The sequence below is a fragment of the Streptomyces europaeiscabiei genome, from assembly GCF_036346855.1.
GTDB lineage: Bacteria > Actinomycetota > Actinomycetes > Streptomycetales > Streptomycetaceae > Streptomyces > Streptomyces europaeiscabiei.
The window spans coordinates 10164819-10280161 of record NZ_CP107841.1; the positions used below are offsets into that span (position 1 = coordinate 10164819).

Consider the following 115343-nt stretch of genomic DNA (forward strand, 5'->3'; position numbering starts at 1 on the left):
GCTGGTCTTCGGGTTCCACTGGCTGGGCGGCACCTCCACCGACGTCGCCACGGGCCGCACCGTGGAAACGGGCACCTGGGCCTACTACGGGCTCCAGCGACTGGCGAACAACAGCGCCGTCTTCGTCGCGCCGCAAGGCCTCAACAACGGCTGGGCCAACGCCGGCGGAGAGGACGTCACCCTCGTGGACGACATCCTCAGGCGGATCGAGGCCGGCCTGTGTGTCGACACGACGCAGCGCTTCGCTCTGGGATTCAGCTACGGCGCCGCCATGTCGTACGCGCTCGCGTGTTCCCGGGCGACGGTCTTCCGCGCGGTGGCGGTGCAGAGCGGCGGGCAGCTCAGCGGATGCAGCGGCGGCACTCAGCCCATCGCCTACCTCGGGGTGCACGGTCTCAGGGACAGTGTCCTCGGCATCTCCGGCGGACGGACGATGCGGGACAGGTTCGTCAGGAACAACGGCTGCACCGCCCAGAACCCGCCCGAGCCGACACAGGGCAGCCTGACGCACCGGGTCACCACCTACTCGGGGTGCTCGGCCGGGCATCCGGTCGCCTGGGCCGCGTTCGACGAGGGGCACATCGCCGCTCCGCAGGACCGGGCCGGCGGTGACAGCGGCTCCAGGACCTGGCTGCCGGGAGAGGTGTGGAAGTTCTTCACGCAGTTTTAGAACTCCACCCCGTCACCGGGGACTTCGGTCTGCCGCGTCACCCACACCGCCAGCGGTTGGAACACCGGGCTGACCTCGAACATCACCCTCACCAACACCGGCGTTGCCACGATCGACGGCTGGTCCCTGGCCTTCACCCTGCCCGGCGGCCAGACCATCACTTCCGCCTGGAACGCCGACTGCTCGCCCGCGTCCGGCCGGGTGACGGCCAGGAACGTCTCCCACAACGCCACCATCGCTCCGGGCGCGTCCGTCGACATCGGCTTCCAGGCCGCCCACACCGGCGATACCGCCTCGCCGAACTCGTACACACTCAACGGCACGACCTGTGCCGTCACGGGGAGTTCGGCGAAGTGATCAGGAGGTCCGGCCGAGTGCGGAAGCGAAGCCCGCGTACGTCGGGAGGATGAGACACGAACGGCGGCTCGACGGCACGCCGCCCAGCCGGAGGCGTCGGAGCCGCCGACGCCTCCATCGGTCCGGTCGGCGCCGTGCCGGAGTTCCTGTCCGGTGTGCTTCCTGCCGTAGCAGGCCCGGAATCGGTATGTGCCGGGACGGCGCACGCGGCCAGGAGCGCATGGCACATTCGGGGGTCGCCTCACGACATGGCGCAGGCTGTCCCGCTCACGCCGAACCTGCCCGTCTGCCCGTCCGGAACATCAACAGCGGCAAGCTCATGGAAGTGGCCGGCCTCTCGCGCGTGGACGGCGGCGATGTGGCCACCTGGTCGGACGACGACGTACCCCAGCAGCACTGGGCCGTGACGCCCACCGGGGACGGCTACCACCACCTCACCAACCGGCTCGGCGGACTGTCACTCACCGTCGACGGTGGCTCCACCGCCGACGGTGCCGACATCGAGCAGGAGACGTACAGGCAGACGCACCGGCAGCAGTGCAGATCATCGCCGTGTGGCAGATCGGTGCTGACGCGCCGGTCCGCCGGGCACCGCCTGCCAGCGGCGTCCCACGTCTTGATCACGACTGGAGACCCACCCGGGTCACCCCGACCCGGGCTGTCTCCGCGGCGCACGCCCGACACCGCCTGCCGCGGCCGGTTGAGCGGGATGCGCAGCGGCGGGATGCTGGAGGCAGCGCCCGTGACGGGTGAGCAGCGCCGCGCTGAACCTGCGGCAGGAACGACGTCGGTACACGCCCATGGACAACGAGCCCGACACAACCACACGAGCGGGTAGAACAGCCGCACCCGACGACTTCGCGGTCGTCGTCGACGCGCGCGGAACCGTCATGGTGTGGAGCGCGGGGGCCGTGAGGCTGCTCGGGTACGGGCCCGAGGACGTGGTGGGCAGGCCGGCCTCCGGCCTGCTCGCGGCGAGGCTGCCCGTCGCGATGCGGCCTTGTCTGGCCGCCGGGGAACAGTGGACGAGCGACGTGGCGCTGCGGAACCGGGATGGAGACCGAGTCACCGTGCGGCTTCGGGGCACGCCACTGGCGGACGCGCGCGGCAGGACGCACTGGGTGGTCACCCCGGCGGCGAAGACGTACCCCTCCGGGCCGACCGATGCGGAGGCGGCGGAGTTGTGGGACCTCACGCTCGCGCAGCTTCCGCTGCCCGTGGCCATCTACGACAGCGAGGCGCGGTTCGTCACCTGCAACCAGGTCATGACCCAGGCCATGGGGCTCAAGCCGGACGAGATGAGAGGGCGGACGCTGTGGGAGATCTATCCCGCGCCGCCCCTGGACGAGATCGACCGTCTTCAGCACCAGGTGGTGCGCACCGGCGAGATGATCTTCCGCGAGGAGCAGCCGTTCCGAGCCTCCGGCGAAGTCCGCGATCACGCGTGGTCGCTGTTCCTCTCCCCGCTGAAGAACCCGGCGGGCGGGGTGCTGGGGGTGTCGGCGTTGGTGATCGACATCACCGAGCAGTACTGGGCCCGGCGCCGTCTGGCGGTGCTGAACGACGCCGGCACGCGCATCGGCAGCACGCTCGACGTGACCCGGACAGCCGAGGAGCTGGCCGAGGTCGCGGTGACGGGGTTCGCCGACTTCGCCACCGTCGACCTGCTGGAGTCGGTCGTCCAAGGACACGAACCGCAACCGATCCCGCCCGCCACGCCGGTCGTCTGCCGCCGTGTCGCGCAACGCTCGGTGCTCCCTGGGTGCCCGGAATCCGTGGTCCTTGCGGGCGACACCGACGTCTACCCTCCCGGCTCACCACCGGCCCAGGCCCTGATCACCGGCCGGGGAACCCACTACCGCGCGGGCGACCCGCTCCTGCGTGCCTGGGCGACGGCCTCCCCGCCCCGCGCCGAGAGCATACGGCGATTCAAGATCCATTCGGTGATGATGGTGCCACTGCTCGCGCGGGGGGTCACGCTCGGCGTCATGAACCTCATGCGGCATCGGACCGCGGACGTCTTCGGCCCGGACGATCTGGTGCTCGCCGAGGAGATCGCCGCCAGGGCCGCGGTGAGCATCGACAACGCCCGCCGCTTCACCCGCGAACGCCGGACCGCGCTCACGCTCCAGCGCAGCCTGCTGCCCGAGCGGCTGCCGGAAGTGGCGGCCGTGGACCTCGCCCACCGCTATCTCCCCGCGGGCCCGGGGGACGAGATCGGCGGGGACTGGTTCGACGTGATCTCGCTGTCCGGGGGACGGGTCGCGCTGGCCGTGGGTGACGTGGTGGGACACGGTGTGCACGCCTCGGCCACGATGGGTCGTCTGCGCTCCGCGGTACGGACCCTCGCCGACGCCGATTTCACGCCCGACGAACTTCTCACCCGCCTGGACGACCTGGTCATCCGCCTCGACCGGGAGGAAGGCCCGGATGCGCGGCGGCAGACGGAAGGGGCCTCGGGAGAGGTCGGGGCCACCTGCCTGTACGCCGTCTACGACCCCGTCGCCGGGCGGTGCGACCTGGCACGGGCCGGGCACCCGCCGCCCGTCCTGGTGACCTCCGACGGCACGGTACAGGTCCTGGACCTGCCCGCCGGCCCACCGCTCGGCCTGGGCGGACTGCCCTTCGAGGCCGCCCGGATCGACATGGCCGAGGACAGTCTGCTCGCCCTCTACACCGACGGTCTGATCGAGGCTCCGGGCCGCGACATCGACGTCGGGCTGGAGCTGCTGTGTGAAGCGCTGCGCCGCCCCGCAGCCAACCTGGAGGAAGCCTGCGAGGAGGTGATGCGCAAGGTGCGGCCCGACCCCCCTGCCGACGACATCGTCCTGCTCCTGGCCCGCACCTCCACGCTCGGCACCGACCGGGTAAGCACCTGGCAGCTCCCCGTCGATCCCGCGGCCGTCGCCGGCGCCCGCCGGATGGCGGGCGAACAGCTGGCCACCTGGGGGCTGGCCGAGCTGGGGTTCGCCACCGAGCTGATCGTCAGCGAGCTGGTCACCAACGCCGTCCGATACGGCGACGCCCCCATCCAGCTGCGGCTCATCCGCGCCGACACGCTCATCTGCGAAGTCTCCGACGGCAGCGGCACCGCCCCGCACCTGCGGCGGGCCCGGGTCTTCGACGAGGGCGGACGTGGACTGCTCCTCGTCGCCCAGGTCGCCGAGCGCTGGGGCAGCCGCCAGACCTCCGTCGGCAAGACGATCTGGGCGGAGCAGCCCCTGCCGGACGAGCGTCCGCGTGAGCGCGTCGGACAGGACAGCACGAGCGGCTGACGCGCACCCGGCGACGCTCACCGCTCTCCGTGACCCGGACTCCCACCGCCACGGTCGCGGCCGCTGAGGTCCGGTCCGTGGCCGCGCGGGTCAGTTCCCGCTGGACGGCGGGTGCATACGTTTCCTCCAACGCCCGTGAAACGGGATGAACGAGGAGGCGCCCTGTGAAGGAAAGCCAGTTCGATACGTGCGTGATCGGAGCGGGACCTGCCGGGCTGGCGGTCGCCAGGGCCCTGGCGGAGCGGAATCTGCCGTACACGCATCTTGAGCGGCACACCGGTCCCGGCGGCATCTGGGACATCGAGAACCCCGGTGGTCCGATGTACGAGTCGGCCCACTTCATCTCCAGCAGGACCCTGTCCGGCTTCGGCGGTTTCCCGATGCCCGACCACTTCGCGGACTACCCGCCCCACGGGCAGATCCTGTCGTACCTGCGGTCCTTCGCCGACGCCTACGGGCTGACGGACCGCATCGAGTTCGGCGTCGGGGTCGAGAACGTGGAGAAGAACGCGGACGGCACCTGGACGGTCACCCGGGCCGACGGACGGCAGAGCGTGCACGGGCAGGTCGTCGTCTGTACGGGCTCGCAGTGGCACCCCAACATCCCCGAACTGCCGGGGGAGTTCAGCGGGGATGTCCGGCACACCGTCGGCTATCGCAGTGCGGAGGAACTGCGCGGCAAGCGGGTCCTGGTCGTGGGCGCGGGGAACTCCGGCTGCGACATAGCCTGCGACGCCGCCCGGACCGCGGACCACGCGGTGATCAGCATGCGGCGGGGGTACTGGTTCATTCCCAAGCACCTGTTCGGCCGGCCGGTGGACACCATCGCCAACAACGGGCCGCACCTGCCGATGTGGCTGGCGCAGCGGCTCTTCGGCACTCTCCTGCGGGTCCTCAACGGCGACCCGACGCGGCTGGGGCTGCCGAGGCCGGACCACAGACTGTTCGAGACCCACCCGGCCATCAACTCGATGCTGATCCACCACCTCCAGCACGGTGACATCACCGCCAGGCCCGGGATCGCCCGCACCGACGGCAGGACCGTGTACTTCACCGACGGCACGAGCGACGACTTCGATCTCGTCCTGCTGGCCACGGGCTACGTCCACAAAGTGCCCGTCGCACAGCGGTACTTCGGCGACGAGCAGCACCCGGACCTGTACCTGTCGTCGTTCTCACGCGAGCACGAGGGCCTGTTCGGCATCGGCTTCGTCGAGACCAACTCCGGCGCTTACCAGCTCTTCGACACCCAGGCGCAGCTGATCGCCGGGTACATCCACGACGCGCGGCACCGGCTGCCGAACGCGGGGCGGTTCGCCCGGATGATCCGCGCCGACCGTCCGGATCTGTCCGGCGGCCTGAAGTTCGTCGACTCGCCCCGCCACACCGGTTACGTCGACAGCGGGGTGTTCGTGAAGTACCTCGGCAAGGTGGCACGCGAGATGGGCTGGCGCACCGAGGGCCAGCCGCCGCCCGCGCGGTCCCTGCGACGCGTGGAGGCCACGGCATGAGCAAGTTCGACTTCACCGACAAGGTCATGCTGGTGACCGGTGGCGCGGGGGGAATCGGCAGTGCGCTGTGCCACCGCTTCGCCTCCGGCGGTGCCCGCTGCGTAGTCGTCGACATCGACGGGATCCGCGCCATGAAGGTGGCGGCGGAGCTTCCGGGCGCAGGACATACGGGCATCGGTTGCGATCTGCTGGACCGTGCCCAGGTGGAGCGGCTGTTCGAGCTGGTCGCCGAGGACCACGGTCACCTCGACGTACTCGTCAACAACGTGGGCATGACCAGCGCGGAACGCTTCGACGTCCGCAGCGTCGAGAGCATCGAGCGGGAGATCACCCTCAACCTGACCTCCCCGCTGATCGCGACCCGGATCGCCATCCCCCTTCTCCTGGCTGCCCGGGACGCCCGGGTGGTCACCACCGTCTCCCTCGGCGGGATCTTCCCGCTGGGCGAGACCCCGATCTACACCGCCTCCAAGTTCGGGCTGCGGGGCGCGATGCTCGCCATCGGGCTCGACCTGAGGAGCAAGGGCATTCTGGCCGGGTCGGTGCTCCCGTCGGCGACCGACACCCGCATGCTGCGTCAGGAGGCCGTGGACGGCGGGAACTCGATGCAGTTCCAGGACCCGCCCCAGCAGCCCGCCGACGTCGTCGCGGCCGTGGTGAGTCTGCTGGACAAGCCCCGGCTGGAGGTCTACCCCCGGCCCGGCGAGTCCCGTCTGGTGCGGTTCGCGATGCTCATGCCGAACCTGCTGCCCCGGGTCTTCCCACTGTTCCGCAAGCGTGGTGACCGCGGCATGGCTCGCTATCTGGAGGAACTCCGCCGACGCGGACTGGCCCGTCGGTCCGACGGGCGCTGGGAACTGGTGGAGGAAGCATGACCACGAACGAGACGCTGCACGTCGTCAACCCCGCCACCGGGGAGCCGATCACCACCCTGCCCGCCGCGAGCGCCGACGACGTCGCCAAGGCCGCCGAGCAGGCCCGGCGGGTCCACGACTCCGGGGTGTGGTCGCGGCTGCCGGTCCGGGAACGCGGCGCGGTGCTGCTGCGGCTGGCCGACCTCATGGAACGCGACGCGGAGATCCTGGCCCGGCTCGACAGCGAGGACGCGGGCAAGCCGATCACGGAATGCCGTACGGGCGACGTACCGGGGGCCATCGAGTCGATCCGCTGGTTCGCCGAGGCGGCCGACAAGACGTTCGGCAGGGTCGCGCCGAGCGGACCCGAGGGTCTCGGCCTCATGAGCCGCGAACCGGTCGGGGTCGTCGCGGCGATCCTGCCGTGGAACTACCCGCTGGCCATGACCGCGTGGAAGGTCGGACCGGCCCTGGCCGCCGGTAACTGTCTGCTGGTCAAGCCCGCGGAAGCCACCCCGCGCTCGGCCCTGCACCTGGCCGCGCTCGCGGCCGAGGCCGGCCTGCCCGACGGGGTGCTCACGGTACTGCCCGGGTACGGCCGGGGAGCCGGGACCGCCCTCGCCCGAAACCCCCTCGTTGGGGCGCTCTCCTTCACCGGGTCCACCGAGACCGGCCGCCGCATCCTCAAGGACGCGGCAGAGAGCAACTTCAAGCGTGTCTCCCTGGAGATGGGGGGCAAGAGCCCCCAGGTTCTGATGGCCGACGCTCTCTCCTACGGCGACGAACTCATCGACAACATGATCGAGGCCGCGTTCGTGACCACGGGGCAGAACTGCACGGCCGGCTCCCGGATCCTGGCGCACCGCAGTATCGCCGAAGAGGTTCTGGAGTGGTTCACGGCCGCGGCGGGAGAGCTCGTCATAGGCGATCCGGCAGACCCGCGCACGCGGATGGGGCCGCTGATCGACCACGCCGCCTTCGAACGGGTCGCGGGAGCCGTGGAGGCCGCCCGGGTCGGCGGAGCCCAGATCCACACCGGGGGACTGCCCCACCGGCTGCCCCCGCGCGGCGCCTACTACCCGCCCACCGTGGTCACCCGAGCCCCCGACGGCAGTGACGTGCTCACCAAGGAGTTGTTCGGCCCGGTCGTCACCCTCCAGACCTTCACCTCGGAGGAGGAGGCGGTACGTCTGGCCAACGCCACCGAGTACGGTCTCGCCGCCTCGGTCTGGACGCGCGACCTCGACACCGCGCTGCGGCTGGCACGAGGCATCGAGGCCGGCGTGGTTTCCGTCAACGCCTACAGCGAGGGCGACATCACCACACCTTTCGGCGGCTGGAAACAGTCGGGATTCGGCGGGGTGGAGAAGTCCACCGACGCGTTCGACCAGTGGACCCGCGAGAAGACGATCTGGATCCGCACCCGCTGACCGCCCCGACAGTCGGCACGCGCCGCAGCCGGCACGTCATTCCGGGTGCACCGGCTCTCGGAGCATCCGCTCCCGCAGCCGGACCGGGGAGGTGCCGTGCCAGCGGCGTACCGCGCGGCGCAACGCCCGATCGTCGGAGAAACCCGCCCGCCGGGCGATGTCGCGCAAGGTCAGTTCCGGGTGGAGCAACAGCTGTTCGACGCGTTCCCGGCGCACTCCCTCCACGAGCGCCTCGTACGTGGTGCCGCAGTCGGCCAGCCGACGGCGCAGCGTCCGCTCGCTCGTCGCGTGCCGTCGCGCCTGCTCGCCGAACGAAGGCACCACCGGGAGGCCCTGCGCGACGGAGACCTCCAGCACCTCCAGCAGGTCCTGCTGGTCACGGCGGGACACCATGTGCGTGTCGAGCATCTCCAGCGTCGACGCGTAGCTCACCGGATCCCGGCCGGGCATCCGGGTGCGGGCCCACGTGGGGTCGATGACCATGCGGTTGGCGGGGGCACCGAAGCGGACCGGACAGCGGAACAGGGCCTCGTACACGTCGAGTCGGCGCGGTGGCGGAAGGACGAACTCCACCGCCCTCGGCATGAAGGCGGGGCCGACGGCCAGCCGGGACAGGGTGACCACCGAGGCGAACGCCTCCTCGATCAGGAAGCAGGCCACGCCCGGGTCCATCGCGGGATCGGGAAGATCGGCGCGCAGCACGAAGGCGTCGTCCTCCTGCCCCACACCGGCCGACCACACCACCATCGCACCGGACAGGTTCTGGTACTTCACCCCTGTCCTGATGGCGTGCTGAAGCGTGTCGTCGGCCATGAGGGCGAAGCCGAGCAGACCCCACGCGGTGAGGTGCTGCGCCGCGCCGACCTTCAGACCCAGGCGCTCGTCCTTGGTGAGCTCCAGCGCACGCCGGATCACGGCGCTGCCCTGCCGGTAGGACACCCGCAGTGCGGCGGAGCGCATGACCGTCTCGTCGAGTCCCATCTGCTTCAGCAAGGGGCGCAGGTCGACGCCGCGCTCGTCGGCGACCGCGACCAGGTAGCGCAGGATGTTCGGCTGGATCGTCGCCGATGTGCTGCGGCTGGTCCCGGGAGAGTCCGCCGGGTCGGGGCCAAGGGACATGGCACTCACCTTCTGCTCGGACGAACACCGTATGCGGCGGTCATCACCGGCCGCATCGTCCGGCCCCCGAAGTCCCCTGTAAGGCCCCTGGTGCCCTGAGTCTGCTTCCGCACGCTCCGCAGGAAGGAGAGCGGTGGGCACCCAGGCAGACCAGGGTGCTCATGAAGGCGGGGCGCGCAGGAGGAGGTCCACCGATCTGCCTGGTTTCCGCACGGTGAGGGGGTTCACCTTCCGGCGTAGTCCGGCAGCGTTCACAGTGCGGTGAGCACCTCGTTGTCCGGTCACCGCGCTCTCACCGCTCCTCCGGAGGTATTCCCATGAGTCCATCCAGTCGTTCGACGAACACGACCGGGCAGTTACGGAGCCGACCCCGTGCCATGACGGCTCTGATCGCCCTGACAACCGTCATCGGCCTGGCGTCGGCCCTGCTGACAGCCGCCCAGCCGGCGGCGGCAGCCGCCGACTTGCTGTCCCAGGGCAGACCCGTGACCGCCTCGTCCACCGAGAACGAGTCCACCCCCGCGTCTGCGGCGGTGGACGGCAACACCGGGACGCGCTGGTCGAGCGCGTTCGGAGATCCGCAGTGGCTGAGCGTGGATCTGGGCGCCACCGCCACCATCAGCCAAGTAGTGCTGCGCTGGGAGACCGCCTACGGGCGCGCGTTCCAGATCCAGACCTCCGACAACGGCACCTCCTGGACCACCATCCACTCGACCACGACCAACACCGGCGGCGTGCAGACCCTCGACGTGGACGGCAACGGCCGGTACGTCCGCGTCCACGGCACCCAGCGAGGCACCGCCTACGGCTACTCGCTGTGGGAGTTCCAGGTGTACGGCTCCGGCGGCGGCGCTCCTTCGGACAACGGGATCCCGGACCCGACGACCGCTTCCCTCGAAGCCGCCAACGGGCCGCTGACCACCGCCGCTTACACCGTTCCCAACCCGACCGGGTACGGCTCCGGCACGGTCACGTACCCCACGGAAAGTGGCTCGTATCCGGGCGTCGTACTGATGCCGGGCTATCAGGGCACACAACAGAACCTGCAATGGCTCGCACCCCGCCTCGCCTCCTGGGGCTTCGTCGTCATCAACGTCGGAACCAACGCACTCACCGACGACCCCGAATCGCGCGGCCGCCAGATCACCGCCGCCGGCACCCAACTGCTCGCGCTCGGCAACGCCACCGGCAACCCGATCTCGGGGAAGGTCAACGGCACGCTGGGCGCGGTCGGTCACTCGATGGGCGGCGGTGGCGTCATGGCGGCACTCCGGGACGACTCGCGCTTCCGGGCGGGCGTGCCCACGGCCCCCTACCTCCCGAACACGAACTTCTCCGCAGTCACCGAGCCCACGTTCTTCCTGACCTGTCGGAGCGACCTCATCGCCCACGGCAACAGCTATGCGGTGCCCTGGTACAACTCCATGTCCCAGGCCGAGAAGCTCTACATCGAGGTTCCCGGAGACCATCTGTGCCCGATGACGGGCTCCGGCAACAAGGCCAAGCAGGGCAAGTGGATCGTGTCGTTCCTCAGCCACTGGCTGCGTGCCGACACCCGCTTCAGCCCGTTCCTGTGCGGTCCCGCGCGTGACGCCGACAAGAACAACACCTCCCTGGTCACGCGCTGGATGGACACCTGTCAGTTCTGACCGGCCCGCTCGGAACGCTCCGCGGCCCGCCGACGCTGCGCTCCGAGCCGGCTCCCCACCCGACATCCCATCCGGGGTGCCTCGGCTGGTGCCCCCGTACCGGCACACCGGTCCGGACGCCGCCTGCAGTGAGGCGAAGCCACGCCTGGATGAGCACCCCGAGAAGGTCGTCGTCACTCCCGACTCCTCCGATGCGGCCGGCGACGGCGCTCGGGGTGCAACTCACCTCTCACCTCTGGAACGGGAGCAATTGTCAAGACCTGGGGATGGGAGCCGCGCCGACCCAGCGGTGGTAGGCGTCCGGGTCGACGTTGCTGCCGCACACGATGGTGACGACATGCCGGCCGGCGAAGCGGTCACGGTCTTCGAGGATCGCCGCGACGCCGAGCGCGGCCGACGGTTCGACGACGAGGCCGGCGTGGGTCGAGGAGCATCCGCATACCGGCGATGATCGACGCCTCCTGGACCAGGACGGCGTCGTCAGCGACCAGGAGGAGGTCGTCCAGGACGGCCGGGATGGGGCACCGGCCGGCGACGCCGTCAGCGATGGTGTCGGTCGAGTCGGTGGTGACGACACGCCGCCTGCGCCACGAGTGTGTCATCGCCGGTGCGCCCAGCGGCTGGACGCAGATCACCTGGACCTCGGGTGCCAATGCCTTCACCACGTGACCCACGCCGGTGGCCAGCGCCCCGCCTCCGAGAGCAACCAGAACGGTGTCGAACGACTGAGCTGTGTCCACCAGTTCCAGGCCGATGGTCGCCGCGCCCTCACAGGTCTCGATGTCCAGGCTGTCTTCGACCAGCCGGATGCCCTCGTACCGTGCGATGGCCGCCGCCCGCTCGCGGGCCATCTCGTGGTCGCCGTCCACCAGCTCCAGCCTGGCCTCCAGCGCGCGGATGCGATCCAGCTTGGCCCGAGTCGCAGAGCGGGATGCCACGACGGTGACGTCGAGCCCCCGGCCGCGACCGGACCAGGCGAGGGCCTGGCCGAGGTTGCCCGCGCTGGCGCACACCACGGTTCGCGGGGCATCGTCGGCGAGCAGGCTCCGGTCGCCGCCCCCGCTGACGGGGTCGCTCCGTACACGGGGTGCGGTGGAGCCGAACCACCTGGTACATGTCCGGCGTGGCCTTGGGGCGGCCGGCTCGCCGGGGGACGCGTAAGCGGGACATGACCTGGGGGAAGACCGGGGCGTCGCCAGTCGCATCGGGCGTGATACGGATTCCCGCAACCTCCGGCGCGGACTCCCCTGTGGATTCCCATGCGAAGTCCCCGTGTAATCCCTGGTGAAGAGGGTTGTCGCGCCTGCTAGTGTTCGGCGTCTTGTCGCACACTTGTGCGCACGCATCGCGCCACTCGTCGTATCAGTCTCGTGGGGGGATCCTGTCATGACCCAGTCAACTCCGCCGCCGTCCGACGGCAACCCGTTCGCCCAGCAGCCCGCCGCCGGCAATCCCTACGCCCAGCAGCCCGCCGACGGCAATCCCTACGCCCAGCAGCCCGGTGCCGCCCTACCTCCCCCGGCCCCGTTCGCGCCCGCGGCCGCGCCGGCCCGTAACAACCTCGCCCTGGGCCTGGTCGCCGCCGTCGTCGTGGCCCTGGTCACCGCTGGTATCTACGGCGGGATCGTCGGCGCGACCAAGTACGAGATCGGCTACGCAGCCGTCGGCGTCGGCTTCCTCATAGGCTTCGCGGCGGGCAAGATCGGTGGCACCAACCCGGTCTTGCCCGTGGTCAGCGCCCTGCTGTCGCTGGGTGCGGTCTACCTCGGCCAGCTCATCGGAATCGCGATGATGTTCGCCGACGAGCTCGGCGTCTCCGCGACCACGATGCTCGTCGAGCACGTCGATGTGCTGACCGAGTATTGGGGCGAGACGGCCGGCGCGATGACCTTCCTGTTTCTCGCCATCGGTGCGTTCGCCGCGTTCTCCGGCGCGAAGAAGGCCGCCCGGTAATAACGCGGGTGCTGTGTGAACACACAACCCGCGCATGAGCATGCGCGGCGCGTGAACGGGCCCGTCCACCTCACGGTGAACGGGCCCATCTGCTGCGGAATTCCTTCCGTCGAGCCGACCGTCAGGACCGGGACAGGACCGCGCGTGCCCTCGAGCCCGTCTGCATCGTGACCGAGGAGGCCGCACGAGACCGGTTCGCCGAGTTCGCTGACGTCCGGGGCAGGAAGTACCTGGTGATCGTGTGGCTCCGGGACAGCGCGCGGGAGGAGTTCGCGCCGCTTCTCTTCGACACGGGCACGGCGCGGTTCCGAGGGGACGCGCGCCGTGGGCAACAAGGGGGCTCGGCCGAGTCGGCGCCGTCGACGGTGTCCGTCGGCAACGCCTGGGACCAGCCGCTCTCCCGGTGAGTGGGCAGTTGGGTGAGACCCTGCGGGCCGCGTTGGACAGCGTGGCCACCCACGAGCCGCAGTGGCTGGCCGGCTCGGTTCCGTCCGACTGGTTCGGCCGGTACGCGATCCGGTTCGAAGACAGCCGTCCGACGGGTTGAGCCTGCTTGCGGCCCTGCACGCACCGAACGTCTCTGTGTCCCCTGTGGCTGCTCGACCGGGTCCAGGCGCTGCGGCGGATGTGGATCCAGCAGCTCACCGAGGCCTGCGAGTCGGGCAGCTCGAACCTGATCCTGTACGTGAGCAGTCACAAGTAATGCATCAGTGCGCCATTTCGAGGCTCCCTCGTTCAGTTCCGAAACAACAGACGTTCCGGTCATGGGTACTTCGTAGGGTCCTCGCACCGGCGGAGAGGGCAGCGCCCGAGCCGCGCAGTGACCCGGAGGAGATGCTGTTATGAGCAATGTGGAGATTTCCCTGAAGGAGATCATGACGTCGATCGAGGGGGCGTTGGGGACTGCGCTGGTCGACTACACCAGCGGCATGGCGCTGGGCACGTTGGGGGGAGGCAAGGACCTCGACCTGACTGTCGCGGCGGCGGGCAACACGGACGTGATCCGCGCCAAGACCCGCACCATGGAACACCTCGGACTCAAGGGGGCGATCGAGGACGTGCTGATCACACTCGGCAGCCAGTACCACATCATCCAGCCGCTCAAGGGCCGTGGCGGCAATGGGCTGTTCCTCTACCTCGTGCTCGACCGGGCGAAATCGAACCTGGCCATGGCCCGTCACCAACTCAAGCGCATCGAGGGTGAACTCGAAGTATAGAAAGCGCCACGGTTCACGGCTTCGCACGCCCATGAGTTGAAGACTTCTGCAACTGGACATATCCAGATCAGGTCAATCCCATGGGTGTGCGAGGCCGGATCCACGAGTATGGGTCCGCACTACCGCCTGCGGTGGCACACACAGGGCCGCCGTGCCCAGAAAGAGCCGTCACGCGCCAGGGAGTGAGCGATTCTCATGCAGGTCCCCCTCTACCAGGCCAAGGCCGAGTTCTTCCGCATGCTCGGGCACCCGGTACGTATCCGGGTCCTCGAACTGCTGCAGGGCGGCCCTCTCGCCGTACGCGACCTGCTCAGCGAGATCGAGATCGAGCCGTCCAGCCTCTCCCAGCAGTTGGGCGTACTGCGCCGGTCGGGGATCGTGGTGTCCATCCGGGAGGGCTCCACCGTCAGCTACGCGCTCGCCGGTGGTGACGTGGCCGAACTGCTACGCGCCGCCCGCCGGATCCTGACCGAACTGCTCGCCGGCCAGAGCGAGCTGCTCGCCGAACTCCAGCAGGCGGAGATGCAGCCGGTCCTCACCCCCGGCGGAGTCGAAACACGCCCCTGACCCCCGGAGGGCTCTGTGGCCGACGTGGAGCAGCCGGACAGCTTGTGGGCATCCGCACGGACGGTCAGCCGGCCGCCGATCGCCGCGTCGAGGGCGTCCAGTCCACGTGCCGCAGTTCCCGGTACACGGTCGCCCGGCTGGGTTCCCGACAGGGCCGGTCCGGATCGGCAGCGGGGCCCCGCAGTGACAACGAGGCCGGCGCCGGGAGCGTGGCTGCCGGGGCCACCGCTGCTCGGCCGCTGACTTCTCCTTCGCCGGCGTGAGTCGCGAGGCCGAAGAACTACCCTGCGTTGGTTAGTCTTGATCATGCCCACTCAAGCACAGTCCGGGACAGGAGAAACCCCGAAGGACTCGTCGACGGCATCCCGTGAGGATCTCGCCGCCGCTCTTCGCGCGGTGGGAGTCGAGTTCGACGACTCGCCGCTGGCACGGGCTCTGTACTCCTCCGACGCGAGCTTGTACCGCGTCGTCCCGTCCACGGTCGTGCAGGCACGCAACGCCGAGGACGTGATCGCGGCCCGCCAGGTGGCGAGTGAGCTGCGGGTTCCGGTCACGATGCGGGGTGCGGGCACCAGCATCTCAGGCAACGCGGTCGGCAGCGGCATCGTCGTCGACACCCGCCGGTTCGACCGGGTACTCGACATCGACCCGGTCGCACGTACGGCCCGGGTGGAACCGGGCGTGGTGCACGCGGACCTGCAGCGCGCGGCAGCGCCGCACGGGCTGCGCTTCGGACCGGACCCGTCCTCACACAGCCGCTGCACGATCGGCGGGATGATCGGGAACAACGCCTGTGGGTCGCGGGCCCTGGGCTACGGGCGGACGGTGGACAACGTCGAGTCGCTGCGCGTGCTGTACGGCAATGGCGAGCTGGCCCTTGAGCAAGGCGGTCGGCCCGGCGGTGCCACCGCCAGGCGTCTGGCGGCCGTCGGGGACGCGAATCTGCTCCATCTGCGTACCGAGTTCGGCCGCTTCGGCCGCCAGGTCAGCGGATACGGCCTGGAACACCTGCTGCCCGAGCGGCGCCGCATCGAACGGTTCCTCGTCGGCAGCGAAGGGTCGCTGGCCACGGTCCTCGAGGCGACCGTTCGGCTGGTCGACGACCGGGTCGAGCGCCGGATGCTGGTGCTCGGGTATCCGACGATGGCCGACGCGGCCGATGCGGTACCGGCGCTGCTGGCCGCCGTACCGGGTCGGCTCATCGCGTGCGAGGGCATGGACGCGCGCATCGTCGATCTGGTGCGCGAGAAGGGTTCGCCGGTTCCCGACCTGCCGAGGGGAAGTGGTTGGCTGTTCGCGGAGGTGGCCGGCGAGGACGCGCTGGATTCGGTGCGGCGGCTAGTCGCCGCCGGCGCCGCACTGGACAGCAGGCTGATCGACGACCCGCGCGAGGCGGCCGCGCTGTGGCGTATCCGTGAGGACGGCGCCGGGCTGGCGGGCAGGTCGCTGGCGACGCCGGCGTACGGGGGATGGGAGGACGCCGCCGTTCCGCCGGAGCACCTCGGTGCGTGGCTGCGTGACTTCGAGGAACTGTTGCGAGCTCACGGCCTTCAGGGCATTCCGTACGGGCACTTCGGCGACGGCTGTATCCACTGCCGCATCGACTTCCCCTTCCAGCCCGGCGAGCCCGCTTCGGCCGGGGTGTTCCGCGACTTCATGACGGCCTGTGCGACACGGCTGCGCGACTACCGCGGCACGCTGTCGGGGGAGCACGGTGACGGCCGGGTCCGCGGCGAGCTGTTGCCACTGATGTACGACGAGGCGTCCCTCACCCTGTTCCAGCAGGTCAAGGCGGTCTGCGACCCCGACGGCATCCTGAACCCGGGCATCATCGCCGACCCGGTTCCGATCACCGACGGCCTGCGCCCGGTGCGTCCTCAGGCGCCGGTGCGTTCCGGTCTGCGGCTGGTGCACGACGACGGAGACCTCGGGGCCGCGGTGCATCGCTGCACCGGCGTGGGGACGTGCGTGGCGCCGAGGACCGCCGGGGTGATGTGCCCCTCCTATCTCGCCACGAGGAACGAGCGGGACTCGACCCGCGGCCGCGCCCGGGTGCTTCAGGAGGCGCTCGACGGTGGACTGCTGCTCGGTGGTCTCCGGGACCCTGCCGTCACGGAGGCACTCGACCTGTGCCTCGCGTGCAAAGGCTGCGCGAGCGACTGCCCCAGCGGCGTCGACATGGCCACGTACAAGTCCGAGGTGCTGCACCAGCGGCACGACGTCGCCGGGGTGAGGCGACCGCGGTCGCACACGTTCCTCGGACAGCTCCCGAAGTGGGCCCGGCTCACCGCGCCGCTGGCGTCGGCGGCCAACGTGCTCCTGCGCGTCAAGCCGCTCGCCGGCCTGGTCAAATGGGTCGCGGGCATCGACCACCGGCGGTCCGTGCCGAAGTTCGCCTCCCCCACCCTCAGGAAGGCGACGTACGCATCTCGCACCGCGGACGCGTCGGCCGACGTGTGGATCTGGGCCGACTCCTTCACCGACCACTTCTTCCCGGAGTCCGGCCTGGCGGCGATCCGGTTCCTGGAGTCGCACGGCCTCGCGGTCCGTGTCATCCGGGAGGACGCCTGTTGCGGCCTGACCTGGATCACGACCGGTCGGCTCGACCAGGCGCGGAGCATCGTGAGCCGGACGGTGCGGACGCTCGCGCCCTACATCCGCACTGGGATTCCGGTGGTGGCGCTGGAGCCGTCCTGTGTCGCGTCGCTGCGCAGCGACGCGAGCGAGCTGTGCGACGCCCAGGAGGCGGACGTGGTGGCCGCGGGGGTACTGACCTTCGCGGAGCTGGTCGAGCGCCTCGACCTGCCCCTGCCGGACCTGACCGGCGTGGAGGTGGTCGCGCAGCCTCACTGCCACCAGAGCGCGGTCATCGGCTGGGACACCGACCAGCGTCTGCTGGAGAGGGCCGGCGCGACCGTCACCAAGGTGCGGGGATGCTGTGGCCTGGCGGGCAACTTCGGTGTGGAGAAGGGGCACTACGAGGTCAGCGTGGCGGTCGCCGAGACGCATCTTCTGCCGGCGGTGCGAGCACACACGGACGCGGTGTTCCTGGCGGACGGTATGTCCTGCCGAGTCCAGCTCGACGACCTGGCCGACGTGTCGACCCAGCACCTGGCCGAACTGTTCGCCTCCCGCGTCTGAGTCCGGGCCGTCCGGCTGCCTGCGTCGACCTGACGAGGCGGCCGTCAGATCCTGCCGAATCCTGCCGAAACGACCGTCGGCGTGGTGAGCTCCGCACGGCCGATGTGGTGAGTTCCGCGCGGCGCGACGGGCGGAGCCGTCGGCGCGTTCAACGTGATCACCTGGAGCACGCCGAGGTGGCCGCCGTCCCCGTGGCCCTGCACCTCGACAACGTCTCCACCGCCTGAATCGTCCCCGCCGAATGCCCCGCCCGGCGCGGTGGGCGCACGCCCAGGGGGGTGTGGGCAGAGGTGGAACTCCGCGAGACGGGCGGTCAGGTGTCGCCCCCCGACCACTGACGCAGGGTATCGGGCGGTCGGCGGGGGAGCGGTCGTATCCGTGGGATCCGGCTCCCCAGGACGTCCCCAGGAAGTCGGTACGAGCTGCTGGCAGTTCCCCGATCTTCCTGACGACGTTGCACTCCGAGTGGATCAATATCTGTACTCGTGAGGTGAGAGTTTGACGGACCCTGTGGTGAGAGTTTTTGCCGCGATGAGCAAAGTGGAATTATGTAACGTGCGCAGCCCCTTGCAGCGTGCTACTCTGATGTCAGTTGCAGTTGTGGTTCCCAAAACTTCAAGTGCCCCACACGGCTCCAGCCGGTGGGAGCGCTTTTGTATTTCCGGCCATTTCCGGACGGGGTAATCATCGCGGCGACACGGAATCTGCGCAGTGTGGATTTCGATGTACTGCCCCCCCCTCAAAGGAGATATGGCATGGCTGCTGGCACCGTTAAGTGGTTCAACGCGGAAAAGGGCTTCGGCTTCATCGAGCAGGACGGCGGCGGCCCCGACGTGTTCGCCCACTACTCGAACATCGCCGCCCAGGGCTTCCGTGAGCTGCTCGAGGGCCAGAAGGTGAACTTCGACATCGCGCAGGGCCAGAAGGGCCCGACGGCCGAGAACATCGTTCCGGCCTGACGCGCACGTTGTAGCTGGGGCCCGCATCCTAGGGGTGCGGGCCCCAGCTACAAGCATTTCCCGCAGCGGTGTCACCGGCGGGACGACGCGGAGGAATCCGCATTCTTACCACACGCGGCCCCTCCTTCAGGATGCCACGCGGATCCTGAAGGGCTACGCCGCAGTCGGCGCCCGAGTTACACCTCCAGCGCCTCACTCATTTCAGCACCTGCGCCAGCGCGGATTCCCGTCCGGCCGGATGTGCTTTATTTCGCTATCGGTCCATACTTGTAATTCTCCATGCCGCTCATCGCTGCGGGAATTCCTTGATATGTGCCACATCGAGGAAGGTTCCGCATGAACCGCACACGAACGAACAACCGCTCCGCCCGCACCCGCAATGGCAGTGCCGACGCCACCAAGGGCGGCAGCCGTTTCAGCTCGCAGGCACCGCGCCGTTCCGGCGCGCCTGCCCGTTCCGGCGGTTACGGCCGCCGACCCGCCGCGGTGCAGGGTGAGTTCGCTCTCCCCGAAACGATCACCCCGGCGCTGCCTTCCGTCGAGAACTTCGCCGAGCTCGCCATGCCCGAGCAGCTTCTGGCCGAACTCGGCAAGCAGGGGGTGACCGCGCCGTTCCCGATCCAGGGCGCGACGCTGCCGAACTCTCTGGCGGGCCGTGACGTTCTGGGGCGCGGACGGACCGGTTCCGGCAAGACCCTCGCCTTCGGCCTCGCCCTGCTGGCCCGCACCGCCGGACAGCGGGCCGAGCCCCGCCAGCCGCTGGGGTTGATCCTCGTACCGACGCGGGAGCTGGCCCAGCAGGTGACCGACGCGCTCACTCCGTACGCCCGCTCCCTCAGGCTGCGGATGGCCACGGTGGTGGGCGGAATGTCGATCGGCAAGCAGGCCGGCGCGCTGCGCGGCGGGGCAGAGGTCGTCGTCGCGACCCCGGGCCGGCTGAAGGACCTCATCGATCGTGGCGACTGCCGACTGAACCAAGTCGGCATCACGGTGCTGGACGAGGCCGACCAGATGGCTGACATGGGGTTCATGCCGCAGGTCACCGCGCTGCTCGACCAGGTGCGTCCGGAGGGGCAGCGGATGCTGTTCTCCGCCACCCTGGACCGTAACGTCGACCTGCTGGTGCGCCGCTATCTGACCGACCCCGTCGTGCACTCGGTCGACCCGTCGGCCGGTGCAGTCACGACGATGGAACACCACGTCCTGCACGTCCACGGTGCCGACAAGCACGCCGCCACCGTGGAGATCGCCGCCCGCGACGGCCGCGTGATCATGTTCCTGGACACCAAGCACGCCGTCGACCGGCTGACCCAGGACCTGCTCAACAGCGGGGTACGGGCCGCCGCGCTGCACGGCGGCAAGTCGCAGCCGCAGCGCACCCGCACACTTGCGCAGTTCAAGACCGGGCACGTCAGCGTGCTGGTCGCGACCAATGTCGCGGCGCGCGGCATCCACGTCGACAACCTCGACCTCGTCGTCAACGTCGACCCGCCGACCGACCACAAGGACTATCTCCACCGCGGTGGCCGTACGGCCCGTGCCGGAGAGTCCGGCAGCGTGGTCACCCTGGTCACACCGAACCAGCGTCGCGGCATGGTCCGCCTCATGGCGGACGCCGGAATCCGGCCGCAGACCACCCAGGTCCGTTCGGGCGACGAGGCCCTGAGCCAGATCACCGGCGCCCAGGCCCCGTCCGGCATCCCGGTCGTCATCACCGCACCGGTGGTCGAACGCCCCAAGCGCAGCACCTCCTCCCGAGGCCGCCGCCGCCCCGCTTCGGCGACCCGGCGCGCGCCCGTACGCCAGTCCGGCTACGACGCGGCGGCCTAGAACCTTCGTGATCAGGAAGCTGACCCATCTCTGCAGGAGGCACCTTTTGACGTTGGTTCAGATGCAGCCCCGCCCGGCGGGCGCCAACCCCGTGCACAGGACGGCGGTAGAGGTCATGGACGCGGCCGGACCGCAGGTCTGTGACGACATGAGCGTCGAGGTGGCCCTGGCCGTCATGACCGCCGCACGCACGGGCCGACTGGTCGTCTGCGACCAGGACGACCAGTACATCGGCGTGGTCACCCAGGGCGAACTCACCGCCGTCCGTGAAAGCTCGGCGTACACGGATCGCGTCCGCCTGCGCGACATCCTCGACGACCACGGATCGTTCACCTCGCCCGTGAGCACGAGGGGCGAAGTCGAGTACGCGAAGCGCCACCTCCGGCTCGGTGTCCTGCCGGTCGTCGACATGCAAGGCGGCGCCCTCGGCGTCGTCGGCCTCGCCCACTGAACCGCATCATCCTTGGTCGGACCCTCCCCTCTATCCCTTGTGAGGCCTCATGCGCTGCGTCATCGCCCGCTTCCCCTTCGAGCTCACCAAGAGCGGTGTGCTGGAGTCGATGAAGGGCATCAAGCCCGAACCGGGCTCCGGCGAGACCGTGACCATCGGCCGCCGGCACTACCCCGTCAAGCAGGTCGGCGAGGTCATCACCCGTCAGGACCGCCGTGACTTCACGGCCGGCGAAGTCCTGCGGGCCATGACTCAGCTGGGCTTCACCTGCCGCCCCCTCCCCGAGGCCGCGCCCGTAAGCCTCCTCAGCCCGCTCCAGAAAGCCTCCGCGATGCTCGGCACCTCTGTGTCCGTCTGACCGAGGAAACAGGCACGAACCGACCCCTCAGCAGCAGTGTGGGCCCGACCGGTATTACACCGGTCGGGCCCACGCTGTGTGCAATGGATTCCCGCAGCAGCGGTTGCTCAGTGGTCGGAGTAGCTGAAGTCGCCCATGGTCCAGGCGCTGACGTCCTCGATCGCGACCCGGTACATCCCGCCCGTCTCGGGGATGCCCACCGTGCCCTGCAGGATCCGGGCGACGTGGAAGTGCAGATGCGTAGGTGGCTCGTTCTTCGTGGGGGTATCGAAGACGGCGGAGAACTCGCTCAAGCGGTCCGAATCCATGAGCACATCCGACACCCTCTGCCTCCACACTGCTTCGGGAGCCAGCCGACCGGTGATGACAGCACCACCGGTGACCACGGTCAGGGACATCTGATTGCTCTGCCCGGACTCGACCAGGGCGGCGACGTCAACGAGCAGCTCGTCAGGCTTCGACATGAGCCAGATTATATTCGCCAACCGCCTCGCTGCTTCGGCGGTCGCGCTATTGAGCAAGGAGGTCACTCACGGTCCTGCCGCCGGAGGCCTGCGGTGACGCGGGCGAGGCGCTCGACCATGAGCCGGCCGACACCTCCGGTGCCGCCGTTCAGGTCAGGGGTGCGCGGTCGATTCCCGTGTGCAGCGGCCGCCGTGGCACAGAGGCCCTGTAGTCGGCGGCCGCCCGTCTCGGACCGGCGGCGCATGGGGCGTGACCACTGGCCCGGACCGACACGACTGCCACACTGCGCGGTCCGAGCCGCTGGGCGGTGGCCGTCGCCCGCGCCGCCGTCGTGGCGGTGGCCGCCTGGCGTACCGCGGCCCCTGCCACGGAATCCGAGCCGCAGCCGGACTCGGGGACCACGATCAACGATGTACGACAGGACCCGGAGTAGGTCCGGGACCACTGGACGTCCGAGCGGATGAAGGAAGTGGACAACGCGCCCATGCCGAAGCCCGCCTGAGGGCGGGCGAGTCCGCCGCAAGACGGCACCCATGGACGTGGGGCGGAGAGTCCAACCGCACCCCGGGGTGCCGGGGTGGTACCTGAGCCGGAGTCCCTTGGGGTGACACCGGGTTGTGAGGGGTCAGTCCTCCGCGGGCATCACGCGGGTCACCTTGCCGTCGGTGTCGGCCTCCAGGTATCCGGACCGGTTGTACTCGTCGCTCAGGTAGACGGCGATTCCGGCTGGGGTGCCGAAGATGTCGTTGGGCTGTCTCACCAGCAGGTATCGGTTCTCAGGATCGGTGACGTTGAGCTTCTTCGCCGCCTCCTTGAGGAGTGCGGGAACCTTGTCCCAGTTGAAGTCGTCGAGGCTGACGGGCTGTTCGCCGCCGGCGAGGGTGCCCTTGATGATGCCCTTCTCCACCCCCTGCCCCGGACGGTAGGTGTAGGTGTCGTACCTTGTGTCACTGCCCTCGACCATGAGCTGGGCCGACACGTAGTCCGGGTAGACCGAGAAGTCACCGAACATGTCTCGGTCCGTCTCCTTCTCGAACGCCTTGATCGCGGTGCGGATGCCGTCCGGAGTCAGCATGCCGCCGGTCTCCGCATCCTTCGGCTGCTGGGTAGCCGGGGTGGCGTCGGCCGGTGAGACAGTCGACTTCGGGGCCGAGGCGGTGGCCGAGGCGCCCGCGTCCGAGGCACCTGTGTCCAAGTCGCGGGTGTCGTCTCCCAACGGCAGCAGCCACCAGAGCAGGATCAGGGCACCGGCGAGCGAGGCTCCCGTCACGCTCATCAGGACGCCGAGGCGCGGTGCGCGTCGGCGTACCGGCCCTACGGGGGCGGTCACCGGCTGATACGGAGCCCGCATCGGCGGTGCCTGGAACGGCGGCGGGCCGAATCCGGCGGTGGTGGCACGCGCCGGGTCGGGAGCGTCTTTGCCGACCCCGATGGAAGGGGGCGGCGAGGGGGTGACGCCGGACGGGGCGAACGCGGTCGGCGACGTGAAGCCGCCCGAGTGCGGCGGGGCCGGGTGGGCGGAGGGTGACGGCGGAACCAGCGGATACGAGGTGGGCGCGTCCCACACCGCCGGAGCGGCCGGCCCCGACTCGATCTCGGCCAGCCGCAGGTCCAGTACGGCTGCCGACGGCCGCGCTGACGGGTCTCGCACGAGCACGCTCATCAGCACGTCGCCCAGGGCACCGGCGCGAACCGGCGGTTGGACGTCGTCGTTGAGGACCGCGGCGAGGGTGGCCAGGGTGGTGCCGCGGCGCAGCGGGTGGTGGCCCTCCACGGCGGTGTACATCATCATCGCCAGCGACCACAGGTCGGAGGCGGATCCGCCCTCGTGCCCCGATATGCGCTCCGGGGCCATGAAGTCGGGCGTACCGATGACGGAGCCGGTGGCGGTGAGGCCGGTCGTCTCCCGGATCGCGGCGATACCGAAGTCGGTGAGGACGGGACGACCGTCGGGGCGCAGCAGCACGTTGGCAGGCTTGACGTCCCGGTGCTGGATACCGGCGTCGTGTGCGGCGGTCAGTGCGCCCAGCACCTGCCGACCGATCCGCGCCGCCTCGGCCGGCGGCATCGGGCCCTGGGCCAGCCGGTCGGCCAGCGAGCCACCACTGACCAGTTCCATCACGATCCACGGGTAGGTGCCGTCGCCGCCGTCGACTATGTGGTGGATGGTGACGACGTTCGGATGGTCGATGCGGGCCAGGGCCCTGGCCTCGCGCAGCACCCGCTCACGCAGCGTCCGTGCGCCCTCGGGGTCGTACTCGGCGAGGTCCCGGTCGGGCGGACGGACCTCCTTGACGGCCACAAGCCTGTGCAGTGCCAGGTCCCTGGCCCGCCAGACCGTCCCCATCCCGCCACCGCCGAGACGGGTCTCCAACTCGAAGCGCCCGTCGACGACTCGTCTTCCGGGTCCTCTGTCGTCCTCGTTCATGGGCGGGAGCATAGTTGGCGTCACCGACAGCCTTCGCCGCCCCGTGGACCGGCCGGGGCGGCCGCCCCTGGCTTCGGGCGGAGCGCAGGTCGGTTCAGCGCACAGGGCACGAGGCGGCCCGCCGTCGATCTCGCCTCGGCGACTCGGTGCAGGCGATCCAACCCGCCAGGAGGGGCACCGACTTGACGCAGGGCCTGGTCGAGGGGGCGGAGGGCCGTGCCAACCGGCACGCGGGCTGCGCGACGGGGCCGTCGGGCCTCGCGCCCGCTCGGTGATCGGTGTCAGGCCACTCGATGGCACCCACCTCTAGACATCCGATCTATGTACCGGCGACGATGATCGAGCTTATGGCAGGTGTCGGGCGTGACAATCAGTTCTCTATGAAAGAGCCGATGTATGAGCCAGGAAACCTTACTGTGATCAATGAATCCGAACCGCAGCGGCGGAGCATGCTCAAGTTCGGCGGTGCCCTCGCCTTCGCACCTTTGATCACTCAGTTGACCGGAGGCACACCCGTGGGGCAAGCCGTCGCCGCAGGGACCGACGCGTCGGCAGCCCTCCAGCGGCCGACTCTTTCGCGCAAGACGCTGAAGTACCGCGTTCCCGCCGCGGACTGGCAGTCGCAGGCCCTGCCGATCGGCAACGGCCGACTCGGTGCGATGCTCTTCGCCGATCCCGACGAGGAGCGCATCCAGTTCAACGAACAGAGTCTGTGGGGAGGGATCAACAACTACGACAACGCTCTCGCCGGCAAGCCGGACAGCGAGTTCGACACCGGCATGACCGGCTTCGGTTCGTACCGGAACTTCGGTGACGTCGTTGTCACCTTCGCTTCCCGTTCGACTCCGAAGATCACGGCCCCGGGGGGACCGTACAGCAGCTCATCGTCGGAGGGAGTCGACAGGACGTACGACGGTGATGCGAGCACCAAGTGGTGCATCGAAGGGCCCGGTTCGAAGGTGCGGTGGCAGGTCGAGCTCCCCGAACCCGTCGCGGTCGCGTCCTACCGTCTGACGAGTGCCAACGACGTTCCGCAGCGCGACCCGCAGGAGTGGACCTTCTCGGGTTCCGCCGACGGCACCACCTGGACCACGCTGGACAGCCGCACTCTGGATGCGCCCTTCGAGAGCCGCTTCCAGACGAAGGAATTCACCACTGACGACACCGCGGCCTACCGCTTCTACCGGTTCGACTTCGTCCCCAGGGCGGGCGTCAGCCACTTCCAGGTGAGCGAGGTCGGCCTGTCCGGCGTCGACCTCGGTGGGGGCGGTTCGATGTACCTGTCGTCGCCGAGCGGGCACTCAAAGGGGTCCGGTGCCAGGGCCGGGTCCCGGGCCACGGACATCTCGAGTTCGGCGGACCGTGATCCGGCCACGGTCTGGCGGGTCGACGCCGACGCACCGGCGGTCGTCTGGCAGGCAGATCTGCCCCGCGCGGTCGCCGTCACCTCGTACGCGCTGACGGCGGCCCCGGACCGTCCGCTTGACGATCCTCGGCGATGGGTACTCGAGGCGTCGCAGGACGGGCGCGCTTGGACGACCCTCGACACGCAGAACCCCGGAGCGCCCTTCGCCGACCGCGGCAAGACCCGCACCTTCCGGATCACCAACACGACGGCCTACCGCGTCTACCGGCTCACCCTGACTCCCGGCGCGTCCTCCGACGGCTTCCAGATCGCGGAGATCGCGCTGGAAGGCGCGGGCTTCGACACGCGCACACAGCGGACGGTCGTCGACTACCAGCGCAGCCTCGACTTCGTGCAAGGCGTCCACGTCACCCGCTTCGGCGCGCCGGGACGGCGCGTCCTGCGCGAGGCCTTCGCCAGCCGGTCCGCGGACGTCATGGTCTTCCGGTACACCTCGGACGGCGCCCGGAAACTCTCCGGAGCGATATCGCTGACGTCCGCACAGGACAACGCCCCGACGACCGTCGACGCCCGAGCCGGACAGATCGCCTTCAGCGGTGTCATGGGCAACGGCCTCAAGCACACGTGCACCGTCCGGGCCGTGCACACCGACGGCGAACTCCGCGCAGACGGATCGACGCTTCGGTTCAGCGACTGCACGACCCTCACGCTGCTCCTCGACGCCCGTACCGACTACAGGCTCGACGCCGTCGCCGGGTGGCGCGGAGCCGATCCGGAGCCGATCGTCGCGAAGACGCTCGACAAGGCGGCCCGGCGGCCCTACGACAAGCTGCGCGCCCAGCACACCGCCGAGACGCGGGAGCTCATGAACCGTGTCTCGGTCGCCTGGGGCACCTCCGACTCCGACGTCGTCGCTCTGCCGACCGACGTCCGGCTGGCGCGTTACGCGGCCGGTGGGGCCGACCCAACCCTCGAACAGTCGATGTTCGACTACGGCCGCTACCTGCTGATCAGTTCCTCCCGCCCCAACGGCCTGCCCGCCAACCTCCAGGGCTTGTGGAACGACAGCAACCAGCCTGCGTGGGCCTCCGACTACCACACCAACATCAACATCCAGATGAACTACTGGGGCGCCGAGACGACGAACCTGTCGGAGTGCCATGAGGCACTGGTCGGGTTCATCGAGCAGGTGGCGGTGCCCAGCCGCGTGGCCACCCGCAACGCCTTCGGCAAGGACACGCGAGGCTGGACCGCCCGCACCAGCCAGAGCGTCTTCGGCGGCAACGCGTGGGAGTGGAACACCGTCGCGAGCGCCTGGTACGCACAACACCTTTACGAACACTGGGCGTTCACCCAGGACCCGGACTTCCTCCGCACTCTCGCCTACCCGATGATCAAGGAGATCTGCGAGTTCTGGGAGGACCATCTCAAGGAGCGCGAGGACGGACTTCTCGTCGCGCCGGACGGCTGGTCCCCCGAGCACGGGCCGCGCGAGGACGGCGTCATGTACGACCAGCAGATCATCTGGGACCTGTTCCAGAACTACCTCGACTGTGAAGCGGCACTCGAGGCGGACCCCGCCTACCGGACCAAGGTCGCGGACATGCAGGCACGCCTGGCACCGAACAAGATCGGTAAGTGGGGCCAACTGCAGGAGTGGCAGGAGGACATCGACAGCCCCACCGACATCCACCGCCACACCTCGCACCTTTTCGCGGTCTATCCGGGCCGCCAGATCACCCCGAGGACAAGCGACTTCGCGGCTGCCGCCCTCGTCTCGCTCAAGGCTCGGTGCGGCGAGAAGGAAGGTGTCCCGTTCACGGCCGCGACGGTGTCCGGTGACAGCCGCCGCTCCTGGACCTGGCCCTGGCGGGCAGCGCTCTTCGCCCGCCTCGGTGATGGGCAACGCGCCCAGATCATGCTCCGTGGACTGCTGACCTACAACACGCTGCCCAACCTGTTCTGCGACCACCCGCCCTTCCAGATGGACGGCAACTTCGGCATCTCGGGCGCGGTGGCGGAGATGCTCCTGCAGAGCCACGCGGGAGTCATCCACCTCCTGCCCGCCCTCCCGGACGACTGGAAGGCCAAGGGCTCCTTCACCGGCCTGCGCGCCCGCGGCGGCTACGAGGTCAGCTGCGAGTGGCGGAACGGCAGGGTCACGTCGTACGACATCGTGGCCGACCGGGCGCGGAGCCAGAAGAAGGTGACTGTGCGGGTGAACGGCACCGACAGGAAGGTGAAGCCGACCAAGCCCTGACGGCGTCACCGCCTCGGCGTCGTAGCAGCAGGCAGCCACCACCGCCGCAGCAGCCGGGCCGACGACCGCCCACCGCCTGGTACGCGGCGGCAGGGGTCGTCGGTCCGACCGGTTCCGGCATCACATCCCGGCCGTAGGTACAGACAGGTACAGACAGATACAGACAGATACAGAAACGTACGGGGAGGGGAGAACCGGCCTGCGGGGCATGGGATTCAGCGGGTTTGGTGGCAGGTCCTACGTGATGCTGCCCAGCGACCCACTGCCGGGTTTCCGATCTGGTCGCGGGCGGCGCCTGGGGCCGACCGTACGACGCGGACCTGTACCGACTCGACGACGCCGGTCTCCCTGATGTCCGCCTGTGTCGTGCTCGACTTCGCCCATGTGCGCGCCGAAGCATGGGCGGACACACAGGTCCGAGCCCCGTGACCGGGGCGAGCCCGGGCTTCAGGGTGCACGTCCTGGTCCTTCGGGAGGTTCGGAACGGCGCCATGTCGATCTGCCGGGTCCCACCTCGTCTCTTGCCGGGCTGAGGTCACCCGACTGCGTTGTCCAGATGAGTGATGACGGCCGACACGTCATCACTCTCGGTGCTCCGGATCAGCTGCAGGGCAGGCCGGACGAGGCCGGCCGGCCGCGCTATCAACCGCGCGAGCACGGCGGCCCGGATGTCGAGCCGCTCGATGGTGGCCTCACGCTCCTCTTCGTTCTGGCCGGCGAGCAGGACGGCGTTGTGCCACGCCTCCTTGCGGGACTGACGGACACTGAAGTCGAGGATCTGCTCGTCGGTGCGGGCTCCGACCCGATCCAGCAGCGACATGAGCGGCGACAGGGCGCCGACCGAGTCCTGCACCGCCAGGGCCACCCGCGCAAGGATGTCGTTGATCAGCAGGAAGTCGCGCCGCAGCGCGTGGATGGCCTCGCCTGGGCCGGTTCGCGCGGCGGCGACGGCCAGGTCGAGATTGATGTGCGCGTTCACGCCGAGCAGCAGGTGCTGGACGATGACGGTGTCGGCGTCGTCCAGCAGCCCGAATGTCTCGCGCCAACAACGCGGCCCGCTCCGGTCACGGCGCCAGGCGTCGTACGCGTCGAAGTAGCGGTTGCCGAAGAATGTGTCGAAACGGTCCATTCGGGCGCCGTCGTCGAACAGCCCACTGTGAATGCCCGCTCGGACCTCAACGGTCACCTGTCGGTACAGTGCCGCGAAAAACCCGACCCGGTCACCGGCGCGGCCGGCCTCCCGCACGACCCCGGCAAGCCCGTCCACGACATCGTCGATGTTCTCTGCCGCCATGCCCAACTCCCCATCTGTGTGCCTTCGTTCGGCCCGCGCTCTGATGCCTGGCGCAGTGCCGATCAGGGCCCCGTTCTACCACCGCACACCGGGTAGGGGCCCCGTCCTGCACGCAGGGAACGGGACTGCGCGGCACGCCCGGCGGCGGTCAGGTCGAGGGTGCGGTGGTGGGCCCGTCGATAGAAGAGGCGAAGAAGAGGCCCGGCAAGGCGCGGCGGTCGCGAACGTCGGCTGCCGGGATGTCGCAGCGCTCGGTGGACAGGCGGGCGGCAGCCATCTCTCGGACTCGGCCGTGGCACGGGCCTTGACCGCCTCGGTCACCAGCGCTTCGCAACCCGCTTTGCCGTCCGACTTCGACAGCGGTTGGCGAGGCGTCAGGCCGTCGGCACCGTGGCGGCAGTTCACTGTTCGCGACAGCGCGCTCGACGCTCGGGGACGGGCCACGCGCGGTCAGCGCAAGACCTGGACCGCGTACAACGCGCCGACGCCCGAGGCGAGGGTGCCGAGCAGGAGCCGAAGCCAGGTCTCGGGCAGTAGCGGCTGGAGACGGGCGCCGACGTAGCCGCCAACCAGGCCCCCGGCCCCGCAGGACAGGCCCAGCATCCAGTCGGGAGCGATGTCGCCTGTGGCGGCCAGGGAGAGCAACGCGTACGTGAGCGCCCCGACGACGGACGTCACGAACGTGGAGGCCAGAGCGGCGGGTGCGACGGTGGCCACCGGTGCTCCGCGGCCGACGAGGACCGGGCCGAGCAGGGAGCCGCCCCCGATCCCGTAGATGCCCCCGGCGACGCCGACGGCCAGGGCCAGCGACATCGTCGCGCGGGGCGACGGCCGGCGGTCGGCGCGGGCTGGTGTCGGGCGCAAGGTCCGCAGCCACAGCCACAGGCCGAGCGGCAGCAGCAGCGCGGCGATGAGCAGGCGGAAGACCCGCGGACCCGGAACGGCGAAGACACGGATCACTGCTCCGATGACGACGCCGGGAACCGTACCCGCGATGAGCAGGCGGGTCAGCGGGCCGCCCAGGCGCCCGGCCCGCCAGTAACGCAGAAGTGCACCGGGGCCGGCCACGACGTTGTACAGGAGATTCGTCGGGGTCACCGCAGGGCTCGGCACGCCCAGGACGCTGACCTGCACAGGCAGGAGGAAGACCGCTCCGGAGACGCCCACGGGCGAGGTGGCCACCGATATCAGGAGCCCCGCGACGAACCCGAGCAACCCCGTCGACCACGCCACCACAGCCCCCTTGACAGTTGACCACCCCGATAGACGCTCCGGAGCCGGCTTCCGGATCGGGTGCCTCCCGTTCGGGTGAACATCGCCCCCGGCCCGATCCAACCGCCTCGTTGGACAACGGACAACCGCTGTCCAACGTGCGGAAAGGGAACGGGTATCGGTGTGAGGACGGTGAAGTGGATGCCGGCCGGGCAGTGGCAGCGTGGTCGGGGCCGACTGGCGCCCTGAGCGCAGACCGGCCCGGTCGTCGGGCCGGCTCGACGCGGACAGGTCACTGCGGCCAGTCCGTGTGGACAGGGCAGCGCGGCTAGGCCGTTTCTGAGGGCTCTTGAAGCCGTTCGTGAGTGGTTACGGACGAGTCCGGTGAGGCGGCAGGCGCCTCACGAGTCACCTCGCGCGGCGCTGATCGGCCGGATGATCTCCGACCAAGAGCCATCAGAAGCGACCGACCTGGTGCGGACGGGGCGGGCCGCGGCACCAGGCCGGTGCGGACGGGGAGGGCTCGCTGCGCCGGCCAGTGGTGGCCGTGGTGATCGGTGGTGTTCTGTCCGGCGGCACCATCGGCATCACCCGCACCGCCGGGCGCCGGACGGGTTCTGCACAGCCGTTCTGCGGCCGGTCAGCCTTTGGTGACGGTGGCATGGGGGATTCGTCGACGTGGCGGGCGAAGATGTCAGGGCGGGCGTAGTGGCCTGTGGTGTCGAGGTCGAAGCGGGCGCGGACGCGGGCGAGGTCGTCGAGGTCGAGTCCGGCGGTCAGGATGCCTTTGTTCCGTCGCAGCCGACGATCGACCGCATGTCCGCCCGCGTGTGGCCGCCCCCGTCGGCACCCGCCCTGGTGGCGAGTGTCTGCCAGACCGTCGACGTCCGCTGGAGGGCGGCGGGCCGACGCCGACGCGGGCGGGGCATGGGCGGGTTGGGGAAGCCCCTCCGGTTACCGCGGCACTCCGGTCCGTCAGGCTGCCCCGCCTCCGCTCCCGCTCGTCGGCCGGTGTTCCCAGAGTGTCTCCCCGTGGACCTCCAGGACGACGATGCCGGTGTCGTTGGTGAGAGTGCCCCGGCTGCGGACCACGGCTGTGCCGTCGTCGCGGGGCCGGATCTCCACGATCTCCATCGTGCCGCTCAGCACGTCCCCGGGCCGGACGGGCGCCCGCATGCGCAGGGAGCTGATCTCCCGGCCCGCGATGACAGCGGCACGGGAGAAGACCGTGTCCACCACGAGACGTTGCAGGATCGCCGCGGTATGGAAACCGCTGGCGATGAGGCCCCCGAAGCGGCTTCCGGCTGCCGCGTCCTCGTCGGTGTGCAGGGGCAGCGGGTCGAAGCGGCGGCCGAAATCGAGGATCTCCTCCTTGGAGACCTTGGCGCTGCCGAGGTCGAACACGGCAGCGGGCCGAAGGCTTTCGGCGTACAGCACGGTCCTCACCGCCGGCCCGTCGTCGGCACGAGCCCTGGCGTGAGCCGACGGGGTATGTACCGGTGGAAGTACGTGCCGAGGCGCATACGTGTCTCCGTTCGTCCTGTCATGGCGGTCAGTCGAGTTCCGTGACGAACCGCCGGAGGAGGCGGCTGAACGTCTCGACGTCTTCGTCCGGCCACCGGCCGAGCCGTTCCTGCAGCGCCTTGCGCTGGTGCTGCCTGACGCGGGCCAGGCGGTCGCGACCGGTGTCGGTGAGTTCGAGCAACTTGGTCCTGGGCCGCGACGGATGCGACACCCGGCGCAGCAAGCCGTGCTCCTCCAGCTGGGACAGCTGACGGCTGACGGTGGACTTCTCCAGGCCGTACCGCTCCGCCAGATCGGAGGCGGTCGGCTGGGGGACGGCGCGTACGTACGACAGCATCGTGTACGCGACGAAGGAGAGGCCGTCGTACATGTTGTTCGCCCGCGCCCTGGAATTGCGGGAGAACAGGATGATCGACTCGTGGATCGCATCGAGGGGTTCGTCCCTGGCCGCCATGACGCCATCCTGGAGTTGCGCGATACAACTGTCAAGGTTGTATCGCGCAACTCTGGCATCGTCACTCTCCTCCAAGGACCGGCATGCGGAGCCCGCCGTGCCCTCGACCTCGCCCCGAAACGGTCCAACGCCCTCGGCCGGCGCCTGTGGTGGTGTGGTGTGCCCGGCATGACGGCCGTGGTGTGCGGCGCATCACCACCATGGGCGTCTCCGGCGGGATCAGCCGGTCCTCAGCCCGGCCTACTCGGGCAGCGGCAGGTGGCCGATCACCTTCTCGCCCACCGCCGCGGACATCCGAAGAGCCTTGTAGCCGTAGTCACGCATGGCGTCTTCGTACGCGCCGATTCCGTCCAGGAGGTCCTTGGCGCCTCGCGCGACGGCGAGCAGCTCCTCGCCGAGGACGTGCGCGTCGCGCAGCGCGGTGTTGGCGCCGATGCCCAAGGACGGGCTCATGGCATGGATCGCGTCGCCCACCACCGTGACGTTCGAGGGCTCCCAGGCGCGGGCGGGAACACAGCTGCGCAGGGTCAGTGGCTGCACGGTGGCGGTGTCCCACAGCCGGACCGTCTCCACCAGGGCCGGATGCCAGGAGGCCACGCGCTCCAGCGCGTACGCCTTCAGTTGCTCGGGAGTGGCGGTGAACAGCTCGGCGTCGGGCATCATGCGGCTCGCGACGGAGTTGAAGATGCTCAGCGCGTAGTTCTTGGTGGCTTCGTCCTGGAAGTCCGGGTCCTGTTCCTTGACCAGCGGAGAGCCGGGGTTGCTGCGCTCCAGCGGGCCGAGGGTGAGTCCGGTCCGGTCGGCGGCGTAGGCCAGTGAGAAGGTGTTGAACAGCTGCGCCGGCAGCTTGGCCTTGGTCTCCTCGGTGATCGGAACCTTCGCGGCGATGTGCCGCGCGGCCAGATCGGCGACCTTCACCTGCGGCAGCCTCTGGGCCCGTACGGCGGAGTTGATGCCGTCCGCGGCGATCAGCACGTCGGCCTCGACGGTCTCCCCGTCGTCCAGGAGTACGGTGACGGTCCCGTCCGGGTGGGAACGGTATCCGGTGACCTTGGCGCCGAAGTGCACGGCCTCCTCAAGGCCGAGGTAGAGGATCCGGCGCAGCGTCGAGCGGCACACCACCAGGTGCTCGGGGATGTCGGTGGGCACCCCGATGCCTTCGGTGGCGGACTTGTCGCGGCCCGGGCGGAGGTTGAGCTGTTCGTCGAACAGCAGCATGTCGTCGTCGGGCATGCCGGAGGTCGCGAGGAACAGCTCCCACAGCCGCGGCTCCAGGGCGGCGTACAGGGATGAGGTGCCGGTGGAGTTGATGTGGATCCGGTAGCCGGCCTCGCGGGCGGCGATGCCGGTGTCACGCTCGTAGACGGCCACGTCCAGGCCGTGCCGGTTCAGGTAGTGGGCCAGCGTCATCCCGGCAAGACCGCCGCCGGCGATGACGATACGTGTCCCAGACAAAAGTACTCCCAGTGCAATTGGTTTCGTACGAGGGAGCACACTGGGCCTCTTTGCAGGAGAGGATGATTGACGCAACCAGGCGAAATGAAGAAATGGTGACCGGCTGCGCCCCGGACTACCGACCGGGATGCAATTTTGTGTGCTATGGATTTATTCACCCGAATTTCACCGGTGGTGGTGCCGGCCGGTTATACGGAAACCGCATCCCTTCGCATTGCGGCGCCTGTTTGTTTCAGCGCATCAGAGTGTGCGTGCGAAAAGGTCCAGCAGCGCCACCCAGTGGCGTTCCGCGGCTGCGGGATCGTATGCGGCGGTGTCGGCCTGCGTGAAGCCGTGGTGTGCGTCGGCATATACCTCGCAGCGGTGGCGTACGCCCGCCGAGGCGAGAGCCGCGTTCAGACGCTCGACCTGTTCCGGCGGCAGCGCGCGGTCCTGGTCGGCGTGACCGAAGTACAGCTCCGCCTCGATGCGGTCGGCGAGCAGGTGCGGGCTGTCGGGCGCGGTGGAGGCGAGGTTCGCGCCGTGGAAGCCTGCCGCGGCGGCCACCCGGTCCGGATGGGCACCGGCCGTGCGCAGCGCCAAGCCGGCACCCATGCAGTAGCCGGTGACGCCGACCGGTCCGCCCTTGGTCGTCGGGCATTCGGCCAGCCAGTACAGGTAGGCGTCCGCGTCCTGCATGGCCGCCTCCGGCGTCAGGGACCGGATGAGCGGTCCGAGGCGCTGGAAGAGTTCCGGGCGTGTGACCGGGTCGACGAAGTCCGGCAGTTGGATCACCGGGGCCGGCCCGTGGCGGTAGAAGACGTTGGGTGCCAGGACGCAGTACCCCGCCGAGGCCAGACGGTCGGCCATTTTCTTCAGGTGTGGGCGCACCCCGAAGGCGTCCATGTAAAGCAGGACGGCGGGAAACGGGCCGGAGCCTTCGGGACGCACCAGGTAGGCATCGGCTGTGCCGTCTCGTGTAGCGATGTCCACGGTCGTTCCATGCACAGCGCTCATACGCACTTCTTCCTTCCCTTTGAACAGGAAATTGACCGAGGTTCATTGGAAAACAGCTCGGCATGACGACTGGGGCCGAACACCGGCCCTGTCGATCGATTCTAGTCCGCGATGCAATCTCCGTGGTGCGTGTGAAAGGGGTGACCCTTCACCTACTTTCAAGCCTTGACGCGGTCCGGAAAAGCTGGTCAAGTCGTCCTTGAATTGACGGAGAGCCAGAGATGTGCTCACGAAATACGGCCTGCATTGCCGACCGAGCGACAATGGTGCTGTCGTCGTGGCGTTCAGCGTTACCGCGCTCTCGCCACGCTCTGATGTGCGGCACGCATGGGAGCCGGCGAGCCCGGCTCAGCCCAGCCGACGGCCTATCTCTGTCGGCGTCGCGGCACTTGTTGCCGTAGAACACGAGCTCACCGCGCGAGGTCTGGGTGAAGGTCCGGTTGCGTTCGCCGGAGACCCCGGGCAAACCGACGGTGTTCGCGCCCTTGGCCGGGTGCGCGAGTACGGAGACCGGGCGTCAGGTAGTGGCCGAGCCGGTCGGCGGGAAGGCCACGACGTGCGCGTACTGGCCGCTCACCCGGATGTGGCCCTACAGGCCGTGCTGCTGTCACTGCTCCCGCCGGTGTACGTGATGTCCAGTCACGTCGCGCCGGACGCCTCGGTGCCGGACACGGTCAGCGGCAGCGCGTCGTTCGCCGGGACCGAGGTGGTGTAGCCGGTGGCGAACGATCCCGCGGCGGTGCGGGGCCAGGCGTTGCGCACGCCGGCGGAAGCCGAGGTCGGGCCGAGGTCGGTTCAGCGGATGGTGGTGTCCGCCGCGGAACCGGTGCGGTTGAACAGCATCGCCGCGCGCGCGTGGCGCCCGCGGCAGCCCATGGCTGCCACCGCGGGCGATTCGGCCGTGACCGGCCCTGCCAGGCACGGCCCGGCTGCGGCCGGGCGATGCGTCACGCGTGGGGTGCGTCGAACCGGTGGACCTGGCGCATGGCCGCGACGGTCGGTACCAGCAGCCCGCCGATGGCCAGGATGGTCACCGTGGGAGGCCGCATGCCCACGGCGCTCCACCGATCATGACTGTGCGACGAAAGAGCACTGCTTCCTGTGCGGGCCGGTTCTCCTTGGCGGTGTGCCCGCATTCGGGGCAGGTGCGGGAGGTGTTGCGGGGGTCCAGGCGATCGCTTCCCGTCCGGCGCTTTCAGCCTTGGCGTGCAGGATCGTCAGGAACACCCCCAACCGGCGTCGTTGATCGACCTGTTGAGCCCGGCCTTCGCGGCGGACCCCGTTGGGCAGGAACAAGCCTGCCCGGTCGGGGTTGGGTGGTGCGGGGGTCTTGCTCATGTTGCGGATCCTGAGGTCTTCGTGCGCGATCACATCGTGCGCGCGGACCGGGCCGAGGGCGGTTCTGTGCGCGTGGTCGAGGCGCTGACGACGCACCTTGCCGTGCAGTTCGGCGGCTTTCTCCACAGTGCGCTGGTGGTTGGCGGTACGCTCCTTGGCCTTGCGGCGCGGGAACCGGGACAGGGCCTGCTGCGCGGCTTCGAGTTTCGTGGCTGCCTTACGCCCGTGGCGCGGATTGGGGATGAAATCGCCGCCCGAGTCGGCGAGGAAGTTCGCGATGCCCAGATCGATGCCCAGATCGATGCCCAGACGCTGTCGATCGCGGGCAGCGGCTCCGGCTGGTCCTGCTCGACGCTGAGCACGACGACCCACCGACGGCCCTCACGCTTGACCGAGACGGTCTCGATGTGCCCGTCTGGGGCAAGCCGGAGACCTCTCACACTCTGGATCTCACACTACTGCGTCGGCCTACTACGCCCTCGGGCATCGCAGCGCCCGAGGGCGACCTGGTGGCTCCCCGGCCGCTGTCGGCCAGGGAGTACCGTGTAGACGAGGAATCCCCCCGGTCCCCTCGTTCCCCGTAGGCAGGCGAGTGCGATGGTCGAATCCGACTCCCCGCGGGTGACCAGGCTCCTGCCGGATGCCGTCCACCAGGCCGTGCGGCCCGGGACAGCGGTCGTACGACTGGAGACGAAGCACGACCGCCACGGCGTGCTCGACGGGGTGTGGTGGCCTCGTTCCCGCGACATCGCCGCCGAACTCCCCAGCCTGATCACTGCGCTGACCGAATACCTCGGGCCCGTCACGCGAGTCGGCCTGGACACCGGTGCCTGGGAAGAGCTGCCGACGCGGATGACCATCGACGAGCGCGTCGTCCACATCGACTCCTTCCCGGCAGGCGACGACACCGTCCTCATCACCCGGGGCGAGCAGGATCTCTTCTCCCTCCTCGTGGTTCCGCCCCACGCGACGCCCGACGCCGCGCGCGCCGCCATGGCTGAGGCCGTCCGCGCCGGTAGTGGGAGGTGCGCCGAACAGATCCTCATCGACACCGGCACCGAGCGAACGGGCCCGAGCCAACGGACATGAGCGAGCGTTGCCAGGGAACCACCGGGCGGGCGCACTTCGGGCTCATGTGTCTGGGTCGAGGCTGATCGGTCCCCGGGGACGTGGTTCCAGGTAGGGGCACACGGGACCGTTTGTGCGTTGCCCGTGCGGTTCTGCCCGCGCGGTTCGTTGGACCAGCCCGAGGAGTAGGCTCGAGTTACCGAGGATATTTCGTGCACCGGCTTCCAAGCTCGTGTCGTTTTCGGCGATCGAATATTCCGGGCCGGTCAAGATCGGCCCGGGGCAGGGTTGCGCCATGACCGCGACCATTTCCCTCCCGCCGACAGCCAGAGCCGATGACCCGGTCTCCTCGTCCTCTCTCCGGCTGAGGCTGGCTCGAGTCCGTCCCGCACCGGCCCTCCTGGACGGCGCATGGTGGCCCCGTTCCCGCGATCTCGAGGCGGAACTCCCCTCCCTGACCGCCGTACTGGACGCTTTGTGGGGGCGGATCACGCGGGTCACGGTCAACCCCATCCACTGGCCGGTCGTTCCACGCCATGTGCCCGTCGCCGGGCATGTGGTGAAGGTGGGCTGGTTCCTGCCCGAACAGGACCCGCACGAACTGCTGCTGCTGTCGTACCGCACGGGCCGCTGGAACCTCCTGGTGATCCCGCCTCGGACACCCGCCCTCTCGGCAGCCTGGCTGATGGCCGCCGCGAGCGACCCACTGGGCACGTCGACCGCGAGCCGGCTGATGGAGGAGGCGGCGCGCCTACGGGCGGTGCACGAGGCCGACCGGGCGCTGGAAGCGGTCTGGGACTACGAAGGGGGACATGAGCCCAGGGATTCGGTCGTACGTTCGCGGCTTCCGGCCGTGACGGCCGCGAGGCCGCATCAGCCGATGGGAAGGTGAGAACCGTGGAGACATTCGTAACCATGATCGTGATCACTGCGGTGATCATCCTCGGGGCGTTCCTCATCCACCGGCTCAACTCGCAGCACAGCGACCGCATCGCCGCCTTCCACTACGGCCGCTCCGGGATGCCCGTCGCGGGACCGGCTCCCTCGGGTTCGAGGAAGGCCCGCGGCTGGGCGAGGGTGACCGGCACCGACAGGCACCGCTACCGCCGCGACGACGGCGGACGCGGGCAGTCCCACCCCCGGCGCCCCCACATCCCATAGGGCACCAGGGTGTGTCCCATCGTTCCGGCAGGCTCGCCCGGTCCGTCACCGAACGGGCCGAACGGGTCTTTCCCGGGGCTCGGCGACGGTTGCGGCCAGGGAGGTCGGTGAGCCGTCCGCCCGCACAGCGGGGCACCCTTCGGTGGGCCGATCCCCCGACCCGCTCCGCCTCCCCCTTGCATCGCCGACCTGCGCAGTCGGCCTTGACTTGACCAGGCGGAGCGGCTTTCCGGACGGCTGGGACCGCTAATGAGCCCTCTGAGCCCTCTGAGCCCTCTCCTCGGGCGGGACGTGGACCTCGCCCAGGATTCTGTCGGCGACCAGGGCGAGAAGTTCGTCCCTGTTGTTGAAATGCCGGTAGAGCGTTGCCGTGCCCGAGTCCAGGGCGTCGGCGTCGGCGAGCATCCGCAGCGTCAGCGCCTGGGCCCCGACCTCATCGATGAGTTTCAAGGCCGTCCCGGTGAACCGGTCACCGTCCATCGGGGGCGCCCGCGCCGATGGGTGGGAGCCGACGGCCGGCTCGCCCACCAGTCGGGACTGCCAGGGACGGGTGTTGTCGCCGAAGCCATGGAACGGTCACCCTTTCGGCGGCCGATGTATCCATGTGTGCGCCGGAAACCCATTTCGGCGTCATTGTATCCGTTATAGAGGGTGGAGAGCCGCGCCCCAGAGCTGGCGCACGCCTGTTCCTCGTGTCGCTCACGTGATTCCGTCGTCCGGCACGACCGACATCGCGGCCGGCCTACGGACCGGACCCACGTCATGCGCCTGCGCCACGCCCGCCGCCGCCTGCCAAGCCCTGGGCGTGGCGCGAGGCCGCCCCCCGGCGCATTCGCGCCTGCCGACCGCATCCCCACACGCGGCAGCCGGTGCGGACACCGACGTCTGCGAGATGCCCGAGCTCAGACGCCACATCGCCTGATCGGAGTGCAGGATCGGACGAACGTCGTTCACATGGCCGATGGCGGGCGTCGAACGACAAGCCCACGTTGTCGTTCGACCGTCAGGGAGCGAACGGAACGCCTGTCCGCAGCGTCTGAGATGTATGAAAGCCTCGCGCCAAGCCGCTGTTCTGCTCCTGAGTGCCGGGCTGTTGCTCTCGGGGTGCTCGTCCTCGTCCGACAATCCGGGCGACGAGGGGTACACCGGCCCCACCCTGCCTGCCCGCACCGTCGCGGAGGGCGAGTGGCAGGAAGGGCCGGCCAAGCCCAAGCAGCACAAGCCGTATCCGTACGACATCAATACGCACTGCGGGATCAAGTGGCTGCATTTCGGCGGCCGTTGGTGGGTCCTCGACTCCGTGTTCCCCGGTGTCGAGCAGGTGAAGGGGGAGCCGCCCTCGCAAGAGAGCGAGAGGCTCGCCGGCTACATGACTCTGATCGGCCCGGATACCGCCAACTTTGACGCCTATGGGATGCCCACGATGCAATTCGTACCGGCCGAGGATGAACCGCCGGGCTGCGCCTAGGCCGAATACGGGGCGTTGCCGGGAAAGCGCCGGCCGCCCTCGTTCTCCTGGCGGCGGTGTGTGGGGGCGACCGGGGAAGGCGGAGCCCAGGTTCGCTTTCCCCGGTCGTCACATCCACAGCACGCCGTCGTCCTCGTGCTCGCGGATGCGGAACGCAATCATGCGGCGCAGCGGGTCGCCCGGCACAGGCCGGCTGTACGGGAGTCGGACCGAGCCCTTGCCGGTGGTGAAACCGGTGAGGGCGGCGTCGAACGCCTCGCGGGTGCTCGGGGTGACCACGATGTTGGCGTGCTTCGCGTGGCCGCTGACCATGAACAGGATCGTCCCGGACGGCTGAACCCACGCGGGATGACCCCACTTGATCGCCTCGCTCGCAGCGGGGACCGCATCGCGGGCCGGCGTCCGTACCTGCTCAAGTACCTCGCGGTTCTGCCCCGCGAAGCCCTCGACGTACTCGTCGATCGTCTGTGGCTTTCCCATGGCGTCAGTGTGGCACCGCCCACCCATCATGGTTCGCTACGGAACGCCCCGCTATCGGCTCCCAGGGGAGGGCCCTTGATCTGGTGGGCGTCAACGCGGTTGACCGAGAACGCGGTGCGGCTCAGAGAGCGGCGCGAACGTTCAGGCAGGGGGTCCGTCAGCGCTTCAGGCTGACGATCACCGAGGAGTCTCCAAGGGAGCCGACACCGAGGATCCTGTCGGTGCCAGGGACTGCCGTGATGGCGTTCAGCCGGAGTGGTCGGCCCGTGCTGGAGCTGATCCCGTCGGTGTTCGGTGGCTTCGTCCGTGCGATCCCCTCACAGCGCCCGTCCGCCGTGAGGTACCGGCCGGCGCTGAGGACCGCCCCGCGTTCACCGTCGTCGACCCAGGGGCCGCGGTCGCCGCATGCTCCCCCGGAGTTCGCCAGCTTGATCCAGGAGGTGCCGTTCCATCGCAGCCGGACACTCTCCGGAGCGGGGTCGGGCTCGTCGTCCTCGCTGATGGAGGTGTGCTCGCCGTAGGCGCGGACGTCGTCCCTCGCCAGCGCGGCGACCTCGGTGAAGTAGGCCAGTTCCTCGGGCGCCGGGTCCGTGTAGTGGTACTCCGGTGCCGGTACGCGCTTCCAGGCGCGGCCGTCCCAGTGCATGGTGGCGGGCTGGGCGCCAGGCAGTCCGAGGCTTTCGTCGGGACCGTGCGGGTAATGGTGGCCGACCGCCCACAGATCCCCGGGCGCGACGCCGTCGAGCGCCGTGACGGTGACGGGCAGGTCGATCGCGGTCCAGCGGGTGCCGTCCCAGTGGGACGCCCCTGTCCTGCCGTCGAGGACCCATATGTCGTCTGCGGCGAAGGCCCGCACATCCACGGCACGGTTGCCCGGGGGCTTGGGCAGTGCCGTCCAGTGCGTGCCGTCCCAGCGGGCCATCCGTGGTGTGTGGCCGTCCTTCGCGCTCGCCGTCAGCAGGAAGCCGCCGGAGTCCACGGCGTCGAAGCGCGCCCGGTGGACGCTGTCGGCGAGTGACGTCGGCATGGGGCGGCGTCGCCAACCGGTCCCGTCGTCGTGCAGCAGGTAGCCGTCGCCTGCCACCCAGATGTCGTCGGCACCCGTCGCTGCCACGCCGGACAGTTCGCCGGCACCCGGGAAGACCTCGTCGTACTCCCAGGTCATACGGGGGCCGATCACGGCACGCAGGGCCACCACGGAGACGAACAGGAGGAGCATCGCGGCGAGGGCGACGTTGATCTTGACCATGCGCGTGTGCACTTACGTTTTCCCCGCCCCGTGCCTACTGCGAGCCTTCGGTTTGGTCGCAGACCATACCGTCCGGTCCAGGCAGGTCGGCCCGGTGGTCCGGCCGTGAAGGGCCGGGCCCGTGAGGCGGCCCGGCCGATGTCGGTCGCCGGACGAAGGAGCCGTCAGGTCACGGGGGCGAGGAAGGTCAGCACCGAGGCGTCCTCCTCGATCAGCGGGGTGAGGACGGTGTTGAACGGGCCGCCGTACGGCGCCTTGAGGTGGGCCTGGAAGGCGTCCTCGTCCCGGTACACCTCGAAGATCCAGAAGGCGCGGGGGTGGGACGCCTTGGTGTAGACGTCGAAGGCGAGATTGCCGTCCTCCTCCCGCACCTTCTCGGCGTACTCCAGGATCAGGCGGGTGACCTCGTCCTCCGCTCCCTCGCGGGCGGTGAACTCGGCGAGCAGGGTCTTGTTCACGGTGGGGTGTCCTTCACGGTCGGGGCGGGGATCAGTCGTGGGCGGAGTCGAGATGCCGGACGACGGCCTTGGTGCCCGGCGCGGACCAGCCGAAAGTGACGTCTTGTCGGCGCTGTCGTCCACGGCGCCCGACCGAAAGTGTCATCGTCGACTTATGTCATCGATGACATCGACTGCCCGATGATGGAGGGAATCCGGCCGACGCGTCAACGGTTCGGCCGTAACGCCCACACAGGCGGCTCGCATGCCCGTCACGCGTGGTCCGCGGTGGCCAGCTGCGTCAGCTGGCTCTCCCACGGGGGATTGGGGCCGGCGACCGAGCAGGTCAGGGCCGCTACCCGGACGGCGAACCGGCATGCTTCCGCGACGTCGCCGAGGCCGAGTTCCGTCAACCGGCCGCCCAGCAGGCCGCGGCTGCCGAGGTGGTGCAACAGCCCGGCGGTGAAGGAGTCCCCGGCCCCGACCGTGTCGGCGACGGTCGTCGCCACGGCGGGCACCTGAATCCGTTCGCCGTCGAGCGAGGCCAGCACACCGTCGGCACCCCGCGTGATCACGACGAGCCGCGCCCCCAGCGCATGCCAGACGTCGCACGCCTGCTCGGGCGGGGTGCCCGGCAGCAGCAGTTCCAGGTCGTCCTCGCTCAGCCGGAGCACATCGGCGAGGGCGCACCAGTGCGCCAGCCGGGCGCGGTATACATCGGGGTGCACCAGCAGCGGCCGGACATTGGGGTCGATGCTGATGGTCGCGCCGGGGGCGGCCGCCGCCAGGAAGTCCTCCACCGCCGCCGCGCCGGGTTCCCGGACCAGGGCCAGCGACCCGGTGTGCACGCAGACGGTGTCGGACAGGTCCACCTGTGCCAGTTCCCCGGCCGTCCACTGCCAGTCGGCCGTGTTCTGCGCGTGGAAGGAGAACGCGGCCTGCCCCTGGGAGTCCAGTTCCGCCACGGCCAGGGTGCTGGGCTCGGCGGCCTGTACGGCACTCGACAGGTCGACCCCGGACGCCTCCAGGTGGGCGCGGAAGAGGCGGCCGAACACGTCGCCGGACAGGCGTGCGAGGAAGCGGGCCGGGGTGCCGAGCCGGGCCAGGGCCACTGCCGTATTCGCAGGTCCGCCGCCCGGCAGTACACGCAGGGCGAGTTCGTTCGAGGTGTTTGAGGGTTCGGCGAAGGCGTCCGCGACGCACTCTCCCAGGACGGTGATCTGACGCGGGCTCATGGGCTGCTCTTCTCTGACGAACGAACGGGCAGACCGGACGTGTCGTGGCGCGGCTGCCGGCGGGCGACGGCCGCGGGCGTTGCGGGCGTTGCCGATTTGTGACGGTCGCAGGGCATTGACGTTTCCGGGAGACGGAGTCCATCATCCTCGCCAGGCAGTGTCAACGATGACATAAGTCAACGATGACACTCCCGGACGGCATGCTCAGTATCCGGCCCCGTGCCGCCCGCTATCCCACAGGAGTCGATCATGTCTCGCACCACTCGCCTGTCCTCCTCCCTCATCAGAACCGCCGCTGTCGCGGGTGTCGCGGCGCTCACCCTGACGGCCTGCGGATCCGGCTCCGGATCGACGTCCACCGGCTCAGGCTCCGATTCGGGCGAGGTCAAGGTCGGTCTGATCACCAAGACCGACACCAACCCGTTCTTCGTGAAGATGAAGGAGGGCGCCGAGAAGGCCGCGGAGGCCGAGGGCGTCAAGCTGATGACGGCGGCCGGCAAGTTCGACGGCGACAACGCCGGTCAGGTCACGGCCATCGAGAACATGGTCGCCGCCGGGGTGAAGGGCATCCTGATCACCCCGAGCGACTCCAAGGCCATCGTGCCCGCGATCGAGAAGGCCAAGGCCAAGGGCGTCCTGGTCATCGCCCTGGACACCCCGACCGAACCGGAGAGCGCGGTCGACGCCCTCTTCGCCACGGACAACCTCAAGGCGGGCGAGCTGATCGGCGAGTACGCCAAGGCCGCCATGAAGGGCAAGACCGCGAAGATAGCCGCCCTCGACCTCGCACCGGGTGTCTCCGTCGGCGTCCAGCGGCACAACGGCTTCCTCAAGGGCTTCGGCGCCACCGACAAGGACGTCGCCTGCGCCCAGGACACCGGCGGCGACCAGGCCAAGGGCCAGACGGCGATGGAGAACTGTCTCCAGAAGGAGCCGGACATCAACGTCGTCTACACGATCAACGAGCCCGCCGCGCTGGGCGCCTACACCGCGCTCAAGGCCAAGGGCCGGGAGAAGGACGTCCTGATCGTCTCCGTCGACGGCGGCTGCACCGGGACCCAGGCGGTCAAGGACGGAAAGATCGCCGCCACCTCGCAGCAGTACCCGCTGAAGATGGCCTCCGAGGGCGTCAAGGCCGTGGTGACGTACGCCAAGGACGGCAAGAAGGCGTCCGGTTACACCGACACGGGCGTCACCCTGATCACCGACAAGGCACAGGACGGGGTCGCCTCCAAGGACACCGGATACGGCCTGGAGAACTGCTGGGGCTGAGCCGCCCCCTGAGGCCCGCACGACTCCGCCTCTCCCCTCAGCGGGGCGGCCGTCCCTTCCTCCCTGACCGGGGGACGGCCGCCCGCTTGTCCTCGTGCCCTCCGACCAGGGCGGGCAACGACTTCTGTCTTCCGACAAGGACTTCGCATGACAGCCACGACCACACCCCCGGGCACGTCCTCGCCGTACGCCGAGCTCAAAGCACCGACCACGGCCCGCCGACTGCTCACGGCACCGACCACCGGCCCCCTGGTCGCCCTCCTGTTGGCCTGCGCCTTCTTCTCCCTCTCGACCGACCAGTTCCTCACCGGCGGCAACTTCTCGCTGATCGTGCAGCAGGTCATGGTCGTCGGCACCCTCGCCATCGGACAGACCCTGATCATCCTCACGGCGGGCATCGACCTGTCGTGCGGAGCCGTGATGGCGTTCGGCAGCATCATGATCGCCAAGATGGCCGCCGAGGGCTCCCTGCCCCCGCTCGCGGCCATCGCCCTGGGCCTGGTCGTCTGCGGCGGCTTCGGGTTGCTCAACGGGCTGTTGGTGCAGAAGATCCCGCTGCCGCCCTTCATCGTCACCCTCGGCATGCTCAACGTGGCCTTCGCGCTGACCCACATCTACTCCGAGGAACAGACGGTCACCAACCTGCCCGGCCCCCTCACCGCCCTCGGGCAGACCTTCCCTCTCGGCAACACCGACATCACCTACGGCTCCCTGGTCACCATCGCCCTGTTCCTCCTCCTCGCCTACGCGTTGAGCAGCACCGGCTGGGGCCGGCACGTCTACGCCCTGGGCAACAGCCCGGAAGCGGCGCGCCTGAACGGCATCCGCACCTCCCGCCTGACCATCGGTGTCTACACCGTGGCCGGCCTCCTCTACGGCATCGCCGCCGTGCTGCTCATCTCCCGCACCGGAGTCGGTGACCCGCAGGCCGGGCAGACCGACAACCTCGACAGCATCACCGCCGTGGTCCTCGGCGGCACCAGCCTCTTCGGCGGCCGCGGATCGGTCCTGGGCACCTTCATCGGCGTCCTCATCGTCGGTGTCTTCCGCAACGGCCTGCAGCTGATGGGCGTCGCCTCCATCTACCAGACCCTGATCACCGGTGTCCTGGTGATCCTCGCGGTGACCGTCGACCAGCTCTCCCGGAAGAAGGCCCGATGACCGCCACCTCCTCTCCCACGCCCGTGCTGCAGGCCCGCGGCCTGGTCAAGCGCTACGGCCAGGTCACCGCCATCGACGGCGCCGACTTCGACCTGCTGCCCGGCGAGGTCCTCGCCGTCATCGGCGACAACGGAGCCGGCAAGACCAGCCTGATCAAGGCCCTCACCGGCGCGGTGACCCCGGACGAGGGCGAGATACGCCTCAACGGCGAACCCATCACCTTCTCCGGACCGCAGAGCGCACGCGCCCATGGCATCGAGACGGTCTATCAGGACCTTGCAGTGGCCGCCTCCATGGACATCGCCTCCAACATGTTCCTCGGACGCGAACTGCGCCGCTCCGGCGTCCTCGGCAGTGTCTTCCGCATGCTCGACAAGAAGCGCATGCGCGAGGAGGCCGCCGAGCACATGGCCGACCTGAAGATCGGCCTGCGCTCGTTGACCCAGTCGGTCGAGACCCTCTCCGGCGGACAGCGGCAGGCCGTCGCCGTCGCCCGTTCCGTCGCCTGGGCCCGCAGCGTCGTCGTCATGGACGAACCCACCGCCGCCCTCGGCGTCAAGGAATCCGGTCAGGTCCTCGACCTCATCCGCCGCGTCCGGGACAAGGGCATGCCGGTCGTCCTGATCAGCCACAACATGCCGCACGTCTTCGAGATCGCCGACCGGATCCACGTCCACCGCCTCGGCAGGCGCGCCGCCGTGATCAAGCCCTCCGACTACTCCATGGCGGAGGTCGTCGCCATCATGACCGGCGCGCTCACGGTCGACGCGGCCGGAGATACTGTCGTGGCGGATTCCGCGGCGGCCAAGGCCGCAGGAGTCCGGGCCAACTGACGTACGACTGAAGCACTCACAGGTTCCGGCCCAGGCCGTGTCCGGAACCTGTGAGTGACGAGCACAGGAGACCGTTTCCTCCATGGCAGCCAACCGCCGCCCCACCCTGGCCGACGTCGCCCGAGAAGTGGGCGTCAGCGCCAAAACCGTCTCCCGCGTCCTCAACGAGGACGGACCCGCCTCGGCCCAGACCCGGGAGCAGGTCCTGGCCGCCGTGGCCAAGCTCGGCTTCCAGCCGAACCTCATGGCCCGCAACATCCGCGTCGGCGGACCCGACACCACCGTCGGTCTGGTCATTCCCGACCTCGGCAACCCCTTCTTCGGAGCCGTGGCCAGCAGCATCGAGGACACCGTCCGCGACCGCGGCCTGACGCTTCTCATGGGCTCCTCCGCGGACGACCCCGACCGCGAACGCGCGCTGACGGACAAGTTCCTCGCGCGCCGCATCAGCATCCTGATGGTCGTGCCGTCCGTCGGCGCCGAACACTCCCACCTCAAGTCCCACCGCGCCGCCGGCCTGCCCGTCGTCTTCCTCGACCGCCCGGGGGCGGGCCTGGCCACGGACAGTGTGGTCAGCACCAACCGCACGGGCGCCCACGACGGCGTCGCGCACCTGGTCGCCCACGGGCACCGGCGCATCGGCTTCATCGGTGACCTGCCCACCAAGCTCTACACCCGCCGCGAACGTCTGGCGGGCTACCGCTCGGCGCTGCAGGAGAGCGAGATCCCCTACGATCGCGCCCTGGTCACCAACGCCCACGACCAGCACGGTGCCTCCGCCGCCACGTCCCAACTCCTGGGCCTGGCCGACCCTCCCACCGCCCTGTTCGCAGGCAACAACATCGTCGCGCTGGGGATAGTGACCGAACTGGCCCGCACCGGCCGTAAGGACGTCGCCGTCGTCGCCTTCGACGACGTGGCCCTCGCCGAGGCACTCGAACCCGCCTTGAGCGTCGTCGCCCAGGACCCCGAGGAGATCGGCAGGACCGCCGCCATCACCGCTCTGGCCCGCCTGGACGGGGACCGCTCGCGCGCCCGCACCGTCACGGTTCCCACCCGCCTCATCATCCGGGGGTCGGGGGAGCGGCCTGCTCCGGTTCTGCAGCAGGCGTGACCCAGGAGGCGTGTCGGGCACGGCCCAGGTGACCGCCAGGAGCCCGGATCGGTCGTGGGTGGAGCCGCCCTGGCCGGGACCCTCCACCGGGTCCCGGTCAGGGCCTGGCCGGGGGTGAGGGTCAGCGTTCGCAGCTGTCCTCGAGGTCGTTGGCGTCCCCGGTGCAGGTGTCGGTGCCGGCATCTCCGTACGAGCGGTCGTTGCCGGGCGTGGAGTCACCGGCGGTGAGGCGGTCGTCGCCGTTTCTGCCGAACATGGTGTCGTCTCCGGCCCCACCGGTGATGTTGTCGGCCCCGGCGCCGCCGAAGATGGTGTCGTGCCCGCCCTGACCGTCCAGGAAGGTCTGCGCGGTGGCGGTGTAGTCGATCGTGATGATGTCGTCGCCCGTGCCGCCGTTGATGTTGGCGGGCAGGCTGCCCGTCACGAGGACCATGTCACCGAGGTCTCCCATGCCGAGAGTGAGGGTGCGGCCGTCGTACGGACAGGTGACGGTGTCACCGTCGACCTGGGTGCACCCGGATCCCGCGGTGACGGCGTCGCCGCCGTCGCTGATGGTGACAGTGTTGCCGGACCGGGTGACGGAAAGACTGTTCGCCTTCCCTGCCACGGCGTTGACGTGGATGCGAACCGAGTCCACCCGCACGCCGGTCGCGGCGTGGGCCTGGCCGGCCGACAGTACGGTCGCCGCGCCCAGTACCGCGGTCGTCACGCCGGCCTGTACCGCTCTGCGCATTGAGGTTTTCAATGCTCCTCCTGTTCCCCCTGATGAACACGGGCTGGTCTTGCCGTGATCCATCCTGGGCGCGGAGCGGTGGGGGCACATGGGGGGAGCACCCCCAATTACCGTCGGTGATCCGGGTGTCCGCAGTGCGATGTCGCGCTGCGACGTCGCCCCGACTCGCACCTGGAGGACCCATGTCCCCCACTGGTCACAGGACGCCACCCGGAGGCGGTTCGACTGCCGGTCGGCCTGGTGATGTCAGCACCGATGATGAGCCCACCGCGATGCCGACCACCGTGCCGAGGCCACCGCCACCCTCGCCCGCTCAACCCTGGTAGCGGCGAAACTCGTTGCGCAACCTCCAGATCGCCTTCCACCGCCTGGCGTGATGGGCCGCCAACAACGGGTCGGGCGCGTCCGCCCGCTGTACCGCGAGGCTGACCCCGCAGTCCCCGCACAACTGATGGATCCGGTGGACGCCGTCGTGCCAGGCCCTGGCGTTGTCCCGTTTTCCACATACACGGCACGTCGGAACAGCAGCCTCATCGGGCGGGACCGACGAACGGAGCACCCGCTCGACGACCACGGGCAGCGGTTCGTCGGGATGGCTCGTCGGCTCGGGACAGTAGGCGATGTTTCCCCATCCATGCTGCTGGCCCCGCCAGGACGCGTCTGCTCTCAGCTGCCGAAAGCCACGCGCCTTGTCCGCTCGACGACCGATGGCATAGGCGCGTTCGTCAGCGAGCCACAGTTGCCGGGCGTGGTGCAGCTCCTCGACGGCCCTTGTCAGCGAGCTCGGATCCTTCTCCAGATTCCTGGGAATCCCCGCGCTGAGGCAGAGGTGGTGATACGTGGCCCGGAAGCCGTACGGCGCGAACTGGACGAGGCAGGACCGCAGGTTCGTATGCCGGACACACGCGGACAGGCTCTCGTCGTAGACCCGTCTCTGGTGCGTGCCGAAGCTGCTCATCGCGCGACGTTACTGGCTGTCGAACACGGATCGCACTTCATTTTGGCGGCCCGATGTCTCGCGGCGGCCGTGCCCTTCACGAAACCGCTGCCGGGTGCCTCGCCCCGATCAACCGGGTGCAGGCTGCCCACTGGGACCACTTCATGCCACCGACTTACGCCACCGTGGAACGGTGGCTATTCTGCATTCATGTCTGTCACCACGATGACTCTGCGCATTCCTGATGAACTGGCCCCGTCGATCAAGGCGGCGGCCTCGGGCGCCAACATGAGCGTGAACGCGTGGATCGTGCGCGCGGCACGCCGCGCCGCGACTCTCGACGCCGCGCACCAGCTCGCCGATCTCGGCCTCGGAGACGAGCTCGCGGGCGAGGGAGACGCTCTGTGAAACGTGGTGAGGTCTGGGCCCTCCCCGACGAGCGCAATGTTCTGATCATCTCCCTGACCGGCCTGGAAGAGGCTTACGGAGCGGTGGTCGCGATCCTGCTGCACCCCTCCGGGAGGTTCCCCGACACCGCCATGTCCGTCGTGATCGGCGACCCGATTCCGTGTACCGCCGTTGCGGTCAACGTCCAGCAGCTGCGGGCCACCCGGTTCGACGGCGCGAAGCTCCTCGGCGAGATCCACCCCGAGGCGATGGCCCGCGTCGACCAGGCGTTGCGCGCCGTCCTCGACCTGTAGCCCCACCGCCCCGAGTTCCGCCGCCCCACGCCCGCGCCGCCGGGTTCGGCATCCTCGGTTCATGTCCGGCCGGGTCGGCCGCCCGCGCCGTCCGCGAGCATGACCGCGGCGGTCGTGCTCTTGCCGACCGCTTCCCGGTGCACTTCGTAGCTCCGGCACACGGCCATGACGATCTCCAGCCCGTGTTGACCGACCCGGCCGGGCTCTGCGGCCGCGGGCACCGGCAGCGTCGGGTCGCTGTCCCAGACCGTGACCTGCACCGACCCGCCGGACGCCTCCAGATCCAGCAGGCAGGGACCGGGCGCGTACTTCCAGGCGTTCGTCAGCAGCTCGCTGACCACCAGTTGCACGGTGCCCATCGCTCGGGTGGACACCGGAAGGCGCCGGACGGACTGCAGGCGCACGAGGAAGGCTCGGGCCATGGCGCGGCCCTGGGCGATGTCGCCGGGACATCCGTCGTACGCCGCTGAGCTTTTGACCAGCGCGCTGTCCTGCGGCGGGCCGTTGTCGTGGGCAGCCTCGTCCATGCGCTCCGCCCGCTTCCTGAGCCTTGATCGATACACGGGACGTCTACCCCCAAAACCCGGGAACACCGGACTCCGCCGTACCGTCCCGCCATCCGCTCGCGTGCCGTGAGCCAGAACCCGGTTCGCAAGGGAGGACCGTCGCCTACCGGCTGCGCAGGAGGAGCAGGGCGATGTCGTCGGTGCGGATCTGGTGGGGGCCGGCGTGGTGGAGGAGGCTGTCGGCGAGGTCGTCGAGGGGCTGGTCCCCATTGTCGGTGAGGTGGTGGGCGAGGGCTGTGATGGAGTCGGTGATGTCGGTGTCGGGGGTTTCCACGAGGCCGTCGGTGTAGAGGGCGAGAAGTGATCCCGCGGGAAAGGGCGTGGTGGTGACCGGGTAGTCGTCCTCGATGCCCATGCCCATGCCCATGCCCATGCCCATGCCCATGCCCATGCCGATGCCGAGCAGCGGGCCCGGCTCCACCGTGAGCGCCACGGTTCGCGGTGTGGGCGCTGGGCTGCGCAGGAGCGGGGGCGGATGTCCGGCGCTGGCCAGGTGGAGGCGTCGTCCGGCGAGGTCGATGTGGATGTAGAGGCAGGAGACGAACAGGTCGGTTTCGAGATCCGTCAGGACGCGGTTGGTGCGGGCCAGAACTTCGCCGGGCAGCGCGCCGGCGGTGGCGTGGACAGCGGTGCGGACCTGTCCCATGAGGGCCGCGGCGTGCATGTTGTGACCCTGCACGTCCCCGATGACGGCGGCAGCGGTGGTGTCGCTGAGGCGGATCAGGTCGTAGAAGTCACCGCCGATGTCCATGCCGTGGGTGGCCGGCAGATAGCGGGCGGCGACGGCGAGGTCGGGGAAGTGGGGCAGAGCCACCGGTAGGAGGGCCTGCTGCAGACCGTGGGCGAGGTCGTGTTTGGCGTCGTAGAGAAGCGCGCGGTCCATGGCCTGGGCGATGAGCCCGCCCAGTGACACGAGGACGGCGCGGTCGCCCGAGCTGAAGCGGTGCGGCTGGTCGTAGGACAGGACGCAGCAGCCGACGCGGCGGTCGGAGACCAGCAGGGGCAGGAACGCCCAGGCCTGTTTGTCGCTGAGTCCCGATGCCCTGGGGTAGGCGCGGGCCATGTCGGCGCGGTCTGCGAAGAAGGCCGGGATGCCGCTGTGCAGGACATGGCCGGCGGGGGTGAGGTCGGTGTCCAGGGGCAGGCCGTCCAGGCGGGCGACGCTGCGCGGGTCGTAGCCCTGGTGCCCTGCGATCCTCAGGCGTCCTGCGTCGGCGGCGGAGAGGACCATGCCCTGGGCGCCGAACGCGGGCAGGATCTGGTCGGCCACCACGTTGATGACGTCGGCCACGGTGACGGTCTGGCTCAAGGCCGCCGCCAGGTGGATCAGCTGATGGATCCGCCCTGTGCCGGCCTTTGTCGGTGAGGTGCCCAGGTCCGGGGTGATGCGGGGTGGCGACGCGTCGGCCGACTGCCGGTGGCGGCTGGGTGAGACGAGGGCGCTGATGCCGCTGTCGTCGGGGTAGAGCCGGATGTCGAGCCAGTGGTCGGGTGGGCGCAGCGCGGTGTAGGCGACGGGCTCGCGGGTGAAGACGGCGGTGCGGTAGTGGTCCTCGTGGACCGGGTCGTCGAGCCAGGGCACGGACTGCCACGGCAGGGTGCCCAGGAGGCGGTCGGCCCTGCGGCCGAGCAGCCGGGCGGCGGCGTCGTTGAGGTAGGTGATGCGGCCCTGCAGGTCGAAGCCGAGGGCGCCGACGGGCATCCGCTGCAGCAGGTCGACGGCGGCGAGCCCGCTCTGCGCCGGGTCCGGGCCGGGTCGGCGCAGCGGCACGGCGCGGGGCTGATCAGGAATGCTCCAAGGAGCGCGTGCATGATCCAGCACCTGGGTGATGCGGCTCGCGCTGGACAGGATGTGCCCGCGTTCACGCCGGGTCAGTGCGGGTGGGTGGCTTTTGGGCCACACCAGAACCAGTGCCCCCCACCGGCGGACACCGTGCAGGGGAGCGAAGGCCAGCGCGAACTGGTAGGGCAGCCCCGCCGAGGCGTTCGGGTACAGGCGGGCCATGTCCTCCTGACGACCCACCCACACGAGACGGTCCTCCCGTACCGCCTCCGACAGCGGGCCAGCGGCCGATACCGCCACCCGTCGCCACGGTGCCACCGCCATCACCGGCACCCCGCACACCGCGGCCAGGCACAACACCGGCTCAGCCGCGGGCAGCAGGTACACGCCCGCAGCCAGAGCGCCCGTCCGTAGCACCGTGCCGCTGAGCACCTGGTCCAAGGACGCCTCGCCGACGGGTATCACATAACCGCTTTCACTCACATATCAGACAGTATGCCGCCGGAGGTCCGAAAGGGGTCTACGCGTGGCATCCAGCCACCCAGCCCCGGGGACGAACTGCCTCACGGGGTTCCAGGAGTCCTGCGGCGCGGTGGCCTCCGGAGGCAATCGTGATCGGCCGGATGCCGTCTGTTCACAGGTGGGTGAACGCCCCTAGCGTGTGCGACCTTCGCGTTCTGGGGGGTCTCGTGAACGGTCTCCGTGCGGTCGTCGTCTGCCTCGTGATCGCTTGTGCGGCGGTGGTGTCACCGGCTGCGGCTGTGACGCCGGGCTGGTCGGCGCTGCCGGTGCCGGCGGCCGCACCGCCCGTGACCGTGTCCGATCTCGCCGCCCGCGGACCGGGCGAGGCGTGGGCGACCGGGTACGAGCAAGCCACCGATGGAATGCGGCCGATGCTGTACCGGTGGAACGGCACGGCATGGAGCCGGGACACGACCTTCCCCGGCGCCGGTGAGCCGGGCGGGCTCGGCAAGGCACAGTTCGTCGGCAAGGAGGTGTGGATCTTCCACGACCGCGAGGGAGGGGGGCAGATTCTGCGCCGGTCGGCGGGTGGGTGGAGTGCCGTCCCGCTGCCGACCCTGTGGACCTACCAGGACTTCACCGCCGTACCCGGTGGAGCGTGGGTCGTCGGGGAGGACGACAGCGGGACGAAGGTGTTGCACTACGACGGTTCCGGCTGGACCACACAGCCCACCCCGGACGGCGTGCGGTACCTGATGGGAATCACCGCGCGTACCGCCACCGACGCCTGGGCCTGGGCGGACACCAACACCGGGACCACCGTCCTGCGCTGGGACGGCACGGCGTGGCGGGACGCGAAGGTACCGCTGCCCCCGAACAGCAACGTGCACACGATCATGCTCGATCCGTCCGGCCGGGTCACCATCGGCGGCAGCCAGTACACCGACGGTGTGGCCCGCACCTACCTGATGACCCGGAACGGGCAGGCCTGGCGCACCGCCTACCCACCGCTGGGCGACACCTCCACCGAGGCCATGGTGCGCGGCCCGGACGGCGCACTGTGGCTGCCCGTGCGCAGCGACCGCGCGTTCCAGTCGAAGTACGCACGGGTGGACGGCTTGCGCACCACATTCTCCTACGGCCCGGAGCGCACGAACGCGATCGACGTCAAACCGCGTGCACTGGTGAAGGCCGGGTCAGCACTGATGTCCTTCGGGACCGTCGAGATCTACGGCTCGAAACCGAACCTGATGAGCGAGAGGCTGGGAGGCTGACCCATGGCACGCCGACTTCTTGTCGCGGCCCTCGCCGCCGCCATGACCATCCTCACCGTCATGACCTCGGCGGCGGCGGAAATCCTGTCCTGGCAACACGTTCCGGTCCCGGCCCAGGTACGCCCACAGGCAGGTCTGCAGGATGCCGTGGCGTTCGGGCCCGACCGGGCATGGGCGGTGGGTGCCGACGCCGTCGGTCGCGAGGCGCCGGGCTTCCCGCTGGTCCTGCGCTGGGACGGAACCGCGTGGCAGCGCCAGCCGCTGCCCGGGATCGGCTGGCAGGGAGAGCTGCTGTCGGTCGCCGCGACCTCACCGACCGTGGTCTGGGCGGTCGGCCGCGACTCCGCGGGCGGCGCCCACCTGCTCCGCTTCGACGGCAGCGCCTGGCAGGAGGGCAGGGTGCCGCGCGGCGTTCTGCTGACCAAGGTCGTCACCGGCGGCGGTGAGACCTGGCTGATCGGTTCGCGGGACGGAGCACAGGTCCTGCTGCGCCGGGACGGGTCCGGCTGGCGGGACATGCCGGTCCCGCCGGGAGCCGTGTACGGCCTGCACATCCTGGCGGCCGACGACGTCTGGGCCGCGGGCGCCGCCGCCACGGGTGCGGCCGTGTCGCACTGGAACGGGCAGGAGTGGCAGCAGACGATCGTGGACGGGTTCCCGCGGTCCGCCGTGGGCAGCGTGCTGGCGGTCTCGCCGACGGAGGTGTGGGCGGGTGGCACGGCCGGGTTCGTCGGCGGCCCGGTGGGCCGGCCGATTCCGCCGCTGCTGGTCCGCTTCGACGGGCAGGCGTGGAGCCGGGTGACCATGCCCACCGACTTCGGCTCGATCACCTCACTGGTGCCCGACACGTCCGGCGCGTTGGCCTGGGTCTCGGTGGCCCGCTCTCAGAAATGGGGCCCGCCGGGCAGCAGTCCGCCGTTCGTCCCCGGGCCGGATTTCCTTGCCTGGAACGGACAGTCGTTCACCGAGTACAGCGAACCGGCGGTGGCCGGGGAGGGCGACTCCTCGATGCTGCGGCTGGCGCCCGTGCCAGGCACGACGGCGGTGTGGTCCGTCGGCCGTGCCGACGGACCCGAGGGCACCTTCGCCCCACGCGTCCTGCGATTCGGCTGAGAGGACGACGCTTCTGGCTGTGGCGCCGGGCATCGAGTGGCGCCGGCTGGGGGCGAGAGCCTCGCTCGGCCGGACCAGGATGTCGGTGTCGGCGTCGGCGGAACGATCCGTCACCGGTGCACCGGGCCGGGGGGTGGGCGTGGGCGGGGCGGTCGCCTTCGATCCTGCGTCGCCCCGCTGCATCATGGGCGCATGATCACCGTTCATCTGACGTACGAGATCGACGCCGACAAGCTGGAGGACTTCGAGGAGTACGGCCGCCGCTGGGTTGGGCTCGTCAACCGTTTCGGCGGGACGCACCACGGCTACTTCCTGCCGAGCGAGGGTGACAGCGACATCGCCTACGCTCTCTTTTCCTTTCCCAGTCTCGCTGCGTACGAGCAGTACCGCACGGACAGCAAGTCCGACCCGGACTGCCAGGACGCGTTCGAACTGGCTCGCCGAACACGCTGCATCAAGCGGTACGAACGCCGCTTCCTCCGGCCGCTCGACGGGGTCTCCTAGGCCTACGTGAGGTGTGTGCTGTGACCGTGACGAGCAGCTGTGCGCAGCGCGGCGATGACGGCGGTGGCCGTGGGGTTCGCAGTGTCGGCGTGACGCGTCGCCGCGAACGGCAGGCGGTGATCGGGTGGTCCTCGCTGAGCGCCGTGCGGATACCGGGTGTGGCCGGGCGATGGCCGTCCGGGGGATGGGCGCAGTGGCGGGGCCGGCCCGGACGAGGTGGAGTTGGGGCGCGATGTCGGTGGTGACGTACGGCGTTGAAGGGGGTGAATCCGGCCTCGTGGCAGGCCTGCAGGACAGGGCGGCCCGCCCGCAGTCCGTCGTCGGCGGCGGCACGGAGAGGCTGTGGGTGGCCAGTTCCCGAAGGGTGATGGCCGTTCGTCGGCTCGGTCCGCCGCGATGACGACCAGTAGCGGATCAGCGAGCAGTCGGTAGGCGTCGACGACCCGAGGCATGGTGTCGGGCAGGTGGTGATGGCAGTGTGCCGAGAGGCTCACCATCGAGCTGCAGGCACCGCTCTACGCCACCGGGGCCTCCCGGCTGCGTTTCGAATTCGGTGAACTCGTCAGGGGGTTGACCACCTTTTGGCCTTGGCCTTGGCCTTGGCTTGACAAGGCGCTGCGGCAGCCGTGAGCCGGAGTGAGGGACGACATGCCCAAGCTGTCCTCGCCCTCGCCCGCCGCCTAGGCGACGTCACGTGGGTCCTCTGATCCCAGAGCCGACGCCTCCGCGACGACGTGCCACCGCCGGTCACGGTGTCGCTCTGGTCGTCGTCCCGTGCCGCAGTCCGTCCAGGACCGCCTGCACCTGGCGGTGACCGACTTCCTCGCGGGACCAGACGAGCGTCGAGCGGTGCGAATTCCTCTGATCCCAGGTGTCGCACTCCATGACGGCAACGGTGTCCGACAGCCGCCACCGCGAGGAACTCCATGAAGCTTCGGGTACTTCCACGAGGCCGTCGAGGAGTGTGACGGCCGAGGCCGTGAGACTGCCCAGGTGCCATGGCCTCCACGTCGCCACGGTGTCGGTGAGGGCATGCGATTCGATCAGGTGCGGGATGGACGGTGCGATGAGGAGGTAGGGACTGCCGCCATCGACGTCGGTGCCCACACTGCCGTCGGTATGGAGCAAGTGCCGGCAGGGCTTCGACACCCGCTCACCGGTCCATTCGAAGTACCAGCCGCCTGTCCCGTGGTCCTGCCATGCACGCGTCTTCACGCCGAGGTGGTCGTACTCCCACCCGCGGGCGGTCTCGTACCGGTTCCCGTCCACGACCCGGCTCTGTCGCACCTCGTAGCGCAGGCCTCCGAATCTCTGCTCGAATCCCTCGCATCGGATGATGAGGTCCATGGGGGCGGGGACGAGTTTCCCCGCGTGGTCGTGCACTTGCCAAAGCTCTATCGGCAGCCCGAACCGGGAGGGGCGCTCACGCCTGCCTGTCCGGCGCAGGAAATCCTGTGCGCGCGCCGAGAGTTCGGACGGGTCTTCCAGGATGTGCATCCTGAACTTCATTCCGGAGGAGGGTGTGGCTGTCAGGCAGTCACATTACCCAGCACCAGCCTCTCCCCGCGGCTTGCCGGAGGAGCGGGCGCGGGCGCTCGCGGACACCGCCGGATCAGTTCTCTGTCGGGCCTCTCCCCGAGGGAGCTGGTGGAGAGCGTCACCGGGGAGAAGCGGGTGGAGTCGGCGGAGTCGGCGGAGTCGAGGCTGCCGCAGGTGCATCGGCGCAGAGACGCAGGACGTCAATCCGGCGTGGCGGAATGAGTCGCTCGGACGGGTGACGGCGATCTTGGGACAGGTCTCTGATCATGGGTGATACGCGGATTCCGGCTTCATGAAACGGATCTTGGGCGGGCTATGTTCCGGAGGCCGGGAAACGTGCCGGCATTCGCGAACAGGAGCTCGTGTGGTGACAGTGAGTGATCGGCAGGTCGTAGGGCCGGACCTGCCGAAGGAGCCGACCGTCGACCGGCCGCAGGTCCTACGGGGTATGACCGCCGTCGTCACCGGTGGCACCACGGGGCTGGGGCGCCACCTGGCGGAAGGCTTCCTCGCGGCCGGGGCACGGGTCATGTGCGGTGCGCGAGGCGCACGCGACGTCGCGGATCTGGTGGCCGACCATGCGGACCGGGCCGCGTATGTCCCCACGGATGTGCGCGACCCCGACTCACTGCGACGGCTGATGGCCGAAACCACCGAACGGTTCGGGCGTATCGACATCGTGGTGGCCAACGCCGGAATCACCCGCAACGGCGGTGTCGCCAGGCTCGCTGCCGCTGACTGGCGTGCGGTGATGAACACCAACGTGGACGGTGTCTTCCACACGGTGCAGGCGGCGCTGCCGCACCTGGAGGCCGGTGGCAGCATCCTGACGGTCTCCTCGGCAATGGCCTCCCGGGCGGTGCCCGGGGCGAGTGCTTATGCCACGTCCAAGGCCGCGATCGAGGCGTTCACCCGCTGCTGCGCGGTCGAGTTCGCTGCCCGCCGGATCCGGGTCAACTGCCTTTCGCCCGGCATCCTGAGTGTGGGCATGGGTGAAGTCGTCGGATCGGACGAGCGACTGCGCCAGTTGTACTGGCCCCGGATGCTCGCCGGGCGCGCGGGCACCCCCCTGGAGGCGGTCGACGCGGCCGTGTTCCTGGTCAGTCCGGCCGCCTCCTATGTCAACGGCCATGTGTTCGAGGTCAACGGGGGACTGCTGTGACGGTGCGGCTGGAGATCGACCAGAACGTGGCGTGGCTCCACCTGGACCGGCCGCCGCTCAACCTCTTCGACACCGGCCTTCAACTCGCCGTCGAGCGGGCGCTCCACGAGGTGGGCGCTCGCTCCGGTATCCGCGCCGTGGTGTTCACCGGTTCGCACGGGCACTTCTCCGCAGGCGGGGACGTCAGGGAGATGGCCACGTTGACGGACGAAGGGGCGGCCGAGTACGCGGCCCGCATCAGCCGTCTCACCCGGGAGGTCGCGGCCATCGCGATGCCGGTGGTCGCGGCGGTGCAGGGATACGCGTTGGGAGGCGGGTGTGAGTTGGCCCTGGCCGCCGATTTCCGGATCTGCACACCGACCGCCCGGTTCGGACTGCCCGAAACCCCGCTCGGGCTGATCCCCGGTGCGGGAGGCACACAGCGGCTGCCGCACCTGATCGGGGGCTCGCGCGCCAAGGACATCGTCTTCTCGGGACGACAGGTCGATGCCGAGGAGGCCACCCGGATCGGACTGGTCGACCAGGTGGTGCCCACCGCCGAGCTCCACACCGCGGTCATGCGGTGGTTGGCGCGCTACACCGCCCACCCCGCCGCGGCCGTGGCGGCGGCGAAACAGGCGATCGACGCGTCCGTCGAGACCTCACTCGCCCAGGGCCTCGACTTCGAACACGACCTCTTCGCCCCCCTCCTCGCCGCCGGCGAACGAACCCGTCACTTCCAGAGCTTCCAGAGGGCTTCCGCGCCGGTTCCTTCCTGACTGGCCGAGAAGCGCCGAGAAGCGCCGAGAAGCACCCCCACCGCCGTGCACCATCGCTCCCGCCGGCAACAGCCTGCCGCCAACCGAAAGCACCGCCCCGATGCTCACAGCACCCAGTCCGTTCCCCTACGCCGTCACCGGTGCCCACACCACACTGGGACCGGTGATCACCATGGACGCATGGGCCAAGCTCGCGCAGGTCCCCGACCGCCGTGAGCCCGGCAGCGTCCTCGACGGCTCCTTCATCACCCGCCTCCTCGGCATCGAGGGCAAGAGCTGGGGACCGGACCAGTTCGCCACACTGGAGACGGTCGCCGAAACCGCCCGAGCGGCCCTTGCCTGTGCCCGCCTCGATGCCCGCGACATCACCGCCGTCATCGTGGTCACCTGCAATCCGTACCAGACCCTCCTCGACCAGGATGCCTTCACCGTCATGCGCATGCTGGGCATCAGGGACCACGTACCACCCCTGCAACTCGGCGCGGGCTGTGCGGGCCTGGCGCGGGCCGCCGCCCTCGTGGCCCAGCTGGCCACCGAACGGGCCCTGGTCATCGCCTACAGCGTCCCCAGCCGGATCACCTTCGACGAGGACGGCGTCATGCTCCCCGCCTACCGGGAGAACGCCGTCCACCCCTACGGGAAGAACCTGTGGGCGACTCCGGCGCTGTTCTCCGACGCCGCGGCAGCCATGGTTCTGGAGCGCGACGAGGACATCGACGGCCTGGTGCTGTATTCCCGAGACAGTCAGTCCTTCGGCAACGAGTCCGGGCTCGACGACCCCCTGATCCACTTTCTGGGTGGCGGCACCGAGCACCCCGGCGGCGCACCAGGCTCGGCGGAACTGTCGTGCTTCGGCATGAACGCGCCCGAGATCGGCCGCTACTACAGCGGTGGCATGACGCTCAACCACCAGGCGCTGGAAGCCGCGCGCCCCGGATACCTCGACCATGTCCACCGGGTCTACACCCACCAGGCCAACCCGCGCCTGGTCGAGGAATTCATCCAGCACACCGGCCTCACGGCCGATCAGGCGCCCAGCAACGTACGACAACTGGGCAACACCGTCTCACCGTCCACGCTGGCGCTGCTGCACGCCGACCAGGAGAACGGCGATCTCTCCTACGGCGACCGTGTCTGTTTCTCCGTCGTCGGTTCAGGACCCGAACGCGGCGCGTTCATCACCCCGATCCGCATCCCGGCCCTCCGGCCGCTCGACTCGACTCGCACGCTGACGTGACGCACGGCATCGTGCCGTCCCCGGCAGTTCTCGCCGTCGGCCTCACCGCCCCTCCTGAGGCCGGCCGGTCGACGGCCGGTGTGGCTCATCCTGCGGGTCCGTACCGCGGTGCCCGCAGTCGTGTCCCTGGCTCTCACGGTCGGAGTCGCCTCGACCGGCCACGGCCGTCTTTTCGGCCCCGGGGAGAACGCGATCCTGCTGCGAGACCCGCTGGTCCGAACGTGTGACCATCGCCGCCGACCCGCGCGTCTTCGTCGCCCATCACGTCACTGGGATTCTCGTGCAGACGCAGACGCAGACGCACATGGCACGACGCACGATGGCCGCCTCGGGGCCGACGACCTCGACCCGGTCCTGGCCGGTATCGAACGGGCCGCCACCGAGGCCCTGGCATCCGGCATCCGTGGGACGCACCGTGGGTGCGCTGCGCGACGCCGGGCAGGAGGGGCCGACCTGCGGCCCGTGGGCGATCTCGCGGGCATCCGCGACGGTCGAGGGATTCGCGAGCCCGATCGAGGCGCAGCGCTTCCGCCGCTGTGCGGGAGGAAGTCGACGGCGGACGTGCTGTCGACGCCGACCAGGAGCGCCGCGGCCGGTCACAGCACCGCCACCGGGTTGACCGGCGAGCCGGTGCCGCCCGGCACGTTCAGGGGCGCCACGACGGTCATGAAGGCGTAGCGGCCGACTTCGGCGCAGGCGGCGGAGAGCGACTCCAGGTCGAGGTTGTCCAGCAGCGGCACGCCCATGGCGGTGATGGCGAGGGCATGCACGGGGGAGGACACGCCCTCCACGGGCGAGGGCCGGACGTCGCTGTCGCCGTCGCCGCCCAGCAGCGCGATGCCGCGCTCGGCGAGCAACGGCATGGCATCCACATGAAAACCGGCGCTGGCGTTGTCGGGGTTCCAGGGCCCCAGCTCCCGACGGCGGCGAAAGTGGCCGGACCGCAACAGGACGGCATCGCCCTCGCCGACGGTCACGCCCAGGGCCTTCTCGGCCGCCAGGATGTCATCGGCGTGCACGGCCGTGCCGGGCTCCAGCCAGTCGCGGCCGAGCGCGACGGGCATGTCGATCAGGACACCCCGGGTCACCAGGGGGCCCAGGGCGGCGACCGCGCCGAACCGGGCCCCCTTGGCATCGACGGACCCGCGTGCGTCCTGCCCGTCGTACAACTGCCCGCGGTAGGCGATGTGCGACAGGGCGTCCAGGTGGCTGACGCCCTTGCCGTGGTAGTCCGCGGCGATGAAGTCCTTGTGGCAGGTGGGTTCCGGGGGCTCGACGTCGCCCAGCTCCGTCATGTGGTGCAGAGCGGGCTTGGCGTTGTCGGGACCGGGCACCGTGTTCCACGGCAGGGCCATCGGGACGACGGTACCGGATCGCACCAGGGCGGACGCCTGTCGCACGTGGTCCGGGGTGATCCGGTTGACGGCGCCGCGGTCGGCCGGGGTCCAGCGGCCCCAGGTGCGCAGCCGGTCGAAGAGCGCGTCGAACTCCGCACGCGTCACGGCGGGGCCGTTGTCGGGACCGCTGGACGTTCTTCCGGCGCGGTCGCGGGACGAGGGGCCGGTCGGGGTGGTGGTCATGGGGGGATCAGCGCTCCAGGGATCGGACCGGCGCGGGGCGGGTAGGGGCGCGCCGCGGCCGGGAGACGCCGGAGCGGACGAGCGCGGCCACGGCGTCGTGGCCGCAGAGTCAGCGAGACACCATGGCCAGTGCGCATGCTTCAGGAGACCCCCTCGCTGCGCGCCGTGCACCACGAGAAGCAGTTGAGTCGGCAGAAGTGCTGGTGCCGGAGATCAGCCGGCGGCCGGGGCCAAGCCCGACCGGCCCGAGGACACCAGGCCGAGCGCGCTGGTCGTTGCCGCGCTCGCCTGTCTGGACGTGGCCGCCACGGGCTGGGTGGCCTGCGAGGGCACGAAACATTGCCGGCCGTGCTGCTGGACCGGGCGATGGGCGCGTCCGCGGAGTGGACCGCCCGCGCCGTTTCACCTACTGCTGGTCATCTCCCCGTGGACGACGGCTGCGGCCTTGCCGGAGTCGCCTTCCGTGAACCCTCCCGACGGACACGGCCTGTTTTGTCGGTCAGGCCGTCGCGCTCGGCGATCGAGAGCGGGTCCGCCGAGTTCCCGGAGGGGTCCGTGGGCATGCTGCACTCGCGGATCCGACTACAGGGAGGCACCGCATGAGGGTCGTCATCACGGGTGGCTTCGGCTTTCTGGGACGACAGGTCACCGGCACGCTGCTCAAGGCGCGGACGTTTTTGGGGGTACCGATCGATCGCCTGGTGCTCGTCGACCGGGTCGTGCCGTCCGAGCCGCCGTCGGCGTTCGACCCGCTCGTGGAGATCGTGCGGGGCGACCTGATGGACCATCTCGGTGAAGTGTTCGCACAACCGGTGGACGTGCTGATCCACCTCGCCGCCGCCGTCTCGGCCGAGTGCGAGGCCGACTTCGACCTCGGGATGGGCGCCAACCTGGACACCACCCGCGCGCTTCTCGAGGCCGCTCGGGCACAGTCGGCCGCCGGCGGGCCGACGCCGCGCCTGGTGTTCTCCAGCAGCGTGGCGGTCTATGGTCCCGACCCGGCGCTCCCACTGCCGTCTGTCGTCAGCGAGGCGACCCTGCCCACGCCACGATCGAGCTACGGGATCCAGAAACTCGTCTGCGAGCAACTGATCGCGGACTACACCCGACGCGGTTTCGTCGACGGACGCGTCGCTCGCCTGGTGACCGTGACGGTGCGGCCCGGCAGGCCGAACGCCGCCGCCTCCGGCTTCCTGTCCGGCATCATCCGTGAGCCGCTCGCGGGCCTCCCGGCCGTTTGCCCCGTACATCCCGACCTGCGGGTGGCCCTGGCCTCGCCACGACGCACCGTGGAGGCGATCCTGCGCATCGCGGAAGCGGAGCGCGGGGCGGGCGCAGGCCGGCTCGACGGCGCACTGCCGGTCAACCTTCCGGCACTCACGGTCTCGGTCGCCGAGATGCTGGCCACGCTGCGGCAGGTGGCCGGCGACGCCGTCGCCGACCTGGTGACGGTCAGGCCAGACCCTGCCGTCGAGGCCATCGTGGGCTCGTGGCCCTCCGCCTTCGACAGCACGCGCGCCGCCGCGCTCGGGCTGGCTCCCGACCCGAGCTTCGTATCGGTGGTGCGGGACTACCTTGCCGACCACCCCGACGCGGTCCTGGCCGGATCGTCGCTCGCAGCCGACGAGTTGGGCCAGGGCCGATAGCGGTCCGGCTGCGCTTGCCGCTGACGCTCAGTGAAGGCGCCGCGCCGGCCGAGGTGATGGTGATGAGATCCCGTTGTCGTCTTTCAGGTTGCCGCCACCGCTGTGGGCGCCACGTGAAGGCGGATGCCGCGGTTGAACCGGCGCAGCAGGAGCAGGGCGGTGGTGGCCAGCCCGGTGAGCAGGCCGAGCCAGATGCCTATGGTGTCCCAGCCCGTGGCGAAGCCGAGGAGCGCGGCGGCGGGCAGGCCGACGAGCCAGTAGCCGACCAGGGTGACGCGGAAGCCGCCCTTGGTGTCGTCGAGGCCGCGCAGGAGGCCGACGCCTATGTTCTGCGCGCAGTCGAAGAACTGCATCACCGCGGCGATCAGGAGGAGGTTCGTGGCGAGGTCGGTGGCCGCCCGGCTGTCGCCCTCGAAGAACGGCGCCAGCACCGCACCCGGCAGTACGACGTAGACGATCGCCACGACCGCCATGACCGCGGCGGCGCAGGCGAGGGCCGTCGACTTGAGGCGCCGGGCGGCGGCCGTGTCGCCGAGGGCCAGTTCACGGCTGACGCCGAGGGACGCTGCGTGGGAGAGGCCGACGGCGATCTGGAACACGATGTAGACGAGCTGGTTGACGGCGGTGTGCGCGGCCAGCGCGGCCGTGCCGAAGCTGCCCACCAGCAGGGCGACGACGGAGAAGAAGCCCGCCTCGGAGCCGTACGTGGCGGCGATCGGCGCGCCCAGACCGGTGAGCCGGCGCAGGGTGGCCGGGCGGGTCTTCCAGATGCTCAGCGACAGCACCGGCGCCAGACGGGGATCGCGCCGGGCGGAGAGATACAGCGCCACGGCCGACAGCGCGTACACCGAGGTGGTGGCCAGTCCGATGCCCGGCAGCCCCAGCTTCGGCAGACCCCAGGTGCCGTGGATGAAGACCCAGTTGAGGCCCGCGTTCACGGCGATCGAGGCGATCGTGATGCGCAGCAGGGCCTGCGGGCGGCGCATGCCCACCGTGAACTGGCGGATCGCCTGGAACCACAGGCACGGCAGCAGTCCGGGTGCCATCGCGTACAGCACCGGCTTCGCCGCGTCGACGACATCCGGGTCCTGACCGAGGAACACCACGGCGTGCCCGATCGCCACCATCAGCAGCGCTCCCGCGAGACCCGCGAGCGTGGACAGCAGCAGGCTCGCGCGGACCAGGTCCCGGACCTCCTCACGAGCGGCGTCCGCCTCGGCGCCCTCTGCCTCGGCACCCTCCGCCTGCGTGCCCTGGGCCTCGGCGCGCGCGTCCGCCGCGGCGACCTGGTTGCCCACGGCGGTGACCAGTCCGACGCCCATGGTCCGCAGCTGGTTGAAGATCACCAGGGCGAGGCCGCCGGCGGCCAGGGCCTCGGTACCGATCAGGCCCATCATGATCGTGTCGGTGGTGGTGAGCGCGACCTGGGCGAGCTGGGTGAGTGCGAGCGGTACGGCGAGGGTCGCCAGGCCGCGGCTGTCGGTGAGGAGGCGGGTGAGGGAGGGTGGCATCAGTGGATTTCCTGCGGGGATTCGGGTGCTGAGATGCGGCGGAGTTTGGTCAGCAACTCGTCGACCTCGCGCTCCACTTGGGGGGAGAGGAGATCACGGGCGGCCATCCAGTCGTCGTCGAAGACGGTGTCCATGTACTTCTCCCCGCCGTCGTTGATCAACGCGACCATAGTGGTGCCGGGCGGCAGCGAGGACAGCCGGGTCAGTGCCTCGTACACGACTCCGCCCGCGGAGCCGCCGAGGAGCAGTCCGGCGCGCCGGGCGACGGCCCGCGCGGTGGCGAACGCCTCGACGTCCCCGACCTTCACTCCCTCGTCCAGCAGCGAGTAGTCGACCATCGCCCCGATCGTCGCACCCTCGGGCGTGCCGGTGCCCGACTGGTAGTAGTCGTGCGCGGGCGGCCCGAACGCGATCGATCCCTTCGGCTCCACGCCGACGATCCGCAGCCCGGGCACGCTCTCCCGCAGCGGGCCCCCGGTCCCGAACAGCCCGCCGCCGGTGCCCACCGCACCGACGAGGATGTCGATACGGCCGTCCAGTGCGGCGTGGAGTTCCCGGGCCACCGGGTGGTAGCCGACTCCGTTGGCCATGTTGTTGTGCTGCTCGGTGAAGTAGGCGTTGTCGGACTCGGCGGCCATCTTCTCCGCGAACTCCTCGCGGGCGGCGGTGGCAAGGTCCTCGTCCCCGCCGTCGGCGACGTACACCAGCTCCGCACCGAGGGCTTTCATCGCGCGCAGCTTGTCGACGGCCGCGTGGTGGTCGACGACGGCGGTGAAGGTGTAGCCGCGCTCGGCGGCCACGACGGCCAGGCCGAGCCCGGTGTTGCCGGAGGTCGACTCGATGATCCGGCCGCCGGGGCGCAGCATGCCGCGCTCCTCGGCGTCGATGACCATCTGCCGGGCCATCCGTATCTTGGCCGTGCCGGTCGGGTTGAACTGCTCCAGCTTCAGCAGCAGCCTGGCGTCGCTCTCCGTGCGGGCCAGCTCGAACAGCGGGGTGGCGCCGATGAGTTCGGAGACCTGCCGCACGATGGGCGGCCGGTACAGGGGGTCGTCCATGGGGGCTCCTGGGCCTTTCAGTGGGGGTGGCGGTCGAGGTGCCAGCGGAAACGGGATCCCGAAGGCTCGACGACGACCTTCGGGGGCAGCGGAAGGTCGTGGAACGGTGACTCGTTGGAGTCCATCTGGTAGCCCGCCGTGTTGAGGTACACGAGCAGGTCACCGACGGCCGGCCGCACCGGGAAGGGGATCTTGCGCCAGGTCAGCATGTCCGACTCCAGGCAGGTCGCGGCCCCCACGCAGGCCGGGTACGGGCCCGCGTCGGCCATCGGACCCGTACCGGTCGGCACGAGCACCGGGTCGGGCAGGAACTCGCTGTCGAACCACTGCTCCGAGAGGCTGAGGCTGCTGCCGTCGACGGTGAGGACCGCGTATCCGTCCCGCTCCTTGACGCCCTGGATCCGGAACACCGTGAACCCGGCCTGATCCAGCAGGGCCCGGCCCGGTTCGACGAGCAGCGTGACACCGGCCGCGCGCAGCAGCCCGGCGAGGCTGGTGCCCTCGCCCGATCCGGTCGGGGTGGCCGCCAGGATCGTACGCAGGGCGTCGGCGCCGGCGACGGGGGAGTGGTACGGGTAGAAGCCCCCGAAGGACTTGCGCGCGTGGAAGTGTTCGGGGCGTCGGCTCTCCTCGAACCGCCGCCAGTCGTCGGGGCCGACGTAGTCCACTGCGAAGCCGCCGCCGATGCTGATCCGGTCGGCGCGCAGCCCGAGTGCGCGGGCACGTGTGCACTGGCCGATCAACTCGGCGGCCAGGTCGGTGCGTTGGCGTAGGTCGTAACCGGAGAGGTGGAAGCTGAAGCCCTCCATGTCGACGGGACCGGCGACACAGCGCCGCAGGGCCGACTCCAACTCGTCCTCGCCCAGACCGAAGCGGCTGTGCGGCTGCTCCGGGGGCAGCCTGCGCAGCACCACCCGTGCGGTGCGGCCGAGTTCGTCCGCGAGCGACAGGAGCCGGTCCAGTTCGTCGAGCGCGTCCACCGCGATCAGCGCCCCCTGGAGCACGGCGACGCGCAGCAGGTCGTCCGCCTTGGCCGGGCCCGTCACCACCAGGTCCTCGCCGCGCACCCCGGCGGCCAGCGCCTCACGCAGCTCCCCTTGGCTCGCCACGTCCACGCCCAGCCCGGCCACGGCAGCCCGCTGGGCGTAGACGGCAGCCTTGTTGGCCTTCTTCGCGTAGTACACCCGGCCTTCCGTGCCCGCCTCGGCGAACGCCTCCCGGAAGGCGGCCGCGTTGGCGTCGAAGCGCTCCGGGAAGAGCACGTGGTACGGGCCCCGGAGGCCGTGGCTCAGCTCGTGCAGCAGTGTGTCGCCCAGCAGGGAACGCACCTCGGGTGTGGTGTGCGAGGCGAGCGCCGTCGTCACTTCCACAGCGGCACCGCCGTGCCCAGCCCCTGGGCCAGGGCCAGTTGGGCGAACCGGTGTCCGAGGGCGATGTCCGTGACGACGAGCCCGCTGTTGTAGGCGAAGATGCGCTGCCCGGCATCCGTGCGGCCCTCGGCGCGACCGGCCAGCACATCAGGGAACTCGGCGTCCACATCGCGCAGTTCGCCGTTCTCGTCGGCCATGTCGACGCCGGTGACGCGCATCTGCGCGGCGCTGGTGGCGATCACCCGGTCGGCGCGGTGCAGGGTCGAGGGTGCGATGCCGTAGCCGATGAGGACGGACAGCGCGGCGGGCTTGAGCCACTCGGCGTCCACGGAGGCGGGGGTGTTGGGCCCGGCCGTGGCCAGCACGATGTCCGCCTCCTCGGCCGCCGCCCGCAGATCGGTCACGATCTCCGGCTCACGGTCGGGGAAGTACGTGTTCAGCTGTTCGCGCACCGCCCGGATGCCGTCCGGGTGCGTGCCGAAGAGCATCAGCCGCTCCAGGTCCGGCCGCGTGGTCAGCAGGAAGGGCAGCGCGAGCCGTCCCTGCGTACCGGTGCCTATGACCAGCGCGTTGCGGGCGCCGGGCACGGCCAGTTCGCGGGCCAGCAGCGCCGAGACCGCCGGGGTGCGCAGTGCGCCCACCCGGCCGCAGTCCAGCATCGCGACCGGCAGCCCGGTCTCGTCGTCGTACAGCGTCAACGTCGTGTAGTAGTGCTGCTTGTCGCGGTCCTCGTGCAGGCCGTACTTGTACGACGTCTTCACCGCGACGACCCCGCGCGCCCCGTCACGGCCGAGCATCGCGTACGCCACCGAGTGGCCGTCCTCCGGCTTGACGGTGAGCTTGCGCGGGTTGTCGGACCTGCCCTCGGCCAGCGTGCGGTACGCCTGCTCGACCACGGACACGACGTCGGACAGGGTGATGTCGATTCCGGCCACGTCGCTGGTGCTGAGGATGCGCAGGGTCGTGTCGTCGGACGCCATGGTGGTTCCTCCCGCGTTGTCGGTGTCGGTCATGCGTGGGCCTCCACGGCGGCCTGGCCGTAGCCGTGCTCCGACTCCTCGGCGGGAGGGCGCGTCCGGCGGCCCTTCGCTCGCACGGAGGAACGTTTCAGCCAACGGTCCGTGCCGTCGTAGCGCGCCCTGAAGGGGACCCGGCCGTGGACGACCAGGTCGTTGTCCACGACCAGGACCTCACCGGGTTCGAGGCTCACGGCCACGCTGACCCGGGCGAGTTCGTCCTCCAGGCGGGCGTAGGCCGCGCGGTGCTCGACGGGCGCCCGGTCCAGCGGCGTGTACGCGGGGTCGAAGCGCAGGGTCAGGCCTTCCTCCGACTCCCACAGGGTGGGCACCGCCGGTGGGTCCCCCTGGTACGCCTGGGCCTCCTCGTAGGCGTCGTCGGGGAGGATCGGCAGAACCGGTCGGCTGAGCAACTTCACGTCGGCGGCGGAAAGTTGGACGTTCCTGATGCCGGCGGCCGTGGTGGCGACGGAGTCCGGGTTGCGCATGCAGCCGAGGATCAGCAGATGGGCGCGGCCCGGATGGAAGGCGTCTTCCGTGTGCGGGCTGAGCAGCACGCTGCTGCTGGCTCCGGTCTGCTCCTCCTCGTGGCCTGCGCTCGGCACGATGTTGTGTACGAAACGGCCTTCCTGCTGCCCTTCCCAGGCGATGGGTGTGCCCATCACCGTCGACAGCAGGAGCAGGACCACGTCGTACACCGCTCCGGCGCTGCCGGCGGTCGACCAGTGGCCCGGGGTGGGACCCACCGCTTCGTCGTCGACGTGCAGACCGCGAAGCACGAACAGTCCGTCGGCGGTGTCGACGGGGCGGCAGGCGTGGCGTATCGGGTCGCTCAACGAGGCCGCGACAGTGGGGACTTCGGCCAGCAGGCCGGGATGTGTGGGGTCGCCGTCGTACGAGGTGAGGAGGGTGTGCGCGGCGGTGGTCAGCTCTGCGGCCGAGTCGCGGTCGAGCAGGCGTAAGGGGGTGGTTCCCGTGGGCATGGGGGATCCGTCCGTTCCAGTGCGGAGTGCGTGTGCGGGCGCGGTGCAGTGGTCTACGGGTGGGGCTGTGGACGGTCGGCGGGCATGGCGAAGAGGGCCGCCCGAGGTGGGCCACGTGATGCGGGTGCGGCTCCGGTCGACCTCCGGAAACATAGCCAGTCCACAGAAAACAGGGAAGGCTTACCTAAGTTGATCTAGATCACACCCCGCGCGGTCTTGTCACGCAGACGTCACACAGGGTAGGTAAGGCTAAGCAAACTCAGCCAACTGCGGGAAAACGAGGGACAAGTGCACCTGACGCGACGTCAACTGCTCTGGGCCGGCGGTGCCATCGGCGCGGGCGTCATGCTCACCGCCTGCGGTGGCGACGACGAGGCGCCCACCGGGTCCGCCACCGGTGACTCGGCCACAGCCCGCAAGGGCGGCACCCTGAGAGTCGGCGCCCTCGGCCGGGCCGGCGCCATCACCCGCGACCCGCACGGCAGTCAGGCCAACGAGAGCGACTACCTCATCATCAGCCTGCTCTACGACACCCTCACCGTCCCCGGCACCAAGCCCAACACCGAGCCCCGTCTCGCTGCGAGCTGGAAGCCCTCCGAGGACCTGAAGACCTGGCGGTTCACCCTCGCCAAGGGCGCCAAGTTCCACGACGGGACCCCGGTCACCGCCGAGGACGTCGTCTTCTCGCTGAAGCGGCTGCGCGCCACCCCGTCGGGAGCCTCCCGCCTGCCCGGCATCCAGGAGAAGAACATCACCGCCGAGGGCACCGACACCGTCGTCATCGTCTCCGACTACGCCAACGCCGAACTGCCCCTGTTGGCCCGCCTCACCACCTTCGTCATCCCCAAGGGCACCACCGACAAGGACATCGCCAAGGCCCCCGGCACGGGCCCCTTCAAGCTGGACTGGTTCCGCGGCGGCAACGCCCGCCTCGTCCGCAACGACGACTGGTACGGCGGCGAGGTCCACCTCGACGCCATCGAGGTCAAGATCTTCGAGAGCCCGCAGGCCATGGCGAGCGCCCTGCTCGCCGGCCAGATCGACCTCGCCTCCAACGTCGGGGCCGTCGCAGCCCGTACGGCGGAGAGCCGCAAGGACATCCAGGCCGTCCGCCGCCCCAACGACATGGCGATGCCCATCGTCATGCGCACCGCCGACGGCCCGTTCGCCGATCCCAAGGTCCGCGAGGCGCTGCGCCTCGCCGTCGACCGTGAGGCCATGGTCAAGCAGGTCCTCTCCGGCTACGGCACCGTCGCCAACGACGTCCTCGGCACGGGCGACCCCGCCTACGACAAGGGCCTTCCGCAGCGCACCCACGACCTCACCAAGGCCAAGGCACTGCTGAAGGAGGCCGAGTTCGACACCTCCAGGACCTACGAGCTGTACACCACCGAGGACATCTCCGGCCTCGCCGAGTCGGCCACCCTCTTCGCTACGCAGGTCCGCGAGGCCGGTGTCAAGGTGAAGGTCGTCAAGCAGGAATCGGCCACCTTCTGGGACAAGACCTGGCTCAAGGGCGACCTCTACACCACCTACTGGGGCACCAACGACTCCGTCGTCTTCTTCGCCAGCAAGACCATGGTCTCCGACAGCGGCACGAACGAGGCCGGCTGGAAGAACGACGACTTCGACGCGGCGTACGAGAAGGCCATCGGCACCCCCGACGCGAGCGAACGCACCCGACTGCTCAAGGAACTCCAGAAGATCGAGTACGACAGCTCCGGCTACCTGCTGTGGGGCATGGCCGACGGCATCGACCTCGCCGGGGCCAAGGTACGCGGGCTGCCGACACTGCCCGGGTACGGAAGGGTGCAGCTCGAAGGCGCGTGGCTGGCCAGTTGACCCCCGACACCACCGCGCCGGCCGCCTCCCGGGAAACCCCGGGCAGGCGGTCGGCGCGCTCCCCTGTCCTGCTCCTGGGCCGTGTGGGCATGGCGGTGCTGAAACGGGCGGTCCTGCTCGCGGTGCTCCTCGCCCTCGTCTTCGGCACCGTCGAACTGCTGCCCGGCGACGCCGCCACAGCCACCTCCGAACGCGGCGAGAGCGCCGCCGACCTCGCGGCGCGCCGCGAACTGCTCGGCCTGGACCGGCCGGTGCTCGAACGGTTCCGGGACTGGATGACCGGCCTGCCCACCGGCGACCTCGGCACCTCCGCACGCGGCGAAAAAGTCACCGACCTGCTCTCCAGCGCCTTCCCCAACACCCTGCTCCTCGGCGGCATCGCCCTGCTGCTCACCACGCTGCTGTCCCTCGCCCTGGGCTGCTGGGCGGCACTGCGCCCCGGCGGCCGTCTCGACCGGGCCGTCTCCGGCACGGCGACCGCCGTCCTCGCCCTGCCCGAGTTCGTCGTCGCCGTAGCCCTGGTCCTGGTGCTGTCCCTGTGGACCGGCTGGCTGCCCGCCGTCACCCTCACCGGCGCCGACGGCACCCCCGCCTCCTGGGACATGCTCGTGCTGCCCGCCCTCGCCCTGACCATCCCCCAGGCCGGCTGGAACATCCGGATCGTGCGCGCGGCCCTCGCCGACGAGGCCCGTGCCCCGCACGTGGAGACAGCCGTCCTCGACGGACTGCCGCCCCGCCGCGTCCTCACCCACCATGTGCTCCCCGGTGCCCTGCCCGCCATCGCCGCGGGCCTGGCCACCTCCACCGGCATGCTGCTGGGCGGCGCCGTCGTGGTGGAGACCATCTTCAACTACCCGGGCATCGGCTCCGTGCTGGCCTCCGCGGTCAGCGACCGCGACAGCCCGGTCATCGCCGGGGTCACGGCGCTCTCCGGCGCCGTCATCACCGCAGTGCTGCTCCTGGCCGACCTGGTCCGGGACCTGGCGACGGGAGTCCGACGGTGACCGTCAAAGCCGCCCTGCGGATCACCCCGGCCCTGCTCCTCATCGGCCTCGCCCTCCTCGGCCCCTGGATCGCCCCGCACGCCGTGGACGCACCGGTGACCGCTCCCTACGCGACCCCCGACTCCGCAGCGGTCCTCGGCGGCGACCAACTCGGCCGTGACGTCCTCAGCCGACTGCTGGCCGGCGGCCGCGACCTGGTCCTGTCGTCCCTGCTCGTCGCGGTCCTGGTCACCGGCACCGCCGCGGTGCTCGGCGCGATCGGCGCCGTACGACCCCTCGTCGGACGGCTCGTGGAACGCGCAGCCGACGTACTGATGCTGCTGCCTGCCGTGCTCGGCATCCTCCTCGTCACCCTGTCCTGGCCCGACGGCGGCCGCTTCGCCGTCATCGCAGCCGCCGTCGTCCTGGGCGTGCCGTACGCCGTCCGGCTCGCGGCGAGCGCGGCGACCCCCATCGCCGAGGCCGGATACGTCGAAGCGGCGGCCGCCGGCGGAGAGCGCCTCTGGTACCTGGTCGTCCGCGAGATCCTGCCCAACCTGCGCGCCACCCTGCTGGCCCTGTTCGGGCTGCGGTTCGTCGCCGCCGTCTACCTCGTCGCCACGGCCGGCTTCCTCCAGGTCGGCCCCCAACCACCCGCCGCCGACTGGGCGTTGATGATCCGCGAGAACTCCTCCGGCCTCCTCCTCAACCCCTGGTCCGTCGTCGCCCCCAGCATCGCCATCGGCCTGCTCGCCCTGAGCGTCAACCTCGCGGCCGCCACCCTCGCCCCCCAGACCGGCCGGAAGGCGGTGACCGTCCTGTGAGCCACACCCGCGACCGGTACGCGAAACCGGAGGGACTGCCGAGCGACACCCCCGCGATCCGGGTCGCGAACCTCACGGTGGCCACGCCCGACGGCCGACACCTGCTGGGGGACGCGTCCCTGACCGTCCACCCCGGCCGGCTCGTCGCCCTCACCGGCCCCTCGGGCGCAGGCAAGACCACCCTGCTGCGCGCGCTGACCGGCCTGCTGCCGCCCGGCACGACCCGCACCGGGGGCCAAGTGAACGTCCTCGGCCACGACGTCTTCGCCCTCACCGACCGGGAACTGCGCACTCTGCGCGGCATCCGACTCGCCTACGTCGGGCAGGACCCCGGCTCCGGCCTCAACCCCCGGATGCGTGTCCGCAGCCTGGTCCGCGAACTCGCGGCCGACCGCAGCCCCGAGACGGTGGCCGCGCTCCTCGCCGAGGTCCGCCTCCCGGACGACGGCCTCCTGGCTGCCCGCCGCCCCGGCGCCCTCTCCGGAGGACAGCAGCGCCGCGTTGCCCTCGCCCGGGCGCTGGCACGCCGCCCCGACGTCCTCCTCCTGGACGAGCCGACCGCGGGACTTCACCCCGAACTCCGGGACGAGATCGGCGAGTTGCTGCGCCACCTCGCCCGCGAACACCATCTGGCCGTCGCCTTCTCCTGTCACGACCCGGCCGTGGTCGAGCGCTTCGCGGACGACATCGTGGAACTCGGCACGCGACCGCCCCCGCCGAACCCCGCGCCCGCGATACCTGCCGCCGCCCCTTCGGCCCCGGAGCGCCGACCGGCCCTCGAAGTACGGAATCTGCACGTGGCGTTCCGCGGAACGCCCGCGCTCACCGGCGTCGACCTCACCGTCGCCCCCGGCTCCGCGGTCGGCATCGTGGGCGTCTCCGGCTCAGGCAAGACCACCCTGGTCCGGACCGCGGTAGGACTCCAGCGCAGCACCTCCGGCACGATCCACCTGTCCGGCGCCCTCTTGAGCACCGGCCTGCGCGGCCGGACGCGCGAACAGCGACGCGGACTGCAACTCGTCACGCAGAACCCCCTCGGCGCGCTGAACCCGAGCCGCACCGTCGGTGCCGCCGTGGGCCGCCCACTGCGGCTGCACCGCCGCCGCGCATCCAGGGAGGTCGGTGAACGAGTGGCCGACCTTCTGGAACAGGTCGGCCTGCCGCCCGCCTTCGCCGCCCGCTACCCGCACGAACTGTCCGGCGGACAGCGCCAGCGCGTCGCCATCGCGCGAGCGCTGGCCGCCGAGCCGGAGGTGCTGATGTGCGACGAGATCACCTCCGCGCTGGACCCCGACACGGGTCACGCGATCATGGACCTCCTTGCCGAGTTGCGCGAGCGGCATGGCACGACCCTCATCCTCATCAGTCACGACCTGCACCTCATCGCCGACCGCACGGACACCGTCGTCGTCCTGGAGGCGGGCCGTGTGGTGGAGTCCGGCCGCACGACCGACGTCTTCACCGCCGCGCAGCACGCGGCGACACAGTCACTGCTGGGTACGTCCGCGTCCGCGCCGTAGCCGCGACTGGGAGCCCGGCGATGCGGATACGGCCGCCAGTGACGATCCGCTGCATCGGCCGACTCCGCAATGCGCTGGGCGGGACCGTCCTTACAGGGTGCCATGCAGAGTTCCGGCAGGTCAGCGGAGACTGGACGGGAGGTCGGGCACCGTGACGGGACGGAGCACGGTGAGAGCCTCTTCCTGGCGAGCCATCATCGCAAAGGGGAACCTGTCGACTTCCAGGCAGAGTTCGACATCGTCCGGGTGGTATCCGCTGCGCAGCCCACCGGCAAGATCGGCCGCGGCCCGAGAATTCCTCGCGCGCCGGAGGTAGGGGGCCGCCTCGACATCGCCTCCGGCCATACATCGGCCGATGTATTCGGCGCAGGCCAGGTCCTCGTCGGCCTTGCCTCCCTCGCCGGTGACAACGAACGTCACCGGGCCGGAATCCTTGGTTCGCAGGAACCGCGCGGTCGGGCCGGCCACCACGAAGCTCGCGCACAGGACCAGCGGTGCGTTCGCGACGGCCAGCGCGCCCACGGTTCCTGCCGTCGTCTTCTGCACCAGCGTGCGGCCGGCGAAATCGCGTGACCTGAGCAGGCCGGGTGAGTTCACCGCGTCGAAGCCCGGCGCCGGAGCTCCGTCCTTCAAGGCCAGCCAACCCGAACGGCTCTCCTTCAAGGCAAGCGCCTCGCTCTCCGTCGAGGCCAGGACGATCCTCTCGACGCCACGCGAGAAGGCCCAGGCAGCCACGGTGAAGGCGCGCATGACGTCGATGACGACAGCAACACGGGGAACACCGGTCAACTCCGGGATGCCAACGAAGTGATGGTCCATCACACCATTCTGACGCCCCTGGATCATCTGCAGAAAACGATTTGATCAGGCTGCGGTCGGGGGACGGTCAGCGAGGCGCTTGTGGAGCGAGCCGGATCCCGTCCGATCGGACGCGGATGCGCACCGCGCGGGGTGCCGGTTCACGGGGAGGCGGGGGAAGGGCTCACGGATCCGGGGGCCGTCGCCGTCGGGCGCCGCACGCACTGTGCCGTCTGAACCGTGCTGTCGTGTCGGCGTCCGGGTGGGCATCGCGGACACTGGACAGCAGGAGAGGGGAGGCCGACCATGCTGACCGTAGTCCGTGAACAGCTGGGCGAAGCCCTGTTCCGCCGCGTCGCGGGCCCCGACGGGCCGGCGACGCGTACCCGCATCCATGACACCCCGGGCCCGCGCTGGTTCGGTCCGGACCGCCCGATCCGCACGGTTCACGGTGACGCCTCGATGTTCATCGGTGGGCTGAGCGCTCTGCTGCTGCAGTCCCTGCATCCGCTCGCCATGGCCGCGGTGGCCGGGCATTCCGGGTATCGCGGCGATCCCTGGGGCCGACTGCAGCGCACCAGCACTTTCCTGGCCGTGACGACCTACGGCACCGCCGCGGACGCCCAGCGGGCGGTCGACCACGTCCGTGGCATCCACGAGCGGATTCGAGGGACGACGGCCGAGGGCGTGCCGTACCACGCGGCCGATCCGCATCTGCTCGGCTGGGTGCACGCTGCCGAGACGGACAGTTTTCTGCGTGCCCACGAGCGCTTCGGAGCCCGCCCGCTGGACGACGCGGGCTACGACGCCTACGTGGCCGACACGGCGTGCGTCGCCGCGGCGCTGGGGGTGAGCGACCCACCGGGCGACCGCCGCGAGCTCTCCGCGCGCCTGACGGCCTACCGACACGAACTGAAGGCCTCGTCCGAGGCCCGGGCCGCCGCCCGCTTCCTGCTGTTCCAGCCTCCCCTGCCCCTCGCGGTACGGCCCTTCTACGGCGGGCTGGCCGCGAACGCCGTCGCGCTGCTCCCGCCCTGGGCCCGCAGCATGCTGCGGCTGCCCCGGGTACCGGTCGTCGAGAGTCTCGCCGTACGTCCCACCGGACAGGTCCTGACCCGGACCATCCGCTGGGCCATGACCCCACCTCGCCAGTCCCGTCCGACCTGAGCCCGACGTCGTGGTCAACCTCGCCACCTGCTCTGGCGCCGCGCCGCTTTCGCCGACCGGCACGGTGGCGACGTCGGCCTGTCGCTCTGGGTATACGCGCAGGCGTCAACGGGTGATCGGCGACGGCGGCCGCCACCGCCGTGCGGGGTCCGGGACCGCTGTGCCAACGGGCTCGTCCCCGCGCCGGACCGCCGACCGCCGCACGCCTGCCCCGTCTCTTCGCAGCGGCCGTGAACGCGCTGCCTGACCACCTGCGCTCGATCGCGGTGACGGTGGTCGGCTGGGCAGCTGCTGCCTCAGCGGCAGGTCAGGGCGAGGCTGTCGTGCGGCCGACGCTTACCGCCGGAGGACGACCCGAACCGGCCCGGGTGGTGCGGTCAGGGGTTCAGGGCCTGCTCGGTGGTGGGGTGGCACGGGATGAAGGTGTCGACGCCGACCAGTTGCAGGATCCGCAGGACGGACTCCTGCGGGGCGGCGATGCGCAGCCAGCCCTGCACGCCGCCTACCCGCCGCTGGGCGGCGACGAGGACGTTGATACCGCTGGAGTCCAAGAAGGTCACACCGCTGAGATCCACCACGATCCGCGGCGGCGGCACCTCACCCTCCTCGGGAAGCAGGGCTTCGCTGAGGATGTCCTTGACATCGTGGTCGATCTCGCCCCGCACCGTCACGACCCGGACGTCGTCGACCATGCGGTGTTCGACGGAGAGCCGGCCCGGCCGGTCCGCTTGCTCGATGGCGGTCACCGTCTCCTCAACTGCGTTTAGGCTGGCCCCGGGGCAGGGCATGCACGGATGATTCTGCCCCACTGCCCCGGCCGGACGCACCAGGGCGGCTGTGCCGGACGACACCGCCGTGGCATGGGTGACGGTATGGCGGGTACTGGCGTGCGCGTGTACGGGGAATGAGGGCGAGACACGTGGGGTCCGATGCTGACGGTGACGGCTGTACCGAGCCGGATGAGCACCTGATGCGGGCAGGTTATGCCCTGGGCGGAGACGACAGCTGTATCGCCGACGCCCGTCGCCACGCCATCGCCTTCCTCGACCAGGCCCGAACCGAGCGCCGTCTGCCCGTTTCCGCACGCGCGAGGGACCTCACGCAACTGGTCGTCAGCGAGCTGGTCACCAACGCCCGCAAGTACGCGCCCGGCCCTGTCCTGCTGGAACTGCGCATCACGACCGACATTGTCGAGATCGTCGTGTGGGACAGCGACCCCACCGTTCCCGCGGCCCGAGCCCCCGACCCGGACAGGATCGGCCAGCACGGCCTGGAGATCGTCAAGGCCGTCACCGAGGATCTGGCCGTCGAGCAGACGCCGGTCGGCAAACGCATCACGGCCCGCATCACCCTGTCCGACGCGCCCAGCAGCGACAGCGCGGCCCGCGGCTCGACGTAGGGCCCGGTTCGCGTGCTTGTCGCCGTGCAACGATCGGCGGCCACCGGACCGGCCACACCGGGTGCCGGCCTCTGAGGTTCGGACGTCCCCTCTCCCGGGCATCCAGTCGTTGCCTCTCTCATGGCCACCCTCCTGGTCAACGCCTCCCGCAGTGCCCGCGATCTTCAACCGCAACCCATTTCTGTCGCGCAACGTTGCCTGCTGGTAGTCCGGCACATGGTGCGGTGCCTCCGAATGCCATGGCGGTCAACCCTGGCGGTCACCGAGACCAGACAGACGGCCCCCGCAGCGGTGCGCCCCATCCAGACCCGTTGTCGGATCTCATGGAAATTCGAGCTGACTGATCGCTGAGTGCTGCCCGGCACCGTCGACAAGCGTTCCCCGCTCTCGCGTACAAAACCAGGGCAGACCTCACCGAACAGGCCTGCCCGACCCACCAGGTCCCCCAGGCTCTCGGCGGCCACAGCCGTTCGTGCGGGTGCGGCCGCGCGCAGTCCCGCAGGTTCCTCACAGAACCGGGACTGCGATGGAACCAGCCCTCGACTTCTGTCGCTACGGCGAGGGTGAGTGCGGCGGAGAAGGGTCAGCCGACTCCTCCACACTGCGTCGCCCGTGGACGGATCGCTCTGCGGCGCGCTCTGCGGCGTTCTGCGCCCTCACCGCCTGCCTGACGGGGGAACACTGTCAGGAGCGTGGGTCGGGTTGCGCCGACGCGTCGGTCCAGACGATCTCGAAATACCTGACGCGTTCATCTTGTCCGGCCGGCTGCATGCCGGCTGCCATCATGACGTGCTGGGACGCGACGTTGTCCTGGTCGGCGTCACCTTTCACGCGGGTGACGCCGTGTGCCCGCGCGAACATCAGCAGTCCGCGGAGGGCTTCGGAGGCGTATCCCTTGCCTCGCTCTGACGGGATGAGTCCGTAACCGATCGTGACAACGCCGTTCTCGTCCGCAGGTCCATGGAAGCCCAGGCCGCCGATCGACCGACCGTCGTCGCGTCGACGGATCTCATAGTTGCCGAAAGGCTGGGGATCACCCGTATGCGCGCAGGTGCCCAGGAAGCGCCCGGCAGCGGAGACGTCCCCATCGGTGGGGTATCCGGGCGCCCACCGGCCATCACCGACCGACTCGCCCGTCACCACTCGCTCAGCCTCGCTGACGGTCATCGGATGAAGCACGAGCCGCGCCGTTACGAGATCGCCCATGGCAGGGAGAAGTATCACGTGGGGCGACTGGACCGCACGTGGATTCCGGCCGGGCGGCACCCGCCTCCGGTCATTGACCGTAGGGCGGAAGGATCACGGCAGGCGTGGTGGGGATGGCCGTCCGAGGCCGAGTCGGTGGCGAAGTAGCAGCCGTAGGGCCGTCCGGCGGAGGGCGGACGAGCGGTTCCGGGCGTTCGCCCTGTGCCGGTCCTGCTGCTGCCACGCCACTGGAAGACCGGCCGGCCCGGGACCGGAGACCTAAGGCACCTTGAACTCGATCTGGGTGATGGCCGGTCCGTCGCCAGTGACCTGGCCTTCAGTGATGGACTCCGTCCAGGAGCCGTCCTTTTGGAGCTTCGCCAAAACCGTGGGGGACAGGCTGACCGTGATCTGGATACCGCCCCCGGAGGACGGGGATCGATCTATGCGGATGTCGTTGCTCATGCCGACGAAGTTACCTCCAACGAGTGTGCCGGCATGGGATGTTGGCGTTTTACCCGAGGTCGTGAGGTTACGGGCTGATCGGTCCCGTCAACGGGATGTCGGCCCTTCGTCACTGCCGAGTTCCAGCATCAGCCGATGCGTTCACGGCATGCGTTCACGGCATGCGGTCGTGGCGCCAGTGCCGGTGTTCTGCTCGTGGGCACGAGTTCCTCTCTCCTGCTGGTGCGGTCGCCGGGTGCCGCGATTCGTGCGGAACGCGACGGGAGCCGGAGCCGCAGCTCCACGGCGGCGCAGGGGTGCACCGGGGTATCGGCGGCAACGCGGGAGTGACGCCAGGTTGAGCCCATCAATTGTGGATCATTCGGACGGCGACTCCTTGTGGCAGCCAAGGCGCGCGATCCTCACCCGGCACGTCGGCCGACCAGCGGCTGGAACCGCCCGGTGGGTATCTGCTTCGGGACCTGTCCCGCGGGCCGTCCGGACCGTGTGGACACACCTCCCCCTCATCTGCTGCGGTTCCTGATCTACATCTACTGCGGTTCCTGGCTTTCGCCGTTCGGTCCAGGTCGGAACGTCGAGTGCGAAGCGGTGGCGGACGTCGTTGCGCCGGAGGCGGTCGAGGGCCTCGTTCGCCTGTGCCGAGGGAGCGCTTCGATGTCGGCGATGATGCCGTGAGTGGCGCAGAAGCCCAGCATGGGGGCGGGTCGCCGGCCTGCCGCCGCTGTCGGCGGAGCCGAGCTTCTCGCGTCCCACGAGCAGGTCGGTCGGTGGTCTCCACGGTGACGGGTCCGAGGTGACCGAGGTGACCGAGGTGACCGAGATGGCTGAACACTCCGTCCGTGTCGACCAGGCGCAGGTAGGGGCCGAGGTCGCACGGGGAGGAGATGGTGTCGATGACGACGTCGAACCGGTCGCCGACGTCAGTCATCTGTTCCGGGTCAGTGGAGACGATCAGGCTGTACTCCGGCATCCTCGGAGGCCCCCGGGCCTCTTCGGTGAACGCGGCCGACGCCCTCCGTCGGGCCGGGTGATCTCATCAGCTGGACTGCGGCGGAGCCTACGGCGGCGCGGCGGTGCCACCCCTGGCAGCGCCGTTCCGGACCGATGTCGGGCGCGCGTCGCTCTCGGCCTGAACGTCCTGACGGGGCCGCTGCCCGACACCCCCTCACGTGCGCCGAAATCTCGACGGCTCTCTCTTGAGGCGATTTCCCACCGCCTGATTCCCCGTGATGCGAAAGTCTTTCGTAACCGAGGAATTTCCCTGCTTGTCCCGGGTGTGAATTCCATGTCAGTGTCCCGGCCAACAGGCAAGCCGACCGAGCTGGTTCGTCCGAAACACTTTCGTGATGATTCCCGTGTTCGTCCGGCTCGCCAATGCCGAAGGAATGGCGCCAGAAGAGAGGCACACCATGCGGGGAATCCCGGTCATCGGAGATCTCAGAACTCCCGGCATTCGACGCGCTGTTGCGTCCACGGTCGCCCTGTCGGCGGCCCTGGGGTTCGCCGCGTGCGGAACGTCGGGGCCGTCCACGACGTCGTCGGAGAAGGGACTGACGATGTGGGCGCTCAACGACCAGACGATCCTGAAGGAGTCCGTCGACGCCTACAACAAGGACCACCCGGACGAGAAGATCACTCTGCGTCTGTTCGCCAACGACGACTACAAGCAGAAGCTGCGCGTCGCCTTCGGTGCGAACCAGGCCCCGGACATCTTCTTCAGCTGGGGCGGCGGAGCCCTGAACGACTACGTCGAGGCGGGCAAGGTCGACGCGCTGAAGGCGTCGGACGTGAAGACCGACCGGTTCACCCCGAGCGTGATGCAGAGCGCCACCTTCGAGGACAAGGTGTACGGCGTGCCCGCGAACGGCCTCGCCCCGGTCGTCCTCTACTACAACAAGAAGGTGCTGGCCGACGCCGGCGTAGAGCCGCCGAAGACGTACGACGACCTGTTGGCCGCGGTGAAGAAGCTGAAGGCCAAGGACGTCGTGCCGCTCTCCCTCGCCGCGAACTCCAAGTGGCCGACCCTGATGTACCTGGAGTACCTGCTCGACCGCGAGGGCGGCTCCGAGGTGTTCACGAAGATCGCCTCCGGTGACGCCTCGGTGTGGAAGGACCCGTCGGTCACCAAGGCCAACCAGCGCCTCCAGGACCTGGCGAAGGCCGGCGCCTTCGGCGACAACGCCTCCTCCGTCAACTACGACCAGGGCGCTTCCACGGCCCTGCTCTACACGGGCAAGGCGGCGATGGAGGTGATGGGTACCTGGGAGTACGCCAACATCGCCAAGGCCGCGCCGGACCTCCTGAAGAACGGCGACCTGGGCTACACCGCGTTCCCGTCCATGCCCGACGGAACCGGAGACCCCAAGAGCATTGTCGGCAACCCCTCGAACTTCCTGTCGCTGAACTCGTCGTCGAAGCACAAGTCGGCGGCGCTCACCTACCTCGAGGACTACGTCCTGAACGACTCCCAGGTCGACGCCTACCTCGCCGCCGGCAGCGTGCCGCCGGTCAACGGCCTGGAAGCGAAGCTGGCGGCGGTGAAGTCGTCGTCCGACAAGGAGTGGCTCACGTTCGTCTACGGCCTGGTGCAGAACGCGCCGAGCTTCCAGCTCTCCTGGGACCAGGCGCTGCCGTCGGACCAGGCGGACCCGCTGCTGACCAACACCGACAAATCGTTCCTGCGGCAGATCCCGCCCGCCGAGTTCGGCACGAACATGAGCAGGGCAACCTCGTGACCACCGCTCTTCGCACCGGCCGTGCAGGGGGCCGCCGCTCCAGCGGCCTCCTCATGGCCGCCCCCGCCCTGCTCCTCTTCGGCATGTTCGGCCTGGTCCCCCTGGTGGGCGTGCTGGTGCTCGGCCTCGCGCGCTGGGACGGCCTGGGCTCCGTCGGCTGGGCGGGCGGCGCCAACTGGAGCGCAGTCCTGACCGACGGCGCCACCTGGCAAGCGCTGTGGCTCACCGTCAAGGTGATGGTGATCAGCTGGCTGGTGCAGACGCCCGTCGCCCTGGCACTCGGCCTCTTCCAGGCGCCCCGCGGCAGGCTGCGCGCCCTGTTCGCCGTCCTGTTCTTCCTCCCGCTGCTGCTGTCCGCCGTGGCGATCGGTCTGACCTGGCAGGCGCTGCTCGACCCGTCCTTCGGTCTCGGCGCCACGCCCGGACTGCACTGGCTGGCGAAGCCGCTGCTGGGCTCCCCGGACCTGGCCCTGTACACGGTGATCTTCGTGATCGCCTGGCAGTTCGTGCCGTTCCACGCCCTGCTCTACCAGGCCGGCATACGGCAGATCCCGACCGCCCTGTACGAGGCCGCCGCCCTCGACGGAGCCGGGCCGGCGACCCGCTTCCGGCACATCGTGCTCCCCCAGCTGAAGTACACGATGGTCACCTCCAGCACGCTCATGCTCGTCGGTTCGCTGACCTATTTCGACCTGATCTTCGTCCTGTCCGGAGGCACCGGCGGTCCGGGCACCGCCACCCGCGTCCTCCCCCTTTCCATGTACATCACCGGATTCCAGGCCCATGACATGGGCCGGGCCAGCGCCGTCGCCACCCTCCTGGTGGTCAGCGGCCTCGGCCTGTCGCTGCTGACCACCCGCCTGTCCGGCTTCACCCGGATGGACAGCCAGCAGGAGGGCATGTGAGCACCACCGTCACCAAGACCCGCGGTTCCCGTACCGGCCACGACCGTGAAGGTGCCGTCGACGGCGTGTCAGTGACCCCGCGGCCCGGGCCCGCCCGTCGGTTCACGGCCGTCGGCGCGCTGCGGCGTGCCCTCACCGGCGGCGCCACCTTCTGCTGGGCGGCGATCGTGGTCGTACCCGTGTACTGGCTGGTGGTGACCAGCCTGCGCACCCGCGCCGACTTCACCGCCGACAGCCCGCTGGCCCTCCCGGGCCACCCGACGCTGGACAACTACCGGACCGTCATGTCCGGCGACTTCACGACCTATCTGCTCAACAGCCTCGTCGTCACCGCGGCGACGGTCGCGCTCACCGTCGTCGTCGCCCTCATGGCGTCGTTCGCGATCGTCCGAGGCGCCGGAAGCAGGCTCTCGCGCGTGTCCCTCCGGCTGTACCTGCTGGGCCTGGCCATTCCCCTGCAGGCGGTGATCATCCCGGTGTACCTGCTGATCATCAGGATGAACCTGTACGACAGCCTGCTCGCGATCGTCCTGCCCTCGGCGGCGTTCGCACTGCCGATCACCGTGATGATTCTGGTGAGCTTCCTGCGCGACGTGCCCCGCTCGCTGTTCGAAGCGATGATCGTCGACGGCGCCGGCGACTGGCGCCTGCTCTTCTCGCTCGCCGCACCCCTGGCCCGCCCGGCGCTGATGACGGTCGCCGTCTACGACGGACTGCAGGTCTGGAACGGCTTCCTCTTCCCGCTCATCCTCACCCAGAGCGGCGACAAGGCCGTGCTGCCGCTGGCACTGACCCTCTACCGCGGCCAGTTCGGCATCGACGTACCGGCCACGATGGCCGCGGTGGTGCTCTCCACCCTGCCGATGCTCGCGCTGTTCATCCTCGCCCGCCGCCAGCTCGTCGCCGGCCTCACCGCCGGCTTCTCCAAGTAACCCCTGTAGTAGGGCACTTCGCTTCGCACGACGGCCGGGCAACGCGCCCGGTCCGGTCGGCATGCCCGTGCACACCCCGAGCGCCCCCTCGCGCGCATCGGCCATCCCCGAGGAGTCGTGACATGACGACCACCATGCCGGACCACAGCGGCATCCCCCAGGAACAGGACGACCGGCCCTGGGCCGATCCAGCGCTGCCGACTCCCGACCGGGTCGAGGCCCTGCTCGCCCGGCTCACCCTCCCCGAAAAGGTCGCGCAGCTCAGCAGCACCTGGGAGGACGTCGAACCGGCCGGCCCCGAGGTGGCCCCGGGCACCAGCATCTTCGACCGGGTCGGCGATCTCACCGAGACCGCCCGGCACGGCCTGGGCCAGCTCACCCGCCCCTACGGCACCCTGCCCCGGCCCGCCCTGGAGCACTCCCGCGCCCTGGCCGACCGCCAGCGGCAGATCATGGCGCAGAGCAGGCTCGGCATCCCGGCGATGGCGCACGACGAGTGCCTGACCGGCTTCACCGCCTACGGGGCGACGATCTATCCCACCTCGCTGGGCATGGCGGCGACCTTCGACCCGGAACTGATCCGGCGGGTCGGTGAGGCCATCGGCGCCGACATGGCCGAGGCCGGCGTCCACCAGGGCCTCGCCCCGGTCGTCGACGTGATCCGCGACTACCGCTGGGGCCGCTGCGAGGAGACTTACGGCGAGGACCCGTACCTGGTGGGAGAGATGGGGGAGGCCTACGTCACCGGGCTGCAGAGCGCCGGTGTGTACGCCACCCTCAAACACTTCGCCGGGTACTCCGCCTCCATGGGCGGCCGCAACCACGCCCCCGTGCACGCCGGCCGCCGCGAACTGTTCGACGTCATCCTGCCGCCCTTCGAACGGCTTGTCGCCGCCGGCGTGGGCTCGGTCATGAACTCGTACGCCGAGATCGACGGGGAGGCACCGGCCGCCAGCCGCTGGCTGCTGACCGACGTCCTGCGGGACGCGTGGGGCTTCGAGGGCACCGTCGTCTCCGACTACTGGTCGCTGCCCTTCCTGGTCAACGCCCACCGCGTGGCCGCCGACCTGCCCGAGGCCGGGGGACTGGCCCTGAGCGCCGGCATGGACGTCGAACTGCCCGACCAGCGCGGCTTCGGCGACGCCCTCGTCCACGCCGTGCAACAGGGGCGGGTGGACGAAGACCTGGTCGACCGGGCGGTGCGCCGGGTGCTGGGGCAGAAGATCGAGCTCGGGCTCCTGGACCCCGACCGGGACCCGCTCCCGCCCGCCCTGCGCGCGGGCGAGCTGGACCTGGACAAGCCCGGCAGCCGCGCGCTCGCCCTCGCCGTCGCCCGGTCGAGCGCCGTCCTGCTGGCGAACGACGGGACCCTGCCCCTCCCGGCCGGCGGCCGGATCGCGCTGATCGGGCCGTGCGCCGACGACGTACGCACCATGTTCGGCTGCTACAGCTTCCCCAACCACGTCCTCGCCGACCGCGACGACCTCGGCAACGGTGTGGAGGCGACCTCCCTGCGCGCCGCCCTTGCCGACGAACTTCCGTCCGTGGAATGGGAGTTCGTCGAGGGCTGCCCGATCAGGGACGAGGACCGGGCCGGCATCCCGGCCGCGGTGGCCGCCTGCTCGGCGGCCGATCTCACCGTTCTGGTCGTCGGCGACAAGGCGGGCATGTTCGGTATCGGTACCTCGGGGGAGGGCTGTGACGTGGAGGACCTGCGGCTGCCGGGAGTCCAGGAGGAGCTGGTCGAGGCGGTCCTGGCGACCGGGAGACGGGTCGTCCTCGTGGTGAACAGTGGCAGGCCCTACGCCGTCGGACGGTTCGCGGCCACGGCCGCGGCCATGGTGCAGGTCTTCCTGCCCGGCGAGGAGGGCGGCCGTGCCGTGGCCGGGCTCCTCGCGGGACGGGCCAACTTCAGCGGCAAGCTGCCGGTGCAGATCCCCACCTCGCCCGGCGGTCAGCCGTACACCTACCTCCACCCGCCGCTCGGAGACCGGCAGAGCTTTCTGTCCAACCTCGACCCCACCCCCGCGTTCCCGTTCGGCCACGGGCTGTCGTACACCACCTTCGAGGTCGACGAGTTGGTCATCGACCGCGAACAGGTGCTGACGGACGGCGAGTTCACGGTCAGCGTGCGGGTGCGCAACACAGGGGAGGCCGAGGGCGCCGAGACGGTCCAGTTGTACGCCGTCGACCCGGTCGCCCAGGTCACACGGCCCGTACGGTCCCTGCTGGGCTTCGCCAAAGTGGCTCTCGCTCCCGGTGAACGGGCCGTGGCCCACTTCCGCGTCCACACCGACCGCCTCGCCTTCACCGGCCTGGACGGCCGCCGCATCGTCGAGCCCGGCGAGATCGTGCTGCACGTGGGCTCCTCCAGCCTGGACACACCGGAGCAGGGGACGATTCGGCTGGTCGGCGGAGAGCGGGACGCGACGGTCCTGCGCCATCACACGGTGCCCGTGGCCGTCGAACGGGAGTGAGTGGGCGGGAGGCCGGCCCATCACGGGCCGGTGGCATGTGGAGCCGGCCCACCGCGCTGCCCGGACACCGCCGGTGTCCGGGCCTTCCGTGCTACCCGGACACCGCCGAAGTCCGAGCCGTCGTCGAGGGCCTCGTCGAAGTCCGCAGCACGAGCTCGGTGGCGAGTTCGATGCGCGGGGACGCGGGCGTCCGGCCCTGGGCGAGTTCCAGGAGGACCCGCGTCGCCTCGCGCCCCAGTTCCTCGAACGGCTGCCTTACGGCGCTCAGTGGCGGGCATGCCATGGCCGCCACCAGAGTGTCGTCGAAGGACATGACCGCCAGGTCGTCGGGGACACCGAGGCCCTGCTGTCGAGCTGCCTCCAGAACGCCGAGCGCCTGGGCGTCACTGGCGGCGAAGACGGCCGTGGGCGGGTCGTCGGCCCGCAGGATCTGCAGGCTGGCGGCGAGCGCCTCGGCGTAGTCGAAGTCGGTCGAGCGGACGATCGCGGGGTCGTAGGCGAGGGCGGCCTCCTCCAGCGCGGCCCGGTAGCCGTGCACCCGTGCCGCCCCGGCCAAGGAGTGCGAGCGGCCCGCGATCATGCCGATCCGGGTGTGCCCGAGGCCCAGCAGGTGCTGCACGGCGTCCCGGGCACCGCTCCAGTTGGTCACGCCGATGCTGGGAATGTCCTGCGTCGGTGCGCTGAGCGGGTCGATCAGGACCACGGGGATCCGCTGATCGACGATCCGGCGCTGATCCTCCTCGGCCAGCATCGAGATCACGATGACCATCCCGGCCGCCCCGAGCGCCACGCACTCCTCGAGCCACCCGGAGATGGACCGGCGGCCCGTGGTCCCGGTGACCACGTCGATGCCCAGCTCACCGGCCGCGTCCACGATCCCGCGCGCCACCTCCAGGGTGTACGGGCCGGACAGGTCACGGAACACCGCGATGATCTGCCGGGGCGTCGCGGGATCCCGTTCCCAGGGACGGGCGTAGCCGTAGCGGTCCAGCAGCTCTTCGACCCTGGCCCGTGTCACCGCGCCGACGTCCCGACGTCGGTGCACCACCTTGGACACGGTACTGAGCGAGACTCCCGCCTCAGCGGCGATGTTCGTCAGCAAACCGTACTGCGCTTCTTGTCGGCCTCCGCCTTGATGTGCCACTTCGCTCGATGCCCGTTCTGCTCGCCGGACACCGATGTGCCGGACCGCACCGCATATCTGCCGGAGTCCCCGCTGCAAAATAGCCGGGCCCGGCGGGCGGCGGCAAGAGCGGCGCACGGACGACAAAGACCACCGGTCACCTGGTCGTGGGCCCGGCAGTCGGCGTCAACACCCGAGGGCGTGCGGTCTGCGAAACACTTTCGGAAACATGCCAGTGACATGAGGCCTTCGCATCCCAATACTCCGACTACACCCGCACGAGGTTATTCACCCGCCACAGCGATGAGCTCCGAGGAACCGTGATGACAAGACCCTTGGTACGGAAGGTTTTTGCGGCAGCGACAGCCGGCTGCGTCGGTATGGCGGCAGCCATCGCCTCCGCGGGGAGTGCGTCGGCGTATCAGCCGAGCCCGTCGAACATGTATGTGGCGGAGAACGCCGCCACCTGCAACAAGAGGCCCTGCGTCCTCTACCCGAAGTCGGCCCAGTTGCCGGGCGGCCGGATCGTGGCGGCGTTCGAGAACAGCCAGGGTGCTCCGGTGGGACAGACGCTGCCCGTCTACAAGAGCGACGACGACGGCACGACGTGGCAGAAGCTGACCGATGTGAAGCCGCCCGCCGAGTTGTCCAACGCCCCTCAGTACGCGAAGTACACGAGCAACTGGACCAACCCGTACTTCTATGTGCTTCCGCAGGACGTCGGAGACCTGAGTGCCGGCACGCTGCTTCTGGCGAGCGTTGTCTCGGGGGACGACTACTACTACAAAGAGAAGAAGGCCGCCGACCCGAACTGGACGCCGACCGGCAACGGCGACCGGGAGGACGTGGCGATCGCGCTGTACTCCAGCACCGACCAGGGCGCGACCTGGAGCATCGAGAACATCATCGCCACCGGCAGCTGGCAGGGCGGGACCGACTCGACCGCCAACACCAACCGGCAGCAGGACCCCGTCTGGGAGCCGTACCTGCTCGCCCGCAACGGCCGGCTCGTCGCCTACTACTCCGACGAGAACGACTATCTCGACTACGACACCACCACCGGTGTACCGGTCCTCGACCCGGACAACGACACCGCGCCGGACTCGGACGGCCAGATCCTCGCGCACAAGACCTGGGACGGCCGCAGCACGTCCTGGAGTGCGCCGGTCGTCGACATGGCGGGGACCACGGTCAACCGGGGCAACGGCAAGACGCAGATCGGCGGCAAGCGCCCGGGCATGACGACACTGGCCCCGACCACCGACGGCAAGTGGCTCATGACCTACGAGTACTTCGTCGGCGGGCCGGACGTCCGCTACAAGATCGCGGACGATCCGCTGAAGTTCCACGAGGCCGCCGACCACCCGATCACGTCGCTGCCCGTGCCCACCGGCGGGCGCACCCTGCCGACCGGTGGCAGCCCGGTGCTCCAGCCGCTGCCGGACGGGCGGATCGCCATGAACGCCGCCGGCGACAAGAACGTCTGGGTGAACGAGTCCGGCCGCAGCGACGGCACCTGGAAGGAGTACCAGACCCCGATCGCCGCCGGGTACAGCCGCAACCTCCAGTACGTGGAGGGCACGGGACGCACCCTGATCCTCCAGGCCGCGTGGGCGGGCGGCAGCGTCGGGCCCGTGAAGTACGCCGAGGTCGACCTCGGTCGCTCCGAGGGCGACTACACCACTCTGGTCAATCGCGCGACCGGTCAGGCCCTCGGTCCCGAGGCCGGAAAGACGCAGGACGCCAACCTCACCGGCAACGTTCCCGACCTGGTGTCACGCACCCTCGACACCGACGACGACTCCCAGCGCTGGCACCTGACCGACAAGGGCGACAACGTCACCCTGCTCAACAAGACCGGCGGCCGGGCCGTCGCCGTCTGGACCGGCAGCGCGATCGCCGGACAGCGCCTGGCCCAGTGGGTCGACGACGGAGCCACCGACAAGCAGTGGACCCTCGTTCCGTCCACCGACGGCTATGTCAAGATCCGATCGGTCCGCAACTCCGGACTGTTCATGACCGGCGCGACCCAGAACGGCGCCGTCGACCTGCGGGCCGCCATCAACACCGCCGGCGACCCGGCCGCGGACGACGCGCAGGAATGGCAGCTCGTCCAGGAGCCCGCACCGAGCAACCCCTTCACGCTCAAGGGCGCCAACTCCGGCCGCTGCCTGGACGTCCCGAACGGCCGGACAGGTGTCCAGGTGCAGATCTGGGACTGCGGAGCCGGGAACCAGAACCAGCGCATCACGCAGACCAGCGCAGGTGAACTGCGCGTCGCGGGCAACTGCCTCGCCGCGAACGGTGACGGCACCACCGCGGGCACCAAGCTCATCCTCTGGCCCTGCAACGGCAAGTCCAGTCAGAAGTGGTGGTTCCGTCTGGACGGATCCGTCGTCAACCGCTCCAACGGTCTCGCCGTCGACGTCGGCAACTGGAAGACAGCCAACGGATCACCGGTCCAGCTGTGGACGGCCCTCGGCAACGCCACCCAGAGGTGGAGCAGAGGCTAGCCCGCGTCGGCGCGCAGGCCCCTCGGATCCCTTCCGCGCCGAAGGGGGATGTGTCGTGCGACGACCAACCATGCGGAACCATACTGGCCGGTTCTATTGACGTGCTCCTGGCCAGAACCTATTTTCCGGTCGAAGATCCGTACAGTGTCCGAAATTTCGAACCGGTGGTAGTCGAAGGAGGCAGCCCGTGTACCGCACCCGTCGCCCGTTCAGGCCCGGGACGGCTTGACCGGTGCTGGCTCGCTCAAGTCGTCACCCGGCCCGCCACCGCACCGTCTCCGATCATTGCCAAGGCTCCGGCGATGCCCCCGCTCCTCGGCCGTCGATCGGCACAACGAGGCACCCGCAGAAAGACAGGGAATGCACATGCCCGCGGTTCTCGCTCGGCTGGCGGCGGTATTCGTCGCCGCCTGCCTGCTCTTCACAGCCCAAGTCGTGACCACACCTCAGCGGGCCGCCGCCGCGGACCCGGGTTACCTGATGACGCACTTCATCGGGGAGGGGTCGACCGGTCAGCAGATGTACTTCTCGTACAGCGCGGACGGTCTGAACTGGACCGACCTCAACGGTGGCGGGATGACCCTGCGCTCCACCGTGGGCACCCGCGGGGTGCGTGACCCCGCCCTGGTCCGCTCACCCGACGGCAGCAAGTACTGGATCATCGCGACCGACCTGTGCATCGACTGCGGGCAGACGTGGAGTCAGTCCATCAACAACGGCAGCCGCAGCCTTGTGGTGTGGGAGTCGAATGACCTGGTCACCTGGTCGGCGCCGTGGCTGCTGAACGTCGCCGGCGCGATCCCCGACGGGCGCAACGCCTGGGCCCCTGAGGCGATCTGGGACCCGGCCAGCAACGACTACGTCCTGTACTGGGCGACGAACACGCCCCTCAACGGCGCGACGAAGCACCGCATCCACTACGCCCACACCACGAACTTCCGCACGATCACCACTCCGCAGATCTACATCGAGCGCCCCGGCACCCAGGAAATCATCGACACCCAGATCGTCGAGGTCCCCTCCGGTGTCGGCAACTTCCGCTACGTACGGGCCTCCGGCGACGGCCAGATCACCCTCGAAGGCAGCAACTCGATCCTCGGCACCTGGACCAACCTCGGCAACCTCTCCGGCATCGGCCTGACCGGCTCCCAGGTCGAGGGCCCGATGTGGATGAAGTTCCGCGACCGCAACGAGTGGACCCTCTACCTCGACCAGTACGCGGCCGGAAAGGGCTACATGCCGGTCACCACGACCAACCCCTCCGCCTCCGGCACCTACAAGCTCCCGACCTCGGGAACCTACTCCCTGGGCGGAACGAAGAAGCGCCACGGCTCGATCCTGAACCTGACCGCCGCCGAGGACGCCCGGATCCAGGCCCGCTGGGCCAACGTGGCGGGCAAGCGACTGCAGTCCTTCAACTTCCAGGACCGCTACGTCCGGCACAGCAACTTCGACGTACGCATCGACCAGAACGTCACCAACGATGACGCCAAGTTCCGGCCGCGGCCCGGCCTGACCGGCACCGGCACCGTCTCCTTCGAGTCGGTCAACTTCCCCGGCTACTACCTGCGCCACGACGGATCCGACTTCCAGCTCGTGTACAACGACGGCACCACCCAGTTCGCCGCGGACGCCACCTTCCGCCAGGTCGCCGGCCTCGCCGACTCGACATGGTCGTCCTTCCAGTCCTACAACCACCCCGACCGCTACATCCGTCACTACGCCTACCAGCTGAAACTCGAAACGATCACCACCGCGACGGGACGCAGCGACGCCACCTTCCGACTGACGAACTGACCAGACCGGGATGCCGGCGCCCTCCCACCACTTCGCACCAGAGGGGAGGGCGCCGGTGCCGCAAGCGGATGAGAACCGTGCATCGAGAGGGACGACATGTATCGAGAGGAAAGACCATGCTGGCAAGACTGATCAGGAGATCGACGTTCCTGGTCGCCCTCGTGGCGCTGGCCACGAGTGTGGCGGTACCCGCGCAGCCGGCCGCGGCGGCGGACGCCGACTCCGCCTATGTGATGGGCTATTTCAAGGAGTCGCTCAGCGGCGCGGGCAACGTCAACGCCCTGCACCTGGCCGTCAGCGACGACGGCCGGGAGTGGACACCGCTCAATGACAACAACGCGATCCTCACCCCCACCGCGGGTACCAAGGGCATCCGCGACCCGTTCCTGTACCGGCTGCGCGACGGCAGCTGGGTCGCGCTCGCGACCGACATCGCGGTGGGCGGCAGCTTCGCCAAGGCCAACCCGAACATCCACGTCTGGACCTCGCCCGACCTGGTGAACTGGTCGGCGGACCGGCTGCTCAAGGTCAACGGCACCAACCCGAACTCGTTCAGCTGGGCCCCGGCCGTCCACTGGGACCCGGTCCGCAGCGCCTACGGCATCACGTTCACCACCATCCCCCAGGGCTCCTCGTACTCGGTGATCGCCGCCGCCTACACGACCGACTTCGTCACGGCCACCGACCCCGTGGTGTTCTACGACACGGGTTCCGGCATCCTCGACTCCCACGTCGTCACCGACGTCAACGGCCAGAACTACCTGTACTACAAGAGCAACGCGACGGGCCGACTGGCCGGCGCGCGGTCGACGTCGGTGGAACCGGGCAGCTTCACTAAGTACACCGAGGGCGTCGCCGAGAACCGGTGCACCGAGGCCCCCACGCTGGTGAAGTCGCTCACCTCGTCCACCTGGTCGCTCTGGGGTGACACCTACTGCCCCAACGCCAAGTTCGACCTGTGGCAGGGCGACCTGGTGTCGGGAGCGTGGACCAAGGTCGGTCGCCAGTCGTACACCGCGCCGCTGAACGCGAAGCACAACACCGTCCAGCCGATCACCGCCGCCGACCGCGACCGCCTCCTCGCCCGGTACGGAGGCACGAGCTGGAACCTGCTGAAGTCGTACAACTTCCCCGGCCACTACGCCCGCCACGCGGCCTTCGCCGGCCGCATCAGCGAGATGCCCTTCGACCCGTACCAGGACGCGCAGTGGCGCCTGCGACCCGGCCTGTCCGACGCCAACGGCGTGTCGTTCGAGTCGGTCAACTTCCCTGGCTACTACATGAAGCAGGAGAACTTCGCGATCAAGGTGGTCAAGAACGACGGCACGGCGGCCTTCGCCACCGACGCCACGTTCACCCGCGTCGCCGGCCTCGCCGACGGGACCTGGTCGTCGTTCCGCTCGGCCAGGTTCCCGACGCGCTACCTCCGGCACTCGTCCTTCGCCCTGCGGCTCGACGAGATCTCGACCGCGACGGGCCGCGCCGACGCCACCTTCGACATCGTCCACTGACTCACCGGATGAGCCCACCGTGCCCGACCGCCCGGCTGTCACCCGGGCGGCGGGGCGGTGCCTCCCGTCATGAACTCGCTGCTGCCGAAGGGGACTCACATGTTCCGTACCCGCCACTGGCTCATACTCTGGGCAGCTCTGCTGGCCCTGCTCGCACCGCTCGTCACCACGCAGCCCGCCGGCGCCGCCGACGGCCGGCCGTTCACCAACCCGGTCAAGTCACAGAAGGGCGCCGACCCCTGGCTGGAGTACCACAACGGCAACTACTACCTGATCACCACGACCTTCACCGGCGTCCTGACCATGCGGAAGTCACCCACCCTGGCCGGTCTCTCCACCGCTCCCAGCGTCCAGGTGTGGAGCGACACCAACTCGGCCCGCAACAACAACATCTGGGCCCCCGAGATCCACTTCATCGACGGCAAGTGGTACCTCTACTACTCCGCCGCCCCTGCCGGAGTCGCCTGCTGCGACTCCCAGCGCACCCATGTCCTGGAGAGCGCCGGCAGCGACCCCATGGGTCCGTACACCTACAAGAACACCCTCACCGGCTCCAACCTCACCCCGGGCGGCTGGCTGATCGACGCCAGTGTCCTCCGACACGACGACAAGCTGTACCTCGTGGGCAGCGGCTTCATCGGCGGCAGCAAGCAGAGCCTGGTCATCGCCCCCATGAGCAACCCGTACACGCTGAGCAGCCAGACCTTCAGCATCATCTCCAGCCCCACGCTGAGCTGGGAGACCCAGGGCGGCGCCGTCAACGAGGGCCCTGAGCCGCTGTACCACGACGGCCGGACGTTCCTCAGCTTCTCCGCGAGCTCGTGCTCCACCCCGGACTACAAGCTGGGCCAGCTCGAGCTCACCGGCAGCGATCCGCTGCTGGCGTCGTCCTGGACGAAGAAGCAGACCCCGGTCTTCCAGCGCAACGACGCGGCGGGCGTCTACGGCCCCGGCCACAACGGCTTCTTCACCTCGCCGGACGGCACCGAGAACTGGATCGTCTACCACGGCAACAACTCCGCGAACGGCGGCTGCGGCAACGGCCGCACCACCCGCGCCCAGAAGTTCACCTGGAACGCCGACGGCACCCCGGACTTCGGAACCCCGGTCGCGCTCGGTACGACCCTGCCCGGCCCCTCCGGCGAGACGGCGGCCACTCCCACCGCCTACCAGCTCGTCAACCGCAACAGCGGCAAGTGCCTGGACGTCGTGAACGGGGACAGCACAGACGGCACCAACATCCAACAGTGGGCCTGCCACACGGGCGCCAATCAGAAGTGGCGCATCGAGGACCAGGGCAACGACACCAGCCGGCTCGTGAACGCAGCCACCGGCAAGGTCATGGACATCGCCGACTGCGGTTCCGCCGACGGCGCGGACATCCGCCAGTGGTCCTGGCTGAACAACAACTGCCAGAAGTTCCGCCTCGTGTACACGGCCACCGGTGACTACGTCCGCATCGTCAACCAGGCCACCGGCAAGGTCGCCGACGTCGCCAACTGCGGTACCGCCAACGGCACCGACGTACGCCAGTGGACCTGGCTGAACAACAACTGTCAGCAGTGGCAGCTCAGGCCCACGACCTGAGCACCCACCGAGGGGCGGCTGCCTCTTCCTCAGGGAGCCGCCCCGCCCTGCTCCTCCACACCTTCGCCCGAGGAGAACGACCCCCATGCCACGCCCCATCAGCCGCCGCGCCCTGACCGCGGGAGCCATCGCCCTGGTCGTGTTCGGCACCACCGGTACGCCCGCCCACGCTGCCGCGCCGGCCTCACCCGCAGTGGATTTCACCAACCCGATCGCTCTCCAGCGAGCCGATCCGCATGTCTTCAAACACACCGACGGCTTCTACTACTTCACCGCCACCGTGCCCGCGTATGACAGGATCGTGATGCGCCGGGCCACCACCCTCCAGGGCCTTGCCACGGCCACGGAGACCACCATCTGGACCAAGCACGCCAGTGGTGAGATGGGCGCCCACATCTGGGCGCCGGAGATCCACTTCATCGACGGCAAGTGGTACGTCTACTTCTCCGCCGGCGCCGCCAATGACAAGTGGAAGATCCGGATGTACGCGCTGGAGACCAGCGCCGCCAACCCGCTCACCGGTCCCTGGACGGAGAAGGGCCGGATCACCACCAACTGGGACTCCTGGTCCCTGGACCACACGACCTTCGTCGTGGGCGGCATCCGCTACCTCGTCTGGGCCCAGAGCAACCCCTCCGGCCCCGGCGGCATCTACCTGGCGAAGATGTCGAACCCGTGGACGATCACTGGAACGCAAGTGCGTCTGTCCACTCCGGAGTTCGCCTGGGAGAAGCAGGGCTTCGACGTCAACGAGGGACCGGCGGTCCTGCAGAAGAACGGCAAGGTGTTCCTCACCTATTCGGCCAGTGCCACCGACGCCAACTACTGCCTCGGCATGCTCACCGCGAACGCCACCGCCGACCTGACGAACCCGGCCTCCTGGGCCAAGAGCACCCAGCCGGTGTTCAAGAGCAACGATGCCACCGGCCAGTACGGCCCCGGCCACAACTCCTTCACCGTCTCCGAGGACGGCAGATCCGACATCCTCGTCTACCACGACCGCGACTACAAGAACATCACCGGCGACCCGCTCAACGACCCCAACCGCCGCACCCGCTTCCAGAAGATCTACTGGAACGCCGACGGCACCACCCCCGTCCGCTTCTCCTCGTACAACTTCCCCGACCGCTACATCCGCCATGAGGGCTTCAGAGCCAAGACCCAGGCCAACGTCACCAACCTCGCCGACTCCCAGTTCCGTATCGTCCCCGGCCTCGTCGGCACCGGCACCGTCTCCCTTGAATCGGCCAACTTCCCCGGCTACTACCTGCGCCACAAGAACTTCGAGGTCTGGGTCGAGAAGAACGACGGCACGACCACCTTCAAGAACGACGCCTCCTTCAACCAGCGCGCCGGCCTCGCCGACGCGACCGACGGCATCTCCTTCGAGTCGCTCAACTTCCCCGGCCGCTACATCCGTCACTACAACAACCTGCTCCACATCCAGCCGATCAGCACCGCACTCGACCGGCAGGACGCCACCTATTACGCGGAGTAGCAAGCCGACCGCCCGCGACATCACGTGCGATCTGCGACTCTCGCGTCACGTCGGCTTGGTGAAACTCGCCGACTTCATGCGCGGTCGGGGGGACGCGACGGCCGTTCACAGGCCGGCCCCGGAGCGGCGAGCCGCAGGGGGTGTGACCCTGTGGCCCTGATTCCTCCGCTCGAGTCCATGCTCACCGAAGCGGAGCGGAGATCGCTTCTCGCGGTCAGGGTGACTCGGCAGGACGGGTTCCTTGTGGCGGAGCGGAGAAGGAGGACGAGTGCCCTGGATCTCGGCGCCCGAGGGGGTGGCTGCAGGACTGCGTGGTCGACTGGTGGCCCGCCCGGTCGGCTTCCGTTCGCAATGTGCGAGCTCGCTGGGCCGGGTCGTAGTTCGGTCCGACGCCCTCGATCAGCAGCAGGTCGCCCTCGATGTGATCGGTCCGCAAACGCAGGATGGCCCGGTAGGCGGGAGAGTCGTACCAGGCACGGGCTTCGGCAAGGCTGGGGAACTCGATCAGCACCATGCTGCCGGGCCACGTACCCTCCACGACTTCGGTCGGCGGACCGTGGATGACGAAGTGGCCCGCGAAGGGGTCAAGGGTCGCCTGGATACGCCCCAAGTACTCGATGACGTCCGAGTGATTGCGGCGGCTGCGGAGATGAGCAAAGCCGTAAGCGGACACCACAAGGCTCCTTCGTTCCGGCGGGGGAGTCGACAATGACCAGAACGTAGCCGCAGGTGGTTGGGTGGTGCGATTACTCCAGAGGTAATGGCGGCTTGCGGCTTGCGAGTTGCTGGTCGTGGTCGGCGGGTGAGCCGATCTCGCTCCTGATGCGCAAGCTCTCGCCGCCCGAATCGACAGGGACACCGCCACCCGACCCACCCGGGGCATGGCGAATGAGTACACAAAGCTCACATATGTACGGGGTGCAGTCAGGGCTCCCGCGTCAGGACGGGGCGAGGACGCAGAACTCGTGGCCCTCCGGGTCGGCCAGGCACGTCCACGGGACGTCGCCCTGGCCGAGGTCGATGTCGGTGGCGCCGAGGGCCCGCAGCCGGGTCACCTCCGCCTCCTGATCGTCGCCGGGGTACGGCAACAGGTCGAGATGGACACGGTCCGGCACGGTCTTCCCGCCGGGCGTGCGGCGGAACTCGAGATACGGGCCGACACCCTGGGCGGAGCGCAGCACCGCAAGATCGTCAGTCACCTCATGCAGGATCCAGTCCATCGCCTCACCCCAGAACCGGGCCATGGCCCGCGGATCCGCGCAGTCGACCACCACGGCGGCGATCGGCCCGGTGTCCCGGTAGATCTCCCGAGGCTCCAGCACACAGAACTCGTTGCCCTCCGGGTCGGCGAGGACCGTCCAGGGTACTTTGCCCTGGCCCACGTGGGCGGGCGTCGCACCGAGGGCCTGGAGGCGCGCGACCAACTCCGCCTGATGGGCCGCAGAGGTGGTGGCGAGATCGAGGTGTACACGGTTCTTCGCTGTCGTCTTGGGTTCCGGGACGGGAACGACGTCGACGCAGACGGCGACCGGGTCCGGCCAGACGAGGCCGCCGACAGGCCCCACGTAGGTGGTCACGCCGGGGCTGTAGGCACTCCAGCCGAGTGCCTCCGCCCAGAACCGGCCGACCGCCGAGGCATCGAGAGCCTTCATGTTCACCTGAACAGGTCGCAGCGACATGGCGATGATCCTATGCACCCGGTCCGCAGCGACATCCGCGGGTACCGTCGCCAGGACAGACGCTTGATCGGCAGCCGAGTCGTCGTGGGACGTCGGGTGGCCGGTCAATGCCAGCCACAAGCGGGTCAATGCCAGCCACAAGCGGGCCTGGAGCAGGGCAGGCAAATCCACAGCCGTCTCCACGCCGGTGGACTCCTCGCCCCCTGGGGCTCGGGACCGGAGTACGGTGGCGGTACCGAGAGCACCTCGCACGCCGTCATCCACTTCGGCGTCGCCCTCGGGGAACGGCAATCCCGGAGCGCATGGCGTCCGGTCGGAAATGAGCCGCCCCACATGAGCATGTTGAGTCTCGGAGTACTCGCCTCCTCGCACAAGGAGAACGAGTTTCGGCTGCCGCTGCACCCCAGCCACCTCGAACGGATCGCCCCGGACATACGCGCGAGGATCTTCCTCGAAGAGGGCTACGGCCGACGGTTCGGCGTCGCCGATGACGCGCTGCGACCACTTGTGGCGGGCCTGCGTTCTCGTGCGGAACTCCTCGCCGAGTGCGACGTACTGCTGTTGCCCAAACCGATGCACGACGATGTCGCCGAGCTGCGCGAGGGGCAGGTGCTGTGGGGATGGCCGCACTGTGTGCAGGACGAGAAGATGACACAGATCGCCATTGACCGACGGCTGACCCTGATCGCCTGGGAGGCCATGAACCACTGGACCTCCTCGGGCGCCTTCAGCGTCCACGTGTTCCACAAGAACAACGAGCTGGCCGGCTACTGCTCGGTGCTGCACGCCCTGCAGCTCGGCGGGTTGACCGGCAGCTATGGGCGCCGCCTGCGGGCGGCGGTCATCAGCTTCGGTGCCACGGCGCGCGGAGCTGTCACGGGCCTGGGCGCCATGGGGGTCTCCGACGTCACGGTGCTCACCCAGCGTGCCGCCGCGGCGGTGGCCTCGCCGATGCCCTCGGTCGTGATGGGCCACTTCGAGGAGCAGGAGGACGATCCCTCGCGCCTGCAGGCATCCACCCCGACCGGTCCCGTGCCGCTGGCGGAGTACCTGGCAGGGTTCGACATCATCGTCAACTGCGTCCTGCAGGACACCGACGCGCCGCTCATGTTCGTCGACGACGAGGAACTCGCTCTGTTCCGGCCGGGCACCTTCTTCATCGACGTCGCCTGCGACGAGGGCATGGGCTTCGGATGGGCCCGCCCGACCACCTTCGGTGAGCCCATGCTCACGGTGGGACCGGGTTGCCACTACTACGGGGTGGATCACAGCCCGTCCCACCTGTGGAACTCCGCCACCTGGGAAATCAGCGAGGCGCTCCTTCCCTATCTGCGCAAGGTCATGAGCGGCCCTCAGACATGGGACAGCGACGTGACGCTCAGAAAGGCCATCGAGATCCGCGACGGCGTCGTCCAGAACCCGAAGATCCTTTCCTTCCAGCACCGTCAGGCCGACCACCCTCATGGTCCTGAGGCCCCGGCGACCCCGCTGGACCCGGAGCTCCAGGGGTCATCCGTGCGACCGGTCTGATCGGGACCTGGACGAGCTCGTCGGCCGGTGGGCCGACCGGCTCGTCCAGGCGGCGACCGGCCGACTCACCCACCTCAGCCGTTGCAGGGGCAGGCCCGCCCGGCAGTTGATCACTCACTGCCGGCGGTGCCGGTGGACTGCGGGGGAGACTACTCACAGGTCGGCACGGAGAACACCTCCTGGAATCCGCCGTGCCGGGGCAGGGCTTGCCCCCGTTCTCTCGCCAGGTCGGCGCGCCACTTGCCTGGCGTCATGCGTTCCAAGAGCGAGTGCACAGGACGAGGCGGTAGCCGTCCGGGTCCGTGATCGTCACTCCGTACTGGTCCCAATACGGATTGTGTGCGGTGACTCTGGTTCCCCCTGCGGCCAGGAGGCGTTCGATCTGCTCGTCGGTGACGGGAGTGCCGAGGTAGACGACGAAGAGGTCGTCCACGGTGGGGGTGGGCTCCAGCGGGTTCTCCGGATCGTGGGTGATCTCGAAGTGCCATGTCCCGGCGGGCGGGCCGACCATGAGCAGGTCGTGCTCGCCGGAGACACGCTCGGTGGTTCGCCACAGGACATCGAGCCCGAGTCCCTGGACGTAGAAGCGTTCGGCGGCTGCGAGGTCCCGGGACGGGCGCGCCATCCTGATCTGGGTGGTGGAGTCAAGCATGTGGAGCACTCCCATACGGCACCGCGAGGCGGGCCTGTCGAAGTAGTGGTGGTCGAACGGGCTCGGAGACTCCAAGTATCCCGGCTCGTATGGCAGTTGCAGTGCGCCATCAGTGCTCCTGCGCGCGGGCGGCCTCGGTGGTGCTGACGGCGGCACGATTCTGGACGGATCGTGGTGGACAGACTTCCCTTTGGAGTGGCCACGCGGGGGTCCGAGGTCGATCGAGGCCGTCGGATGACCATGCGTCAGTTCGAGGCCCGTCGGGGTGTCTGTCGTCCTTGAGGACATGACCAGGTGACGTGGGCCGGCCGCCGGGAAGGGCGACACGTGAGGGGGCCGCCATGGTTCCCCCGGTGCCCTGTCCGCGATGGCACCTGACCTGCCCGCGATCGTATTCGGGGTGGTGTCCCGGGGGCCGGGCTGTCGGCGTGGTCACCGGGCCGGTGCAGGTCAGGCCCGTCCTCGCGGGCCAACCGTCGGAGGGCCCGTCGCACCACGTACGTGCCTGGGTACGGGTCCGGGAGCAGTCCGGCGCGCGGTGGTGGTCAGTAGGTGAGCGCGTCCTCGGCGGTGCCGAAGAAACTGGTGACCTGGCCGTCGTTGACCGTCACGGGGCCGTCGACGATCGCCACGGTCGCCGGGCTCTCGGAGGCGGTGAGTGCGACTTCCACCTGGTCGGTGCTCTTGCCGCCCGCGGTGTCGGCGCGGGCGAACAGGATCCCGGCGTAGGCGCTCTCGCCGGCCTCCACGATCCAGTCCTTGCCGTCGGGGCCCATGTGCTCGGCGGCGCCGTCGAGCCCCGGAATCGTGATCACCAGCTCGTTCGCCGGCAGCAGACAGGGGTCGCCGCTCTTGTTGGTCGCGGTCAGCAGGGCGTGGTTGACGAGCTTGGACGCGACGGTGACCTTGTAGCTCAAGTCGGTCGTCTCGCACATGCCCACGCCACCGTCCTGATCGTCGTCCACCCCGGGTTCCGAGGACGGCGGGGCGCTCTCGGGGCTGCCGGACGAGTCGCCGTTGTCGCCGCCGCCGTCGCCAGGACCGGCAGTCGAAGGCGTGTCGCCCTCCTTGCCCTTGCCTCTGTCGGCAACGGACGGGCTCGCTGCCGCGCTCGGGGCGGCCGTGTCCTTCTCCGCGTCGCCGTTGCAGGCGGTCAGCGCCATGATGCCGAGCGAGAGGACGGCGAGTACGGCGGTGGTGCGGCGCGAACGAGTTGTGTAAGCCATGAGAAGCCCCCCGGGAATCGGAATGTCCCGGTGATCGTGCCGCACAGACGCGGTACTGCAACCTGCTCACATCGAGAGAGAACCGTCTCCGTACGGATTTGTGACAATGTGACCGCGACTGTGGCGGAGTGCACCCGGGTGACAGGTGTGGCAACCGCCGGGAACGAGGAACAGGCAGGCGGCCGGGCTCCTGCTCTGAATGGAGCAGTATCGCCGTGCCTGGTGCGGTCGACAGCAGACAGATGTCGAGGAACGCCAGACCGTACTGGCCGCCCGCGAAGAACAGTGGTGTTCAGTGTCCAGGCCATGTCGAACACAGGCCGCGCGCTCCGGAAGACGACCTCCGCCTCAAGAAGCGGCGTGGTGACTGCGCCCTGACACGCATGGCACCCGACATCAGGAGCCTCCCTCGTGCGGTACCGACTGGCATCGCCTCATGGCAGTAGCACCCTGACCGATGCCGCTTCTTGCGGGTGCCCACCACTGGGCCGCCCATGCGGCACGGGAACGGCTGCCCGGCGTGATCCTCGGCAGGCCGAGGATGGCTTCCGTGTGCGGGTAGCGCCGTCACGGTGTTCGAGGGACCAACCCCACGACGGCATCATCCGAGTCGCGCGAGGCGGCGCAGCAGCGGGCCGCGACCACGGTCGGGAACGGTCCACAGGGTCTGGCCGCTGACCCCCCACCGCTCGAGCAGGGCGTTGGCGGCGAGGAACCCGCTTGTGGCCGCGCGCTCCATGAGAGCGACCGGGAGGCCGGTGCGGACCAGGTCCCCGGCCACCACCAGTCCGGGGTCGCTGGTGCGTACCGTGGGCCGATTGTCGTACTCGCCGACCGGGAACAGCGGGCAGTCGGCCCGCCACTCGTGCCGTTCGTCCAGCACGGTCGCCTCGCGTGTCTCGGGGTAGACACGGTGCAACTGTTCCAGCAGACGCTTCTGTTCGACGTCGTGGGGTGAGCGGTCGGGCAGGGCGTAGGCGTGCAGTTCCACGACGGATCCGCCGGTGCGGGCGGCCCAACGCGCCGCCTCGCCCTCCCAGCGTTCGAGCACGCTGACGTTGTCGAGGGTGCCGTAGCCGCTGGTGCCCAGGAAGCCGGGACGGCCGACTGCGACGGGCCGGTCCAGCCACAGGCGGGAGACCAGGAACGGTGGCGCGCTCCGCAGGGTGGCCACCCGCTCGCGCCACGCGGCGTCGGCCAGGCGCGGGGAGCGTCCGACGAGGCAGCGGAGGCCGACCGTGTCCATGGCCAGGACGACGGTGTCATGGCGCAGTTCCTCCTGGCCGGCGGCGACGAGGAAGCCGCCGTCGGGCGTGGGCTCGATCATCTCGACCGGGGTTCCGGGGCGCAGGTCGGCTCCGTGGCCGCGCAGGTAGTCGGAGAGGGGGTTCCACAGGGCGGTGGGGAAGGGTTCGTCGGGTACGTCGAACAGGAGCCCTTCTGCCGAGCCGAGGAAGTAGATGTGGAACATGAGCACCATCTCGGCCGCGGACAACTCGCGGGGGTCGGCGAAGAAGCTGCGGGAGAACACCTCGAACGCGAGGTGCTGCGCGGCCTCGGGGAAGCGGATCGCGTCGAGGAAGTCGCGGGCGCTGACGTCGTCCAGACGGGTGTGGACATCGGGAACCCGGACGTCCAGCAGGGGCAGCGCGGCGACCGGGTTCATGCGGAACAGGTCGCGGAGGCCGAAGGCAGGGCTCAAGGCTACGAATCCGAGCGCGCTCCACGGAGGGGTGCGCGGGACGCGCCGGAAACTGTCGTCGAGACCGTCGACGTGCCGTAGGGGGTAGTCGGGCAGTCCCCGCAGACGCGTCAGACGGGGGTCGGTGCGTCGCAGCAGTCCGCGCAGGTTGTAGTACTGGCGGAAGAACGCGTGGAAGCCGCGGCTCATGGTGACGGTGGTGCCGTCCGACAGAACGGTCGGCCAGCCGGCCAGGCGTCCGCCGAGGGTCGGCTCCCGTTCGTAGAGGGTGACCCGCACGCCGCGTTCGGCGAGGGCCGTCGCGGCCGCAAGTCCGGCGATGCCGCCTCCGACGACGGCGGTGGTCGGGGGACGGCCGCCCGTGAAGCGCGGGGCGCCCGGCACGGCGTCCAGCCTGCGGGCCCGCCGGTCCCTGCCGGGCCTCATCGGGGCGGTGCGCCGGGGAGCCCTCATCGGCCGTCCTCGGTGGTGGCCGGTCGGCGGGCGACGACCGTGTGCGTGATGCCGGTCTGCCATCCGGGCAGGGGCAGCACCCTTACGGCTTCGAAGCCGTGGGAGCGGACCCGGGTGGCGAAGGCGTCCGCGGTGTCGAACTCGACCACGCTGCGCCACAGATGACGGTAGAGGCCACCGTCGCCGAGGAGGGCGGCGACGGGCAGGACCATGCCGCGGCACACCCCCGTCCACACGGCGCGGTGGGTGGCTCGGCCGCTGAGGGTGTACTCGTGCACCGCCAGGCGTCCCCGCGGTGCCAGTACGTCGCGCACCGTCGACAGGACGGCGTCGGGATCGGTGACGTTCCGGAAGAGATAGGCCGCGAACACGGCGTCGAACGGCCCCTCCACACCGGCCTCCAGCAGGCGTTCGGCGGGCGCGCGCACGAAGCGCACCCCGTCGCGCCAGGGTTTGGTGGCCGCCCGCTCCAGCATGCCTGCCGAGGCGTCCACCGCGGTGATCCCGGCACCGGGGAGAACGGCGGAGAGCGCGGCGGTGGACGCTCCGGTGCCGCAGCCGAGGTCCAGGACGCGCAGGCCGGCGCCGCCTCGGGGGAGGCCGAGGCGGCGCGCCGAGCGGCGCAGATGGGCGTGGTAGCCGGGGTTGGCGGCCACCAGTGTGTCGTAGCTGCGCGAGGCGTGGTCGAACGCGGCGGCCAGATCCTCGTCGCGGAGCAGCGTCATGGGGTCTCCGTAAGTTGTCGGGTGCACGGAGGTCGGGTGCACGGAGGTCGGGTGCACGGAGGTCGGGTGTACGGAGGTCGGTGTACGGGGCCGGGGTGCCCGGAGGCGTCCGTGCGGGTCATGGGTGGCCGGGATCACGGTCGGGCAGTGGTCTGCCGGAGACGGGGTGTGGGGCGGGACTACGGGGCAGCCAGGACAGTTCCGCGGCGGAGCGGAGCATCGGCAGTACGGGCGTGCGGACGCCGATGGCGAGGTCCTCGTGGAGGCGGGTTTCACCGTCCAGGAAGCGCAGCAGCCGCTCCGTCGGGAGCCGCGAGAACAGCCGCGCGAAGAAGGCGGCGCCGTCGACCCGGCCGCTGTCCAGGGCTCTCAGCAGGACCGCGTCCATCGCGCGCGAGCGGGCCTTGTGGGCGGGGGGAGGCAGCGGGTGCCGGCCGGCGCGCAGCGCCTCGGCGACCGCTCGTGTCTGCCGCTGGATGGCGGAGAAGGTGTAGCCCGTGGACGGCCGTGTGGCGCCGCCCGCCGTACCGATGCGGAACACCGAAGGCCCCGACCGGCGCTCGAAGCGGGCGTCGGTCATGGGGATCACTCCGGTCTCGGTCGAGACGATCTCGAAGCCGCTGAGACCCAGCACCTCCTCGGTGTAGTGGCGTAGAGCGGTGTCGTAGGCGTCGTGGGACAGGGCGGCACCGGAGAACTCGGTGTACTCCAGGAGTGCCTGTCGGCTGTCGGTGGGCAGGACATAGCCGAAGGCGAGTCCGCCGGGCGGCTGCGGGACCCGGAAATCCATGAACTCCACCGTGCCGCGATCGAACACGGGTTGCTCGGTGCGGACGAACCAGCCGTGGAAGTGCTGCAACAGGGTGGTGCGGGCGGCGGGCAGGCTCCCGAGGGGCCGGGAGTCGAAGACCCAGCGGGCGCGTACCGTCACGGGGGCGCCCAGGCCGGTGCGGGCGCGGATCTCGGCTCCCCCGGCGACACCGTCCACCGTCTCGACGGCCGCCTCCAGACGGCGGACCTCGTCGCTGCGTGCCAGTGCGCGCGCGACGAGTTCCTCGAAGTCCTCGGAGCGGATCATCTTGTAGGTCAGGGGCGCGATGTCCTCTTCGAGGATCCGCCCCTCGGGAGTACGCACCCGCAGCCGCCGCCAGTCGGCGCTGAGGGCGGCGTCGTAGGGGCCGGGCCCTTTCTCCCAGAAGCACCAGGTGCGGCTCGGGGGACGCAGTGTGCCGGGCGGCGCGTCCATCAGGATCACCGACAGACGGCGACTGCCGGGGGCTGTGCGTGACAGCCGGTGGGCGAGGGACAGCCCGGCCGCTCCCGCGCCCACGATGGCCACATCGGCTTCCAGCACCTGCGGCTCCCTCCCTGTCCGTCCGCGTCGGCGGAATGCGTGCGGCCGTCGGCCTCTCGCAAGCTTTCCGCCCAGCAGTCCGCGGCGGATGCAGGCTCGACCGGATTGTCGGCCGTGCGGGGGGCGTGGGGGAGTGACGGCGGTGCGGACGGCACGTGGTCGTCTCCGCGTCCCACGGTGTCGCTCCGGCTGTGCGGCGGGAAGTGCGGGCTGGACGGGTGCAGGGGACTTGGGGTGAGTGGCGCATGAGTTCCGAGTCGGGCGCGGGTGACGGCGTCCGGCACGACAGGTCGGCGGCGCGATGCGCACCGTACGGGCTTTCACGCTCCCGAGCCGTAGGCGGGCATCGATTCCGTACCGAGTTACGCGAGTGATCCGGGATGCCTCCCTCCTGGAGACAGCGGCTCAGTCGCCGCAGCCCGCGCCGGGCACGACTCTTGACCGTGCCCAGCGGCCGGCCGGTGGCCTCGGCGATCTGTGCCTGCGTCAGGTCGTCGTAGAAGGTGAGGGTGAGCACCCGGCGCTGCGAGGCCGGGATCCAGGCGAGCTCGCGGCCGATCAGGACCCGGTCGAGCACGGTGGCGGGCAGCGTGTCGGGGTTCACGGCCGCCTCGGTCATGCGTGCTCCGGCCGCCGCCACGAGTGCGGCCCGTCGCGTCCGTGCTGTCAGGGCACCGCAGTCTTGCGTCGCGTGATGCCGACGGGCCGGGCGCCCGGGGCGCCCCGATCCGGGGCGTACCCGGCACGCCCGCCCCACGCCCCGAGGAACACCGACGGCCTGACGTCCTCCGCCTCCCGGGCGTCGTTCGAGGGAGTGCCGGGCCAGGGTGTCCACGAGCGCGCCCCATCGGTGGTGGGCAGCGGTCAGGCAGTCCTCGTCCCCGGCGTCGAACCCGGCGACGAACTCGGCGGCCAGGTCCTCCTGCCTCGGGGAGTCCTCCGCCCAAGCCCGGAGCCGGACGCTGTCGTGGGTCTGTCCGGCGGCCTGTTGCGCGGTCATGGTGTCTGCTCCTTGTGCGGTGCGGGCTGAATCCGTAGCCGTTCCTTGTGGTGGTGCGGGATGAGGCGCGCATCCGGCCGTGCCCGTTCCGTCCGCGTCGGGCTCGTGTAGCCCGGCTCCTGCAACTCCTCCACCCTGGGAGGACGGGCGAGGAGAGGACACCTTGCATCGCCTGTGCAGGGCATTGCGCCGGTTGGTGCCGCGCCGTCGCACGGATGGCCCTCGGGCCGTGAAGGAGCCGCACCTTTTCACCCTTCCGGCGCATCCGGGTGCGCCTCCGCCACGGAAGGCGTTGAGACAGGCACCGCTGTGTTTGCGACGGAAGGAACCGTGATGGGCCCCAGCGACGCGAAGGACCACCCTCTGGCCGCGTCACCGCCCGGATCCCGAGCGGCGCCCCCGCGGGAGCCTGCCGGCGGCGATCCGCGCCCCGGGGGCCTCAGCTCCTCCGCCGGTACGCAGCAGGAAGACCCATCGCATCCGCTGCCCGGCGCAGGCGAACCGCACGCCGTCGACAGAGACGTCCCAGGGGCCGTGCGACGCGTGCTGGGGGATCTGCTGTCGGAGCGCACCGAACGCGCCGCCGCCCTCGACCCGGTGTTCGCGGGGGATCTGGCCGAGCGCGTCGCGCGCTTCGCCCTGAACGGCGGCAAGCTCATGCGTCCGCGCTTCGTGTGGTGGGCCCTGCGCGCGTGCGGTGGAGGGGGCGCAGAGGCGGGGGCCGCCCTACGGATCGGCGCGGCACTCGAACTGATCCAGACCTGTGCGTTGGTCCACGACGATGTCATGGACGGCTCCCCGCTGCGCCGCGGACGGCTCGCCCTGCACGCCGACGTCGCCGCGCAGTACGCCGACGGCATGGCTCCCGCGCACGGGACGCGCTTCGGGGAGGCCGCGGCGATCCTCGCCGGCGATCTGGCCCTGGCCTGGGCGGACGACATCGTCGCGGACACCAGGACCGCGCCGGCCACCGACCGCGTCGTCCGCGAGCTGTGGAGCACCATGCGCACCGAGATGGTGGCCGGGCAGTACCTGGACATCCAGGGCCAGGCCACCTCCTCCAGGTCGCTGGCCCGCGCGATCCGCGCCGCCTGCCTGAAGAGCGCCCTGTACTCCGTGGAGCGTCCGCTGGCCCTCGGAGCGGCCCTGGCGGGCGCGGACGCCGCGCGGACCCAGGCCCTGTGCTCGGCGGGCCGGTGCGTCGGCATCGCCTTCCAACTCCGGGACGACCTCGGCGACGTCTTCGGTGGCCCGCGGCACACCGGCAAACCCACCGGGGGAGACATCCGGGCGGGCAAGCCCACCTATCTGGTCGCCGTGGCGCAGGCCCGCGCCGAGGCGGCCGGCGATCGGCGTGCCCTCATCCTGCTGCGTCAGGCGCTCGGCAACGTCGATCTCTCGGAGAACGGTCTCGCCGAGGTCGGTGACGTCATCGTTCGCACCGGTGCGCGCGACATCGTCGAGGCGAAGATCGCCCGGCTGGTCACGCGGGGACTGCGCCATCTCGAGTCCGCCCCGCTGGAAGCGGAGGGTCGGCTGCGCCTGCGGGAGCTGCTGCACGCCACGGCCGGCAGCGCGCCGACGCCACCGCCCTCCTGCGGCACACCCGGTCCCGTGGACGTCCCGGTCTCGCTCCTGCTGGGCGCCGTCGAGGGGGCCGCCCGATGACCAGGACCGTTCCCGGGCGCACGGATCACGTCGTGGTCGTCGGTGGCGGACTCTCCGGCCTGGCGGCCGCACTGCACCTGCTCGGTGCCGGCCGGCGGGTCACCCTCGTCGAGCGCGACGCGTTGCCCGGCGGGCGCGCCGGACGCCTGGTGCGCGGCGGCTACCGCATCGACACCGGACCCACCGTGCTGACCATGCCGGAGCTGGCGGACGAGGCCTTCGCCGCGGTCGGTGAGAACCTGCGCGACCGGGTCGATCTCGTCCCTCTGCACCCGGCCTACCGGGCCGTGTTCGCCGACGGCAGCAGCATCGACGTACACACCGACGCCGAAGCCATGGAAGCGGAGGTCGAACGCTTCGCGGGTGCCGAGGAGGCCGTGGGCTACCGGCGGCTGCGCGGGTGGCTGGAGGAGTTGTACCGGGCGCAGCAACGGCGCTTCATCGACACCAACTTCGACTCACCCTTCCAACTGCTCACCCCGGACCTCGCGCGGCTTGCCGCGCTGGGCGGCTTCGGACGGCTGGACGCGCGGATCGGCCGCCACCTGCGCGACGAACGCCTGCGCCGCGTCTTCTCCTTCCAGTCGCTGTACGCCGGGGTCGCGCCGGCACGGGCGCTCGCCGCGTACGCCGTGATCGCCTACATGGACACGGTGGCCGGCGTGTACTTCCCCCGCGGCGGGATGCACGCCCTTCCGCAGGCCATGGCGGACGCCGCCGCCGAGGCGGGCGCCGACCTGCGTTTCGGTCAGGAGGTCATCCGGCTGGAACGCTCGGGCGACCGCGTCACCGCCGTGGTCACCGCACAGCAGCGCATCCCGTGCGACGCCGTCGTCCTCACTCCGGACCTGCCCGTCACCTACGCCCTGCTCGGCCGCACACCACGTCGCCCACTACGGATCAGGCATGCGCCGTCGGCCGTCGTCCTGCACGCCGGAACCGACCGCACCTGGCCCGGGCTCGCGCACCACACGCTGTCCTTCGGGGCCGCGTGGCGGCGCACCTTCGACGAACTCACCCGCACCGGCAGCCTGATGAGCGATCCCTCGCTGCTGATCACCCGTCCCACGGCCACCGACCCGACCCTCGCCCCGCCCGGCCGCCACCTCCACTACATCCTCGCCCCCTGCCCGAACACCGACATCGGACCGGACGCCGCCGCGTGGGGCGACCTGGCTCCGCGCTACCGCGACAGCATCCTGCGCGAGCTGGAACGGCGAGGACTCGACGGTATCGCCGACGCCGTCGAGGAGCAGGCCCTGGTCACACCGGCCGACTGGCACGCCCAGGGGCACGCGGCGGGCACCCCCTTCTCGGCCGCCCACACCTTCGCGCAGACCGGCCCGTTCCGGCCGCGCAACCTCGTTCGCGGCACCGCGAACGCCGTACTCGCCGGCTGCGGCACCACACCGGGCGTCGGCGTGCCGACCGTGCTGTTGTCCGGCAAACTCGCCGCCGTCCGGATCACCGGCCGACACACGACACCCGTCCCCGGGCGCGTGCGCACAGCGCCGACCGCATCGGAAGGAACCCCTTCATGACCGCCCGCGAACTCGACGCGGCGGGCATCACCGAGCCGGCCCTGCGCGACGCCTACACGCGCTGCCGCCGCCTCAACGCCAGGCACGGCAGGACCTACTTCCTCGCCACCCGGCTGCTGCCCGTGGAACGCCGCCCCGCCGTGCACGCGCTCTACGGCTTCGCCCGCTGGGCCGACGACATCGTCGACCGTCTGGACGCGGGCGTCCCGCGGCACCGCCGCGCGGCGGACCTCGCCCTCCTGCACGAACGCCTCGAACGGGGCCTGCGGGACGGCGACAGTGCCGAGCCGGTCGTCCTCGCGCTCGCGGACACCGCCCGCCGCTACGCCATCGACCACCGGCACTTCAGCGACTTCATGGCGTCCATGCGCAGCGACCTGGACGTCACCGACTACGCGACCTACGACGCCCTGCGCACCTACATGCACGGCTCCGCCGCCGTGATCGGGCTGCAGATGCTGCCGGTCCTGGGAACGGTGGTCCCGCGCGAGGAGGCCGCCCCGCACGCGGCCGCACTGGGGCTCGCCTTCCAGCTGACCAACTTCCTGCGCGACGTGGGTGAGGACCTCGACCGCGGCCGCCTCTACCTTCCGGCTGACCTGTTGGGCGCGCACGGCGTGGACCGGGAGTTGCTGTCGTGGAGCCGCCGCACCGGCCAACGCGACCGGCGGATCACCCAGGCACTGCGGGCCTTCGAGGACCTCACCCGCGGCGTCTACCGTGAGGCCGCTCCCGGCCTCGCCATGCTCGACCCCGTCGCACGTCCCTGCATCCGCACGGCGTTCGTGCTGTACGGAGGGATTCTGGACGCGGTCGCCGACGACGGGTACGCGGTGCTTCACCGGCGCGCCGTGGTCCCCCGGCGGCGGCGTGCGGCCCTCGCCGTCGACGGGTTCGTACGCCTGACGACGGCATGGGCCGGAGGGCGCGCCGGGGTGCGGCGGACAGCACCGCCTACGGTGAGGGCCGCACTGCCCGCAGCAGGACACCCGCCGGCCGGCGGGTGTGCCTCACCGGACTCGCTGCACGAGGAGGTCGTGTGAGCCCCCGGCGTCCCGTCCGCCGCGGACGGTACCCCCTGTCCCTGAACCGCAGCCCGGTGGCCTGGGAACGACAGCGGCCCACCTGGCGCGAGGCCCGCCCGGCGGTGATCGACCGCGCCCTCAAGCGCGCGCAGGCCCGCCCGTCGGGCAACTGGTACGTCGTTGGCGCGACCCGGGACATCCGTGAGGACCGCCCCCTGGCCCGGACGGTCGCCGGCCGGGAGGTGGTCGTCTGGCGCGACGCGGACGGCCGGCTTGTCGCCGGGCCCGGTGTCTGCCCCCATCTGGGTGCGCCGCTGAAGGACAGCCCCGTGCGCTGCGGCACACTCGTCTGCCACTGGCACGGACTCGCCCTGACCGGGACCTCGTTCGCGGGCTGGGAGCCTCTGTCCGCGTACGACGACGGAGTGCTGGTGTGGGTGCGGCTGGACGACGTGGGCGGCGAGCCGCCGCTCGAAGCCCCGGTGGTGCCGGTGCGGCCGGCCCGTGCGGCGTCGGTGTCGGCCGTCCATGTGGCGGTCGGCACCTGCGAGCCGGAGGACGTGGTCGCCAACCGGCTGGACCCGTGGCACGGCGCCTGGTTCCACCCGTACTCCTTCGTCGACCTGACCGTCGTCGACGTGCCCGCGGGGGAGGAGGACGGCTTCGTCGTCGATGTCTCCTTCAGACTCGCCGGGCGGCTCGTCGTGCCGGTGCGGGCGGTGTTCACCGCGCCCGAGCCCCGTACGGTCGTCATGCACATCACCGACGGTGAGGGACTGGGGTCGGTGGTGGAGACCCACGCGACGCCGCTTGCTCCCGACGACCGGGGCAGACCCCGGACGGCGGTGGTGGAGGCCGTGGTGGCGGCGTCGGACCGGCCCGGTTTCGCCGTGGCCCGTAGGGCGGCTCCGCTGCTGCGGCCGCTCATGCGGGCTGCCGCGGGCCGACTGTGGCGCGACGACCTCGCCTACGCGGAGCGTCGCTGGCACCTGCGCTCCACGGGTCGCCTGCCTTACTGATCCGCGCGGCCGACCGGTGACCGTGCGACGCCCGCGCGTGCGTCGCACGTCCGGACCGGAGCCAGTCGTAGGCTCCGGCGGGTCGTGTCCCGCGTCGTGGTGTACGCGATCAAGCTGTGCGCGTTCCGGTACGAGACCGTTGGCGATCTCCGCAGAGGCGGCAGTCCACGAGGCGCCCCGCTGAGTTGAACACCCGGTCCGGCGGTGCCACCGTCCCCGACCTGCGGATTCCGGGACCTTGATTGGCTACACCACCCGGCGGGACGCCATCCTCCGGCGACCCGGGCCGGTACGGCCGGGCCAGGGACAGTCGGCCACGCGGGCCCGCCGTCCCACAGCCGCCGAGCCAGGGCCCGGCCGAGCACCTGGCCGCGCCGGCCACCGAACCGGTCGTGATCGCGCCCACTCTGCCGGGCGGTCGCCCGTAAGCGGGAGTCCTCCGGCGATCGGTAGGCGGAGGTCGAGCACCTGCTGCCCTGGCACGTCTCCACCACGCTGCGCCATGTGCAGGCCTCTTCGCCGCCGTCGCAGCGGAATGCCCCACCCGTCCTGCCGGCCTGCCTTCCCGACGAGCACCTCACGCTGCCGTTGCAGGCACTCGACGCCGCCACGGCGGGCTGAACGCCTGACTGCAGGTCACGAGATCACGAGACGCAAGTCCCCTGCCGGGCCCGCTGTCGTGGAAAGCGCCCTTGAAGGCGGCGGTCGGACAGCCCGAGGCGACCTCGGCGGGGACACAGCGGAATCGGGCGGCCGGGGCTGGACGCGCCGACGCCCTTCCGCCGTCGCCCAAGGGCCATCGTCGTGACGCCCCCGGCGAAGCCACTCCGCGGCGTTGAGCCTCCTCGTGAGGTGATCTGCGCCTCACGGGCAACCTCCTTGGCGCGCATGGCATCTTGATCAGCAACAGATGATTCCGAGGCCCTTGGGCCAGGGTCGCTTCCTACGCTCTATACACACCATGTATACGCAGCGTGTAGAGATCGCATGTATAGACGGCATGCATAGACGACATGTGCTGACAGGCGGCATGCGTACGGACCGAAAGGCAACCATGTACGGCAAGGCGTTCGCCCCCGAATACCAGGGCGCCCTGACCACCCTTTCCGTGAACTCCTCGCTCACCGAGGTACTGGCGGCCGGTACACGGCAGTTGAGAGAGGCCGAGCGTGCCGGGGAGTCCGGCGAGGCGGCCCGTTCCGGGCTCGCGGTGGCCGAGGCGCACCGGCGGTTGGGGCAGATAGGGGAGGCCGACCGGGCGTGGAAGGCGAGTTACCGGGCGGCCAGGGCGGCTGAGGACAAGGCGGCGATGGCGTGGGCGCTGTGGAGCGGCGGCACCCTGGCGCGGCAGCGGGGTTCGTTCGCGCTGGCCCGGCGGCTGCTCGGGCTCGCGGCCGGACTGGGTGAACAGGGAGGGGATGTCGTCGTGCGCGGCTACTCCCTCGCGGGGCTGGCCGAGACGGGCAGGATCCAGGGCGACTACGAGGCTGTCGCCCGGCTGCACGAGCAGTTGCTGGCCGAGGCCCGACGGCGCGGCGAGGCGCGGCACACGGTGTGGGCGCTGGAGGGCATCGCGCAGATCCACCGCCAGCGGGGGGCCTACGACAGCGCGTACGCGCTGTTCGAGGAAGCGGCAGCGATAGCCGCGGGCGCCGACGACCGGCGCGGCCACGCCTGGGCGCTGCGCGGGCTCGCCGACATCGTCTCGGCGCGGGACGGGGACGCCGGTCGGGCGCTCGCCCTGCTGTCGGAGGCGGAGGCCACCTGCCGGGCGATGCGGCTCTCCAGCGCGCTGGCCTACAACCACAAGATGCGTGGCAACGTCTACTACCGGGCCGGGCGTCACGCCGAGGCGCGGGACACGTACGAGCTGGCGCTGGCGGAGTTCCGCGAGATGAGCGAGCCGCGCGGTCAGGCACTGGCCCGGCTGGGGCTGGCCAAGTCGCTCGCCAGGCTGGGCCGCGACCGTGCCGAGACGGCTGCCGAACTGGCTGATCTGGCACGAGAGTTGGAACGGATCGGGCTGCGGCACGCCAGACAGATGGTGGCGCGGGCGCACGAAGAGCTCGGGGTCCGGGCCCATCAGGAGGGCGGCGTCCGGGCGGAGGCCGCGCGGTGACGCCGCTCTCCGCGGCGCTGCGGGCGCCGGTCGACGTCCCCCTCGTCCTGGGACGTTGCCGTGAAATGGTGCGGCCCGCGCTGCTGGAGGCGGTCGGGCGGACGCACCCCTGGGTGGGTGAGATGGCCGCGTACTCCTTCGGCTGGTGCGAGGTGGGCGGTGCTCCCGCTCCCACTGCCGCATCCGGTGGCAAGGGGGTGCGGCAGGCACTGGCCGTGCTCGGAGCCGAGGCGGTGGGTGCCCCTGGCCGGGCCGGGGTGCCCGCGGCGGTCGCGGTGGAACTGGTGCACGCCTTCTCGCTGCTCCACGACGACATCATGGACGGCGATGCGGATCGGCGCCGTCGCCCCGCGGTCTGGAAGGCGTACGGCACCGGGCCCGCGGTCCTCGCGGGCGACGCCCTGTTCGCGCTGGCGGTCGAGACGCTCGCCGCCACCGAGGCGGGTGCGCCCGTGTTGCGGACGCTGTCGGCGGCCCTGGGAGATCTGGTGCGCGGACAGGCGGACGACCTGCTGTTCGCCGCACGCCCCTGGACGGGGCCCGAGCGGGTGCGGCCTGCGGAATACCGGGCCATGGCCGAGCACAAGACCGGCGCGCTCCTGGGCTGCGCGGCCGCGCTCGGCGCCCTGCTCGGCGGCGGCCCGCCGTCCGCGGTCGCCGCTCTCGACCGGGCGGGCCGCCGTCTCGGCCTGGCGTTCCAAATCGTCGACGATGTGCTGGGCATCTGGGGCGACCCTGAGATCACCGGCAAACCCGTTCACGGCGATCTTCGGGAGCGCAAGAAGACCTTCCCCGTGCTGGCCGCACTCGACTCCCCGTCCCCTGAAGCGCGGCGTCTGGCCGTG

At 70.1% G+C, this 115343-nt stretch carries 97 protein-coding genes and 3 pseudogenes (2 of these 100 cut by a window edge); 59 read left to right on the plus strand and 41 right to left on the minus strand.

Annotation, left to right across the window (positions count from 1 at the left end; all coding sequences use genetic code 11):
* The 7 genes from OG858_RS44150 to OG858_RS44175 form a co-directional block, all read left to right on the plus strand.
* Positions 1-670, plus strand: the 3' portion of a protein-coding gene (locus OG858_RS44150; protein WP_373420785.1) for an alpha/beta hydrolase family esterase. Its footprint begins 242 nt before the window's first position; the window shows 670 of its 912 coding nt (coding positions 243-912); the start codon falls outside the window, past its left edge; its stop codon occupies positions 668-670.
* Positions 671-751: 81 nt separating this feature from the next.
* Positions 752-1027, plus strand: a complete 276-nt coding sequence (locus OG858_RS48405) for a cellulose binding domain-containing protein (protein ID WP_406202075.1) — start codon at positions 752-754, stop codon at positions 1025-1027.
* Positions 1028-1346: 319 nt separating this feature from the next.
* A complete protein-coding gene (locus tag OG858_RS48410; protein WP_408059507.1) occupies positions 1347-1865 on the plus strand; it encodes an RICIN domain-containing protein in 519 nt (172 codons plus the stop codon).
* On the plus strand, positions 1828-4302 hold the full coding sequence (locus tag OG858_RS44160; RefSeq protein ID WP_086747380.1) for a SpoIIE family protein phosphatase: 2475 nt from the start codon (positions 1828-1830) through the stop codon (positions 4300-4302). The genes OG858_RS48410 and OG858_RS44160 overlap by 38 nt, the downstream gene beginning before the upstream one ends.
* 164 nt (positions 4303-4466) lie before the next feature.
* Entirely contained in the window at positions 4467-5813 is a 1347-nt protein-coding gene (locus tag OG858_RS44165) for a flavin-containing monooxygenase (protein ID WP_179200879.1), read from the plus strand.
* On the plus strand, positions 5810-6688 hold the full coding sequence (locus OG858_RS44170; protein ID WP_086747379.1) for an SDR family NAD(P)-dependent oxidoreductase: 879 nt from the start codon (positions 5810-5812) through the stop codon (positions 6686-6688). The genes OG858_RS44165 and OG858_RS44170 overlap by 4 nt, the downstream gene beginning before the upstream one ends.
* Positions 6685-8097 (plus strand): aldehyde dehydrogenase family protein, encoded by a 1413-nt coding sequence (locus OG858_RS44175; protein ID WP_319315854.1) that lies wholly within the window; start codon positions 6685-6687, stop codon positions 8095-8097. Before OG858_RS44170 ends, OG858_RS44175 begins: the two co-directional genes overlap by 4 nt.
* A gap of 36 nt (positions 8098-8133) precedes the next feature.
* Here OG858_RS44175 and OG858_RS44180 read toward each other — a convergent pair whose 3' ends face one another.
* Entirely contained in the window at positions 8134-9216 is a 1083-nt protein-coding gene (locus OG858_RS44180) for an AraC family transcriptional regulator (protein ID WP_086747377.1), read from the minus strand.
* Positions 9217-9593: 377 nt separating this feature from the next.
* Here OG858_RS44180 and OG858_RS44185 point away from each other — a divergent pair, with 377 nt between their 5' ends.
* Entirely contained in the window at positions 9594-10865 is a 1272-nt protein-coding gene (locus OG858_RS44185) for a poly(ethylene terephthalate) hydrolase family protein (protein ID WP_086747376.1), read from the plus strand.
* A 253-nt stretch (positions 10866-11118) separates the two neighbouring features.
* Here the strand turns inward: OG858_RS44185 and OG858_RS44190 are convergent.
* Positions 11119-11911: pseudogene (locus OG858_RS44190) on the minus strand (threonine ammonia-lyase); the annotation flags it as partial.
* 340 nt (positions 11912-12251) lie between these two features.
* Here OG858_RS44190 and OG858_RS44195 point away from each other — a divergent pair.
* The 10 genes from OG858_RS44195 (at position 12252) to OG858_RS44240 (ending at position 21341) form a co-directional block, all read left to right on the plus strand.
* Complete coding sequence (locus OG858_RS44195) at positions 12252-12818, plus strand: hypothetical protein (protein ID WP_319315858.1); 567 nt, start codon at positions 12252-12254, stop codon at positions 12816-12818.
* 167 nt (positions 12819-12985) lie between these two features.
* The gene (locus OG858_RS44200) at positions 12986-13225 is read left to right on the plus strand and encodes a hypothetical protein (RefSeq protein ID WP_319315861.1); all 240 of its coding nucleotides are present in this window, start codon (positions 12986-12988) and stop codon (positions 13223-13225) included.
* Positions 13222-13365, plus strand: coding sequence for a hypothetical protein (locus OG858_RS44205; RefSeq protein ID WP_319315864.1), 144 nt, complete (start codon positions 13222-13224; stop codon positions 13363-13365). The genes OG858_RS44200 and OG858_RS44205 overlap by 4 nt, the downstream gene beginning before the upstream one ends.
* Positions 13366-13660: 295 nt before the next feature.
* Positions 13661-14035: a roadblock/LC7 domain-containing protein gene (locus OG858_RS44210; protein WP_060904691.1), complete on the plus strand. Its 375-nt coding sequence runs from the start codon at positions 13661-13663 to the stop codon at positions 14033-14035.
* A gap of 195 nt (positions 14036-14230) precedes the next feature.
* A complete protein-coding gene (locus OG858_RS44215; protein ID WP_086747373.1) occupies positions 14231-14602 on the plus strand; it encodes an ArsR/SmtB family transcription factor in 372 nt (123 codons plus the stop codon).
* A 306-nt stretch (positions 14603-14908) separates the two neighbouring features.
* Complete coding sequence (locus tag OG858_RS44220) at positions 14909-17743, plus strand: FAD-binding and (Fe-S)-binding domain-containing protein (protein WP_328543826.1); 2835 nt, start codon at positions 14909-14911, stop codon at positions 17741-17743.
* Positions 17744-18498: 755 nt separating this feature from the next.
* Positions 18499-18702, plus strand: a complete 204-nt coding sequence (locus OG858_RS44225; RefSeq protein WP_030664939.1) for a cold-shock protein — start codon at positions 18499-18501, stop codon at positions 18700-18702.
* A 336-nt stretch (positions 18703-19038) separates the two neighbouring features.
* Positions 19039-20532: a DEAD/DEAH box helicase gene (locus OG858_RS44230; RefSeq protein ID WP_319264595.1), complete on the plus strand. Its 1494-nt coding sequence runs from the start codon at positions 19039-19041 to the stop codon at positions 20530-20532.
* A 46-nt stretch (positions 20533-20578) separates the two neighbouring features.
* A complete protein-coding gene (locus OG858_RS44235) occupies positions 20579-20983 on the plus strand; it encodes a CBS domain-containing protein (protein ID WP_086747370.1) in 405 nt (134 codons plus the stop codon).
* Positions 20984-21032: 49 nt separating this feature from the next.
* Positions 21033-21341, plus strand: a complete 309-nt coding sequence (locus OG858_RS44240) for an SCO5918 family protein (protein ID WP_086747369.1) — start codon at positions 21033-21035, stop codon at positions 21339-21341.
* Between the two features lie 107 nt (positions 21342-21448).
* Here the strand turns inward: OG858_RS44240 and OG858_RS44245 are convergent, their stop codons facing one another.
* Both OG858_RS44245 and OG858_RS44250 read right to left on the minus strand, forming a co-directional pair.
* Positions 21449-21805: a hypothetical protein gene (locus OG858_RS44245; protein WP_086747389.1), complete on the minus strand. Its 357-nt coding sequence runs from the start codon at positions 21803-21805 to the stop codon at positions 21449-21451.
* A gap of 626 nt (positions 21806-22431) precedes the next feature.
* Positions 22432-24234 (minus strand): serine/threonine-protein kinase, encoded by a 1803-nt coding sequence (locus tag OG858_RS44250; RefSeq protein ID WP_319264592.1) that lies wholly within the window; start codon positions 24232-24234, stop codon positions 22432-22434.
* A gap of 416 nt (positions 24235-24650) precedes the next feature.
* Here OG858_RS44250 and OG858_RS44255 point away from each other — a divergent pair, with 416 nt between their 5' ends.
* Together OG858_RS44255 and OG858_RS48415 are read left to right on the plus strand one after the other, a co-directional pair.
* A complete protein-coding gene (locus OG858_RS44255) occupies positions 24651-27860 on the plus strand; it encodes a glycosyl hydrolase family 95 catalytic domain-containing protein (RefSeq protein WP_086750852.1) in 3210 nt (1069 codons plus the stop codon).
* 270 nt (positions 27861-28130) lie between these two features.
* Positions 28131-28324: pseudogene (locus OG858_RS48415) on the plus strand (IS5/IS1182 family transposase); the annotation flags it as partial.
* A 71-nt stretch (positions 28325-28395) separates the two neighbouring features.
* On the opposite strand, the gene OG858_RS44260 reads toward OG858_RS48415, so the two are convergent.
* The 8 genes from OG858_RS44260 to OG858_RS44295 form a co-directional block, all read right to left on the minus strand.
* Entirely contained in the window at positions 28396-29154 is a 759-nt protein-coding gene (locus tag OG858_RS44260) for a DUF5995 family protein (RefSeq protein ID WP_086750853.1), read from the minus strand.
* 450 nt (positions 29155-29604) lie between these two features.
* Positions 29605-30387 (minus strand): sulfite exporter TauE/SafE family protein, encoded by a 783-nt coding sequence (locus OG858_RS44265; RefSeq protein ID WP_086750854.1) that lies wholly within the window; start codon positions 30385-30387, stop codon positions 29605-29607.
* 954 nt (positions 30388-31341) lie between these two features.
* Positions 31342-31803 carry a MaoC/PaaZ C-terminal domain-containing protein gene (locus OG858_RS44270; protein WP_319065853.1) on the minus strand — a complete coding sequence of 154 codons (462 nt, stop codon included), beginning with the start codon at positions 31801-31803 and terminating at the stop codon, positions 31342-31344.
* Between the two features lie 115 nt (positions 31804-31918).
* Positions 31919-32344 carry a MarR family winged helix-turn-helix transcriptional regulator gene (locus OG858_RS44275; protein WP_086750118.1) on the minus strand — a complete coding sequence of 142 codons (426 nt, stop codon included), beginning with the start codon at positions 32342-32344 and terminating at the stop codon, positions 31919-31921.
* A gap of 240 nt (positions 32345-32584) precedes the next feature.
* The gene (locus OG858_RS44280) at positions 32585-33799 is read right to left on the minus strand and encodes an FAD-dependent oxidoreductase (protein WP_143677323.1); all 1215 of its coding nucleotides are present in this window, start codon (positions 33797-33799) and stop codon (positions 32585-32587) included.
* Positions 33800-34039: 240 nt separating this feature from the next.
* Positions 34040-34795, minus strand: a complete 756-nt coding sequence (locus tag OG858_RS44285; RefSeq protein ID WP_086750120.1) for a dienelactone hydrolase family protein — start codon at positions 34793-34795, stop codon at positions 34040-34042.
* A gap of 639 nt (positions 34796-35434) precedes the next feature.
* Positions 35435-35557 carry a hypothetical protein gene (locus tag OG858_RS44290; protein WP_319273377.1) on the minus strand — a complete coding sequence of 41 codons (123 nt, stop codon included), beginning with the start codon at positions 35555-35557 and terminating at the stop codon, positions 35435-35437.
* Positions 35558-35863: 306 nt separating this feature from the next.
* Positions 35864-36505 carry a transposase gene (locus OG858_RS44295; protein ID WP_306300400.1) on the minus strand — a complete coding sequence of 214 codons (642 nt, stop codon included), beginning with the start codon at positions 36503-36505 and terminating at the stop codon, positions 35864-35866.
* Between the two features lie 225 nt (positions 36506-36730).
* On the opposite strand from OG858_RS44295, the gene OG858_RS44300 reads away from it, so the two are divergent.
* The 3 genes from OG858_RS44300 to OG858_RS44310 all read left to right on the plus strand — a co-directional run bounded on the left by OG858_RS44300 (position 36731) and on the right by OG858_RS44310 (position 38362).
* Positions 36731-37222, plus strand: a complete 492-nt coding sequence (locus tag OG858_RS44300) for a DUF5994 family protein (RefSeq protein ID WP_086750121.1) — start codon at positions 36731-36733, stop codon at positions 37220-37222.
* Between the two features lie 274 nt (positions 37223-37496).
* Entirely contained in the window at positions 37497-38093 is a 597-nt protein-coding gene (locus tag OG858_RS44305; RefSeq protein WP_086750122.1) for a DUF5994 family protein, read from the plus strand.
* A gap of 5 nt (positions 38094-38098) precedes the next feature.
* On the plus strand, positions 38099-38362 hold the full coding sequence (locus OG858_RS44310; protein WP_256960647.1) for a hypothetical protein: 264 nt from the start codon (positions 38099-38101) through the stop codon (positions 38360-38362).
* A gap of 246 nt (positions 38363-38608) precedes the next feature.
* On the opposite strand, the gene OG858_RS44315 is transcribed toward OG858_RS44310, so the two are convergent.
* Positions 38609-38842 carry a TetR family transcriptional regulator gene (locus OG858_RS44315; RefSeq protein WP_086750123.1) on the minus strand — a complete coding sequence of 78 codons (234 nt, stop codon included), beginning with the start codon at positions 38840-38842 and terminating at the stop codon, positions 38609-38611.
* A gap of 565 nt (positions 38843-39407) precedes the next feature.
* On the opposite strand from OG858_RS44315, the gene OG858_RS44320 reads away from it, so the two are divergent.
* Positions 39408-39830 carry a hypothetical protein gene (locus tag OG858_RS44320; RefSeq protein ID WP_086748533.1) on the plus strand — a complete coding sequence of 141 codons (423 nt, stop codon included), beginning with the start codon at positions 39408-39410 and terminating at the stop codon, positions 39828-39830.
* A gap of 108 nt (positions 39831-39938) precedes the next feature.
* Here the strand turns inward: OG858_RS44320 and OG858_RS44325 are convergent, their stop codons facing one another.
* From OG858_RS44325 to OG858_RS44340, 4 genes are all read right to left on the minus strand, one after another.
* Positions 39939-40310: an iron chaperone gene (locus tag OG858_RS44325; protein ID WP_086748532.1), complete on the minus strand. Its 372-nt coding sequence runs from the start codon at positions 40308-40310 to the stop codon at positions 39939-39941.
* Between the two features lie 157 nt (positions 40311-40467).
* Complete coding sequence (locus OG858_RS44330) at positions 40468-41571, minus strand: beta propeller repeat protein (protein WP_328543825.1); 1104 nt, start codon at positions 41569-41571, stop codon at positions 40468-40470.
* Positions 41572-41723: 152 nt separating this feature from the next.
* Positions 41724-42017 carry a putative quinol monooxygenase gene (locus OG858_RS44335; RefSeq protein ID WP_086748530.1) on the minus strand — a complete coding sequence of 98 codons (294 nt, stop codon included), beginning with the start codon at positions 42015-42017 and terminating at the stop codon, positions 41724-41726.
* Positions 42018-42268: 251 nt separating this feature from the next.
* On the minus strand, positions 42269-43231 hold the full coding sequence (locus OG858_RS44340; protein ID WP_328543824.1) for a carbohydrate kinase family protein: 963 nt from the start codon (positions 43229-43231) through the stop codon (positions 42269-42271).
* Positions 43232-43480: 249 nt separating this feature from the next.
* Between OG858_RS44340 and OG858_RS44345 the strand changes: the two genes are divergently transcribed.
* From OG858_RS44345 to OG858_RS44360, 4 genes are all read left to right on the plus strand, one after another.
* Positions 43481-44503, plus strand: a complete 1023-nt coding sequence (locus tag OG858_RS44345) for a sugar ABC transporter substrate-binding protein (RefSeq protein WP_086748528.1) — start codon at positions 43481-43483, stop codon at positions 44501-44503.
* A gap of 147 nt (positions 44504-44650) precedes the next feature.
* On the plus strand, positions 44651-45664 hold the full coding sequence (locus OG858_RS44350; RefSeq protein WP_086748527.1) for an ABC transporter permease: 1014 nt from the start codon (positions 44651-44653) through the stop codon (positions 45662-45664).
* Positions 45661-46497, plus strand: coding sequence for an ATP-binding cassette domain-containing protein (locus tag OG858_RS44355; RefSeq protein WP_319065857.1), 837 nt, complete (start codon positions 45661-45663; stop codon positions 46495-46497). Before OG858_RS44350 ends, OG858_RS44355 begins: the two co-directional genes overlap by 4 nt.
* A gap of 82 nt (positions 46498-46579) precedes the next feature.
* Positions 46580-47611, plus strand: coding sequence for a LacI family DNA-binding transcriptional regulator (locus OG858_RS44360; protein WP_086748953.1), 1032 nt, complete (start codon positions 46580-46582; stop codon positions 47609-47611).
* Between the two features lie 121 nt (positions 47612-47732).
* On the opposite strand, the gene OG858_RS44365 is transcribed toward OG858_RS44360, so the two are convergent.
* Complete coding sequence (locus OG858_RS44365) at positions 47733-48344, minus strand: calcium-binding protein (protein WP_328543823.1); 612 nt, start codon at positions 48342-48344, stop codon at positions 47733-47735.
* Between the two features lie 313 nt (positions 48345-48657).
* Complete coding sequence (locus tag OG858_RS44370) at positions 48658-49302, minus strand: hypothetical protein (protein ID WP_328543822.1); 645 nt, start codon at positions 49300-49302, stop codon at positions 48658-48660.
* A 189-nt stretch (positions 49303-49491) separates the two neighbouring features.
* Between OG858_RS44370 and OG858_RS44375 the strand changes: the two genes are divergently transcribed.
* Together OG858_RS44375 and OG858_RS44380 are read left to right on the plus strand one after the other, a co-directional pair.
* Positions 49492-49689, plus strand: coding sequence for a type II toxin-antitoxin system HicB family antitoxin (locus OG858_RS44375; RefSeq protein WP_256960507.1), 198 nt, complete (start codon positions 49492-49494; stop codon positions 49687-49689).
* A complete protein-coding gene (locus OG858_RS44380; RefSeq protein ID WP_046704038.1) occupies positions 49686-49982 on the plus strand; it encodes a hypothetical protein in 297 nt (98 codons plus the stop codon). The genes OG858_RS44375 and OG858_RS44380 overlap by 4 nt, the downstream gene beginning before the upstream one ends.
* 59 nt (positions 49983-50041) lie before the next feature.
* On the opposite strand, the gene OG858_RS44385 is transcribed toward OG858_RS44380, so the two are convergent.
* A complete protein-coding gene (locus OG858_RS44385; RefSeq protein ID WP_328543821.1) occupies positions 50042-50509 on the minus strand; it encodes an ATP-binding protein in 468 nt (155 codons plus the stop codon).
* Between the two features lie 142 nt (positions 50510-50651).
* Entirely contained in the window at positions 50652-52814 is a 2163-nt protein-coding gene (locus tag OG858_RS44390; protein WP_328543820.1) for a SpoIIE family protein phosphatase, read from the minus strand.
* 206 nt (positions 52815-53020) lie between these two features.
* Here OG858_RS44390 and OG858_RS44395 point away from each other — a divergent pair, with 206 nt between their 5' ends.
* The 3 genes from OG858_RS44395 (at position 53021) to OG858_RS44405 (ending at position 55684) form a co-directional block, all read left to right on the plus strand.
* Positions 53021-54067: a hypothetical protein gene (locus OG858_RS44395; protein WP_328543819.1), complete on the plus strand. Its 1047-nt coding sequence runs from the start codon at positions 53021-53023 to the stop codon at positions 54065-54067.
* A 3-nt stretch (positions 54068-54070) separates the two neighbouring features.
* A complete protein-coding gene (locus tag OG858_RS44400; RefSeq protein WP_328543818.1) occupies positions 54071-55180 on the plus strand; it encodes a hypothetical protein in 1110 nt (369 codons plus the stop codon).
* Positions 55181-55372: 192 nt separating this feature from the next.
* The gene (locus tag OG858_RS44405) at positions 55373-55684 is read left to right on the plus strand and encodes an NIPSNAP family protein (RefSeq protein WP_319321199.1); all 312 of its coding nucleotides are present in this window, start codon (positions 55373-55375) and stop codon (positions 55682-55684) included.
* 747 nt (positions 55685-56431) lie between these two features.
* On the opposite strand, the gene OG858_RS44410 is transcribed toward OG858_RS44405, so the two are convergent.
* Positions 56432-57193, minus strand: coding sequence for a hypothetical protein (locus OG858_RS44410; RefSeq protein WP_328543817.1), 762 nt, complete (start codon positions 57191-57193; stop codon positions 56432-56434).
* Positions 57194-57590: 397 nt separating this feature from the next.
* Here OG858_RS44410 and OG858_RS44415 point away from each other — a divergent pair, with 397 nt between their 5' ends.
* The 3 genes from OG858_RS44415 to OG858_RS44425 all read left to right on the plus strand — a co-directional run bounded on the left by OG858_RS44415 (position 57591) and on the right by OG858_RS44425 (position 60380).
* The gene (locus OG858_RS44415; protein WP_256960480.1) at positions 57591-58385 is read left to right on the plus strand and encodes an SDR family NAD(P)-dependent oxidoreductase; all 795 of its coding nucleotides are present in this window, start codon (positions 57591-57593) and stop codon (positions 58383-58385) included.
* A complete protein-coding gene (locus OG858_RS44420; protein WP_086748852.1) occupies positions 58382-59143 on the plus strand; it encodes an enoyl-CoA hydratase/isomerase family protein in 762 nt (253 codons plus the stop codon). The genes OG858_RS44415 and OG858_RS44420 overlap by 4 nt, the downstream gene beginning before the upstream one ends.
* Before the next feature lie 100 nt (positions 59144-59243).
* Entirely contained in the window at positions 59244-60380 is a 1137-nt protein-coding gene (locus tag OG858_RS44425) for a 3-oxoacyl-[acyl-carrier-protein] synthase III C-terminal domain-containing protein (RefSeq protein ID WP_086748853.1), read from the plus strand.
* Positions 60381-60976: 596 nt separating this feature from the next.
* On the opposite strand, the gene OG858_RS44430 is transcribed toward OG858_RS44425, so the two are convergent.
* A complete protein-coding gene (locus OG858_RS44430; protein ID WP_319065861.1) occupies positions 60977-61960 on the minus strand; it encodes a cyclase family protein in 984 nt (327 codons plus the stop codon).
* A 599-nt stretch (positions 61961-62559) separates the two neighbouring features.
* Between OG858_RS44430 and denD the strand changes: the two genes are divergently transcribed.
* Complete coding sequence (denD, locus tag OG858_RS44435; protein ID WP_086746462.1) at positions 62560-63606, plus strand: D-erythronate dehydrogenase; 1047 nt, start codon at positions 62560-62562, stop codon at positions 63604-63606.
* An 83-nt stretch (positions 63607-63689) separates the two neighbouring features.
* Here the strand turns inward: denD and OG858_RS44440 are convergent, their stop codons facing one another.
* The 5 genes from OG858_RS44440 to OG858_RS44460 are packed head-to-tail and all read right to left on the minus strand — an operon-like array spanning position 63690 to position 69544.
* Positions 63690-65117, minus strand: coding sequence for an MATE family efflux transporter (locus OG858_RS44440; RefSeq protein ID WP_086746463.1), 1428 nt, complete (start codon positions 65115-65117; stop codon positions 63690-63692).
* Positions 65117-66175, minus strand: coding sequence for a cysteine synthase family protein (locus OG858_RS44445; protein ID WP_086746464.1), 1059 nt, complete (start codon positions 66173-66175; stop codon positions 65117-65119). Before OG858_RS44445 ends, OG858_RS44440 begins: the two co-directional genes overlap by 1 nt.
* 17 nt (positions 66176-66192) lie before the next feature.
* The gene (locus tag OG858_RS44450) at positions 66193-67539 is read right to left on the minus strand and encodes an alanine racemase (RefSeq protein WP_319264688.1); all 1347 of its coding nucleotides are present in this window, start codon (positions 67537-67539) and stop codon (positions 66193-66195) included.
* Positions 67536-68558 carry an ornithine cyclodeaminase family protein gene (locus tag OG858_RS44455; RefSeq protein WP_328543816.1) on the minus strand — a complete coding sequence of 341 codons (1023 nt, stop codon included), beginning with the start codon at positions 68556-68558 and terminating at the stop codon, positions 67536-67538. The genes OG858_RS44450 and OG858_RS44455 overlap by 4 nt, the downstream gene beginning before the upstream one ends.
* On the minus strand, positions 68555-69544 hold the full coding sequence (locus OG858_RS44460; RefSeq protein ID WP_328543815.1) for a TauD/TfdA family dioxygenase: 990 nt from the start codon (positions 69542-69544) through the stop codon (positions 68555-68557). Before OG858_RS44460 ends, OG858_RS44455 begins: the two co-directional genes overlap by 4 nt.
* 288 nt (positions 69545-69832) lie before the next feature.
* Here OG858_RS44460 and OG858_RS44465 point away from each other — a divergent pair, with 288 nt between their 5' ends.
* Genes OG858_RS44465 through OG858_RS44480 form a run of 4 tightly spaced genes read left to right on the plus strand, consistent with a single transcriptional unit; the run spans position 69833 to position 74713 of the window.
* Positions 69833-71386 (plus strand): ABC transporter substrate-binding protein, encoded by a 1554-nt coding sequence (locus tag OG858_RS44465; protein WP_319065865.1) that lies wholly within the window; start codon positions 69833-69835, stop codon positions 71384-71386.
* Positions 71371-72390, plus strand: a complete 1020-nt coding sequence (locus OG858_RS44470; RefSeq protein ID WP_408059461.1) for an ABC transporter permease — start codon at positions 71371-71373, stop codon at positions 72388-72390. The genes OG858_RS44465 and OG858_RS44470 overlap by 16 nt, the downstream gene beginning before the upstream one ends.
* Positions 72387-73193 (plus strand): ABC transporter permease, encoded by an 807-nt coding sequence (locus OG858_RS44475; protein ID WP_086746469.1) that lies wholly within the window; start codon positions 72387-72389, stop codon positions 73191-73193. Before OG858_RS44470 ends, OG858_RS44475 begins: the two co-directional genes overlap by 4 nt.
* Positions 73190-74713, plus strand: coding sequence for an ABC transporter ATP-binding protein (locus tag OG858_RS44480; protein ID WP_328543814.1), 1524 nt, complete (start codon positions 73190-73192; stop codon positions 74711-74713). The genes OG858_RS44475 and OG858_RS44480 overlap by 4 nt, the downstream gene beginning before the upstream one ends.
* Positions 74714-74833: 120 nt before the next feature.
* Here OG858_RS44480 and OG858_RS44485 read toward each other — a convergent pair whose 3' ends face one another.
* Positions 74834-75532, minus strand: a complete 699-nt coding sequence (locus OG858_RS44485; protein ID WP_086746471.1) for a 2-phosphosulfolactate phosphatase — start codon at positions 75530-75532, stop codon at positions 74834-74836.
* A 285-nt stretch (positions 75533-75817) separates the two neighbouring features.
* Between OG858_RS44485 and OG858_RS44490 the strand changes: the two genes are divergently transcribed.
* Complete coding sequence (locus tag OG858_RS44490) at positions 75818-76678, plus strand: oxygenase MpaB family protein (protein ID WP_319264545.1); 861 nt, start codon at positions 75818-75820, stop codon at positions 76676-76678.
* 377 nt (positions 76679-77055) lie between these two features.
* Here OG858_RS44490 and OG858_RS44495 read toward each other — a convergent pair whose 3' ends face one another.
* Positions 77056-77424 carry an STAS domain-containing protein gene (locus tag OG858_RS44495; RefSeq protein WP_328543813.1) on the minus strand — a complete coding sequence of 123 codons (369 nt, stop codon included), beginning with the start codon at positions 77422-77424 and terminating at the stop codon, positions 77056-77058.
* 173 nt (positions 77425-77597) lie between these two features.
* Here OG858_RS44495 and OG858_RS44500 point away from each other — a divergent pair, with 173 nt between their 5' ends.
* Positions 77598-78077: an ATP-binding protein gene (locus tag OG858_RS44500; protein WP_086749897.1), complete on the plus strand. Its 480-nt coding sequence runs from the start codon at positions 77598-77600 to the stop codon at positions 78075-78077.
* A gap of 684 nt (positions 78078-78761) precedes the next feature.
* Here OG858_RS44500 and OG858_RS44505 read toward each other — a convergent pair.
* Both OG858_RS44505 and OG858_RS44510 read right to left on the minus strand, forming a co-directional pair.
* Positions 78762-79283, minus strand: coding sequence for a GNAT family N-acetyltransferase (locus tag OG858_RS44505; RefSeq protein ID WP_086749898.1), 522 nt, complete (start codon positions 79281-79283; stop codon positions 78762-78764).
* 258 nt (positions 79284-79541) lie between these two features.
* On the minus strand, positions 79542-79727 hold the full coding sequence (locus OG858_RS44510) for a hypothetical protein (RefSeq protein WP_086749899.1): 186 nt from the start codon (positions 79725-79727) through the stop codon (positions 79542-79544).
* Positions 79728-81073: 1346 nt separating this feature from the next.
* On the opposite strand from OG858_RS44510, the gene OG858_RS44520 reads away from it, so the two are divergent.
* The 4 genes from OG858_RS44520 (at position 81074) to OG858_RS44535 (ending at position 86776) form a co-directional block, all read left to right on the plus strand.
* Entirely contained in the window at positions 81074-82462 is a 1389-nt protein-coding gene (locus OG858_RS44520; RefSeq protein WP_328543812.1) for an extracellular solute-binding protein, read from the plus strand.
* A gap of 53 nt (positions 82463-82515) precedes the next feature.
* A complete protein-coding gene (locus OG858_RS44525) occupies positions 82516-83367 on the plus strand; it encodes a carbohydrate ABC transporter permease (RefSeq protein ID WP_086749902.1) in 852 nt (283 codons plus the stop codon).
* Complete coding sequence (locus OG858_RS44530; protein WP_328543811.1) at positions 83364-84299, plus strand: carbohydrate ABC transporter permease; 936 nt, start codon at positions 83364-83366, stop codon at positions 84297-84299. Before OG858_RS44525 ends, OG858_RS44530 begins: the two co-directional genes overlap by 4 nt.
* 122 nt (positions 84300-84421) lie before the next feature.
* On the plus strand, positions 84422-86776 hold the full coding sequence (locus OG858_RS44535; RefSeq protein WP_328543810.1) for a glycoside hydrolase family 3 N-terminal domain-containing protein: 2355 nt from the start codon (positions 84422-84424) through the stop codon (positions 86774-86776).
* A gap of 91 nt (positions 86777-86867) precedes the next feature.
* On the opposite strand, the gene OG858_RS44540 is transcribed toward OG858_RS44535, so the two are convergent.
* Positions 86868-87920 (minus strand): LacI family DNA-binding transcriptional regulator, encoded by a 1053-nt coding sequence (locus OG858_RS44540; protein ID WP_328543809.1) that lies wholly within the window; start codon positions 87918-87920, stop codon positions 86868-86870.
* 359 nt (positions 87921-88279) lie between these two features.
* Here OG858_RS44540 and OG858_RS44545 point away from each other — a divergent pair, with 359 nt between their 5' ends.
* The 5 genes from OG858_RS44545 to OG858_RS44565 all read left to right on the plus strand — a co-directional run bounded on the left by OG858_RS44545 (position 88280) and on the right by OG858_RS44565 (position 96805).
* Positions 88280-90412 carry an RICIN domain-containing protein gene (locus OG858_RS44545; protein WP_328543808.1) on the plus strand — a complete coding sequence of 711 codons (2133 nt, stop codon included), beginning with the start codon at positions 88280-88282 and terminating at the stop codon, positions 90410-90412.
* 366 nt (positions 90413-90778) lie between these two features.
* Positions 90779-92209, plus strand: coding sequence for a glycoside hydrolase family 43 protein (locus OG858_RS44550; protein WP_319065872.1), 1431 nt, complete (start codon positions 90779-90781; stop codon positions 92207-92209).
* 116 nt (positions 92210-92325) lie between these two features.
* Positions 92326-93720: a glycoside hydrolase family 43 protein gene (locus OG858_RS44555; RefSeq protein WP_328543807.1), complete on the plus strand. Its 1395-nt coding sequence runs from the start codon at positions 92326-92328 to the stop codon at positions 93718-93720.
* Between the two features lie 99 nt (positions 93721-93819).
* Positions 93820-95307, plus strand: coding sequence for a family 43 glycosylhydrolase (locus OG858_RS44560; protein WP_327745628.1), 1488 nt, complete (start codon positions 93820-93822; stop codon positions 95305-95307).
* Between the two features lie 85 nt (positions 95308-95392).
* A complete protein-coding gene (locus OG858_RS44565; RefSeq protein ID WP_328543806.1) occupies positions 95393-96805 on the plus strand; it encodes a family 43 glycosylhydrolase in 1413 nt (470 codons plus the stop codon).
* A 214-nt stretch (positions 96806-97019) separates the two neighbouring features.
* On the opposite strand, the gene OG858_RS44570 is transcribed toward OG858_RS44565, so the two are convergent.
* Both OG858_RS44570 and OG858_RS44575 read right to left on the minus strand, forming a co-directional pair.
* Positions 97020-97478 carry a DUF1330 domain-containing protein gene (locus OG858_RS44570; RefSeq protein ID WP_328543805.1) on the minus strand — a complete coding sequence of 153 codons (459 nt, stop codon included), beginning with the start codon at positions 97476-97478 and terminating at the stop codon, positions 97020-97022.
* Between the two features lie 265 nt (positions 97479-97743).
* Entirely contained in the window at positions 97744-98484 is a 741-nt protein-coding gene (locus OG858_RS44575; protein WP_319315124.1) for a VOC family protein, read from the minus strand.
* A 333-nt stretch (positions 98485-98817) separates the two neighbouring features.
* Here OG858_RS44575 and OG858_RS44580 point away from each other — a divergent pair, with 333 nt between their 5' ends.
* A complete protein-coding gene (locus OG858_RS44580; RefSeq protein ID WP_319315127.1) occupies positions 98818-100014 on the plus strand; it encodes a N(5)-(carboxyethyl)ornithine synthase in 1197 nt (398 codons plus the stop codon).
* 250 nt (positions 100015-100264) lie between these two features.
* Here the strand turns inward: OG858_RS44580 and OG858_RS44585 are convergent, their stop codons facing one another.
* The 6 genes and pseudogenes from OG858_RS44585 to OG858_RS44610 form a co-directional block, all read right to left on the minus strand.
* Positions 100265-100666 carry a VOC family protein gene (locus tag OG858_RS44585; protein ID WP_328543804.1) on the minus strand — a complete coding sequence of 134 codons (402 nt, stop codon included), beginning with the start codon at positions 100664-100666 and terminating at the stop codon, positions 100265-100267.
* A gap of 545 nt (positions 100667-101211) precedes the next feature.
* A complete protein-coding gene (locus OG858_RS44590; protein WP_328543803.1) occupies positions 101212-101892 on the minus strand; it encodes a DUF4232 domain-containing protein in 681 nt (226 codons plus the stop codon).
* A gap of 601 nt (positions 101893-102493) precedes the next feature.
* On the minus strand, positions 102494-104047 hold the full coding sequence (locus OG858_RS44595; RefSeq protein WP_319315130.1) for an FAD-dependent oxidoreductase: 1554 nt from the start codon (positions 104045-104047) through the stop codon (positions 102494-102496).
* Positions 104044-104772, minus strand: a complete 729-nt coding sequence (locus tag OG858_RS44600; RefSeq protein ID WP_086746449.1) for a class I SAM-dependent methyltransferase — start codon at positions 104770-104772, stop codon at positions 104044-104046. Before OG858_RS44600 ends, OG858_RS44595 begins: the two co-directional genes overlap by 4 nt.
* Positions 104773-104890: 118 nt before the next feature.
* Positions 104891-106126: a lycopene cyclase family protein gene (locus OG858_RS44605; RefSeq protein WP_086746450.1), complete on the minus strand. Its 1236-nt coding sequence runs from the start codon at positions 106124-106126 to the stop codon at positions 104891-104893.
* A gap of 385 nt (positions 106127-106511) precedes the next feature.
* A pseudogene (locus OG858_RS44610) lies at positions 106512-107126 on the minus strand (sigma factor-like helix-turn-helix DNA-binding protein); the annotation flags it as partial.
* Between the two features lie 333 nt (positions 107127-107459).
* On the opposite strand from OG858_RS44610, the gene OG858_RS44615 reads away from it, so the two are divergent.
* The 6 genes from OG858_RS44615 to OG858_RS44640 form a co-directional block, all read left to right on the plus strand.
* Positions 107460-108794 carry a polyprenyl synthetase family protein gene (locus OG858_RS44615; protein WP_327725875.1) on the plus strand — a complete coding sequence of 445 codons (1335 nt, stop codon included), beginning with the start codon at positions 107460-107462 and terminating at the stop codon, positions 108792-108794.
* Positions 108791-110335 (plus strand): phytoene desaturase family protein, encoded by a 1545-nt coding sequence (crtI, locus tag OG858_RS44620; RefSeq protein WP_319065875.1) that lies wholly within the window; start codon positions 108791-108793, stop codon positions 110333-110335. Before OG858_RS44615 ends, crtI begins: the two co-directional genes overlap by 4 nt.
* Complete coding sequence (locus OG858_RS44625; RefSeq protein WP_319267022.1) at positions 110332-111378, plus strand: phytoene/squalene synthase family protein; 1047 nt, start codon at positions 110332-110334, stop codon at positions 111376-111378. The genes crtI and OG858_RS44625 overlap by 4 nt, the downstream gene beginning before the upstream one ends.
* The gene (locus OG858_RS44630) at positions 111375-112379 is read left to right on the plus strand and encodes a DUF5914 domain-containing protein (protein WP_086753943.1); all 1005 of its coding nucleotides are present in this window, start codon (positions 111375-111377) and stop codon (positions 112377-112379) included. The genes OG858_RS44625 and OG858_RS44630 overlap by 4 nt, the downstream gene beginning before the upstream one ends.
* Positions 112380-113433: 1054 nt before the next feature.
* Complete coding sequence (locus tag OG858_RS44635) at positions 113434-114498, plus strand: tetratricopeptide repeat protein (protein WP_086752396.1); 1065 nt, start codon at positions 113434-113436, stop codon at positions 114496-114498.
* Positions 114495-115343, plus strand: the 5' portion of a protein-coding gene (locus OG858_RS44640) for a polyprenyl synthetase family protein (RefSeq protein WP_328543802.1). It continues 195 nt past the right edge of the window; 849 of the gene's 1044 nt are visible here — the first part of the coding sequence; its start codon is at positions 114495-114497; its stop codon lies beyond the right edge, outside the window. Before OG858_RS44635 ends, OG858_RS44640 begins: the two co-directional genes overlap by 4 nt.

Coding starts and splice junctions, on each gene's coding strand:
- OG858_RS48410 (WP_408059507.1), top strand. CDS start 1,347: ATGGAAGTGGCCGGCCTCTCGCGCGTGGACGGCGGCGATGTGGCCACC.
- OG858_RS44160 (WP_086747380.1), top strand. CDS start 1,828: ATGGACAACGAGCCCGACACAACCACACGAGCGGGTAGAACAGCCGCA.
- OG858_RS44170 (WP_086747379.1), top strand. CDS start 5,810: ATGAGCAAGTTCGACTTCACCGACAAGGTCATGCTGGTGACCGGTGGC.
- OG858_RS44175 (WP_319315854.1), top strand. CDS start 6,685: ATGACCACGAACGAGACGCTGCACGTCGTCAACCCCGCCACCGGGGAG.
- OG858_RS44180 (WP_086747377.1), bottom strand. CDS start 9,216: ATGTCCCTTGGCCCCGACCCGGCGGACTCTCCCGGGACCAGCCGCAGC.
- OG858_RS44185 (WP_086747376.1), top strand. CDS start 9,594: ATGACGGCTCTGATCGCCCTGACAACCGTCATCGGCCTGGCGTCGGCC.
- OG858_RS44195 (WP_319315858.1), top strand. CDS start 12,252: ATGACCCAGTCAACTCCGCCGCCGTCCGACGGCAACCCGTTCGCCCAG.
- OG858_RS44210 (WP_060904691.1), top strand. CDS start 13,661: ATGAGCAATGTGGAGATTTCCCTGAAGGAGATCATGACGTCGATCGAG.
- OG858_RS44215 (WP_086747373.1), top strand. CDS start 14,231: ATGCAGGTCCCCCTCTACCAGGCCAAGGCCGAGTTCTTCCGCATGCTC.
- OG858_RS44220 (WP_328543826.1), top strand. CDS start 14,909: ATGCCCACTCAAGCACAGTCCGGGACAGGAGAAACCCCGAAGGACTCG.
- OG858_RS44225 (WP_030664939.1), top strand. CDS start 18,499: ATGGCTGCTGGCACCGTTAAGTGGTTCAACGCGGAAAAGGGCTTCGGC.
- OG858_RS44230 (WP_319264595.1), top strand. CDS start 19,039: ATGAACCGCACACGAACGAACAACCGCTCCGCCCGCACCCGCAATGGC.
- OG858_RS44240 (WP_086747369.1), top strand. CDS start 21,033: ATGCGCTGCGTCATCGCCCGCTTCCCCTTCGAGCTCACCAAGAGCGGT.
- OG858_RS44245 (WP_086747389.1), bottom strand. CDS start 21,805: ATGTCGAAGCCTGACGAGCTGCTCGTTGACGTCGCCGCCCTGGTCGAG.
- OG858_RS44250 (WP_319264592.1), bottom strand. CDS start 24,234: ATGAACGAGGACGACAGAGGACCCGGAAGACGAGTCGTCGACGGGCGC.
- OG858_RS44260 (WP_086750853.1), bottom strand. CDS start 29,154: ATGGCGGCAGAGAACATCGACGATGTCGTGGACGGGCTTGCCGGGGTC.
- OG858_RS44275 (WP_086750118.1), bottom strand. CDS start 32,344: ATGGCGGCCAGGGACGAACCCCTCGATGCGATCCACGAGTCGATCATC.
- OG858_RS44285 (WP_086750120.1), bottom strand. CDS start 34,795: ATGAGCGCTGTGCATGGAACGACCGTGGACATCGCTACACGAGACGGC.
- OG858_RS44300 (WP_086750121.1), top strand. CDS start 36,731: ATGGTCGAATCCGACTCCCCGCGGGTGACCAGGCTCCTGCCGGATGCC.
- OG858_RS44305 (WP_086750122.1), top strand. CDS start 37,497: ATGACCGCGACCATTTCCCTCCCGCCGACAGCCAGAGCCGATGACCCG.
- OG858_RS44315 (WP_086750123.1), bottom strand. CDS start 38,842: ATGGACGGTGACCGGTTCACCGGGACGGCCTTGAAACTCATCGATGAG.
- OG858_RS44320 (WP_086748533.1), top strand. CDS start 39,408: ATGAAAGCCTCGCGCCAAGCCGCTGTTCTGCTCCTGAGTGCCGGGCTG.
- OG858_RS44325 (WP_086748532.1), bottom strand. CDS start 40,310: ATGGGAAAGCCACAGACGATCGACGAGTACGTCGAGGGCTTCGCGGGG.
- OG858_RS44340 (WP_328543824.1), bottom strand. CDS start 43,231: ATGAGCCCGCGTCAGATCACCGTCCTGGGAGAGTGCGTCGCGGACGCC.
- OG858_RS44345 (WP_086748528.1), top strand. CDS start 43,481: ATGTCTCGCACCACTCGCCTGTCCTCCTCCCTCATCAGAACCGCCGCT.
- OG858_RS44350 (WP_086748527.1), top strand. CDS start 44,651: ATGACAGCCACGACCACACCCCCGGGCACGTCCTCGCCGTACGCCGAG.
- OG858_RS44355 (WP_319065857.1), top strand. CDS start 45,661: ATGACCGCCACCTCCTCTCCCACGCCCGTGCTGCAGGCCCGCGGCCTG.
- OG858_RS44360 (WP_086748953.1), top strand. CDS start 46,580: ATGGCAGCCAACCGCCGCCCCACCCTGGCCGACGTCGCCCGAGAAGTG.
- OG858_RS44365 (WP_328543823.1), bottom strand. CDS start 48,344: ATGCGCAGAGCGGTACAGGCCGGCGTGACGACCGCGGTACTGGGCGCG.
- OG858_RS44370 (WP_328543822.1), bottom strand. CDS start 49,302: ATGAGCAGCTTCGGCACGCACCAGAGACGGGTCTACGACGAGAGCCTG.
- OG858_RS44375 (WP_256960507.1), top strand. CDS start 49,492: ATGTCTGTCACCACGATGACTCTGCGCATTCCTGATGAACTGGCCCCG.
- OG858_RS44385 (WP_328543821.1), bottom strand. CDS start 50,509: ATGGACGAGGCTGCCCACGACAACGGCCCGCCGCAGGACAGCGCGCTG.
- OG858_RS44400 (WP_328543818.1), top strand. CDS start 54,071: ATGGCACGCCGACTTCTTGTCGCGGCCCTCGCCGCCGCCATGACCATC.
- OG858_RS44405 (WP_319321199.1), top strand. CDS start 55,373: ATGATCACCGTTCATCTGACGTACGAGATCGACGCCGACAAGCTGGAG.
- OG858_RS44410 (WP_328543817.1), bottom strand. CDS start 57,193: ATGAAGTTCAGGATGCACATCCTGGAAGACCCGTCCGAACTCTCGGCG.
- OG858_RS44425 (WP_086748853.1), top strand. CDS start 59,244: ATGCTCACAGCACCCAGTCCGTTCCCCTACGCCGTCACCGGTGCCCAC.
- OG858_RS44430 (WP_319065861.1), bottom strand. CDS start 61,960: ATGACCACCACCCCGACCGGCCCCTCGTCCCGCGACCGCGCCGGAAGA.
- denD (WP_086746462.1), top strand. CDS start 62,560: ATGAGGGTCGTCATCACGGGTGGCTTCGGCTTTCTGGGACGACAGGTC.
- OG858_RS44440 (WP_086746463.1), bottom strand. CDS start 65,117: ATGCCACCCTCCCTCACCCGCCTCCTCACCGACAGCCGCGGCCTGGCG.
- OG858_RS44445 (WP_086746464.1), bottom strand. CDS start 66,175: ATGGACGACCCCCTGTACCGGCCGCCCATCGTGCGGCAGGTCTCCGAA.
- OG858_RS44455 (WP_328543816.1), bottom strand. CDS start 68,558: ATGACCGACACCGACAACGCGGGAGGAACCACCATGGCGTCCGACGAC.
- OG858_RS44460 (WP_328543815.1), bottom strand. CDS start 69,544: ATGCCCACGGGAACCACCCCCTTACGCCTGCTCGACCGCGACTCGGCC.
- OG858_RS44485 (WP_086746471.1), bottom strand. CDS start 75,532: ATGGACCATCACTTCGTTGGCATCCCGGAGTTGACCGGTGTTCCCCGT.
- OG858_RS44490 (WP_319264545.1), top strand. CDS start 75,818: ATGCTGACCGTAGTCCGTGAACAGCTGGGCGAAGCCCTGTTCCGCCGC.
- OG858_RS44505 (WP_086749898.1), bottom strand. CDS start 79,283: ATGGGCGATCTCGTAACGGCGCGGCTCGTGCTTCATCCGATGACCGTC.
- OG858_RS44510 (WP_086749899.1), bottom strand. CDS start 79,727: ATGAGCAACGACATCCGCATAGATCGATCCCCGTCCTCCGGGGGCGGT.
- OG858_RS44520 (WP_328543812.1), top strand. CDS start 81,074: ATGATTCCCGTGTTCGTCCGGCTCGCCAATGCCGAAGGAATGGCGCCA.
- OG858_RS44525 (WP_086749902.1), top strand. CDS start 82,516: ATGGCCGCCCCCGCCCTGCTCCTCTTCGGCATGTTCGGCCTGGTCCCC.
- OG858_RS44535 (WP_328543810.1), top strand. CDS start 84,422: ATGACGACCACCATGCCGGACCACAGCGGCATCCCCCAGGAACAGGAC.
- OG858_RS44545 (WP_328543808.1), top strand. CDS start 88,280: ATGGCGGCAGCCATCGCCTCCGCGGGGAGTGCGTCGGCGTATCAGCCG.
- OG858_RS44550 (WP_319065872.1), top strand. CDS start 90,779: ATGCCCGCGGTTCTCGCTCGGCTGGCGGCGGTATTCGTCGCCGCCTGC.
- OG858_RS44555 (WP_328543807.1), top strand. CDS start 92,326: ATGCTGGCAAGACTGATCAGGAGATCGACGTTCCTGGTCGCCCTCGTG.
- OG858_RS44560 (WP_327745628.1), top strand. CDS start 93,820: ATGTTCCGTACCCGCCACTGGCTCATACTCTGGGCAGCTCTGCTGGCC.
- OG858_RS44565 (WP_328543806.1), top strand. CDS start 95,393: ATGCCACGCCCCATCAGCCGCCGCGCCCTGACCGCGGGAGCCATCGCC.
- OG858_RS44575 (WP_319315124.1), bottom strand. CDS start 98,484: ATGTCGCTGCGACCTGTTCAGGTGAACATGAAGGCTCTCGATGCCTCG.
- OG858_RS44580 (WP_319315127.1), top strand. CDS start 98,818: ATGAGCATGTTGAGTCTCGGAGTACTCGCCTCCTCGCACAAGGAGAAC.
- OG858_RS44585 (WP_328543804.1), bottom strand. CDS start 100,666: ATGCTTGACTCCACCACCCAGATCAGGATGGCGCGCCCGTCCCGGGAC.
- OG858_RS44590 (WP_328543803.1), bottom strand. CDS start 101,892: ATGGCTTACACAACTCGTTCGCGCCGCACCACCGCCGTACTCGCCGTC.
- OG858_RS44595 (WP_319315130.1), bottom strand. CDS start 104,047: ATGAGGGCTCCCCGGCGCACCGCCCCGATGAGGCCCGGCAGGGACCGG.
- OG858_RS44600 (WP_086746449.1), bottom strand. CDS start 104,772: ATGACGCTGCTCCGCGACGAGGATCTGGCCGCCGCGTTCGACCACGCC.
- OG858_RS44615 (WP_327725875.1), top strand. CDS start 107,460: ATGGGCCCCAGCGACGCGAAGGACCACCCTCTGGCCGCGTCACCGCCC.
- crtI (WP_319065875.1), top strand. CDS start 108,791: ATGACCAGGACCGTTCCCGGGCGCACGGATCACGTCGTGGTCGTCGGT.
- OG858_RS44625 (WP_319267022.1), top strand. CDS start 110,332: ATGACCGCCCGCGAACTCGACGCGGCGGGCATCACCGAGCCGGCCCTG.
- OG858_RS44635 (WP_086752396.1), top strand. CDS start 113,434: ATGTACGGCAAGGCGTTCGCCCCCGAATACCAGGGCGCCCTGACCACC.